Source organism: Litoreibacter ascidiaceicola (genome assembly GCF_900129235.1).
Classification (GTDB): domain Bacteria; phylum Pseudomonadota; class Alphaproteobacteria; order Rhodobacterales; family Rhodobacteraceae; genus Litoreibacter; species Litoreibacter ascidiaceicola.
In genome coordinates this window covers 455,335-566,372 of record NZ_FQUV01000001.1, presented here as the reverse complement: position 1 = coordinate 566,372, position 111,038 = coordinate 455,335, and the positions used below count along the sequence as shown (strand labels likewise).

General features: G+C 59.8%; 117 protein-coding genes (1 of these 117 running past the window's edge). 78 read left to right on the top strand and 39 right to left on the bottom strand.

Features of this window, described 5'->3' with window-relative positions; genetic code table 11:
• Positions 1-42: the 5' end (the start) of an SCP2 sterol-binding domain-containing protein gene (locus BUB72_RS02685; RefSeq protein ID WP_073140137.1), read on the bottom strand. It extends 246 nt beyond the left edge of the window; only the first 42 of its 288 coding nucleotides appear in the window; the start codon lies at positions 40-42; its stop codon lies beyond the left edge, outside the window.
• A gap of 82 nt (positions 43-124) precedes the next feature.
• Between BUB72_RS02685 and BUB72_RS02680 the strand changes: the two genes are divergently transcribed.
• The 5 genes from BUB72_RS02680 (at position 125) to BUB72_RS02660 (ending at position 5,069) form a co-directional block, all read left to right on the top strand.
• Positions 125-685 (top strand): tetratricopeptide repeat protein, encoded by a 561-nt coding sequence (locus tag BUB72_RS02680; protein WP_083588530.1) that lies wholly within the window; start codon positions 125-127, stop codon positions 683-685.
• Positions 686-734: 49 nt separating this feature from the next.
• A complete protein-coding gene (locus BUB72_RS02675; RefSeq protein ID WP_073140134.1) occupies positions 735-3,539 on the top strand; it encodes a helicase-related protein in 2,805 nt (934 codons plus the stop codon).
• The gene (locus BUB72_RS02670) at positions 3,536-3,913 is read left to right on the top strand and encodes an RNA-binding S4 domain-containing protein (RefSeq protein ID WP_073140131.1); all 378 of its coding nucleotides are present in this window, start codon (positions 3,536-3,538) and stop codon (positions 3,911-3,913) included. Before BUB72_RS02675 ends, BUB72_RS02670 begins: the two co-directional genes overlap by 4 nt.
• Before the next feature lie 51 nt (positions 3,914-3,964).
• The gene (gene fdxA, locus BUB72_RS02665; RefSeq protein WP_073140128.1) at positions 3,965-4,303 is read left to right on the top strand and encodes a ferredoxin FdxA; all 339 of its coding nucleotides are present in this window, start codon (positions 3,965-3,967) and stop codon (positions 4,301-4,303) included.
• Positions 4,304-4,559: 256 nt separating this feature from the next.
• Positions 4,560-5,069, top strand: coding sequence for a CarD family transcriptional regulator (locus BUB72_RS02660; RefSeq protein ID WP_073140125.1), 510 nt, complete (start codon positions 4,560-4,562; stop codon positions 5,067-5,069).
• A gap of 139 nt (positions 5,070-5,208) precedes the next feature.
• Here BUB72_RS02660 and cobS read toward each other — a convergent pair whose 3' ends face one another.
• Positions 5,209-5,979: an adenosylcobinamide-GDP ribazoletransferase gene (gene cobS, locus BUB72_RS02655; RefSeq protein WP_073140122.1), complete on the bottom strand. Its 771-nt coding sequence runs from the start codon at positions 5,977-5,979 to the stop codon at positions 5,209-5,211.
• Between the two features lie 80 nt (positions 5,980-6,059).
• Between cobS and cobT the strand changes: the two genes are divergently transcribed.
• On the top strand, positions 6,060-7,067 hold the full coding sequence (gene cobT / locus BUB72_RS02650; RefSeq protein ID WP_073140118.1) for a nicotinate-nucleotide--dimethylbenzimidazole phosphoribosyltransferase: 1,008 nt from the start codon (positions 6,060-6,062) through the stop codon (positions 7,065-7,067).
• A 9-nt stretch (positions 7,068-7,076) separates the two neighbouring features.
• Here the strand turns inward: cobT and BUB72_RS02645 are convergent, their stop codons facing one another.
• Complete coding sequence (locus tag BUB72_RS02645; RefSeq protein ID WP_073140114.1) at positions 7,077-8,957, bottom strand: cation:proton antiporter domain-containing protein; 1,881 nt, start codon at positions 8,955-8,957, stop codon at positions 7,077-7,079.
• Between the two features lie 125 nt (positions 8,958-9,082).
• On the opposite strand from BUB72_RS02645, the gene BUB72_RS02640 reads away from it, so the two are divergent.
• A complete protein-coding gene (locus BUB72_RS02640) occupies positions 9,083-9,481 on the top strand; it encodes a hypothetical protein (RefSeq protein ID WP_073140110.1) in 399 nt (132 codons plus the stop codon).
• A gap of 7 nt (positions 9,482-9,488) precedes the next feature.
• On the opposite strand, the gene BUB72_RS02635 is transcribed toward BUB72_RS02640, so the two are convergent.
• Genes BUB72_RS02635 through BUB72_RS02620 form a run of 4 tightly spaced genes read right to left on the bottom strand, consistent with a single transcriptional unit; the run spans position 9,489 to position 12,763 of the window.
• On the bottom strand, positions 9,489-10,310 hold the full coding sequence (locus tag BUB72_RS02635; RefSeq protein ID WP_073140107.1) for a formate/nitrite transporter family protein: 822 nt from the start codon (positions 10,308-10,310) through the stop codon (positions 9,489-9,491).
• A gap of 29 nt (positions 10,311-10,339) precedes the next feature.
• Entirely contained in the window at positions 10,340-10,762 is a 423-nt protein-coding gene (locus BUB72_RS02630) for a GNAT family N-acetyltransferase (protein ID WP_083588528.1), read from the bottom strand.
• Positions 10,763-10,806: 44 nt separating this feature from the next.
• A complete protein-coding gene (gene kynU, locus BUB72_RS02625) occupies positions 10,807-12,000 on the bottom strand; it encodes a kynureninase (protein WP_073140104.1) in 1,194 nt (397 codons plus the stop codon).
• Positions 12,001-12,010: 10 nt separating this feature from the next.
• The gene (locus BUB72_RS02620; RefSeq protein ID WP_073140100.1) at positions 12,011-12,763 is read right to left on the bottom strand and encodes an SDR family NAD(P)-dependent oxidoreductase; all 753 of its coding nucleotides are present in this window, start codon (positions 12,761-12,763) and stop codon (positions 12,011-12,013) included.
• A 193-nt stretch (positions 12,764-12,956) separates the two neighbouring features.
• Between BUB72_RS02620 and BUB72_RS02615 the strand changes: the two genes are divergently transcribed.
• Positions 12,957-14,531 carry a Re/Si-specific NAD(P)(+) transhydrogenase subunit alpha gene (locus BUB72_RS02615; protein ID WP_073140096.1) on the top strand — a complete coding sequence of 525 codons (1,575 nt, stop codon included), beginning with the start codon at positions 12,957-12,959 and terminating at the stop codon, positions 14,529-14,531.
• 15 nt (positions 14,532-14,546) lie between these two features.
• Positions 14,547-15,971, top strand: coding sequence for an NAD(P)(+) transhydrogenase (Re/Si-specific) subunit beta (locus BUB72_RS02610; protein WP_073140093.1), 1,425 nt, complete (start codon positions 14,547-14,549; stop codon positions 15,969-15,971).
• A gap of 103 nt (positions 15,972-16,074) precedes the next feature.
• On the opposite strand, the gene BUB72_RS02605 is transcribed toward BUB72_RS02610, so the two are convergent.
• Positions 16,075-16,374 carry a hypothetical protein gene (locus BUB72_RS02605; protein WP_073140090.1) on the bottom strand — a complete coding sequence of 100 codons (300 nt, stop codon included), beginning with the start codon at positions 16,372-16,374 and terminating at the stop codon, positions 16,075-16,077.
• Positions 16,375-16,697: 323 nt separating this feature from the next.
• Between BUB72_RS02605 and yghU the strand changes: the two genes are divergently transcribed.
• Entirely contained in the window at positions 16,698-17,555 is an 858-nt protein-coding gene (gene yghU, locus BUB72_RS02600; RefSeq protein WP_073140087.1) for a glutathione-dependent disulfide-bond oxidoreductase, read from the top strand.
• Here the strand turns inward: yghU and BUB72_RS02595 are convergent.
• Positions 17,552-18,937 (bottom strand): MATE family efflux transporter, encoded by a 1,386-nt coding sequence (locus BUB72_RS02595; protein ID WP_073140083.1) that lies wholly within the window; start codon positions 18,935-18,937, stop codon positions 17,552-17,554. The two genes, yghU and BUB72_RS02595, sit on opposite strands and share 4 nt — an antisense overlap.
• Before the next feature lie 263 nt (positions 18,938-19,200).
• Here BUB72_RS02595 and BUB72_RS02590 point away from each other — a divergent pair, with 263 nt between their 5' ends.
• Together BUB72_RS02590 and BUB72_RS02585 are read left to right on the top strand one after the other, a co-directional pair.
• On the top strand, positions 19,201-20,379 hold the full coding sequence (locus BUB72_RS02590) for a type III PLP-dependent enzyme (RefSeq protein ID WP_425435143.1): 1,179 nt from the start codon (positions 19,201-19,203) through the stop codon (positions 20,377-20,379).
• Positions 20,380-20,545: 166 nt separating this feature from the next.
• Complete coding sequence (locus tag BUB72_RS02585) at positions 20,546-21,826, top strand: DUF3422 family protein (RefSeq protein WP_073140077.1); 1,281 nt, start codon at positions 20,546-20,548, stop codon at positions 21,824-21,826.
• A gap of 2 nt (positions 21,827-21,828) precedes the next feature.
• Here BUB72_RS02585 and BUB72_RS02580 read toward each other — a convergent pair whose 3' ends face one another.
• From BUB72_RS02580 to BUB72_RS02560, 5 genes are all read right to left on the bottom strand, one after another.
• Positions 21,829-22,734, bottom strand: coding sequence for an ABC transporter permease (locus BUB72_RS02580; RefSeq protein ID WP_073140073.1), 906 nt, complete (start codon positions 22,732-22,734; stop codon positions 21,829-21,831).
• Positions 22,727-23,752 (bottom strand): ABC transporter permease, encoded by a 1,026-nt coding sequence (locus tag BUB72_RS02575; protein WP_073140070.1) that lies wholly within the window; start codon positions 23,750-23,752, stop codon positions 22,727-22,729. The genes BUB72_RS02580 and BUB72_RS02575 overlap by 8 nt, the downstream gene beginning before the upstream one ends.
• Before the next feature lie 100 nt (positions 23,753-23,852).
• Complete coding sequence (locus tag BUB72_RS02570) at positions 23,853-25,568, bottom strand: peptide ABC transporter substrate-binding protein (protein ID WP_073140067.1); 1,716 nt, start codon at positions 25,566-25,568, stop codon at positions 23,853-23,855.
• A gap of 55 nt (positions 25,569-25,623) precedes the next feature.
• Entirely contained in the window at positions 25,624-26,664 is a 1,041-nt protein-coding gene (locus BUB72_RS02565) for an ABC transporter ATP-binding protein (RefSeq protein ID WP_139250593.1), read from the bottom strand.
• Positions 26,612-27,628 carry an ABC transporter ATP-binding protein gene (locus BUB72_RS02560; protein WP_073140061.1) on the bottom strand — a complete coding sequence of 339 codons (1,017 nt, stop codon included), beginning with the start codon at positions 27,626-27,628 and terminating at the stop codon, positions 26,612-26,614. The genes BUB72_RS02565 and BUB72_RS02560 overlap by 53 nt, the downstream gene beginning before the upstream one ends.
• A 209-nt stretch (positions 27,629-27,837) precedes the next feature.
• Here BUB72_RS02560 and argE point away from each other — a divergent pair, with 209 nt between their 5' ends.
• From argE to BUB72_RS02540, 4 genes are all read left to right on the top strand, one after another.
• Positions 27,838-28,989 (top strand): acetylornithine deacetylase, encoded by a 1,152-nt coding sequence (gene argE, locus BUB72_RS02555; protein WP_073140058.1) that lies wholly within the window; start codon positions 27,838-27,840, stop codon positions 28,987-28,989.
• A 67-nt stretch (positions 28,990-29,056) separates the two neighbouring features.
• Positions 29,057-29,695 (top strand): DUF998 domain-containing protein, encoded by a 639-nt coding sequence (locus BUB72_RS02550; protein WP_073140055.1) that lies wholly within the window; start codon positions 29,057-29,059, stop codon positions 29,693-29,695.
• The gene (locus BUB72_RS02545; protein ID WP_073140051.1) at positions 29,692-30,198 is read left to right on the top strand and encodes a DUF421 domain-containing protein; all 507 of its coding nucleotides are present in this window, start codon (positions 29,692-29,694) and stop codon (positions 30,196-30,198) included. Before BUB72_RS02550 ends, BUB72_RS02545 begins: the two co-directional genes overlap by 4 nt.
• A 70-nt stretch (positions 30,199-30,268) precedes the next feature.
• Entirely contained in the window at positions 30,269-31,429 is a 1,161-nt protein-coding gene (locus tag BUB72_RS02540) for a M20 aminoacylase family protein (RefSeq protein WP_073140048.1), read from the top strand.
• A 30-nt stretch (positions 31,430-31,459) separates the two neighbouring features.
• Here BUB72_RS02540 and BUB72_RS02535 read toward each other — a convergent pair whose 3' ends face one another.
• From BUB72_RS02535 to moaA, 4 genes are all read right to left on the bottom strand, one after another.
• Positions 31,460-31,690 carry a hypothetical protein gene (locus tag BUB72_RS02535; protein WP_073140045.1) on the bottom strand — a complete coding sequence of 77 codons (231 nt, stop codon included), beginning with the start codon at positions 31,688-31,690 and terminating at the stop codon, positions 31,460-31,462.
• A gap of 149 nt (positions 31,691-31,839) precedes the next feature.
• Entirely contained in the window at positions 31,840-32,601 is a 762-nt protein-coding gene (locus BUB72_RS02530) for a sulfite exporter TauE/SafE family protein (protein ID WP_073140043.1), read from the bottom strand.
• Between the two features lie 68 nt (positions 32,602-32,669).
• The gene (locus BUB72_RS02525) at positions 32,670-33,098 is read right to left on the bottom strand and encodes a hypothetical protein (protein ID WP_073140039.1); all 429 of its coding nucleotides are present in this window, start codon (positions 33,096-33,098) and stop codon (positions 32,670-32,672) included.
• Positions 33,091-34,095, bottom strand: a complete 1,005-nt coding sequence (gene moaA / locus BUB72_RS02520; RefSeq protein ID WP_073140036.1) for a GTP 3',8-cyclase MoaA — start codon at positions 34,093-34,095, stop codon at positions 33,091-33,093. Before moaA ends, BUB72_RS02525 begins: the two co-directional genes overlap by 8 nt.
• Before the next feature lie 85 nt (positions 34,096-34,180).
• Between moaA and BUB72_RS02515 the strand changes: the two genes are divergently transcribed.
• Entirely contained in the window at positions 34,181-34,687 is a 507-nt protein-coding gene (locus BUB72_RS02515) for a hypothetical protein (protein ID WP_073140500.1), read from the top strand.
• Here BUB72_RS02515 and BUB72_RS02510 read toward each other — a convergent pair.
• Genes BUB72_RS02510 through glmU form a run of 3 tightly spaced genes read right to left on the bottom strand, consistent with a single transcriptional unit; the run spans position 34,684 to position 38,546 of the window.
• Positions 34,684-35,370 carry a DNA alkylation repair protein gene (locus tag BUB72_RS02510; protein ID WP_073140033.1) on the bottom strand — a complete coding sequence of 229 codons (687 nt, stop codon included), beginning with the start codon at positions 35,368-35,370 and terminating at the stop codon, positions 34,684-34,686. The two genes, BUB72_RS02515 and BUB72_RS02510, sit on opposite strands and share 4 nt — an antisense overlap.
• Entirely contained in the window at positions 35,367-37,190 is a 1,824-nt protein-coding gene (gene glmS, locus BUB72_RS02505) for a glutamine--fructose-6-phosphate transaminase (isomerizing) (protein WP_073140030.1), read from the bottom strand. The genes BUB72_RS02510 and glmS overlap by 4 nt, the downstream gene beginning before the upstream one ends.
• Entirely contained in the window at positions 37,191-38,546 is a 1,356-nt protein-coding gene (gene glmU, locus BUB72_RS02500) for a bifunctional UDP-N-acetylglucosamine diphosphorylase/glucosamine-1-phosphate N-acetyltransferase GlmU (RefSeq protein ID WP_281250173.1), read from the bottom strand.
• A gap of 123 nt (positions 38,547-38,669) precedes the next feature.
• Between glmU and BUB72_RS02495 the strand changes: the two genes are divergently transcribed.
• From BUB72_RS02495 to BUB72_RS02290, 42 genes are all read left to right on the top strand, one after another.
• The gene (locus tag BUB72_RS02495) at positions 38,670-39,335 is read left to right on the top strand and encodes an HAD-IA family hydrolase (protein ID WP_073140024.1); all 666 of its coding nucleotides are present in this window, start codon (positions 38,670-38,672) and stop codon (positions 39,333-39,335) included.
• A gap of 55 nt (positions 39,336-39,390) precedes the next feature.
• On the top strand, positions 39,391-40,602 hold the full coding sequence (locus BUB72_RS02490) for a DegT/DnrJ/EryC1/StrS family aminotransferase (protein WP_073140496.1): 1,212 nt from the start codon (positions 39,391-39,393) through the stop codon (positions 40,600-40,602).
• Positions 40,603-41,459: 857 nt separating this feature from the next.
• Positions 41,460-42,623 (top strand): acyl-CoA dehydrogenase family protein, encoded by a 1,164-nt coding sequence (locus tag BUB72_RS02485; RefSeq protein WP_073140021.1) that lies wholly within the window; start codon positions 41,460-41,462, stop codon positions 42,621-42,623.
• Complete coding sequence (locus BUB72_RS02480; RefSeq protein WP_073140018.1) at positions 42,620-43,147, top strand: hypothetical protein; 528 nt, start codon at positions 42,620-42,622, stop codon at positions 43,145-43,147. Before BUB72_RS02485 ends, BUB72_RS02480 begins: the two co-directional genes overlap by 4 nt.
• Positions 43,144-43,494, top strand: a complete 351-nt coding sequence (locus tag BUB72_RS02475; RefSeq protein ID WP_073140014.1) for a hypothetical protein — start codon at positions 43,144-43,146, stop codon at positions 43,492-43,494. Before BUB72_RS02480 ends, BUB72_RS02475 begins: the two co-directional genes overlap by 4 nt.
• A gap of 10 nt (positions 43,495-43,504) precedes the next feature.
• Complete coding sequence (locus tag BUB72_RS02470) at positions 43,505-43,981, top strand: hypothetical protein (RefSeq protein ID WP_073140011.1); 477 nt, start codon at positions 43,505-43,507, stop codon at positions 43,979-43,981.
• On the top strand, positions 43,978-44,448 hold the full coding sequence (locus tag BUB72_RS02465; protein ID WP_073140008.1) for a lysozyme inhibitor LprI family protein: 471 nt from the start codon (positions 43,978-43,980) through the stop codon (positions 44,446-44,448). Before BUB72_RS02470 ends, BUB72_RS02465 begins: the two co-directional genes overlap by 4 nt.
• Positions 44,449-44,454: 6 nt before the next feature.
• The gene (locus tag BUB72_RS02460; protein ID WP_073140005.1) at positions 44,455-46,050 is read left to right on the top strand and encodes a carboxyl transferase domain-containing protein; all 1,596 of its coding nucleotides are present in this window, start codon (positions 44,455-44,457) and stop codon (positions 46,048-46,050) included.
• Between the two features lie 141 nt (positions 46,051-46,191).
• A complete protein-coding gene (locus tag BUB72_RS02455; protein WP_073140002.1) occupies positions 46,192-48,123 on the top strand; it encodes an ATP-binding protein in 1,932 nt (643 codons plus the stop codon).
• On the top strand, positions 48,116-48,772 hold the full coding sequence (locus BUB72_RS02450; RefSeq protein ID WP_073139999.1) for a glutathione S-transferase family protein: 657 nt from the start codon (positions 48,116-48,118) through the stop codon (positions 48,770-48,772). Before BUB72_RS02455 ends, BUB72_RS02450 begins: the two co-directional genes overlap by 8 nt.
• Positions 48,769-49,608, top strand: coding sequence for a hydroxymethylglutaryl-CoA lyase (locus tag BUB72_RS02445; RefSeq protein ID WP_073139996.1), 840 nt, complete (start codon positions 48,769-48,771; stop codon positions 49,606-49,608). The genes BUB72_RS02450 and BUB72_RS02445 overlap by 4 nt, the downstream gene beginning before the upstream one ends.
• A 12-nt stretch (positions 49,609-49,620) precedes the next feature.
• The gene (locus BUB72_RS02440) at positions 49,621-50,397 is read left to right on the top strand and encodes a crotonase/enoyl-CoA hydratase family protein (protein WP_073139993.1); all 777 of its coding nucleotides are present in this window, start codon (positions 49,621-49,623) and stop codon (positions 50,395-50,397) included.
• A 71-nt stretch (positions 50,398-50,468) separates the two neighbouring features.
• Positions 50,469-51,581, top strand: a complete 1,113-nt coding sequence (locus BUB72_RS02435) for a lytic murein transglycosylase (protein ID WP_073139991.1) — start codon at positions 50,469-50,471, stop codon at positions 51,579-51,581.
• 216 nt (positions 51,582-51,797) lie between these two features.
• Entirely contained in the window at positions 51,798-52,163 is a 366-nt protein-coding gene (locus BUB72_RS02430) for an NADH-quinone oxidoreductase subunit A (protein ID WP_073139988.1), read from the top strand.
• Positions 52,154-52,687 (top strand): NuoB/complex I 20 kDa subunit family protein, encoded by a 534-nt coding sequence (locus BUB72_RS02425; RefSeq protein WP_073139985.1) that lies wholly within the window; start codon positions 52,154-52,156, stop codon positions 52,685-52,687. The genes BUB72_RS02430 and BUB72_RS02425 overlap by 10 nt, the downstream gene beginning before the upstream one ends.
• Positions 52,684-53,295, top strand: coding sequence for an NADH-quinone oxidoreductase subunit C (locus tag BUB72_RS02420; RefSeq protein WP_073139982.1), 612 nt, complete (start codon positions 52,684-52,686; stop codon positions 53,293-53,295). The genes BUB72_RS02425 and BUB72_RS02420 overlap by 4 nt, the downstream gene beginning before the upstream one ends.
• Positions 53,292-53,492 carry a hypothetical protein gene (locus BUB72_RS02415; protein ID WP_139250592.1) on the top strand — a complete coding sequence of 67 codons (201 nt, stop codon included), beginning with the start codon at positions 53,292-53,294 and terminating at the stop codon, positions 53,490-53,492. Before BUB72_RS02420 ends, BUB72_RS02415 begins: the two co-directional genes overlap by 4 nt.
• Positions 53,492-54,709: an NADH-quinone oxidoreductase subunit D gene (locus BUB72_RS02410; protein ID WP_073140492.1), complete on the top strand. Its 1,218-nt coding sequence runs from the start codon at positions 53,492-53,494 to the stop codon at positions 54,707-54,709. Before BUB72_RS02415 ends, BUB72_RS02410 begins: the two co-directional genes overlap by 1 nt.
• The gene (locus BUB72_RS02405) at positions 54,706-54,990 is read left to right on the top strand and encodes a hypothetical protein (protein WP_073139975.1); all 285 of its coding nucleotides are present in this window, start codon (positions 54,706-54,708) and stop codon (positions 54,988-54,990) included. Before BUB72_RS02410 ends, BUB72_RS02405 begins: the two co-directional genes overlap by 4 nt.
• A gap of 39 nt (positions 54,991-55,029) precedes the next feature.
• Positions 55,030-56,244, top strand: coding sequence for an NADH-quinone oxidoreductase subunit E (locus BUB72_RS02400; protein WP_073139972.1), 1,215 nt, complete (start codon positions 55,030-55,032; stop codon positions 56,242-56,244).
• A 26-nt stretch (positions 56,245-56,270) separates the two neighbouring features.
• Positions 56,271-57,233: an NADH-quinone oxidoreductase subunit E gene (locus BUB72_RS18750; protein ID WP_073139969.1), complete on the top strand. Its 963-nt coding sequence runs from the start codon at positions 56,271-56,273 to the stop codon at positions 57,231-57,233.
• Positions 57,234-57,252: 19 nt separating this feature from the next.
• Positions 57,253-57,471, top strand: coding sequence for a DUF5337 domain-containing protein (locus tag BUB72_RS02390; protein ID WP_073139965.1), 219 nt, complete (start codon positions 57,253-57,255; stop codon positions 57,469-57,471).
• A gap of 44 nt (positions 57,472-57,515) precedes the next feature.
• Positions 57,516-58,814, top strand: coding sequence for an NADH-quinone oxidoreductase subunit NuoF (gene nuoF, locus BUB72_RS02385; protein WP_073139962.1), 1,299 nt, complete (start codon positions 57,516-57,518; stop codon positions 58,812-58,814).
• Positions 58,811-59,155 carry a hypothetical protein gene (locus tag BUB72_RS02380; RefSeq protein WP_073139959.1) on the top strand — a complete coding sequence of 115 codons (345 nt, stop codon included), beginning with the start codon at positions 58,811-58,813 and terminating at the stop codon, positions 59,153-59,155. Before nuoF ends, BUB72_RS02380 begins: the two co-directional genes overlap by 4 nt.
• Complete coding sequence (locus BUB72_RS02375; protein WP_073139956.1) at positions 59,152-59,493, top strand: hypothetical protein; 342 nt, start codon at positions 59,152-59,154, stop codon at positions 59,491-59,493. The genes BUB72_RS02380 and BUB72_RS02375 overlap by 4 nt, the downstream gene beginning before the upstream one ends.
• 12 nt (positions 59,494-59,505) lie before the next feature.
• Positions 59,506-59,913 (top strand): DUF5333 family protein, encoded by a 408-nt coding sequence (locus BUB72_RS02370; protein WP_073139950.1) that lies wholly within the window; start codon positions 59,506-59,508, stop codon positions 59,911-59,913.
• Positions 59,910-60,395 (top strand): DUF3291 domain-containing protein, encoded by a 486-nt coding sequence (locus BUB72_RS02365; RefSeq protein WP_073139947.1) that lies wholly within the window; start codon positions 59,910-59,912, stop codon positions 60,393-60,395. Before BUB72_RS02370 ends, BUB72_RS02365 begins: the two co-directional genes overlap by 4 nt.
• 3 nt (positions 60,396-60,398) lie before the next feature.
• On the top strand, positions 60,399-62,408 hold the full coding sequence (nuoG, locus tag BUB72_RS02360; protein ID WP_073139944.1) for an NADH-quinone oxidoreductase subunit NuoG: 2,010 nt from the start codon (positions 60,399-60,401) through the stop codon (positions 62,406-62,408).
• Between the two features lie 6 nt (positions 62,409-62,414).
• Positions 62,415-62,804: a hypothetical protein gene (locus tag BUB72_RS02355; protein ID WP_139250591.1), complete on the top strand. Its 390-nt coding sequence runs from the start codon at positions 62,415-62,417 to the stop codon at positions 62,802-62,804.
• Between the two features lie 6 nt (positions 62,805-62,810).
• Positions 62,811-63,848: an NADH-quinone oxidoreductase subunit NuoH gene (gene nuoH, locus BUB72_RS02350; RefSeq protein ID WP_073139941.1), complete on the top strand. Its 1,038-nt coding sequence runs from the start codon at positions 62,811-62,813 to the stop codon at positions 63,846-63,848.
• A gap of 4 nt (positions 63,849-63,852) precedes the next feature.
• The gene (gene nuoI, locus BUB72_RS02345; protein WP_073139937.1) at positions 63,853-64,344 is read left to right on the top strand and encodes an NADH-quinone oxidoreductase subunit NuoI; all 492 of its coding nucleotides are present in this window, start codon (positions 63,853-63,855) and stop codon (positions 64,342-64,344) included.
• Positions 64,341-64,871: a hypothetical protein gene (locus BUB72_RS02340; protein ID WP_073139934.1), complete on the top strand. Its 531-nt coding sequence runs from the start codon at positions 64,341-64,343 to the stop codon at positions 64,869-64,871. Before nuoI ends, BUB72_RS02340 begins: the two co-directional genes overlap by 4 nt.
• Positions 64,864-65,265 carry a carboxymuconolactone decarboxylase family protein gene (locus BUB72_RS02335; protein WP_073139931.1) on the top strand — a complete coding sequence of 134 codons (402 nt, stop codon included), beginning with the start codon at positions 64,864-64,866 and terminating at the stop codon, positions 65,263-65,265. The genes BUB72_RS02340 and BUB72_RS02335 overlap by 8 nt, the downstream gene beginning before the upstream one ends.
• Positions 65,265-65,879 carry an NADH-quinone oxidoreductase subunit J gene (locus BUB72_RS02330; RefSeq protein WP_073139927.1) on the top strand — a complete coding sequence of 205 codons (615 nt, stop codon included), beginning with the start codon at positions 65,265-65,267 and terminating at the stop codon, positions 65,877-65,879. Before BUB72_RS02335 ends, BUB72_RS02330 begins: the two co-directional genes overlap by 1 nt.
• A 29-nt stretch (positions 65,880-65,908) precedes the next feature.
• The gene (locus BUB72_RS02325) at positions 65,909-66,364 is read left to right on the top strand and encodes a hypothetical protein (RefSeq protein WP_175549108.1); all 456 of its coding nucleotides are present in this window, start codon (positions 65,909-65,911) and stop codon (positions 66,362-66,364) included.
• A complete protein-coding gene (nuoK, locus tag BUB72_RS02320; RefSeq protein WP_073139920.1) occupies positions 66,361-66,666 on the top strand; it encodes an NADH-quinone oxidoreductase subunit NuoK in 306 nt (101 codons plus the stop codon). Before BUB72_RS02325 ends, nuoK begins: the two co-directional genes overlap by 4 nt.
• A 6-nt stretch (positions 66,667-66,672) precedes the next feature.
• Complete coding sequence (nuoL, locus tag BUB72_RS02315; protein WP_073139917.1) at positions 66,673-68,781, top strand: NADH-quinone oxidoreductase subunit L; 2,109 nt, start codon at positions 66,673-66,675, stop codon at positions 68,779-68,781.
• Positions 68,781-70,322 (top strand): NADH-quinone oxidoreductase subunit M, encoded by a 1,542-nt coding sequence (locus BUB72_RS02310; RefSeq protein WP_073139914.1) that lies wholly within the window; start codon positions 68,781-68,783, stop codon positions 70,320-70,322. The genes nuoL and BUB72_RS02310 overlap by 1 nt, the downstream gene beginning before the upstream one ends.
• A gap of 11 nt (positions 70,323-70,333) precedes the next feature.
• Positions 70,334-71,773, top strand: a complete 1,440-nt coding sequence (gene nuoN / locus BUB72_RS02305; protein WP_073139911.1) for an NADH-quinone oxidoreductase subunit NuoN — start codon at positions 70,334-70,336, stop codon at positions 71,771-71,773.
• Positions 71,763-72,509 (top strand): biotin--[acetyl-CoA-carboxylase] ligase, encoded by a 747-nt coding sequence (locus tag BUB72_RS02300; protein WP_073140484.1) that lies wholly within the window; start codon positions 71,763-71,765, stop codon positions 72,507-72,509. Before nuoN ends, BUB72_RS02300 begins: the two co-directional genes overlap by 11 nt.
• A gap of 289 nt (positions 72,510-72,798) precedes the next feature.
• A complete protein-coding gene (locus BUB72_RS02295) occupies positions 72,799-73,572 on the top strand; it encodes a type III pantothenate kinase (RefSeq protein WP_073139908.1) in 774 nt (257 codons plus the stop codon).
• Position 73,573: 1 nt separating this feature from the next.
• Entirely contained in the window at positions 73,574-75,238 is a 1,665-nt protein-coding gene (locus tag BUB72_RS02290; RefSeq protein WP_073139905.1) for a ribonuclease J, read from the top strand.
• A gap of 80 nt (positions 75,239-75,318) precedes the next feature.
• Here BUB72_RS02290 and BUB72_RS02285 read toward each other — a convergent pair whose 3' ends face one another.
• Entirely contained in the window at positions 75,319-76,869 is a 1,551-nt protein-coding gene (locus BUB72_RS02285) for a DEAD/DEAH box helicase (protein WP_073139901.1), read from the bottom strand.
• A 223-nt stretch (positions 76,870-77,092) separates the two neighbouring features.
• On the bottom strand, positions 77,093-78,427 hold the full coding sequence (locus BUB72_RS02280) for an acyltransferase family protein (RefSeq protein ID WP_139250590.1): 1,335 nt from the start codon (positions 78,425-78,427) through the stop codon (positions 77,093-77,095).
• Positions 78,428-78,593: 166 nt separating this feature from the next.
• On the opposite strand from BUB72_RS02280, the gene BUB72_RS02275 reads away from it, so the two are divergent.
• The gene (locus BUB72_RS02275) at positions 78,594-79,022 is read left to right on the top strand and encodes an OsmC family protein (RefSeq protein ID WP_073139895.1); all 429 of its coding nucleotides are present in this window, start codon (positions 78,594-78,596) and stop codon (positions 79,020-79,022) included.
• Positions 79,023-79,052: 30 nt separating this feature from the next.
• Here BUB72_RS02275 and BUB72_RS02270 read toward each other — a convergent pair whose 3' ends face one another.
• Positions 79,053-80,660 carry a peptide chain release factor 3 gene (locus tag BUB72_RS02270; RefSeq protein ID WP_073139892.1) on the bottom strand — a complete coding sequence of 536 codons (1,608 nt, stop codon included), beginning with the start codon at positions 80,658-80,660 and terminating at the stop codon, positions 79,053-79,055.
• A 118-nt stretch (positions 80,661-80,778) separates the two neighbouring features.
• Here BUB72_RS02270 and BUB72_RS02265 point away from each other — a divergent pair, with 118 nt between their 5' ends.
• Positions 80,779-81,147, top strand: coding sequence for a nuclear transport factor 2 family protein (locus tag BUB72_RS02265; RefSeq protein WP_073139889.1), 369 nt, complete (start codon positions 80,779-80,781; stop codon positions 81,145-81,147).
• Position 81,148: 1 nt separating this feature from the next.
• On the opposite strand, the gene BUB72_RS02260 is transcribed toward BUB72_RS02265, so the two are convergent.
• Positions 81,149-82,165 carry a Hint domain-containing protein gene (locus BUB72_RS02260; protein ID WP_073139886.1) on the bottom strand — a complete coding sequence of 339 codons (1,017 nt, stop codon included), beginning with the start codon at positions 82,163-82,165 and terminating at the stop codon, positions 81,149-81,151.
• Between the two features lie 359 nt (positions 82,166-82,524).
• Between BUB72_RS02260 and BUB72_RS02255 the strand changes: the two genes are divergently transcribed.
• From BUB72_RS02255 to BUB72_RS02245, 3 genes are all read left to right on the top strand, one after another.
• A complete protein-coding gene (locus tag BUB72_RS02255) occupies positions 82,525-83,304 on the top strand; it encodes an SDR family oxidoreductase (protein ID WP_073139882.1) in 780 nt (259 codons plus the stop codon).
• Positions 83,305-83,403: 99 nt separating this feature from the next.
• Positions 83,404-84,774, top strand: a complete 1,371-nt coding sequence (locus BUB72_RS02250; protein WP_073139879.1) for an SLC5/6 family protein — start codon at positions 83,404-83,406, stop codon at positions 84,772-84,774.
• Positions 84,775-84,842: 68 nt separating this feature from the next.
• The gene (locus BUB72_RS02245) at positions 84,843-85,913 is read left to right on the top strand and encodes an ABC transporter ATP-binding protein (RefSeq protein ID WP_073139876.1); all 1,071 of its coding nucleotides are present in this window, start codon (positions 84,843-84,845) and stop codon (positions 85,911-85,913) included.
• Positions 85,914-85,966: 53 nt separating this feature from the next.
• Here the strand turns inward: BUB72_RS02245 and BUB72_RS02240 are convergent, their stop codons facing one another.
• The 7 genes from BUB72_RS02240 to rimK form a co-directional block, all read right to left on the bottom strand.
• Positions 85,967-87,127 (bottom strand): cytochrome P450, encoded by a 1,161-nt coding sequence (locus BUB72_RS02240; protein ID WP_073139874.1) that lies wholly within the window; start codon positions 87,125-87,127, stop codon positions 85,967-85,969.
• Positions 87,128-87,880 carry a triose-phosphate isomerase gene (tpiA, locus tag BUB72_RS02235; RefSeq protein ID WP_073139871.1) on the bottom strand — a complete coding sequence of 251 codons (753 nt, stop codon included), beginning with the start codon at positions 87,878-87,880 and terminating at the stop codon, positions 87,128-87,130.
• Positions 87,881-87,892: 12 nt separating this feature from the next.
• On the bottom strand, positions 87,893-88,216 hold the full coding sequence (locus BUB72_RS02230) for a TfoX/Sxy family protein (protein ID WP_073139869.1): 324 nt from the start codon (positions 88,214-88,216) through the stop codon (positions 87,893-87,895).
• The gene (locus BUB72_RS02225; RefSeq protein ID WP_073139867.1) at positions 88,213-88,578 is read right to left on the bottom strand and encodes a HesB/IscA family protein; all 366 of its coding nucleotides are present in this window, start codon (positions 88,576-88,578) and stop codon (positions 88,213-88,215) included. The genes BUB72_RS02230 and BUB72_RS02225 overlap by 4 nt, the downstream gene beginning before the upstream one ends.
• Complete coding sequence (locus tag BUB72_RS02220) at positions 88,578-88,940, bottom strand: SUF system Fe-S cluster assembly protein (RefSeq protein WP_073139864.1); 363 nt, start codon at positions 88,938-88,940, stop codon at positions 88,578-88,580. Before BUB72_RS02220 ends, BUB72_RS02225 begins: the two co-directional genes overlap by 1 nt.
• Positions 88,941-89,065: 125 nt before the next feature.
• A complete protein-coding gene (locus BUB72_RS02215; RefSeq protein WP_073139861.1) occupies positions 89,066-89,761 on the bottom strand; it encodes a lysozyme family protein in 696 nt (231 codons plus the stop codon).
• Complete coding sequence (rimK, locus tag BUB72_RS02210; RefSeq protein ID WP_073139856.1) at positions 89,758-91,158, bottom strand: 30S ribosomal protein S6--L-glutamate ligase; 1,401 nt, start codon at positions 91,156-91,158, stop codon at positions 89,758-89,760. The genes BUB72_RS02215 and rimK overlap by 4 nt, the downstream gene beginning before the upstream one ends.
• A gap of 52 nt (positions 91,159-91,210) precedes the next feature.
• Between rimK and tgt the strand changes: the two genes are divergently transcribed.
• A complete protein-coding gene (gene tgt / locus BUB72_RS02205; protein ID WP_073139853.1) occupies positions 91,211-92,341 on the top strand; it encodes a tRNA guanosine(34) transglycosylase Tgt in 1,131 nt (376 codons plus the stop codon).
• Positions 92,342-92,344: 3 nt separating this feature from the next.
• On the opposite strand, the gene BUB72_RS02200 is transcribed toward tgt, so the two are convergent.
• Entirely contained in the window at positions 92,345-92,842 is a 498-nt protein-coding gene (locus BUB72_RS02200) for a YcxB family protein (protein ID WP_073139849.1), read from the bottom strand.
• 55 nt (positions 92,843-92,897) lie between these two features.
• Positions 92,898-93,761 carry a hypothetical protein gene (locus BUB72_RS02195; protein WP_073139846.1) on the bottom strand — a complete coding sequence of 288 codons (864 nt, stop codon included), beginning with the start codon at positions 93,759-93,761 and terminating at the stop codon, positions 92,898-92,900.
• A gap of 292 nt (positions 93,762-94,053) precedes the next feature.
• Here BUB72_RS02195 and lon point away from each other — a divergent pair, with 292 nt between their 5' ends.
• Complete coding sequence (gene lon, locus BUB72_RS02190) at positions 94,054-96,462, top strand: endopeptidase La (protein ID WP_073139843.1); 2,409 nt, start codon at positions 94,054-94,056, stop codon at positions 96,460-96,462.
• A gap of 189 nt (positions 96,463-96,651) precedes the next feature.
• Here lon and BUB72_RS02185 read toward each other — a convergent pair whose 3' ends face one another.
• From BUB72_RS02185 to purB, 3 genes are all read right to left on the bottom strand, one after another.
• The gene (locus tag BUB72_RS02185) at positions 96,652-97,749 is read right to left on the bottom strand and encodes a FliG C-terminal domain-containing protein (RefSeq protein WP_073139840.1); all 1,098 of its coding nucleotides are present in this window, start codon (positions 97,747-97,749) and stop codon (positions 96,652-96,654) included.
• A 155-nt stretch (positions 97,750-97,904) separates the two neighbouring features.
• On the bottom strand, positions 97,905-98,066 hold the full coding sequence (locus BUB72_RS18745) for a hypothetical protein (protein ID WP_162848056.1): 162 nt from the start codon (positions 98,064-98,066) through the stop codon (positions 97,905-97,907).
• A 111-nt stretch (positions 98,067-98,177) separates the two neighbouring features.
• The gene (purB, locus tag BUB72_RS02180) at positions 98,178-99,479 is read right to left on the bottom strand and encodes an adenylosuccinate lyase (protein WP_073139837.1); all 1,302 of its coding nucleotides are present in this window, start codon (positions 99,477-99,479) and stop codon (positions 98,178-98,180) included.
• Between the two features lie 81 nt (positions 99,480-99,560).
• Between purB and BUB72_RS18950 the strand changes: the two genes are divergently transcribed.
• Together BUB72_RS18950 and BUB72_RS02170 are read left to right on the top strand one after the other, a co-directional pair.
• A complete protein-coding gene (locus BUB72_RS18950; protein ID WP_073139834.1) occupies positions 99,561-99,857 on the top strand; it encodes a hypothetical protein in 297 nt (98 codons plus the stop codon).
• A 59-nt stretch (positions 99,858-99,916) separates the two neighbouring features.
• Positions 99,917-100,348, top strand: coding sequence for a DUF6314 family protein (locus BUB72_RS02170; RefSeq protein WP_073139831.1), 432 nt, complete (start codon positions 99,917-99,919; stop codon positions 100,346-100,348).
• Here the strand turns inward: BUB72_RS02170 and BUB72_RS02165 are convergent.
• On the bottom strand, positions 100,345-101,028 hold the full coding sequence (locus BUB72_RS02165) for a helix-turn-helix transcriptional regulator (RefSeq protein ID WP_073139828.1): 684 nt from the start codon (positions 101,026-101,028) through the stop codon (positions 100,345-100,347). The two genes, BUB72_RS02170 and BUB72_RS02165, sit on opposite strands and share 4 nt — an antisense overlap.
• 252 nt (positions 101,029-101,280) lie before the next feature.
• Here BUB72_RS02165 and BUB72_RS02160 point away from each other — a divergent pair, with 252 nt between their 5' ends.
• Genes BUB72_RS02160 through BUB72_RS02145 form a run of 4 tightly spaced genes read left to right on the top strand, consistent with a single transcriptional unit; the run spans position 101,281 to position 103,854 of the window.
• Positions 101,281-101,493 carry a twin-arginine translocase TatA/TatE family subunit gene (locus BUB72_RS02160; RefSeq protein WP_073139825.1) on the top strand — a complete coding sequence of 71 codons (213 nt, stop codon included), beginning with the start codon at positions 101,281-101,283 and terminating at the stop codon, positions 101,491-101,493.
• A gap of 42 nt (positions 101,494-101,535) precedes the next feature.
• Positions 101,536-102,084, top strand: coding sequence for a Sec-independent protein translocase protein TatB (gene tatB / locus BUB72_RS02155; RefSeq protein WP_073139821.1), 549 nt, complete (start codon positions 101,536-101,538; stop codon positions 102,082-102,084).
• Positions 102,081-103,004, top strand: coding sequence for a twin-arginine translocase subunit TatC (gene tatC / locus BUB72_RS02150; RefSeq protein ID WP_073139818.1), 924 nt, complete (start codon positions 102,081-102,083; stop codon positions 103,002-103,004). Before tatB ends, tatC begins: the two co-directional genes overlap by 4 nt.
• Positions 103,005-103,014: 10 nt before the next feature.
• Positions 103,015-103,854, top strand: coding sequence for an ATP-binding protein (locus BUB72_RS02145; protein WP_073140481.1), 840 nt, complete (start codon positions 103,015-103,017; stop codon positions 103,852-103,854).
• Between the two features lie 73 nt (positions 103,855-103,927).
• Here BUB72_RS02145 and BUB72_RS02140 read toward each other — a convergent pair whose 3' ends face one another.
• The gene (locus BUB72_RS02140) at positions 103,928-104,851 is read right to left on the bottom strand and encodes a LysR family transcriptional regulator (RefSeq protein ID WP_073139815.1); all 924 of its coding nucleotides are present in this window, start codon (positions 104,849-104,851) and stop codon (positions 103,928-103,930) included.
• Between the two features lie 125 nt (positions 104,852-104,976).
• Here BUB72_RS02140 and BUB72_RS02135 point away from each other — a divergent pair, with 125 nt between their 5' ends.
• The 6 genes from BUB72_RS02135 (at position 104,977) to BUB72_RS02110 (ending at position 110,563) form a co-directional block, all read left to right on the top strand.
• The gene (locus tag BUB72_RS02135; protein WP_073139812.1) at positions 104,977-105,945 is read left to right on the top strand and encodes an LLM class oxidoreductase; all 969 of its coding nucleotides are present in this window, start codon (positions 104,977-104,979) and stop codon (positions 105,943-105,945) included.
• Entirely contained in the window at positions 105,938-106,732 is a 795-nt protein-coding gene (locus BUB72_RS02130; protein ID WP_073139809.1) for an SDR family NAD(P)-dependent oxidoreductase, read from the top strand. Before BUB72_RS02135 ends, BUB72_RS02130 begins: the two co-directional genes overlap by 8 nt.
• A gap of 23 nt (positions 106,733-106,755) precedes the next feature.
• Positions 106,756-107,769, top strand: a complete 1,014-nt coding sequence (locus BUB72_RS02125; RefSeq protein ID WP_073139806.1) for a zinc-binding alcohol dehydrogenase family protein — start codon at positions 106,756-106,758, stop codon at positions 107,767-107,769.
• 347 nt (positions 107,770-108,116) lie between these two features.
• Positions 108,117-109,136, top strand: a complete 1,020-nt coding sequence (locus BUB72_RS02120; RefSeq protein ID WP_175549107.1) for a DUF4123 domain-containing protein — start codon at positions 108,117-108,119, stop codon at positions 109,134-109,136.
• Positions 109,129-110,010 (top strand): hypothetical protein, encoded by an 882-nt coding sequence (locus tag BUB72_RS02115; protein ID WP_073139798.1) that lies wholly within the window; start codon positions 109,129-109,131, stop codon positions 110,008-110,010. The genes BUB72_RS02120 and BUB72_RS02115 overlap by 8 nt, the downstream gene beginning before the upstream one ends.
• Before the next feature lie 10 nt (positions 110,011-110,020).
• Positions 110,021-110,563 (top strand): hypothetical protein, encoded by a 543-nt coding sequence (locus BUB72_RS02110; RefSeq protein WP_073139795.1) that lies wholly within the window; start codon positions 110,021-110,023, stop codon positions 110,561-110,563.
• Positions 110,564-111,038: the final 475 nt, after the last annotated feature.

The following is a 111,038-nucleotide window of genomic DNA, read 5'->3' as shown; positions in this document are numbered from 1 at the left end:
GCCTGCAAGGGCTGTTACGGCTTGATTAATTACGTCGCTCATGAAGAGGTCTCCTGAAAAAGTGATGTGGTGGATGACTGCGCCTTTTGATTTTTGCAGATCACCCGCTAGAGTTAAAGGCGTTATGAAAGTTTCAAGCACGCTCCTCAATATTTTCGTTACGGCATTTCTGTCGGTTTCGTGTTTTGCCCTGCCAAGTGTGGCAGAAGAGACGAAGCTGGACGGCCTGTACGCTGAACTTGCTCAACCCGATTTGGAGGATTGGGAAAAGGTCGAGCGGCAGATCTGGCGGGAATGGTCGCGCTCCGGCTCTGCGTCGATGGATTTACTTCTACGCCGTGGCCGCAACGCCATGGAGAAGGGCGATTTCGCCAAGGCGATTGAGCATCTCACGGCCCTGACCGATCATGCGCCGGATTTCGCCGAAGGATGGAATGCCCGCGCCACCGCGTTTTTCAACGCCGAGGAGTTCGGCCTGTCCATTGCCGACATCCAGCGCACGCTGGCACTGAACCCGCGCCATTTTGCGGCGTTGCAAGGGCTTGGCCGCATTCTTGAGGAGCTTGAGCGGGAAGAGGATGCGCTTGCCGCCTACAAGGCCGCCGCCGCTATACATCCCCATCGCGAGGGCTTAAAGGAAGCCATCGAGCGGTTGGAGAAAACGGTTTCCGGCCAAGACGTCTGAAAATACGGCTGGCCGGCGCGTTCCGACCCCCGAACACTAAGGGCCAGATATGAGCCAACAGGCACGCATCACGGCGGTTCTTGGCCCGACCAACACCGGCAAAACCCACTACGCGATCGAACGGATGCTGGCGCACCGCACCGGCATTATCGGCCTGCCTCTGCGCCTTTTGGCGCGCGAGGTCTACGACAAGATCGTCGCGCTGCGTGGCCCGTCCGTGGTGGCGTTGATCACCGGTGAGGAACGGATTGTCCCAGAACGTGCGGCCTATTGGGTTTGCACCGTCGAGGCCATGCCCGAAGGCATGGGTGCGGATTTTCTGGCGGTCGACGAAATCCAGCTCTGTGCTGACCCGGAGCGGGGCCATGTCTTTACGGACCGGCTTTTGCGGTCGCGCGGGCTTCACGAGACGCTGTTTATGGGCTCCGACACGATGAAAAGTGCCATCGCCGCGCTGGAGCCGAAGGCGCAATTCATGCGGCGGGAGCGATTTAGCGAATTAAGCTATACAGGTTCGAAAAAGATAAGCAGATTGAAGCCCCGCAGCGCAATTGTCGGGTTTTCTGTTGAAAATGTGTATGCGATTGCAGAACTGATCCGCCGCCAGAAGGGCGGTTGTGCTGTGGTGATGGGCGCGCTTTCCCCGCGCACACGCAACGCGCAGGTGGAAATGTACCAAAACGGGGATGTGGACTACCTTGTTGCCACCGACGCCATCGGCATGGGGCTTAATCTGGACGTGAGCCACGTGGCGTTCTCGGCCTTGTCAAAATTCGACGGACGGCGGATGCGGCGCTTGCAGCCCAACGAGTTGGCCCAGATCGCGGGTCGTGCGGGGCGCTATATGCAGCCCGGCACCTTTGGGGTAACGGGCGAGGCACCGGATCTGGAGGCCGAGGTGGTGGATGCCATAACCTCGGCTCGCTTCACCCCGATCAAGAAGCTGCAATGGCGCAATGACCGCCTTGAATTCGGCTCCATCGGTCGCTTGTTGCAAAGCCTTGAGATGCGCACGGATGACGACTGGTTGAGCCGTGCGCGCGATGCCGACGATGTCGTTGCACTGAAATCCCTGCGCGAGGTGACCGAGGTCGATGCGCGCGTATCGACACCCCATGACGTCAAATTACTCTGGGACGTCTGCCGCATTCCCGATTTCCGCGGGATCAGCCAAGGGGAACATGCCGCGCTTCTTGAGGTGATCTTTGGCTACCTGCACGACAAGGGGCAGGTCCCGCGCGACTACATGGAGCGCCAGATTGCCCGCATCGACCGCACCGATGGGGACATTGATACACTGTCCAAACGCTTGGCCTATATCCGCACTTGGACCTATGTGGCGCAGCGCAAAGGCTGGGTGCAGGACGAAACCGATTGGCGCGGGGAAACCCGTGCTGTAGAAGACCGCCTGTCGGATGCCCTTCACGGGGCGCTGACGCAAAGATTTGTCGACCGGCGCACATCTGTGTTGTTGCGGCGGTTGAAGCAGAAGGAGAGCCTCGTGGCTGACGTGAACGACAAGGGTGAAGTGACGGTTGAGGGCGAAATGATCGGCCGTCTTGACGGGTTCCGGTTTCGGCAGGATCAAACCTCCAGCCCGGACGAGGCAAAAATGCTGCGTCAAGCAGCCCTTGCGGCGCTGACACCGCATTTCAACCTGCGCGCGGACAAGTTCTACAACGCGCCCGACACTGAAATGGATTTCACCGAGCAAGGTGGCCTGATGTGGGGCGAGATGGCCGTTGGCAAATTGGTTAAAGGTGCTAGCGCCTTGAAGCCGGAAGTCGAAGCCTTCGTGGATGAGGAAGCTGGTGCGGATGTGGCCGAGAAGGTCAAACGCCGCCTGCAACACTTCATCGACCGCAAGATTTCTGCCGCGTTCGAGCCGATGATGGCCTTGTCGAATGACGAGACGTTGACTGGCCTTGCAAAGGGCTTTGCGTTCCAGATGACAGAAGCCTTGGGTGTGTTGACCCGCGAAGCCGTCGCCAATGACGTGAAAGCGCTGGACCAAGACGCACGCGGCGCGTTGCGCAAGCATGGCATCCGGTTTGGTCAGTTTACCATCTTCATGCCTTTGCTGCTGAAACCCGCGCCGACACGCTTGCGTCTGGTTCTCTGGTCGCTGCAAAAAGATCTGTCGGAGTTCCCTGAATCGCCGCCTCCTGGTCTGGTCACCGTACCTGCCGTCAAAGACGCGCCTGACGGATATTACACCCAAGCGGGCTACCGCCTTGCTGGCGATCGTGCGATCCGGATTGATATGCTGGAACGCCTTGCGGACCAGCTACGCGCCGAGAACAGCCGTGGCGGGTTCGAGGCCAAGGCCGATATGCTGTCGATCACAGGCATGACGCTGGAGCAGTTCGCAAATCTGATGGGTGGTCTTGGCTACAAGGCCGAGAAGGGCGAGCGCGCGAAAGTGAAGGCGTCAGCGACCCCTGAGGAGACACCGGCAACGCCGCCACAGGAAACCCCTGTGCAGCAACCCGACGAGACCCCGTCCGAGCCACCTGTCGAGGCACCGGATACCACGCCACCGGAAATGCCTCCGGCAGAGGCACCGGTTGAAGTGCCGGAAGCTGCGGCTCCATCCACCGAAGCACCAGAGATGGAGGTTTTCTACACCTTTACATGGGGTGGCTTCGGGGCCCGCAAACCGCGTGAAGGCGGTGGTCGTCCGCAAGGTGACGCACGTGGGAAGCCCAAGGCTGGTGGCAAGCCCAAAGGAAAAGGCGGTCCACGTCGTGACAACAAGGCGCAAACCTATCAGGCCCGCCCGCCTAAAAAGGAAAAAGCCATTGATCCTGATAACCCGTTTGCTGCAGCCCTTATGGGGCTGAAAAAAGACTGACCGAGGTCAGCGCAAAAATCCGCCTCGACAAGTGGCTTTGGCATGCGCGTTTTTTCAAGACGCGCACGCTGGCGGCCAAGCAGGTGAGCGGCGGGCATGTGCGGGTTAACGCGAACAAGGTTGATAAAGCGGCTACGAAAGTCGGGGCAGGGGATACGTTAACCTTTCCGCAAGGCAGCCAGATCAGAGTTGTCGAAATCCTCCAGTGTGGCGTGCGACGTGGACCCGCGCCGGAAGCACAGGCGCTTTATCTAGACAAAACTCCGGACCAAGAGAAAAAGCCCAAAGGGCCGGGCGCGGACCGTGTCGGAGGGCGCCCGACTAAGAAAGATCGCCGCAGTCTGGACCTTTCACGGGATCGTGGTCTTGAATGATCGCTCAGTCAGGACTAGGACAAACGCGATAAGAAAAATCGGACACCGCCCATGACCTATATCGTCAACGACGCCTGCATCGCCTGCAAATACACCGATTGTGTAGAAGTTTGCCCCGTGGATTGTTTCTATGAGGGTGAGAACATGTTGGTGATCCATCCTGACGAATGCATCGACTGCGGTGTGTGCGAACCTGAATGTCCAGCGGATGCCATCCGTCCGGATACCGAGCCGGATATGGAAAAATGGGTCGAGTTTAATCGCAAGTATTCGGAGCTTTGGCCGGTTATCATCACCAAGAAAGAGCAACTTCCCGAAGCAGAAGAGCGCGACGGTGAAGAAGGTAAGCTGGAGAAATACTTCTCCGAAAAGCCCGGCGAGGGCGGCTGAGGTCGATTCGACCCGTTGTGCTGCGAAGAGCACGGCGCAATTGCTCTGTAAACAAAGGCTTGGCGCGGCACTTTCGCGGCAAGGCTTTAGAATGTTCCATTTTTGTGATATGATTCCCCTTAAGGAAGATTGACGTGGTGGCCGGAAACATACCCACGTCGCAAACCAGACATGACATTGGATTGACCTGAGATACTTCTCAGGCCCGTCTTTTTCGCGGTGTAAGAAAGGGGTTCCCCGCGGGGAACCGATATATATGAGCAAGAAAAAACAAGACTTTAGCCCTAACGAATTTGTCGTTTACCCGGCACATGGGGTCGGCAAAATCGTCAATGTCGAGACGCAGGAAGTGGCCGGAATCGAGCTGGAACTGTTTGTTGTGGCCTTCGAGAAGGACAAGATGACCCTGCGTGTTCCGACACATAAAGCAGTGGAAGTCGGCATGCGTCCTTTGTCCTCGCCTGATTTGGTTGGGCAGGCGTTCAAGACGCTGAAGGGCAAAGCTCGAGTGAAACGCGCCATGTGGTCGCGTCGTGCGCAGGAATATGAACAGAAGATCAATTCCGGTGACCTGATCGCGATTGCCGAAGTGGTGCGCGACCTGCACCGCCATGGCGACCAGCGCGAGCAGAGCTATTCCGAGCGTCAGCTGTATGAAGCCGCTTTGGAGCGTCTGACCCGCGAGATTGCAGTTGTGCAGGGCAATGACGAGCCGTCGGCGATGAAAGAGATCGACGACGTTCTGGTGAGCCGCACCGCCGCTTAAGGCCTTCCGGATGTGAATTTGAAAGCCGTGCGCCATTTATTTGGTGTGCGGCTTTTTTTTATTTCGCCACGTGGGTCACGTGGCGACTGGCTGGGGGCTTTGCCCCCAGACCCCCAGAGTACTTTTCACCAAATGGAAATTACAAAAGCAGCACACAAATCGTGCCGAGGACCGTGATTTCTGTGGCTTGTTGCGTGGCACCGAGGATGTCTCCGGTTTGGCCGCCGATTTTGTATCGTGCGAGCGTGGCGCAGAGGAACAGGGTCAAAGTGGCAACTACCAGCAACCATAGGCCGGAGAAACCGAAACCAAGCAAGACTGCCACCGCTGTGATGCCGGCGGCTATACGCGTTGCGGGTTTGCCGGGGCGTCCGGTCAGGCTGGAGAGGCCCGAGTTGCGCGCGTTGGGAAGGGCATCCATCACATAGGCCATCGCGGCGCGCGAGGTGATTGCGGCCACCAAGACAGGCGTCCACAGCCATCCGGCGGATAGGAGCGCTGTGAGCGCGCTCCAGCGCAAGGCGAAGCCGGTGATCAATGCGATGACCCCGTATGCGCCGATATGGCTGTCCTTCATGATGTGTAAGCGGCGCTCGGGGGTGTTGCCGCCCCAAAGCCCGTCGGCGGCGTCGGCCAGCCCGTCTTCATGCATCGCACCGGTGAGAAGCGAGAGCGCCAGCAAAATGGCGGCGGCGGTCATACCGGCGGGCAGGCCGAAGCGGGTCAGAACGGCCCCAAAGGTGCATGCCAGCAGGCCGACAACCAGACCCGCCACGGGATAGGCCCACGCAGCTTTGGCCGCACCGCGTGTTCCGTCCCAGTTCCGTTGTGGCAGGGGCAGGCGGGTGAGCAGGCCAAGGGCCACCCAGATATCTTCGGCTTTTGCGGGGGCCGTGTCGGATTTGTCCATAAGGTGACGTCGCCATCTACTTGTGTCTGTGCCTGTCAGGGGTAAACAGAAGCAACATGTATTACAATTGCGAGCAGTCGATGGCCCAGTTTTCCACCCTATCAGAGTTCGAGGCCATTCTGGCACAAGCACCAGAGACAGATGCCAAAGCGCGTCAGGGTGCCGAGGCGCGAAACGGGCAGTTGACCAAGCCACCCGGGGCGTTGGGGCGGCTTGAGGATCTGGCAATCTGGTATGCCGGCTGGCGCGGCACGGACCGCCCGGTGCTGGAGGCGCCGCAGATCGTTGTTTTTGCAGGCAACCACGGGGTTTGCGCGCAAGGGGTCTCGGCGTTTCCGCCCGAAGTAACCGTTCAGATGGTGGCGAATTTCGAGCATGGAGGCGCGGCGATCAATCAGTTGGCCAAAGCGTTCGGGGCAAAGATGGATGTGCATGCGCTGGAGTTGGACCGCCCAACTGCGGATTTCACCAAAGAGGCTGCGATGAGCGAAGCGGACTGCGTTGCGGCTTTGCAAACGGGGTGGGACGCGGTGGACTCGTCGGCTGACCTGTTGGTGACGGGCGAGATGGGCATCGGCAACACCACCGCAGGCGCAGCCTTGGGGGCTGCGTTATTTGGTGGCGCAGGGGCGGATTGGGTCGGACGAGGCACAGGCGTTGATGATGCAGGTCTCGCCAACAAGGCACGGGTTGTGGACGAGGGGCTGGCCTTGCATGCCGCGCGCGCACCGTTGGAGGTGCTGCGCTGTTTGGGCGGGCGCGAGCTGGCGGCGATGGCGGGTGCGATTGCGGCAGCGCGGGCGTATCGCATTCCGGTAATTCTGGATGGCTTTATCTGCACCGCGGCTGCGTCTGTGTTGGAGAAGTCACGCGCAGGTGCGCTGGATCACTGCGTTGCAGGGCATTTGTCGGCTGAGGGCGCGCATGGCAAAATGCTCGACGCGCTTGGGAAAGAGCCGTTGCTGTCTCTGGGGTTGCGCCTTGGCGAAGGCTCCGGCGGGGCGGCGGCGATCGGAGTGCTGAAGGCGGCAGTGGCTTGCCATTCCGGCATGGCCACCTTTGCCGAGGCGGGTGTCAGCGACGGCTGATTATTTTGCTTACTCTGCGGCGTCGACCGCTTGCGGCTTGGTTAGTTTCGCGAGCAGCTCGACCTCCAGATCGCGGTTCAACGCTTTGGCGCGTTCCAGATAGGCTTCGTTTTCGCTGACGGGGATATTCGGGTCCCACAGATCGGCGAGGTCCGACATGGCGTGACGGTCCATGCGGAAGAAGGCGACCTCCTGCTCGTGGGCGTCATGCTCGGTCAGGCCCATGCCTTCCAGCACGTAGCGACCGGCACGAAGCGAGCTGTCGAACATCTCGCGCACGATCTTGTCCGCGCCGGCTTTATACAGCTCGAACACGTGTACGCGGTCACGGGCGCGGGCGATGATGATCAGATCGGGGCGCTCCTTGCGGGCAAAGGCCACGATTTTGACGGCGGCTTTCGGGTCGTCCAATGCCACCACCAAGACCTTGGCTTCGGCCAGTCCGGCAGCGTGCAGCATTTCAGGGCGTGTCGGGTCGCCGAAGTAGCCTTTGAAGCCAAACCGCCGCATCAACTGTATCAGCGGCAGGTCGTGGTCCAGAACCGTGGTTTGAAAGCCGGAGCTTTGCAGCAACCGGTTCACCACCTGCCCGAAGCGGCCAATCCCGGCGATGATAATCGGCTGTTGGTCGTCGATATCGTCATGGGGCACGGACTCGCTTTGCTCCAGAAAGCGGTGCTGTAGCTTGTCATAGGCGATGAACAGCAACGGCGTCAGCAGCATTGACAGGGCAATGACCAAAAGCAGGGTTTCCGACATTTCTGTTGGAAGCACGTTTTGCTGCACGGTGAAGCTGGTCAGCACGAAGCCGAATTCACCCGCCTGCGCCAGCCCAAGGGTGAACAGCATCCGGTCGCGGCCTTTGATCTTGAACAGGATGGCCAGCACAAACAGGACGCTTGCCTTGATCGCCATCATGCCAAGGGTCAGCCCAAGGATTACAAAAGGCGCGCTCAGGAGTGTTTCGAAATTGATCCCTGCGCCAACGGTGATGAAGAACAAGCCCAGCAGCAGGCCCTTGAACGGCTCGATATCCGCGGCCAGCTCGTGGCGGAATTCGCTGTTGGCCAGCACCACCCCGGCAAGAAAAGCCCCAAGGGCGGGCGAAAGACCCACCAGAACCATCAAGGCGGCCACCCCGACAACGAAGAGCAGGGAAACGGCGGTATACATCTCGCGCAGCCTTGCGCGGTGGATGTAGCGGAATATCGGCCTTGTCATGTAGTGACCGCCGACAATGATCAGGACAATTGCGGCCAAGGTGATCAGGGTGACGCCCCAGCCGGGCAAGCCTTCCAGCATATGCATCACATCACTGGCGGCCCCGTGATCGGTGTCCTGATGGGCGTCGGTTGCGGCCGCGCGATTGCTCAGCCCCGGCCAGACCAGCAATGGGACCAGCGCCAGCATCGGGATGACGGCGATATCCTGCGTGAGCAGGACCGAGAAGGCGGACCGCCCGCCATTCGTTCCCATCAACGACTTTTCATTGAGTGTTTGCAGCACGATAGCGGTCGAAGATAACGCAAAAATCAGGCCGATTGCGGTGGCTCCGTGCCACGGGACACCCAATGCCATTGCGGCGGCAAGGATCAGCCCCGTAGTCAAGCTAACCTGTAAGCCGCCCAGCCCGATCAGTCTGTGGCGCATGTCCCAAAGGGCGCGTGGCTCCAGCTCCAGCCCGATAATAAACAGCATCATGACCACGCCGAACTCGGCAAAGTGCTGGAGGTTTTGTGTCTCCGACCCGACCAACCCTTCCAGCGGGGCGATCATGATGCCCGCTGTCAGATAGCCCAACACCGACCCCAAACCCAGACGCACGGCCAAGGGTACCGCTACGCAAGCGGCGAGCAGATAGAGTGTCGATGCAAAGAGGAAGGAGTCCATATATTTACCTTATGTCGCGCAGCATCCAGCAAACGCTATTTATCGGGGAGGGTCCACGCGGATTATAGCAAGATTTGTAACACGGGTATGGGCTAGTATCACCTCCATACAAGCTGGAGGCACAGATGAGTGCAAAAGATGATACCCCTATCGAGATTGTGACAGCTTTTGGTGCGTTACCGTCGGATATTGCAGCGATTTTGCGATCTGCCCGCCAGCGCATTTTTGAGGCAGCGGCGGGTTTGGCGGATGTCGGGCCGCTCACCGAAACCCTGAAATGGGGGGAACCTGCCTATCTGACCGAACGCCCCAAGACCGGAACCACGATACGATTGGGCCAGATCGGCGGTCGAGCGGCGGTGATGGTGCCGTGTAGCACGACGATCATCGAGGACGCCCGCGCGATCTTTGGTGACGTGCCGGAACTGTCAGGCAAGCGCGGTTTGATCCTTGGCGGGGATACGCAGATGCTTGACCACATCATCCACGCGGCCCTCACCTATCACAGCCGCAAACGGCGGTAGAATCGCTTCAGTGCTTAAGCTCGTGGCGGACCTGGCCATAGGTGATCAGCGCGAAGATGACGGTGCCACCGACGACATTGCCCGCCAGCACAGGGATGAAGAACCCCGATAGCGCAGGCCAAAGCGCAAGCTGGCCTGTCACCATGAGCAGCGCCATTTCGACCGATCCGGCGACCACATGGGTGAAATCTCCGGCAGCGATGAGCCATGTGAATGTTAAAATCACCCAAAAGCCGAACCCTTCGGAATTGGGCAGCATCCAGACAATCGCGGCGACGATCACACCAGCCGGAATGGCTCGGAAGAAGCTTTGGCCGGCGGGCATGCCTGTTGCGTGATGGGACAGCTCCATCATGGCGGGCATCAGCTCCGATGGCAGGGCGGGCGTATGCGCATATAGAATGGCGATGGCAAAGGCCCCGGCGACATTGGCGATCAGAACAACTGTCCACAGACGCGCAACGCGGCCAAGCATCCGCAGCCCGGGCCGCGACATCAGCGGCAGCACCGTGGTGATCGTGTTCTCGGTAAAAAGCTGCATTCCGCCAAGGATCACCACCAGAAAACCAAGCGAGTAGCCAAGGTTTTCAAGTAAGGGACGCCAAGGCGTGTCTGGAAGGTAGGTGCGGAAAATCGCTTCGCCCAGCACGGACAGGCTGATCATGATGCCCGCCGCAACGCCGGACCAGATGAGCGAACGGATCGGCCGTTCCAGCTCTTCGTCACCCTCGCGCCGTATAACCTCGAAGATCAGCTTCGCGCCTAGGCTCTTGGCACTCTCGATCGAGCGGTCTTCCTTGTCTCGTTCTTTTCTCGACTTCGGGGTCATCAGAATACGCCTTTACTGTTCACCACTCTTTACGAGGAGCCGAGATGCTTTTCCATGCGGAAGTTCTCAAGAGTTTGCCCGCGTTTCTGAACAGTTTGAGCGGCCAAAAGGTTCCATCCGCGGCGCAAGAAAAACGGTCGGGCCAGATGGCTTGCCTGTGTGCTGAGGCGTGTCATACCCGACGCGTGCGCAGCCGCTTCTATTTTCTCGTAAAGCTGCACCGCAATTCCGGTGCCCATCGCGCTAGGACGGACAAAGGCCATATCGATCACCCCTTCCGCTGTCAGGGTCATGAAGCCTTCCAGTTGCCGCTCGCTTTCCGCAACAAATGCCGTGGTCGCGAGGTGCCGGTCTTCCCACGTTGCAGGCATAATATCGACAGGGGCCCAAGCGGCCCGTTGCTCTGCCGTGTAATGCTCTTTGGTTCCGTTACGCACGGCGTCGATAAACACGTCGAAGCTGGCCGCCCCGTCGCCTTTTGCGAACGGGCGCAGAATCAGGTCACACGGGAGCGAATTCTGTAAGCGTCGCGGTCCCAAAGTTGTCCCTCCATGATCTCTTGCAGGGTGGTCGCGGCGCGCAGGATATCGTCCTCGCCCACGTACAGCGGGGTGATGCCAAACCGCAAAATATCCGGCGCGCGGAAGTCTCCGATAACTCCGTGGGCGATCAGCGCCTGCATGATCGCGTAGCCCTCTTCATGTGCGAAGGATACCTGACTACCACGCTGCGCGGCGTCGCGTGGGGAGGCGAGCGTCAGCTCGGGGCAGCGGGTCTCGACCTCGTTGATGAACAGTTCCGACAGCTCGACAGCGCGGGCGCGTACGTCTGCCATGTCGACCATCTCCCAGATGTCGAGGGCGGCTTCCAACGCGGCGATCTGGATCACGGGTGGGGTGCCGACGCGCATCCGCTCGATCCCCGCACCCGGCTTGTAGTTCAAGTCAAACGCGAAGGGGGATGCGTGGCCTAGCCAGCCGGACAGGGCGGGGTTCACGACCTCTGCATGGCGCGGGGCCACGTAGATGAAGGCGGGGCCGCCGGGGCCGGAGTTGAGGTATTTGTAAGTGCATCCAACCGCAAAATCGACGTTCGCCGCCGCAAGGTCCACCGGGACAGCACCTGCCGAATGCGCCAAATCCCAAACGGCAATCGCCCCAGCCTTATGGGCCAATTCGGTGAGGCGGTTCATATCGTGCATCCGGCCAGAGCGGTAATCGACCTGCGTGAGCATCATCACCGCGATGTCGTCGCCGAGAGATGCCTCAACGTCTTCCGGTGCGACGACCCGCAACTCCAAGCCACGGTCCAGCATCCGGATCAGCCCTTCGGCCATATACAAATCCGACGGGAAATTGCCGCTATCAGACAGGATCACCTTGCGGTCGGGTTTCAGCTCCAGCGCGGAAGCCAGCGCTTGGTAGACCTTGATCGACAAGGTGTCGCCCAGCACCACATGGCCCGTTTCCGCGCCGATCAACTTGCCCAAACGGTCGCCCACGCGCGACGGTTGTTCCATCCAGCCCGCCTTGTTCCAGCCGGTGATCAGCATCTCGCCCCATTGGTCGCGCATCATAGCATCGACACGATCCTGCGCCGCGTAGGGCAGCGGGCCGAGCGAGTTGCCATCCAGATAAGTCATGCCCTCGGGCAGGTGAAACATCGCGCGTGTTTTCTTGAAGATATCCATTGTCGTGTCCTTAAACCTGTCCGCCTGCGATTTCGATTGTCTGCCCGTTGACCGAGCCTGATCCCGCGCCACAAAGCCAAAGCGCCGCAGCCCCGATCTCGTCCGCTTTGATCAGCCGCTTGTGGCGGTTGGAGCGGACCATAGTGCCAAGCGCGTCCTCTTCGCTGAGGCCCGCCCGTTTGGCAATCTCGGCGGTGTTGCGGGTGACGATTTCGGTGTCGACATATCCGGGGCACAGCGCGTTGAAGGTATAGGGGCCACCCATATAATCCTCGCTCAGGCCACGGATCAGGCCGATCAACCCGTGCTTCGATGCGGAATATGCGGGCGCGCCACGCAAACCGCGAACACCGGCAATCGACGACACTGCAATGACCCTCCCCCAATCGGTTGTAAGCATCGAAGGCAGGCAGGCCTGAATGGTCAGCATTGCGCCATCAAGGTTGGTCGCCATGGTGCGACGCCAGAAATCGAGATCCATCTTAGTAATGCTGCGCCCTTCCGCGATGCCTGCGTTGGGTACGCATATCTGGACCGGACCTCGGGCTGCCACGGCATCTTCTACGCCTGCGACCACCTGCTCCGGTTCTGTGACGTCCATCACCAGCGGGTGTAGCCCGTCAATTGCGACGTCTTGTAAAACCTCCATGCGACGGCCGGAAATTGTAACTTGCGCCCCTGCGGCTGCCAAAGCCTGTGCAATCGCCAAGCCGATTCCCGTGCCACCGCCTGTGACCAATGCGTGTTTGCCTGAAAGTTCCATGCGTTTCCCCTACCTTTGGCTGATACCCTAACGTGCCAGAGGGGCGCGTCTAGAGAGACATATTCTTGCGTTATGACGTAAGGTCGACGCAGTATACTTTCGCATACCGCGTGATCGCCTTGTGAATCACCTGAAGCGACGATATTGACGCTCATCTGTGCGTGAAATTCACTTAGACGATGGGGGACCCTCTATGAAAATCGGGGCACCGAAAGAAACTTTCGAGGGCGAGGCGCGTGTCGCCATGACGCCCGAGTCTGCGTTGCAAATCCAGAAACTTGGCCACACTTGCGTGATCGAAACTGGCGCTGGCGCAATGGCAGGCTTTTCCGACAAAGCCTACAAAGATGCGGGCGTCGAAGTCGTGAAAACCGCCGCCGCATTGTGGAAGGCCGCCGACGTCGTCGTCAAAGTGCGCCAGCCTGATGCGACCGAGAGCAAGCGGCTTCGCGAAGGGCAAACCCTGATATCGTTCTTCAACCCTGCCGCCAACGAGGCTGGCATGGAAGCCGCCAAGAAGGCTGGCGCACGGGTCATCGCCATGGAAATGGTGCCGCGTATCTCGCGCGCTCAGAAAATGGACGCATTGTCCTCCATGGCAAACATCGCCGGTTACCGCGCTGTTATCGAGGCGGGCAACAACTTTGGCCGCTTCTTTACTGGGCAGGTGACTGCTGCTGGTAAAGTGCCACCCGCCAAGGTTCTGGTTGTGGGCGCTGGTGTGGCTGGCCTTGCCGCCATCGGCACCGCAACTTCACTTGGGGCGATCACCTACGCCTTCGACGTGCGGCCGGAAGTGGCCGAGCAGGTTGAATCGATGGGCGCAGAGTTCGTGTTCCTCGACTTTGAAGAAGAGCAGGCCGATGGCTCCGCCTCCGGCGGCTACGCCTCGGTGTCCTCGCCAGAGTTCCGCGAAGCGCAGCTCGCCAAGTTCCGCGAACTGGCCCCCGAGATCGACATCGTGATCACAACCGCGCTGATCCCGAACCGCGAAGCGCCAGAGCTATGGACCGAAGATATGGTCGCGGCGATGAAGCCCGGCTCTGTCATCGTGGACCTTGCCGCTGAAAAGGGTGGTAACTGTAAGCTGACGGTCATGGACGAGAAGATTGTCACCGACAATGGTGTGACCATTATCGGCTACACTGACTTCCCGTCGCGGATGGGTGCGCAGGCATCGACGCTTTATTCCAACAATATCAGACACATGCTGTTCGATCTTACGCCGGAAAAAGACGGCGTGATCAATCACAACATGGAAGACGACGTGATCCGTGGCGCGACCGTGACCTTCGACAACGAGATCACCTTCCCGCCACCACCACCAAAGATCGCGGCGATTGCAGCAGCGCCGAAGAAGGCGAAGGTCCCTGAGCTGACGCATGAAGAAAAGGCCGCCAAAGAGGTCGCCGAGTTCAAGCAGCAAACCAAGACGCAAGTCACCTTGCTTGCGGTCGGTGCGGTGCTGTTGCTCGGGGTCGGCCTTGTCGCCCCTGCCAGCTTTATGCAGCACTTCATTGTCTTCGTGTTGGCAGTCTTCGTCGGTTTCCAAGTGATCTGGGGGGTGGCGCATTCGCTGCACACACCGCTGATGGCCGTGACCAATGCAATATCGTCGATCATCATTTTGGGCGCGCTGATGCAGATCGGATCAGGGTCGTTCCTTGTGATCCTGCTGGCCGCGCTGGCGGTCTTTATGACCGGCATCAACATATTCGGCGGCTTCCTCGTGACACGGCGCATGCTCGCCATGTTCCAGAAATCGTAAGTAGGGGTAGAGATCATGGAATTCGGATTTACCACCGCGGCTTACGTAGTTGCCGCAGTTCTTTTCATTCTGTCGCTTGGCGGCTTGTCGGGGCAGGAAAGCGCCAAGCGCGCTGTTTGGTACGGCATTGCCGGCATGGCTCTGGCCGTGGCGGCGACGATTGTCGGGCCGGGCTCTGGCTATTGGCTGTTGTCGCTGATCCTGATCGCGGGCGGCGGGGCCATCGGCTACCAGCTGGCGACCAAGGTTCAGATGACGCAGATGCCAGAGCTTGTGGCTGCGATGCACTCACTCGTTGGTCTGGCCGCTGTGTTTGTGGGCTTGATTGCGCATATCCAGATCGGGAACGTGGCGACCGCCGACCCAGAGACTTTCGGCACCTTTGCCAAGCTCATTGCCAAGAAATCCGGCGTTGAGATTTCGATCCTACGGGTCGAACTGTTCTTGGGCATCTTCATCGGTGCTGTGACCTTCACCGGCTCGGTCATTGCCTATGGCAAGCTGGCGGGCAAAGTGGACTCGGCGGCGAAAAAGCTGCCGGGTGGCCATATGCTAAACGCGGGCGCGGCGGCACTCTCGCTGATCTGTCTGGTTTGGTACTTCAACACAGGCGGCTTCTTCCCGCTGTTCTTGATGACTTTGGCGGCGCTGTTCATCGGCTACCACCTGATCATGGGCATCGGCGGCGCGGATATGCCTGTCGTCGTGTCGATGCTGAACAGCTATTCCGGCTGGGCTGCGGCGGCGATCGGCTTCTCGCTGGGCAACGATCTGCTAATCGTTGTTGGCGCGTTGGTCGGATCAAGCGGTGCGATCCTGTCCTACATCATGTGTAAGGCGATGAACCGCTCCTTCGTGTCGGTTATCTTGGGTGGCTTCGGCGGCGCGGCTGGCCCGCAGATGGCGGTTGAAGGCGAACAGGTTGCGATTGATGCGGACGGTGTTGCGACGGCTTTGAACGAAGCTGACAGCGTGATTATCATCCCGGGCTACGGCATGGCCGTGGCGCAGGCGCAGTCTTCTGTGGCTGAACTGGTCCGCAAGTTGCGTGCCAAAGGCAAGAACGTGCGCTTCGCCATTCACCCCGTTGCGGGGCGTCTGCCGGGTCACATGAACGTGCTGCTGGCGGAGGCCAAGGTGCCTTACGACATCGTCATGGAGATGGACGAGATCAATGACGACTTCCCCAACACAGACGTCGCCATCGTGATCGGCTCCAACGACATCGTGAACCCTGCAGCGCAGGACGATCCGAACTCGCCTATCGCGGGCATGCCAGTGCTTGAATGCTGGAAAGCCAAGCAGGTGTTCGTGTCCAAGCGCGGCCAAGGTACGGGGTATTCGGGTATCGAGAACCCGCTGTTCTTCAAGGACAACACGCGGATGTTCTATGGGGATGCTAAAGCATCGCTGGACAGCTTGCTGCCCAAGATTGATTGAGCGTGCGGCGGGGCGAACCCCGCCCTACGCATGAAAACGGGCGCCCCAATCGGAGCGCCCGTTTTTTGTTTCGGGGACCGGCGATGGCCGGCCCGCGTGTCACTTAGTTAGAAGCGGCTGCTTCTGCTGGGCTGTTCATTGGTGCAGTCTTACGCAGCGCGATCAATTGCGCCATGCGGGACTCTTCGTCCATTTCGAAAAACACCTGACGCTCGGCGGCGCTCATGTTGCCCAAGGCAAACTTGATCTCTGCCGCTTCGACGTCACCGGTAGAAGTTTCTTCGACCATGCGTTCAGCTGCCGAATTGTTGGACAATGCCAGATACTCTTCAACGTTGATGTCTGCAAAAGCAGGTGCAGCGAAGGTAAGGGCGATAGCCGTTGTTGTGAAAAACTTGGTCATGTGTAGTCTCCTAGTCGTTAGGTCCAGTGCGTCTGAAGTCATTCCGGACGCTGTATGAGGAGACAACTGCCGCCCGACCTAAAAGGTTCCGCAACTAATCCCGGCTTGCCGGAAAATTGGGTAACAAGGCCGTTTATCGGGTCTAGAAGCGAATTTCCGAGCCCCCCCCATTAAAAACATTAATATTCAATGTCTTATAATGTTTTTTGTGCTCCGTTATAGCCACCATTTTACTGCTCCAAATAAAATTCGGGTTTTTCGGTTTGCACCTTCCCGTGCAAGGGGCTTTGGTAGGTGTAACCGCGATAAAGAAGGAAAACCCCATGACTGAAGAGTATATCCCCCCCAAGGTTTGGACATGGGAGAACGAGTCCGGTGGCACGTTTGCATCCATCAACCGGCCTATCGCTGGCCCGACCCATGACAAGGATTTGCCCGTCGGCAAGCATCCCTTGCAGCTCTATAGCCTCGCCACGCCCAACGGGCAGAAGGTGACCATTATGCTGGAGGAGCTTTTGGAGCTGGGGCATTCCGGCGCTGAATATGACGCTTGGCTGATCAAGATTGGGGAGGGGGACCAGTTCTCCAGCGGCTTCGTGGACGTCAACCCGAACTCCAAGATCCCCGCGATGTTTGACACCACCACCCTGACACGGGTTTTTGAGAGTGGCTCGATCCTGTTCTATCTGGCCGAAAAGTTCGGGGAGTTCCTGCCCACGGAACCCGCCGCCCGCGCCGAATGCATGAACTGGCTGTTCTGGCTGCAAGGCTCTGCGCCCTATCTGGGCGGTGGCTTCGGACATTTCTATGCCTACGCACCCACCAAGCAGGAATACCCGATCAACCGTTTCGCGATGGAGGCTAAGCGGCAGCTGGATGTGCTGAACCAGCATCTGGAAGAAAACGAATATCTGGCAGGGGATACCTACACCATCGCCGATATGGTCACATGGCCTTGGTATGGCCGCATGGTAACTGGCGGGGCCTATGACGCTGGGGAGTTCCTGAGCGTGCATGAATACGATCACGTTATCCGCTGGGAAAAACAGATTGCGGCGCGTCCGGCGGTGCAAAGGGGCCAGATGGTCAACCGCACGTCCGGCCCGCTGGAAGGTCAGCTGCACGAACGCCACGACACCAGCGACTTTGACACCAAAACGCAGGACAAGCTGGAAAGCTAGGCGTCCAGCTTTCGCAATGGCGTCTTTATGCCGGGTATGTCTATGCGCACAAGATCGGTGGAGCGGGTGGCCACAAGGCCACCCCACGCGCCAAGCAAGTTGGCGATGACTGCGGCAAACAAGATGCCAGTGTAGCCCATGACCATGACGCCGAGCCACGCCAGTGGCAGGTAGATCACGAAGATACGACTTAATGACAACGACAGGGACCAAAGCGCCTTGTCGCGGGCATTCATCGCCGCGTTGGCGACCACCACGACCCCATAGCCAAACATAGACAGGCCCACGATGCGCAAATAGGACGCGGCATATCCTACATCTTCCCCACCTGAGCCGACCCAGCTTGCCAGTGTCTCTGCGAAGATGATGAGCACCACGGCAAGCAGCAGCCCGTAGACAAGGCAGAAGGCGAAGGCTTGCTGGGTGGCAGTCTGCGCGCGATCACGTTTCTCCGCACCCCAGTTCTGGCCGACCACTGGTCCGATGCCGGACGAAAGGGCCATCAGCGGCACGAGCGCGAAGGACTGGATGCGCGATGCCGCGCCGAAACCTGCCACTGTAGTTTCGCCAACCGTGGCCACGGCAGCCGTGACCAAAGCCATGCCTGCAGGATTGATGGCGTTGGAAAACGCGGCGGGTATGCCGACATTTAGCACCTGTCTGACCGACGCCACCAAACCGTCCAGCACTTTGCCGCACACGCCCAGCATGCCGCGCCGCCACGCAATCCAAAGGGCAGCGGCCATCGCGATGACGCGGCCGATGAGTGTGGAGAGCGCCGCGCCCAAAGTTCCCAACTCTGGCAGGGGCCCCCAGCCGAAAATAAGGACGGGGTTAAGGGCGATCCCGAAGAAGGCCGCTAGCACCATGATTGCCGCCGAGGTTGCACCATCCCCATGGGCGCGAAACACGGCGTTGGTGATCATCATAACGACAAGGAAGGGAAAGGAGAGCGCCCATATCGGAATGTATTGAGCGATCTCGCCCAAAACCTCGTCGCTCGCGCCCATGGCGCTAAACAGAATGGGATAGCTGGGCCACAATAGCAGGGCCATGATCGCGGATAACGCCATGCCCAAGCCGATGGCATGAAGCCCCAGCCTGCGCACGTCGTCCTCCGTTTCTTCGCGACCGACGGCCTGCGACAGGGTCGCGTTCGCGCCAGCGCTCAGCCCGATCGAAAGGGAGGTGATGGCGGTAATCACCGGATAAATAAACCCGACCGCCGCGAGGGCGTTGGCGCTGACCTTCCCGAGGAAGTAGGCGTCGGCCAGTCCCACCGCGATCACCGCGAATATCCCGAAGGACATGGGGGCCGACATGGCTGTCAGGGCGACCCACACCGGGCCTTGGGTCAGGTCGCGTTTTTTGGTGTTGGGCAAGAAGCACTCTCCGGTTAAGTGTCTCAACGCGTGAGCATAGTCTGCGGTTCCGCTGCATCAATTTGATGAAATTCGACGCTGGCAAAAAAAACGCTTGCGCCGACTCGCGTTTGGCCCGATACGGCGGAAATAGACGCCAACGCACGCGCCTCTGGCCTGTAGCAGTCAACGCAACACGTGTTTACGTAGCGACGGTAACGTCTCCCCTTGGAAGTGAGCGGTCTCGCACGGGTAATCCCCGTTATGGCCGGGTCTAACTGGAGATGACCATGACTGTACAATTCTCGGACGCTCAGGCGTCGGCTCAACCTATTGTCCGTAACCGTCTGGATGCCTTTGTTGCATCGCGCGAATTTGACCGCCCGACACTGGTCGTCGATACCGCTCTAGTTGCACAGCAATACCGCGCACTGAAGGCTGGCCTTGGCCGCGCCGACATTCATTATGCCGTCAAAGCAAACCCAGAGCGCAAGGTCATTGAAACCCTCGTGAACCTCGGGTCCCACTTTGATGCAGCATCGCGCGGCGAAGTTGAACTGTGCTTGAGCCTTGGCGCTGACCCGGCAGACATTTCGTTTGGCAACACCGTCAAACGCGCCTCCGACATCGCCTTCGCGCATGCCGCTGGTATCACGCTGTTTGCTGCGGACGCCGAAGAAGAGCTGGAAAAAATCGCAGAGCACGCTCCCGGCGCGCAGGTCTACATTCGCCTGATCGTAGAAGTCAGCCAAGCCGACTGGCCGCTGTCGCGCAAATTCGGCTGCGACCGCGACACAGCCCTGCGCCTTCTGGACTACGCCAAAGAGCTGGGCTTGAACCCTGTTGGCTTCTCGTTCCACGTAGGCTCTCAAACCCGCAAGGCGGAAATGTGGGGCCCGACTTTGGACGCGCTTGCGCTGATCTGGCACGACGCCCGCGACGCTGGCCACGACCTGAGCCTGCTGAACATCGGCGGCGGTTTCCCTGCCTTCTATGGTGAGGCTATCGAGGCCCCGACCGCATACGCAGCTGCCGTAATGGCGCAAGTGACCTCTCGTTTCGGCAATGTCGCCCGCATCATGGCAGAGCCGGGTCGCGGTATGGTGGCCGAGGCTGGCGTCATCGTGGCGGAAGTCATGCTGGTTTCGCGCAAGTCGGACCGTGACATGCACCGCTGGGTTTACCTCGACATTGGCCGTTTTTCCGGTCTGGCCGAAACTGAAGGCGAAGCAATCCGCTACCAGTTCGAGACCGCCCGTGACGGCGAAGAGTGTGGCCCTTGCGTCATGGCAGGCCCAAGCTGCGACAGCGCGGATGTGCTTTATGAAAAGCGTCCGATGCAGTTGCCGCTGACTTTGAAGGCAGGTGACCGCGTGCTGATCCGCAACACAGGCGCGTATACTTCCGCCTATTCGTCTATTGGTTTCAATGGGTTCCCGCCCCTCGCGGTCGTAACCATTTAGGCCAATTCCGCGCTCCGGAGTGGGGAGGCTCCGGGGCGCGACAATTTCCTATATGTGGAACTGTATGCCGTTGCACACATCTAAACCTATGATTTTGATGAAAAATTTGTTTTCTTAAGGGCCGTGTGGCTCTATGCCTAGGTGAAATTCACTTACGGTTGACTGCATGACCCCGATAGAAGACCACCCGCTGCGCTACACTTTGGCCAACGAGCTGCACGCGCGTCCTTTCCCGTCGCTGGAAGCGCCTTGCGGGGCGATCTACCTTGCCATCAAGCGCCCCGAGGACGCCGCCGAGCGCGACCGCGACGTGGACCGCGCGCACCTGACCCAATTGCTCGACCGCTATGGCGCACCACATCCGCAACCCGGTGCGACCCATTGGTTCGGGGAGGTGGGCAAATTCAAGCTCAAGTGGGAACAGCATACCGAGTTCGTCACCTACACCATGTTTATGCCCACGCTGGAGGACCGCCCGTTTGATCCAAAAGCCTTCGAGACCTTTCCCGCCGACTGGCTGGCAAGCGCACCGGGGGTGCGCATCACGTCGGCCTTGATCCGTGTTGAGGCCGATCCCGGTGCCGACGAAATCGTCACGCGGGTCGAAGATTGGTTCGTGCCTGAAAGCCTTGCGGTCAGCACCGTTCTGGATGGGGCCGCAACCGTCGCAGGCGATTTCCGCATTGATGCTGCGGGTCATATGCGGCTGGCTGTTTTCGTGGCCGACGTCACCGGCGAGCGCCGCATTGGCCGCATTGTCCAGCGGCTCTGCGAGATCGAAACCTACAAAAGCATGTCGATGCTGGGCCTTGCCCGCGTGCGGGAGATGGGGCCGCGCTTGGGGGAGTTGGACGCGATTTTGTCCGGCCTGATGAGCGCTATGACGAAGGGCGATACCGGGGCCGAGGACACGTTGAGCGAGCTTCTCGCGACCTCCGCCGAGCTGGAAAGCCTGCTGGCGCAATCGTCCTTCCGGTTTGGCGCGACAGGAGCGTATGAGGCAATCGTGAACCAACGCATCGAGGTGCTGCGCGAGGAACGCTTCAACGGCCGCCAGACATTCGCGGAATTCATGATGCGCCGGTTTGATCCGGCGATGCGCACTGTGAAAGCCTCGGAGCGCCGTTTGCAGAACATGGCCGAGCGCGCCACGCGGGCAGGGGACTTGCTGCGCACACGGGTGGATGTGGAACGCTCGTCGCAAAACCAGAAATTGCTCGAAAGCATGGACAAGCGCGCCGACTTGCAATTGCGGCTGCAAAAGACCGTCGAGGGGCTGTCCGTGGTGGCGATCAGCTACTACGCGGTCAATCTGGTGCTCTATATGGCGCAGCCTGCGGCTTACGCTGTGGGCCTATCCAAACTGGTCCTTGCCGCTGTCACGACACCCTTGGTCGTGCTCGCCGTGTGGTGGATGGTCCACCGCATCCGCGAAAAGATGGAATAGCGTTACCGCCCGCGAATTTTCGGGTCCAGCGCGTCGCGCAGCCCGTCGCCCATGTAGTTCACTGACAGCACCGTCAGCGAGATCGCGAGGCCGGGCCACATCACCCGTTCAGGGTATTGTTGCAGGTAGTCGACGCTGTCGAACAACAGGCGGCCCCATGTCGGGAAGTCCGGCGGGAAACCAAGCCCCAGGAAGCTGAGCGCGCTTTCGGTGATAATCGCATTGGCGATACCCAAGGTGGCTGACACCATGATCGGCGACAGCACATTGGGCAGGATATGCCGCGTGATCATCCTGCGGTTGGGTGTCCCGATGGAGCGGGCGGCAAGCACGAACTCGCGTTCCTTGATCGCCAACACGTCGCCGCGCACGATCCGTGCGGTTTGCATCCATGAGGTCGCGCCGATGGCCGACACCATCAGGATGAAGATGCCGCCCTCCGGCCCGAAGGCCGCGTTCAGCTTGTCGCGAAACAGCATGATGATCACGAGGAGCAGTGGAAGCAAAGGCAGGGCAAGAAAAAGGTCGGTGGTGCGCATCAGCAGCCCGTCGAGCCGCTTGAAATAGCCCGCAATCACGCCAATCAAAGTGCCCAGACCAATGGCCAAAGCCATCGCGGTCAGGCCCACGGCCAATGATACACGCCCGCCAGCCATCATCCGCGCAAAGCTGTCACGGCCAAGCTGGTCGGTGCCCATCGGATGCGCAAAGCTCGGGCCTTGGTTGCGTGACCGGATGTCGATGAACGTGGCGTCGATGCCCCAAAGCCAGGGCCCGAAGATGACGCCCAGCAGAATGACCACGAAGAATATCGCACCGATCAAAGCGCCCTTGTGGGTCTTGAACTGGTCCCAGACATCCCACCACTGGTTGCGGGGCTGCGCGGCGATTTGTGGAATATCAGTCATAGCGGATCCTCGGGTCCAGAATGCCGTAAAGGACGTCGGCAATCAGGTTAAACAACACGATCAGGATCGCGAAGATGAAGGTCAGCGTTTGCACCGTCGGCACATCGCCGCCTTGGATCGCGATGATCAGCAACTGGCCCAGACCGTTCACCTTGAACACCTGTTCGGTGATGATGGCGCCGCCGAAGATCGACGGAATGCCAAGGGCGATCACCGTGACCACGGGGATCATCGAGTTGCGCAAAACGTGGACCAGAACGACCGTCTTCTCTTTCAGGCCTTTGGCACGGGCGGTGCGGACGTAATCCTGATTGAGGTTGTCGAGCATCGAGGCCCGCGTGAACCGCGAGATTTGGGCGGTGATCTGCAAAGCCAGCACCATGACCGGCATGATCATCTGTCGGAACTGGTATTTGAAGCTGGCCCAGTCGGTGACCTCATGGGTGGTATCATAGATCGAGGGCAGCCAGAAATAACTGTCGCTCGGGATCATTACCGAGAAGATGACGATCACCAGAACGCCGGAGAAGAACGGCGGGACAGAAAACCCGATCATCGACACCAGCGTGCCAAGCTGGTCAAAGACGGAATACTGCTTGTAAGCCGAGATTATCCCGATCGGCAGCGCGATGAGCGTGCCGACCAGATAGGCGACCCCGACGACCCAAAGAGTTTGCGGCAGGCGCTGCACGATCAGGTCCATGACGGGGGAGCGGGTCTGGTAGGAAATTAACCGCGTCTCGTCTGCGGTGCCGAGATTCCAGCCGAACGAATGCTCAAGAAATATGCGCGGCTCCAGCCAGAAAAACTGCTTTAGCCACAACAAATACTGGATCAGCAACGGCTTGTTGACGCCCAGAGACTCGCGGATTTTTTCGCGCACTTCCGGCGGGATGGTCAGGGGGAGGTTGCCTGTCGGATCGGAAGGCGAGAGTTTGACGATCGTGAACAGCACGAGAGAAATGAACAGAAGCGTCGGGATAGTCAGTATCAACCGGCGGATCGTGAAGGTGAACATATCGGAATGCCTCGGTTCAGGTCTCTAGCGGGGGCGCAAGACGCGCCATGTGGCGCATCTTGCAGTTTTGCATGGGGCGGACTATGTGCCCGCCCGCAGATCAGTTTCCGGTGCGATACCAGTCGGCGATGTTCCACATCTCCGAATCCCAGTCGGTGATTTTGACACCGGCCAATGTATTGGCATGCGCCGATACGCCGCCGCGGTGAACGAGTGGAATGATCGAGTAGCTTTGCATCAGCATATCGTTCAGCTGTTTTACAATTGCCGCACGGGCATCAATTCCGGCAGTCGTCGCCAGCTTGTCCACAAGGGCGTCATACTCTTCGCTACAGAAGCGCTGCATGTTGGCACCCTGCCACTGGGTCTCGGGCGAGGGGATTTCGGAACAGCGCCAGTTGGCCATGTAGGCCTCGGGGTCCACGCCTGCGAAGTTGTTCGTGTACATCTCGACATCCGCGAAGAACTTCTGGAACGTGTCAGGCGAGGATGGGTCGCCACCAAAAAACACCGACCCGTCGATGTTGCGCAACTCGACCTCGACGCCCAGCTCGTTCCACCACTGCTTGATCAGCGCCTGCGCATCCTGACGCACAGCGTTGGTAGAGGTCTGGTAGAGGATGCTCAGTCGGTTACCATCTTTCGTCAGAATGCCGTCACCGCCAGCGGTCCAGCCTGCATCGGCCAGCACTTTTTTCGCGCCTTCCATGTCCTGCGTCTTGCAGGCATCGTTGGCGGTGGAGGCGTAAACCTCTGGTGCGGGGAGCACGTTGCAGGTCACCTGACCGCCTGCGCCATAGCCGACTTCGACCAGCAATTCGCGGTCAATCGCCATCGACAAAGCCTTACCGATTGCCGGATCGGTCAGGAACGGGTGCGGATGCGCAACCGTCCCGCGTTCGTCACCAAGCGCCGGATCGGGGTTGGTCTGGTTCACGTGGATACGCTCGACCGAGGTGCCGAAGGCGGTGACCACGGTGCCCTTGCCCTGCGATTCCATGTTAGCCAGCAGGTTCGGGTCGATTTGCAGGTTCCAGGCATAGTCGAACTCGCCGGTTTCCAGCACGGAGCGGGCCGCCGCCGCCGCGTCGCCGCCGCCTTTAAACAGTACAGTCGCAAAGGCAGGTTTGCCGGCTTCGCGGTAGTTCTCATTGGCCGAGAACTGGATTACGTCGTTCGGCTTGAATTCGTCCACCTTGAACGGTCCGGTGCCGATAGGGCCGAAATTGGCATCCGTGCATTCCGGCGCACGTGCGCCAAGGCATTCGGCGAATTGCGCGGCTTGAATGACCGGACTTTCAGCGCCGACCAGCGCGGTATAAGGGAATGGTTTGGGGGCGTTGAAGGTGATCTTCACCGTTTGCGCGTCCACCGCTTCCATGTTTTCCACGCCGTCGAAATAACTGGCTTGGGCGCAGCCGGAATTCTCGTCGGTGCAGTATTTCCACGAGAAGATCGCGTCTTCCGAGGTGACCGGAGTTCCATCGGACCACATCACACCATCTTTCAGCTTCCATGTGATCGTCTTCAGATCTTCGGAAATGCCGCCATTCTCGATGGTCGGGATGCTTTCCGCCAGCGACGGGATCAGTGCGCCGGTGTTGTCGAAGCGGGCGAGGCTTTCGAGGACGAGCGAGGCACTCTCCACCTCTTTCGTGCCGCCCGACAGATACGGGTTCAACGTGGAGGGGGCTTGCCAATAGATGATGTTGAGCTGGCCGTCGCGGCCGCGCTCTCCTTCGTGGCCGTCTGCCATCGCCATCGGCACAACGGCCAGCGATGCTGCGGCGCCCATCAGGGCTGTCTTGAGTTTCATGTCGTTTCTCCTTGTTGGGTGCTCATGGAGCCTCTTTCGGCGTTTTTACAACGCTCTATATGATGTCGTTAAAGTGGTGACAGGCGACGAAACGGCCCGGTTGAACCTCTCGAAACTCCGGCTCGTCGCGTTTGCAAATATCCATGACCGCAGGGCAGCGGGTACAAAAGTTGCAGCCTTGCGGCGGGTTCGACGGCGACGGGACATCGCCTGTCAGAATGATCCGTTCAACCTTCTCCTCAATCGCAGGGTCTGGCTCTGGCACCGCACTGAGCAGGGCCTTGGTATACGGGTGCAGCGGGTCGTCATACAGCGCGTCGCGCGGGGCCAGCTCGACGATGCGGCCCAGATACATGACCGCCACGCGGTCGGCGATGTGGCGTACCATCGACAGATCGTGGGAGATGAACAGATAGGTCAGCCCCAGCTCGTTTTGCAACTCTTCCAGCAGGTTGACCACCTGCGCTTGAATGGACACGTCCAATGCGGCAATCGGCTCGTCGCACACGATGAATTTCGGGTTCAGAGCAAGCGCGCGGGCGATACCGATCCGCTGGCGCTGGCCGCCGGAAAACTCGTGTGGATAGCGGTTGGCAAAGTCGCGGTTCAAGCCCACCTGATCCATCAGCTCCAACACCCGTTGGCGGCGCTCGGTGGCGGTGCCTGCGTGATGCTCGCGCAGCGGCTCCGCGATAATCTCGGACACCTTCATGCGCGGGTTCAACGACGCCTGCGGGTCTTGGAAGATCATCTGCATCTGGGTGCGCATCTGGCGCAGCTCTTCAGGTGGGGCATGGGCAATGTCACGCCCGTCGATGGTCACCGAGCCGTCGGTGACCTCGTAGAGCCGTAGCACCGAGCGGCCTACCGTGGATTTCCCGCAACCGGATTCGCCAACCAATCCGAGGGTTTCCCCCTCGAAGATGTCGAAGGAGATGCCGTCGACAGCTTTCACTTCACCAGTCCGTCTGCGCAGCAACCCGCCGAAGATCGGGAAATGCATCTTCAAATTGTCGACACGGACAAGGGGTTGCTTCGGCTCGTCAAGCACCGCGCGGTCCTCCCGTGTTGAAATCGTAGAAGCACGCGGCGTCATGGCCGGGGCCTGCGGGGATGCGCACGGGATTTTCGCGGTCGCAGCGGTCAAATCGGAACGCGCAACGATCGCGGAAGGGGCAGGCGCTCGGGGCCGCACCCAGAATGGGCGGCTGGCCTTGGATCACGTTCAGTTTCTCGGGGCGCGCGCCGCGCACAGTCGGGATCGTTTCCAGAAGCGCACGGGTATAGGGGTGTTGCGGGTTGCCAAACAGCTCCCGCGTCGGGGCCTGTTCGACCACTTGGCCCGCATACATCACCATGACACGGTCGGCGATGCCTGCGATGACGCCAAGGTCGTGGGTGATCCAGATGATCGCCATTCCCAGTTTTTCGCGCAGGTCTTTGACCAGCTCGATGATCTGCGCCTGAATGGTCACGTCCAGCGCGGTCGTCGGCTCGTCCGCGATCAGAACTTTCGGATCGCACGCCAGTGCAATCGCGATCATCACCCGCTGGCGCATCCCGCCGGAAAACTGGTGCGGGTAGTCTTTCAGGCGGCGCGACGCATCCGGAATGCCGACGAGTTCCAACAATTCGCAGGCCCGAAGGCGCGCCTGCGCTTTCGTCATGCCCATATGTCTGCGCAGAGGCTCCATGATCTGGAAGCCGACATTGAACACCGGGTTGAGCGAGGTCATCGGGTCCTGAAACACGAAGCCGATTCGTCCGCCGCGCACCTTGCGCAGGGTCTCGGCATCGGTGGCGAGAAGGTCGTTGCCGTCAAACAGAACCTGACCGCCGCGAATGTCTGCCGGGGGCGAGGGCAGCAGCCCGATCAGCGACATCATCGTCACCGATTTGCCAGACCCGCTTTCGCCCACAACACCCAGCAACTCACCGGGACGCACGTCGAAGCTGACGTCGTTTACGGCGTGAACCTCACCGGAGCGGGTTTTGAAAACGGTCTTAAGGCTCCGTACATCAAGCACGGGTTCTTGGACTGGCGCGGGCCCGTCTGGCATTCAATTCCCCCTGTGAAGCGGCACCGGTAGCCTCCAATGCTCACCTTAAGGATTGAGGTTAACACTAGAATTTCGTCTGGCAACGGTTTTTCTGGGACGCGCGCGCGCCTCCGCCGTCGATGTCGAAATCTTGAGCACGGGCCTTGACGCTTTGCCACGCGAGGATCACCCTCCACTCGGTAAACCCTCGCCCAGCAAAGGACGCCCTCATGGACGCACGCGCCATTCTAGACAAACTGGTGTCATTTCAAACGGTCAGCAATGTCAGCAATCTGGATCTGATCGACTGGGTGGAGGACTACCTGAAAGGTCACGGCGTTTCCGCCACCCGCGTCTATAATGACGAGGGCAACAAGGCGTCGCTTTATGCCAATGTTGGCCCCGAAGTTGAGGGCGGCGTCGTACTGTCGGGCCATACCGATGTGGTCCCCGTCGAGGGGCAGGCATGGGACACCGATCCGTTCACCGTGGTCGAAAAAGACGGCAAGCTTTACGGGCGCGGGACCTGCGATATGAAGGGGTTTGATGCGCTGGCCTTGGCCGCCGTTCCATTGGCCCTGAAGCGTGGCGTGAAGCGGCCTTTGCAAATCGCACTTAGCTATGACGAGGAGGTGGGCTGTCTTGGCGCCCCGCCGATGATCGCGGAAATGCGCAAGCATCTGCCCGCCGCGGGTGCCGTGGTGGTGGGGGAGCCGTCGATGATGAAAGCCGTGTCCGGCCACAAGGGCGGTTATGGCTGGTGGATTCATGTGCACGGGTTTGAGGTCCATTCCTCCCTGCTGCATACGGGCGTCAACGCCATCATGTATGGCGTGAAGCTGATCGAATGGGCCAATCAGATAAACGACGCCAATATCGCGGCAACACCGTCGGCGCTTGCCGCACAGTTTGATCCGCCGTTCACCACCCTGCACACCGGTAAAATCTGGGGCGGCACCGCGCATAACATCACCGCCAAGGATTGCGAGTTTGGCATCGACTTCCGCTTGGTTCCCGGTGACGACATCAACACCTATCGCGACGCGCTGTTCGCCCGCGTGGAAGAGGTCGAAGCCTTGATGCAAGCGGTGGTTCCCGAAACCCGTATCGAGATCACCCAACGGTTTCATGTGCCGCCGCTCCAACCTGAACAGGACGGCGAGGCCGAACGTCTGGTACGCCAGCTTACAGGTGACAACGCCTCCCATGTGGTCAGCTACGGCACCGAGGCGGGTCAGTTTCAGGAAAAAGACTACTCCGCCATCATCTGCGGCCCCGGCGATATCGCCCAAGCCCACCAGCCCAACGAGTTTCTTGAAGTCTCGCAGTTTGAGGCGGGGCAGGCGTTCATGGCGAAATTGGTGGACCATCTGGCAAGCTGAACGCATCTTTGCAACCAAACTGCCCGGCTCGGCGTTGTCTTAGCAGACGAAAATGCGAGGTGGCGTGATGGACAAGCAGAAATACGGCACCGAGCGCCCCCATCTCCTCTTCTGCCTTGGCGTTCTGGGCCTGCTGGGCTGCGTCTCGCTAATCTCCGCGACCATCATGGGTCCTTATTTCGTTCCAAATCATGACTGGATTGCTGATACCATCTCCGACTTGGCGGCGGGCGAGGGCGAGATTATTATGGATGTCGGCCTGTACGGATTTGCCATTGGACTAATGGCGACGGCGCTTGCGGCGTCGCATGCCCATTTGGGTAATGTCGGCTGGTCCGTCGGCATCCTGAGCCTCGCTGCCCTTGCCGCGTTGGTCATTATCGTCGGCGCGCGCAACGAATACGGCGATGGCGACAGCGATGGCGTGGTTATCCATATCTACCTTGTTTACGGGTTGGGTATCTTCTTCCTGCTTGCCCCGCTGTGCATGGCGTCGGGGGCAGGGTGCCACGCCTCATGGGCGAAGGTTTCGTGCTTCGTTCTTGCAGGGATTTGGGCAGTGTCGGCGCCGGTGTTCTTCTTTTTGCCAACGGGAATAGACGGACTTTACGAACGCGCTTTGGGCGGTATCGCCTGCGCTTTTGTTATACTTTTGTCGGTCATATTCATTCAAAGAGCCCGACAAGCACGGGGAGAGAAGTCATGAGCACGACGCTGGAACTTTTGATGCGCGCGGCAATATCCATTGTGGTGATCGTCGCGCTGGTTCGGATCAATGGCTTGCGGTCATTCTCGAAAATGGCAGGTTTCGACTTTGCGTTGACGGTGGCGATAGGGTCGATCCTCGCCTTCATTATGACCAGCACCTCGACGCCCGTTTGGATCGGTCCAGTGGCGCTGGTGTTCCTGTTCGCGCTGCGCCACGCGCTTGCGCGCCTGCGAGAGCGCTTCGGTTGGGGCGACGCGCTCGACAACCCGCCGGTGTTCCTGATGTATGACGGGGAAATACTGGAGGCCAATCTCCAACGAACCCGTGTTACCCGCGCGGAGCTGATAGGCAAGTTGCGGGAGGCCAATGCACTGGAATTGTCAAAGGTGCGCGCGGTGATACTGGAGACCACTGGCGACGTCTCCGTTCTGCACGGTGATGCGGTTGACGATCTGCTGCTCGAAGACGTTTCTTGGGGCGATGTGCCTGCCCGCAACTGAGCGAACGTGACTTGCAGGGACGGAACAAGGCAGGCAGTCTGGCCAGTGAGTCCAATCAGGAGACACTCCCATGCCCGTCAAAAACCGCTTTGCCGAACTTTTGCCAGAAATCACCGAATGGCGTCGTGACATTCACGAGAATCCTGAAATCCTGTTTGAAACCCACCGGACCTCCGCCCTTGTGGCCGAAAAGCTCCGCGCGTTTGGCTGTGACGAGGTCGTCGAGGGCATCGGGCGCACGGGTGTCGTCGGGGTGATCAAGGGCAAGTCGAACAGCTCCGGCAAAACTATCGGTTTGCGCGCCGACATGGATGCGCTGCCGATCCTAGAAGCGACGGGTCTGGACTATGCCTCCAAAACGCCCGGCGCGATGCATGCCTGCGGGCATGATGGCCACACGGCGATGCTGCTGGGCGCTGCGAAATATCTGTCCGAGACACGCAATTTTGACGGCACGGTCGTGGTGATCTTCCAACCCGCCGAAGAAGGCGGCGGCGGCGGTCGCGAGATGTGCGAGGACGGGATGATGGACCACTGGTCCATCGACGAGGTCTACGGCATGCACAACTGGCCCGGCAAACCTGTCGGCAGCTTTGCGATCCGCCCTGGCGCTTTCTTCGCGGCGACCGACACGTTTACGCTCACCGTCAAAGGCCGTGGCGGGCATGCGGCCAAGCCGCAAGAAACGATTGATACCACCGTGATGGCGTCGCATCTGGTTCTGGCATTGCAAACCATTGCCTCGCGCAACGCCGATCCGGTGCAACAAATCGTCGTCTCCGTCACCAGCTTCGAAACCGAGAGCAAAGCGTTCAATGTGATCCCTGAGACGGTCACCCTGAAAGGCACCGTCCGCACCATGTCCACCGAAATGCGCGATCTGGCGGCCAAGCGCCTGCCGGAAATCGCACAAGGCGTGGCCACGACCTTTGGCGGCACTGTGGAGGTGAACTACATCAAAGGCTATCCCGTCATGGTGAACCATGAGGAGCAGACCGAATTCGCGGCCTCGGTCGCAACCAAAGTTTCCGGCGATTGCGCGGAAGCGCCCTTGGTCATGGGCGGCGAGGATTTCGCTTTCATGCTGGAAGAACGCCCCGGTGCCTATATCCTTGTGGGCAACGGCGACACCGCCAGCGTCCACCACCCCGAATACAACTTCAACGACGAGGCTATTCCGGCTGGATGCAGCTGGTGGGCTGAAATCGTGGAGCAACGCTTGGCAAGCTGAGCTGTCACAGGCGTGGGAGACCCCGCCTGCCTATGACGGATGCACGATCATGACGGGCCGCCGCCATGCGCGGAAGGCCTGATAGCCGTTGATGCCACCAAGCAGCAGGTTGAACAACAGGATCGGCATAAGTTCCAACGCGAACCCATAAGCGATGAATAGCAGGTTGGACCCGAACAACGCGGCGCGCAGCCAGCGGATGTCATTGGTCGATGCTGACAAAAGCACGAAGCCGTATGCAAGAAACCCAAGGCTGTCCATCAGACAGAACTCCATAAAAACAAAACCAGTGGCACGGAAATATTGATGTGCCTTAATCTTTGCATAGAGAGGGTTTTTCGTGCTGCAAATAGGCGGGAGGCGTAATTCACGCCGCCCACACGGTTTACTCACACTCGCGGAACGCTGAGCTATCCGGCGATGAAAACACGGTAGAAAAAGACCGCGCTCATCACGAATCCGACGGTCGCGACGATCGCGCGAACGACCGGCATTGGCAGCGCTTTGGAAATCGGCGCACCCGCGTAGCCCCCCGCGGTGGAGGCGACCATCATCATCAGGCCCGCTTGCCACTCGATAATCCCTGCACCCGCGAAGATTGCGACCGAGATCATGGATAGAATAAAGCTCATCGCGGTTTTCAGCCCGTTCATCTGGTGGATATTCGTCATCCCCCACAGCGAGAACAGCGCCAGCAGAATGATCCCGAGCCCGCCGTTGAAGTAGCCGCCATAGGTCGACACCGCGAACATGCCGACAAAGCCAAACGGCGTGACCGATTGCGATCGCTTGGCCGCCCATGCGCGGATGCGCGCGCCGAACAGGAAAACCAGCGTGGCCAGCAACAGCAAGAACGGCACAAGGGCCGAGAACGCGCGGTCCGACGAGATCAGCAGCAGGAATGATCCAACCGCCCCCCCGAGCAGCCCGATCCCGATCAGGCGGATCAGCTGCTTGCGGTCGAACTCCATGACCTCTTTGCGAAACCCGAGCGCTCCGCCCAGATAGCCGGGCAACACGGCGACCGTCGAGGTCGCGTTGGCCACTACCGGCGGGATGCCAACGAAAACGAGGGCGGGGAAGGTCAGGAACGTGCCGCCACCCGCAATGGTGTTCAGAACACCCGCGCCAAAGGCGGCAGAGAGGAGCAGCAGAATTTCGAAAAGGGTCATAACGGTCCGAGGTTCTTGGAATGTGTGTCACATCCAGTGCCACAAGACGACAGCGCTGACCAGCGGGCTTAGGGTTTTCGTATGAACCAGAGGAAAGGGATAAGGCCCAGCAAAGTCGCCAAAGGCGTGAGCCACGGGGACCACATCAACGCCCAAAACGGCTCGTGCCAGTACCAAGTAGCCCCGAAGTCGCCACGGTATCCAAACGCTGTTTCAAAATAGGACCACAGACACAGGGTTAGCCACGCGGCACCCAAAACTGGCCACCTCAAGCTGTTCGATCTTAGCAAAAAACTCACTATAGCGAGCAAGGCTGCGCCAACAGCGCAGATGACCAAGGCTTCGATGATGATGCCACCAAGGCTGGCGGGATAGATGCCGTAGCCCAGTTGGCGCTCGCCGGTCAGGTAGCCATGAAAAAAGCCGAAGGTGACAACTTCATGCAAAAGCCAAGCGGCAAACAGACTAAACCAACCCGCGACCCAGACCTTAGCCACCCGTATGGCTCATATGCCTCGACATCTGGCCGCCCAGTTCTTGGCGGGAATAATCGAAATCGTGGCCCTTGGGTTTCAGGCCAATCGCGGCGCGAATGGCCTCTTCCAGAGGGGCGTCGCTTTCCGAGGACCGCAAAGGTCCGCGCAGATCGGATTTCCCTTCTTGGCCCAAGCACGTGTAAATCTCACCGGTGCAGGTGATCCGCACGCGGTTGCAGCTTTCGCAGAAATTGTGGGACAGCGGCGTGATCAGGCCGATCCTCTGACCGGTCTCCTCAAGCCGCATATAACGGGCAGGGCCGCCCGTGCGATCCGACAGGTCGGTCAGGGTGAACTGTTCGGCCAAAGTCGCGCGCAGATCGTTCAGCGACCAGAATTGCCCGATGCGGTTTTCGTTGCCGATATCGCCCATGGGCATCACTTCGATAAAAGTCAGGTCCATCCCCAGATCGGCACACCACGCGGCGAGATCGAACAACTCGTCCTCGTTGAAGCCTTTCAACGCCACGGCGTTGATCTTGACCTTGAGGCCTGCTTTCAATGCAGCTTCCACGCCGCGCAGCACTTGAGGCAGGCGGCCCCAGCGGGTGATTTCGGCGAATTTTTTTTCGTCCAGCGTATCAAGCGAGATATTCACCCGACGCACACCAGCCGCATACAGGTCAGCCGCGTATTTTTCCAACTGGGAGCCATTGGTGGTCAACGTCAGCTCTTTCAGCGCGTCGCTTTCCAGATGTCGCCCCATGCCTTCGAAAAAGCCCATGATTCCGCGCCGCACCAAAGGCTCCCCGCCGGTAATGCGCAGCTTTTCAACGCCGAGACCGATAAACGCGGTGCACAGGCGGTCCAACTCTTCCAGTGTCAGCAGCTCTTTCTTGGGCAAAAACTGCATGTTCTCGGACATGCAATAGACGCAGCGAAAGTCGCAGCGGTCCGTGACGGACAGGCGCAGATAGGTGATGGCACGCTGAAACGGATCGACGAGAGGATTTTTCATGTGCTTAAGGTAGTCCCCGGCGCGCCCCGCGACAACCCAACTTAGGTCGTTGATGAACGGTTTCGGAGCGGGTAACCTTTTTGGTATGAAACACCATATCCTATCCGCCGCCCTTATCGTGACGCTTTCCGCATGCGGGGGGCAGTTTTCAAACCCGTTTGAAGGGCTGGGTGCGCAGCCCGAACCTCCGATCGACGAGTCGTTAAGCGATGTCGACGCAACTGACCCGCCAGCACCGACCGAGCCATCGGTGGTCGAAGTCGGGGCAGGTGGGCAAAGCGCCGCGTCGCTGGACAAAACCACCGAAGCCGAGAAGGAAGCCGCCACTGCGGCACCTGCGGGCGGTTCCGTGCTTGGCAAGACCGTGGCCAGCTTGGGCGATCCGACGGAGCAGGGATTCTGGCTGCGCACGCCGCTTGTCGAGACCGAAACCCAAGGCTCTGTCGAGACAGCAGGCGGCGCGGTGGTTCAAGTGAAACTGATCCCGATTGACGGCCCTGCCTCTGCGGGCAGCCGCATTTCGCTTGCAGCGATGCGGGCGCTGGATTTGGGGCTTACCGATCTGGCGACGTTGACCGTCTCTAAAAGCTAGCTCTGACGCTTGATCATCTGGGCCGCTTCGCGACGCGCGGAGCGGGTCATCCGGTCGCCATGCTCCTCCAGAAACGCCTGCACCCGAGGCACATCGAACCGCGACAGGTCCCGCAGCCACCACGCAACGGCGCGCTGGATCAGCGGGTCATGGTCTTCGGCATACAGCGCGGCCCAGCCCAGAACACGGTCGCGAACGGCCTCGTCTGCCAGTTTGGAGCGGTTCTGTTTGGTCCATGGTTGGGTGAAATCCAGCACCGCGCGGCGGGTCCAGACATGCTCGGATGCTGTCCACGCGTCCATTTGGTCCAGCCTTGAGGTATCCCAAACCACGCGTTTGGCTCCGGCATTGGCAACTTGGTCGGCAATGGCCGCACAATCCACCTCAGGCAACCAAGACACGATCAAGTCCCAAGCGGGCGCATCGTCGGGGCGCAACCTTGCCTGCGTCAGAAGCTTCGCGGCGCAGATACGCGCCTCGTGAATATTGCTGTCCCACAGGGCTGCGGCAAGGGTCAGGCGGGTGGCAAGATCATCGCCGCGCCAGTCTTTCGCCAGCGCATCCAGTGTCGGGGTCGGAATGCCTAGATAGCGACGCTCAACCCCGTGATAGGCGGCAAGCTCGTCGGCCTTGCTCGCATCCGCGAGGCTTTCGAGATGGGCGAGTGCAGTGTCCGGGTTCATTCTACAGTCACCGATTTTGCGAGGTTGCGAGGCTGGTCCACATCGGTGCCTTTGGCAACAGCGGTGTGGTAGGCCAGAAGTTGCGCCGGAACCGCATACAAGATGGGCGCGAGGAAGGGGCTGATGCTGGGCATCACCACGGTCTCCCAAACGCCGTCGCTGGCTTCTTTCGCGCCCTCGGCGTCGGTGATCAGCACGACCTTGCCGCCGCGCGCCATGACTTCTTGCATGTTGGATATGGTCTTGTCGAAAAGCTCGTCCGTCGGGGCCATCACCACGACCGGTACGTTCTTGTCGATTAGCGCAATGGGGCCGTGCTTCAATTCACCTGATGCATAACCTTCGGCGTGTATATAGCTGATCTCTTTCAGTTTTAATGCGCCTTCAAGGGCCAGCGGATACATCGGGCCACGGCCCAAAAACAGCACGTCTTGTGCCGATGCAATCTTCCGCGCCACGCGCTTGATGGATTTCTCCAGCGCAAGGGATTGGTTCAATATGCCGGGAAGCAGGTTCAGGTCCGCCATATGCGCGGCCAAGGCCGCGTCGTCCAGATGGCCGCGTTGATGGCCTGCCTTCAACGCCAGCGCCGCCAGGGCCAATAGCTGGCAGGTGAAGGCTTTGGTGGAGGCCACCCCAACCTCGACGCCTGCCATGATCGGCAAGGCCAGATCGCTTTCGCGGGCGATGGAGCTTTCGGGCACGTTCACCACCGACAGGATCATCGCGGCGCGGTCCTTGGCGTAGCGCAGGGCGGCCAAGGTATCCGCCGTCTCGCCGGACTGAGACACAAACAGCGCGTAGGACTTGTCCGAGATCACCGGCTTGCGGTAGCGGAACTCGGACGCGATATCGACGTCGACGGGCAGGCCCGCGATCTGCTCGAACCAGTATTTCGCCACCTGACAGGCAAGGTTTGCCGTGCCGCAGGCCACCATGGTGATGCGGTCGCATTTGGTGAAATCCAGCGTGCCGTTTGGCAGCTCGATGCCTTTGCCGTCCGCGGTGCTATACGCCTTCAGCGCATCCGCCAGCACGATGGGTTGCTCGGCGATTTCCTTGGCCATGAAGTGTTTGTGCCCGGCTTTCTCGATCCGCGCTTCGTCAAGCGCCAGCGTCTTCGCCGCGCGGTTCGCCAACTGGCCGTTCGCATCGTAGATTTCGAGGCTGGTTCGGGTGAGCACCGCGCGGTCGCCTTCTTCCAGATAGGTCACGCGGTTGGTCATCGGGGCCAGCGCAATGGCGTCCGACCCGACATACATCTCGCCGTCGCCATGGCCGATCGCAAGGGGGGAGCCTTTACGCGCCGCGATCATCAAATCCTCTTCGCCGTGGAACAGGAAGCACAGCGCAAACGCGCCATCCAGCATCGCGATGGTTTGCTCGGCGGCGTCGCGCGGGGCAAGACCTTGCTCCAGAAACCGGCGCGCCAGCAGTACCACTGTTTCCGTATCGGTCTCGGTCTCGCTGACGTAGCCATCTGCTGCAAGTTCGGCGCGTAACTCTTTGAAGTTCTCGATAATTCCGTTGTGGACGACTGCAACCGGACCCGATTGATGCGGGTGTGCGTTCACCACGGATGGGGCACCATGGGTAGCCCAGCGGGTGTGGCCGATGCCGGATTTCCCTGCAAGCGGGTCATGGACCAGAAGGTCCGACAGGTTCACAAGTTTGCCCACAGCGCGGCGGCGGTCCAGCTCCCCGTTATTAACGGTCGCGATCCCTGCGCTGTCATAGCCGCGATATTCGAGACGCTTCAGCGCTTCGACTATGATCGGTGCAACTTCATGAGTTCCAAGAACTCCAACGATTCCACACATTTAAGCGTCCTTCTTCATCTTCTTGGCGCGCAGCATCTGCATCAGTTTGCGGGCAAGCCCCGTCTTGTTGGTCTGCCGGACCCGTGACAGGGCAAGGTCGCCATCAGGCACATCCTCGGTCACCACTGTGCCGGAACCCGTCATGGCGTCCGCACCCACGTCGACAGGGGCGATCAGCAAGGTGTTCGAGCCGATAAAGGCCCCCGCGCCGATCGTCGTGCGGTGTTTGAACACGCCGTCATAATTGCAGGTGATCGTGCCTGCGCCGATATTCGCGCCAGCCCCGACATGGGCGTCGCCCACATAGGACAGGTGGTTGACCTTCGCACCTTCGGCCAGCGTGGCGTTCTTGATCTCGACGAAGTTGCCGACTTTGGCACCTTCCTCCAGCTCCGCACCGGGGCGCAGGCGGGCAAAGGGGCCAACGACGGCACCTTGTGATACATGGCAGCCCTCCAGATGGCAAAACGCCTTGATCTCGGCGCCGGATTCGACGGTGACGTCTGGGCCGAACACCACATTTGGGCCGATCACCGCATCGCGGCCAAGCACCGTATCATAGGCGAAATAGGTGGTTTCGGGCTGGGCAAGGGAGACGCCGTTCTCCAGTGCGTCCGCCCGCATCCGCGCCTGAAACGCGGCTTCGGCGGCGGCCAGTTCGGCGCGGGTATTGATCCCCAAGGTCTCCGCCTCGTCGCAGGTTACTGCGGCGGCGCTCATGCCGCCAGCACGGGCGAGGCCGACGATGTCGGTCAGGTAATATTCGCCACTGGCATTGTCGTTGCCAACGCGTGAAATCAAATCAAATATAGTTCGCGCGTCACACATAATGACGCCGGAATTACAAAGCGTTACAGCAAGCTCTTCAGGGCTGGCATCCTTGGCCTCAACGATCTTTTCCAGCGTGTCACCCTTGGTGATCAACCGGCCGTACCGACCTGGATCAGCGGCATCGAACCCCAGCACGACCACATCTGCGGTGGCGCGGGCCTCTGCCATCCGCTCCAGCGTATCGCCGGAGACGAAGGGCGTGTCACCATACAAGACCACCACGTCGCCTTCGAAATCGCCCAAGACGTGACGGGCTTGGTCCACTGCGTGGGCGGTGCCGTTTTGTTCGGTCTGGCGGGCGAAGGTGAGTTGGTCGTCATGCTTTGTCAGCACTTTTTCGACCTGATCCGCGCCATGGCCGGTGACGACCACGGTTTTCTCCGGCTCCAACACAGACGCCGCACGCAGGGCGTGGATCGCCAGCGGGGCCGCGCCGATCTGGTGCAGGACCTTGGGAAGGTCGGAATTCATGCGGCTGCCTTGTCCGGCAGCCAATAGGATTAGTGCGACTGGTTTACTGCTCACGCTTGAGGCCATTCCCGGTTGCCCGGCCTTTCCTTCTTGTTGCCCCCGTTCTATCCGTATCGTGCTGCGGCGCAAGGTGCGCCTGCGTCACAACAGGTTTCGCCACGTTACAAGGAAGCATCCATGCGCACGGTAATTTTCGACCTCGACGGCACCTTGGCCGATACCAGCGGCGATCTGCTTGCCGCTGCCAATGTCTGCTTTCGCGGGTTGGGCCATGGTGACGTGCTGACAACCGCAACGGATCGCGGCACCGCCGTGCGCGGTGCGCGGGCGATGCTGACCGAAGGGTTCGAGCGGTTGGGCCAACCGTTTGCCCAAAGTGACATCGACGAGCAGTTTCCGATCCTGCTGGAGGCCTATGGCAACGACATCGCCACCCACACCACGATCTATCCCGGTGCGCGGGAGGCCGTGTCGCGATTGCGGGACGCCGGTTACAAGGTCGGCATTTGCACCAACAAGCCCGAAGTTCTGGCCGAACAGCTTATGGCTGCGCTGGATTTCCGCGACGTGTTCCACAGCCTCGTTGGGGCGGACACGCTTACCGTGCGCAAGCCGGACCCGTTGCCATTTGTCGAAGCGGTCACGCGGGCAGGGGGCGATCCCGCCCGTGCCGTGTTGGTGGGCGACACCCAGACTGACCGCGACACCTCGACCAATGCCGGTGCGCCGTCGATCCTTGTGACCTTCGGGCCGGGCAATTTCGACGTGTCCTCCCTGAAGCCTGAGGCGCTGTTGGACCATTTCGACGACCTCGACGGGATCGTCGCGCGGCTCATCGCTTGACTGTCCATCTGCGCCCGACCAATGTCATGGCCGCAACATGCCGGAGGCATTGGTGATGTTCGAAGTTTTTGACGGCAGCTTTACCCAGCAAGAGCCCATCCCCGACGAAGGGATTGCCGCCGCCATGGCCGTTTTGCAGCACGGGCGGCTGCACCGCTATAACGTGACACAGGGCGAACTGGGCGAAACTGCGCTTCTGGAGCAGGAATTCGCCGCCTTTACGGGGGCGAAATATGCGCTGGCGGTGGCCTCTGGCGGCTATGCCATGGGCTGCGCCTTGCGCGCGGTGGGGGTGAAGGCTGGCGACACTGTGTTGTCCAACGGCTTCACGCTGGCCCCTGTGCCCGGTGCGATTGCGTCTGTTGGCGCGGAGCCGCTTTTTGTGGAAACCGCCGACACCCTGACCATCGACCTTGATGACTTAGAGGCGCAGATCGAGGCGTCGGCGGCCAAGGTCTTGCTGTTGTCACATATGCGCGGGCATTTGTGCGATATGGACCGGCTCATGGCGATTTGCGACGCCGCAGGGGTCGTCGTGATCGAGGATTGCGCGCACACGATGGGGGCAAGCTGGCAAGGCACGCCCTCGGGGCGGCACGGCGTTGTCGGCTGTTATTCCTGCCAGACCTATAAACATGTGAATTCGGGCGAGGGCGGGTTTCTGATCTCCGACGATCCGGAGGTCATGGCGCGGGCGATTATCCTGTCCGGCTCCTATATGCTTTATGAACGCCACGCGGCGGCCCCACCTGCCGAGGTGTTCGAACGGGTGAAATACGTCACCCCGAATATCTCGGGCCGTATGGACAATCTGCGCGCCGCGATCCTGCGCCCGCAGCTGGCAAAATTGCCAGCGCAGGTGCAGGCGTGGAACGACCGGTATGCCGCCTTGGAAAATGGCTTGCGTAATGCGCCGGGCCTTGCGGTTATCGAACGCGACCCGCGCGGGGTGTATGTCGGCTCATCCGTCCAGTTCCGGCTGCCCGAGGCTTCGGGGCCGGAAATCGAGGAGTTTACCTCCCGATGCGCCGCCCGCGGCGTGGAGCTTAAATGGTTCGGCGCGGCCGAGCCCAAAGCCTTCACCTCGCGCTACGACAGCTGGCGGTACGCGCGGCCGCAGGCCTTGGCGCGGACGGACGAAATTCTGTCCGGCCTGCTGGACATGCGCCTGCCGTTGACCTTCTCCGTCGCTGACTGCGAGGTGATTGCCCGCATCATTCAAAGCGAGGCCCGCGCCTTGCAGGGCCGAGCGGCCTTGGCGGGCTAGGGCAGACAGACCGGTCGCCGGATAGCCCGGCTCGTTTGCCGGTGCAGGCGGTGTGGCGGGCAGCGCGGTCGATACGCCTTGCGCCCCAGCCGACTGGCCGGCAGTCAGATGGGCCATGCGGTAGACGCGGTTATGCTCCTCAACGATCCGCTTCAGATCACCGGGCGAATAGGTGTGCGCCTCCGACAGCCCCAACGCCCGCGCGCAAAGCTTCGAGCAGAACCACCGGTCCTCGATATGGCGGCGCAGGTTGATGAACTGGCTCATCAGTAGCCCCCAATAGTCGTAGCCCCGCCCCAGATGCTGGGCGGCGCGCTCGAACGTGTCATGCGGCGCCCAAGGCACCTGCACAAATTCGTAGGCCCCTTCCCGAAAGTAGAGGTCGCGCACGCAGACGCCGCCGTGTTTTCCCTGCGCCGTAACGCAGCGGTGAGTCTCACCGGATTTGGGCGGGCGGTTACTGATTAATAGTTCACAATGCGAGAACTCGGAGCGGGTGACCCACTTTACGAGCGTGTCGCTTAACGGCCGACCCTCTCCCCTGTAGAAGGCTAGATAGATCATTTTTATTCTCAGTGTTTGGGCTTCGACAATGTGTCGACGGTGGGGCAGAATCATCGTTTAGCGCAAGGTAAATGCTGATTTGGCAAGGGGTTATGCCTTAAAGATGGTGTCGGAGGTAAGGGTTTCCTTACCCATTTTTGCCGTAATTGGATTCTCTACCTTGCTTTTGAGGGGCTTACTTAACTTGCTCGCGATTGACAGACGGTAAATTCTCGTCGGCGAATTGACGCTGTTGACCCGTGAGAGCGCTAGGGTTATTATTTGAACGTGCGTTCATTAATGGGAGGGCCGCAATGTTTACCGCTTCAATGAATTTCGACTTGGGTGAAGACGTAAACGCCTTGCGCGAGATGGTTCATCGCTGGGCGCAGGAACGCGTGAAGCCGCTGGCCGCCGACGTGGACGCGTCGAACGATTTTCCGGCGCATCTGTGGACCGAGATGGGCGAACTAGGCCTTTTGGGTATCACCGTCCCCGAGGAAGACGGCGGCTCCGGCATGAGCTATCTTGCCCATGTGATCGCCGTCGAAGAAATCGCCCGCGCCTCCGCATCCGTATCGCTGTCCTATGGCGCTCATTCCAACCTCTGCGTAAACCAGATCAAGCTGAACGGCACTGCCGATCAAAAGGCAAAATACCTTCCCGGCCTGATCTCCGGCGAGCATGTCGGTGCCTTGGCCATGTCCGAAGCAGGCGCAGGCTCCGACGTGGTGTCCATGTCCCTGAAGGCGGAAAAGCGCAACGATCACTACCGTCTGTCAGGCAACAAATACTGGATCACCAACGGCCCCGACGCCTCCACCTTGGTGGTCTACGCCAAGACCGATCCCGAAGCTGGCCCTAAAGGCATCACAGCCTTCATCATCGAGAAGTCGATGAAAGGCTTTTCCACCTCCCCACATTTCGACAAGCTTGGCATGCGCGGCTCCAACACCGCGGAGCTGATCTTTGACGATGTTGAAGTCCCGTTCGAGAACGTGCTGGGCGAGGAGGGGCGCGGCGTGCGCGTCCTCATGTCCGGCCTCGATTATGAACGCGTGGTTCTGGCGGGCATCGGCACCGGCATCATGGCCGCCTGTCTGGACGAGGTCATGCCCTACATGGTCGAGCGCAAACAGTTCGGCAAACCCATCGGCTCGTTCCAACTGATGCAGGGCAAGATCGCGGATATGTACACCGCCATGAACTCTGCCCGCGCCTATGTCTACGAGGCGGGCCGGGCCTGTGATCGTGGGAATATCACCCGTCAGGATGCCGCCGCCTGCTGCCTCTATTCCTCCGAGCAGGCCATGGTCCAAGCCCACCAAGCCGTGCAAGCTATGGGCGGAGCTGGATTTTTGGCTGACGCGCCCGTAGCCCGCCTGTTCCGCGACGCCAAGCTGATGGAGATCGGAGCAGGGACTTCCGAAATCCGGCGCATGCTGGTTGGGCGGGAATTGATGGGGGCGATGGGGTGAGTGAGACAAAGCAAGACAACCTAAAGAGGTATAGCCAAGCATACGATAAGGACGAAAAATTCTTCCATGGCGCTATCTCGGATACTGAGTCAAAAGCTTTTGAATACGGTGTGCTTGTTGTGCAGAAATCCATATTGGTAGCTGGTGGGGCATTGCTAGCTATACCCACGCTAATGAGCCTTTCTGCAAGTGGACAAGTAGACAAAATTGACGCTGCGATCGCTGGGGCTTCTTTTGCCGCTGCGTTATTGGTCGCAATTCTGAGCGCCTACGTAATTCACTTGAATTGGATGTTTCATAGCGAAGCTTGGAGAGCTCATTGGACGGCGCGCCAGACCTTCCTAAAGGAGGTTTATCTTGAGGGGCGTAAATGGGATGAAGCGCTTGAAGATGATAAAAAGCCCCGTTTGATAAAGCGGATCGATCTTACTTTCAGGCTGCCTCACATACTTGCAATCACATATTTGATCTTGATCACTTACGGCTTTTTTCGATTCTATCTCGCTTTCGGAGTCTTCGGGTGACCCACCTCCGCCCCCTCCACTACGCAGGCCTCGCCCTGCTTTGCCTGGTCGGCATCCTTGCCGTCGCGCAATATCAGCGCGCGACGCTCGAACTCACCGAAACCCAGATCATCGAGACCTACGCCGCCCGCTACCTCGACACGCACCAAGACGCCAAACGCACCGACTGCCGCGCGCGGCCTGCGCCGGTCAAAACCACACGCATGGTTGTCATTTGCGGCCCGGAGCCGTTTGATGCGGCACGGCACTACGAATATCACGTTGGCCCCCTTGGTGGCTTGATCACACAACACGGTCCCGCCGACTGGGCCACCAAAACCCCGCTCGCCCCGCGCGACGCGGCTTGAAGGATCGTCTATGAAGTATCTGCCCTTGATCGCCGCGCTGTTCGTGAATCCCGCCATGGCGCAAGACACCATCGCGAAGGACAAGGTCCTTGTGTTGGCGTGCCTCGAGACCATGGAGGCGGGTACCACGTGGCCCCAATGCGTGGAGTTGATGTTCCAGCCCTGCGTGCGCCACGAGGTCGGCACCGATGCCCACGCAACCTGCCTTGGCGGCGTGCGGGAGGAATGGTCGGGCACGGTGAAAACCTTGCAGGACGAGGTGATCGAGGCGGTCACGTCCGAGGGCTCGTCCGAGTTGCTGGACCTGATGGGCCAGTGGACCGGCTACGTTGTGCAAAAATGCCAAGAGGTTGCGGCCTCAAAGCCCAACGGCGCAGAGAGCGCGCGGCTAGGGTGCGAGATCAGCGAATTGGCGGGCCTGTCGGGTGAGTTTGCGGCGTGCTTGGAAGGCCGCTCTGCGGCGGGTTATTGCGAGATCAAACAATGAGGGTCGTGCTGCTATTGCTTGCGATGGCATCTCCGCTCTCTGCTGCGGACCTGACCGTCGAGCCCGCCCGTATTCACGCCTGCCACGCCGCCACGCCGGAAGGCCAGCGCAGCCCTGACTGCCTCGGGGCTGCGGCGGACCAGTGCCAGTTGCTGCCGGGCGGGACAACCTCGCAAGGTATCGCCACCTGCATCACGGCGGAAACCGCCATTTGGGACGATATCCTGAACGAAGAATACCAGACCACCCGCGCCGACCTGAAAACCCGCGACGCTGACGAAGGCACCGATCTCGCGGGCGGGTTGCAAAACGTGCAACGCGCGTGGATCGCCTTTCGCGAAGCCGAATGTGACCTGACCTATGACCAGTGGGAAGGCGGCTCCGTGCGCGGCATCGCCTACGCCAATTGCCTGCTTGTCATGACCGCCGAACGCAGCATCGCCTTGCGCGACATGAGACCGAGGTAACCACTGATGAAACTCACCTCCAACATCGCTGCAGGCTCCGAGGCGTTCCGCGCCAACGAGGCTGCAAATCTGGACGCCTTGCGCGTGGTCCGAGAGGCGGCGGAGCACGCCGCACTGGGCGGCGGCGAAGGCCCGCGCGAGCGCCACGAGAGCCGCGGCAAGATGCTGCCCCGCGACCGCGTCGCCAACCTGCTCGACCCCGGCTCGCCGTTTCTTGAGGTCGGCGCTACAGCGGCCCACGGGCTCTACGATGGCGCGGCCCCGTGTGCGGGTGTCATCGCGGGCATCGGCTTGGTGCAGGGCCGCCAAGTCATGGTGGTCTGCAACGACGCGACAGTAAAGGGCGGCACTTACTATCCGATGACGGTGAAAAAACACCTCCGCGCGCAGGAAATAGCCGAGGAAAACCACCTGCCGTGCGTCTACCTCGTGGACTCAGGCGGGGCGAACCTGCCCAATCAGGACGAGGTCTTCCCCGACCGTGATCATTTCGGGCGCATCTTCTACAATCAGGCCCGCATGTCGGCCAAAGGCATCGCGCAGATCGCCGTGGTCATGGGGTCCTGCACCGCTGGCGGCGCATACGTGCCCGCCATGTCCGACGTCACGATTATCGTGAAGGAACAGGGCACCATCTTCCTCGCAGGCCCGCCCTTGGTGAAGGCCGCGACGGGGGAGGTCGTCACGGCCGAAGACTTGGGCGGCGGTGACGTCCACACGCGCCTGTCCGGCGTGGCGGATTATCTGGCCGAGGACGACGCCCACGCTTTGGCCCTTGCACGGCAGGCGGTTGGGAACATTGGCGGCGGGGTTGGCAGCGCGACACAAGGCGAAGCACCCGCCTATGACCCGTCCGAATTGCTCGGCGTGGTGCCCGCCTCCTTGACCACCCCCTACGACATCCGAGAGGTGATCGCCCGCATCGTCGACGGCTCCCGCTTCGACGAGTTCAAGAAGCGGTTTGGCGAGACGCTGGTCACCGGTTTCGCAGACATCTGCGGCATGCAGGTCGGCATCATCGCCAACAATGGCGTGCTGTTCTCCGAGGCCGCCCAGAAGGGCGCGCATTTCGTGGAGCTCTGCTCGCAACGCCGTATCCCGCTGGTGTTCCTGCAAAACATCACCGGCTTCATGGTCGGGCGACAGTATGAAAACGAAGGCATCGCGCGGCACGGGGCCAAGCTGGTGACTGCCGTGGCCACGACTTCCGTGCCGAAAATCACCATGGTGATCGGTGGCTCCTTCGGGGCGGGGAATTACGGCATGGCGGGCCGCGCCTATCAGCCCCGCTTCATGTGGTCTTGGCCCAACTCACGTATTTCCGTCATGGGCGGCCCGCAAGCTGCGGGCGTTCTGGCAACGGTCAAGCGCGACGGGATCGAGCGCAAGGGCGGTACATGGTCCGCCGAGGAGGAGGCCGCGTTCAAGCAACCCACGATTGACATGTTCGAGGAGCAATCGCATCCGTTATACGCCTCCGCACGGCTCTGGGATGACGGTATTGTTGATCCGCGTAAAGCCCGCGAGGTGTTGGCCCTGTCGCTGCGCGCCGCGCTGAACGCGCCGATAGAGGAGACACGCTTCGGCGTGTTCCGGATGTGATGAGGTCTCGCGGAGTGGTCCCCGTAAGGCCACGCTTCTTTAAGAGAGGGGCGTCCCAAAGCGGCATCGAGCCTCTTTGTGCCGCCCAGCCCTGCGGCTTTGCCGCGTGGCCTGCCAAAATCTCAAGACAAGGCGCTAAAGATGTTCACTAAAATCCTCATTGCCAATCGCGGCGAAATCGCTTGCCGGATCATCGACACCTGCCGCCGCTTGGGCGTCGGCACTGTGGCCGTGCACTCCAACGTGGACGCAAACGCCCGCCATGTGGAAATGGCCGACGAGGCCATCTCTCTCGGCGGTGCCACCCCTGCGGAAAGCTACCTGCGCGGCGACGCGATCATCGCGGCGGCTAAAGCCACGGGCGCACAGGCGATTCATCCGGGCTATGGCTTCCTGTCGGAAAATCCCGACTTCGTGGAGGCGGTGGACGCCGCTGGCCTGACCTTCATCGGCCCCTCCGCCCACGCCATCCGCGCCATGGGTTTGAAGGACGCCGCCAAGGCGTTGATGGTCAAAGCGGGCGTTCCCGTGGTGCCGGGCTATCACGAGGCGGGCCAAGACAATCTGGCCGCCGAGGCAGACAAGATCGGCTACCCTGTACTCATCAAAGCGGTCGCGGGCGGTGGCGGCAAAGGCATGCGCCGCGTCAACGCCGCCAAGGACTTCGCGCAGGAGTTGGAAGCTGCCCAGACCGAGGCGCAGAAGGCCTTCGGCAACGCCGCCGTGCTGATCGAGAAATACGTCTCGACCCCCCGCCATATCGAGGTGCAGGTGTTTGGTGACGGCACGAAGGCGGTGCATCTGTTCGAGCGCGACTGCTCCTTGCAACGCCGCCACCAGAAGGTGATCGAGGAGGCTCCGGCCCCCGGCATGACGCCCGAGATGCGCGACGCCATGGGGCAGGCGGCCGTCCGCGCGGCGGAGGCTGTGGGCTATGCGGGTGCAGGGACGGTGGAGTTCATCGTCGACGCTTCGGAGGGGCTACAGGCGGACCGGTTCTACTTCATGGAAATGAACACGCGGCTTCAGGTCGAGCATCCCGTGACCGAAGCCATCACCGGCGTCGATCTGGTGGAATGGCAGCTGCGCGTGGCGTCGGGGCAGGGGCTTCCGGCTCAGCAGGAGGACCTCTCCATCACCGGCCATTCCTTCGAGGCCCGCATCTATGCCGAAGATGTCCCCGCAGGGTTCCTGCCCGCCATCGGCACGCTGCACCAGCTGCAGTTTGCGGACGGCGCGCGGATTGATACCGGCGTGCGGGAGGGCGACGAGATCAGCCCGCATTACGACCCGATGATCGCCAAGCTGACCGTGCACGGCCCCGACCGCGCAACGGCGCTGGCACAACTGACACGGGCGCTGAAAGCCACACGGATCGGCGGGACGGTCACCAATATCGGCTTCCTCGCAGCACTGTCGGAACACTCCGGCTTTGCCGCAGGTGACGTGGACACCGGACTGATCGAGCGCGACTTGGAGGTGTTGACCAAGTCCACCGAACCCTGCACCAAAACCCGCGCGCTGGCAGCGGTCGCAGCTCTTGGGTTGCACCGTTCGGTGCCTGCGTTCGCAGGGGTGTCGCTGTGGGGCGGGGTCGAACAGACCGCTCGCTTCGCCTTTGACGAGGATGAGACCGCAAGGGTCGAGACGCTGTCGCCCACCCAGTTCAGGGTCACTCTGCCGGACGCCACCCATGACATCAGCCACACGAACGGTGCTTGGCGCGTTGACAGCGCCAAAACCGCCGCGTCGGTCTGGTGCAACGGCACTCAGGGCGCGGTGTTCTGGGGCGAGACCTATCCGTTCACCGTAGTGGACCCGTTGGATCGCGCTGCCGTTCAGGGAGCAGGCGACGGGGTCACACGAGCGCCGATGCCGGGACTTGTTCGCGTGGTCGACGTGGCGGCAGGTGCAGAAGTGAAAGCGGGCGACCGCTTGCTGGTGTTGGAGGCCATGAAGATGGAACACGCCTTACGGGCCGAGGCCGACGGGACCGTTGCCGAGGTCATGACAAGCGCAGGTGATCAAGTCACGGCGGGGGCCGCTTTGGTGCGGATGGAGGCCGATGACTGAGATCACGCTGCATCACGCGCACCAGACCCGCTCCATGCGCAGCCTGTGGTTGCTGCACGAGCTGGGTGTGCCGTTTGATGTGGTGGTGCATCCGTTCGGCAAGAACCTGCGGTCGGAGGAATACCTGAAACTGAACCCCTCGGGCCGCGTTCCAGCTTTGGAGATCGACGGGCAAACACTGTTCGAGACAGGTGCGATCACCGAATATCTGTGCGAAAGGTTCCCCGCAGGGAACCTTGGCCGCGCTGCGGGCGACCCCGAACGGGCCGACTGGCTGGTCTGGGTACATTTCGCCGAGACCATCACCCAGCATTGCGCCGCTCTGACCCAGCAGCACATTGCCCTGTATGAAGACCACATGCGCAGTCCCATCGTGATGAAGCTGGAGGCGGCGCGGATAGGAAAATGCTACGCCGCCCTGGAGGGACGGCTGCAAAATCGCGACTATTTGCTGGAGAGCGGCTTTTCCGCAGTCGACATTTCATGCGGATATTCGGTGTATTCGGGCCGCCATTTTACACATATCGAACCTTTCCCGCGCCTTTGCGCTTGGTACGCCCGCATCACCGCCCGCGAGGGCTTTCAAAAGTCTCTGCCGCCGGACGGGGAGCGTCTTTACCCCAAAGAGTTCTATGAGGTGCCAGCATGAGTGCGGTCGAAATCTTCGAGGTCGGCCCCCGTGACGGGCTGCAAAACGAAAAGGCGCAGATCGCCACCGCCGACAAGATCGCGTTGGTGGATATGCTGTCCACGGCGGGCTTCAAGCGGATCGAGGTGGCCAGTTTCGTCTCGCCCAAATGGGTGCCTCAAATGGCCGACAGCGCGGAGGTGTTGCACGGCATTACCCGTGCGGACGGTGTGTCTTACGCCGCTCTGACCCCGAATATGCGCGGGCTGGAGGGTGCGATTGCCGCGAAGGCGGACGAGGTGGCGGTGTTCGCCAGCGCCTCGGAAGGGTTCTCCAAGGCCAATGTGAACGCGACGATTGAAGAAAGCATTGCGCGGTTCATCCCGATCATGGAGGCCGCCCCGATGCCGGTGCGCGGCTATGTGTCCTGCGTGGCCGAATGCCCCTATGACGGTCCGACCGATCCTGCCGATGTGGCCCGCGTGGTGGCGCGGTTGTTCAAGCTGGGCTGCTACGAGGTCTCGCTGGGTGACACCATTGGCCGTGCCACGCCGGAACAAATTGACGCGATGCTGACGGCGGTGACGCAAGTCTGCGCGGCTGATAAGTTGGCAGGTCACTTCCATGACACAGCGGGGCGCGCGTTGCTCAACATTGATGTGGCTCTGTCCCACGGAGTGCGGGTTTTTGATGCTGCGGTCGCGGGCTTGGGCGGGTGCCCCTATGCGCCCGGTGCGGCGGGCAATGTCGCGACGGAGGCGGTTCTGGCCCATCTGGAAAGCGCAGGCCATCCGACCGGACTTGATGCAGACATTGTGGCACGGGCGGGCCGGATGGCCCAAGCGATGCGCGGATAAGGAGACGACGTGATGTATGAGACCTTACTGACAGACACCGACACGCGCGGCGTGGCGACGGTCACCCTGAACCGCCCCGACAAGCGCAACGCCATGTCTGGCGAGATGATTGCGGAGTTAACAGATTGCGCCGCAGCGCTTGCCTCGGACGACACGGTGCGCGCGGTGGTGCTGCGCGGGGCGGGCGCGCTGTTTTGTGCGGGCGGTGATCTGAACTGGATGCGCGCGCAGATCGACGCGGATGGCGAGACCCGTGGTCGTGAAGCCGGCAAGCTGGCCGCAATGCTGGGCGCGTGGAACACGCTGCCCAAAGCCGTCATTGGCCGCATCGAAGGCGCGGCCTTTGGTGGCGGTGTTGGCTTGGCTTGCGTGTGCGACGTGGCGCTTGCGGCACCGGACACCAAGTTCGGGTTGACCGAAACCAAGCTGGGCCTGATCCCCGCCACCATCGGGCCTTACGTGGTCGCCCGCATGGGCGAAGGCAACGCGCGGCGGGTGTTCATGTCCAGCCGCGTTTTTGGCGCAGATGAGGCGCAGGCCTTGGGCATCATTGCGCGTGTATCAGACGATCTCGACGCCGCCGTCGAGGCGGAAATCACCCCCTATCTGGCCTGCGCGCCGGGTGCAGTGGCCGAGGCCAAAGCGCTGGCCTTGCATTTGGGCGGCGCGCCGGGGCAGGCGGAGGTGGAGCATTCCATTAAGGCGCTGGTGACCCGTTGGGACAGCGCCGAGAGCGCCGAGGGCATCGCCGCGTTCTTTGACAAGCGAAAGGCAGCTTGGGTGCGTTAGCGGCTGTTTCACGGCACGTGGGAATGCGCTAACGTAGCGCAAAACAAACCCATAACAGAGGGAGCAGCCCGATGATCAACCGCCGCCATTTTATTGCCCTGACAGGGGCCTCAGCCCTTCAGGCGTGCAGCACCGGCGGGGGTGTCTCCGCACCGACCGCAACCCCGACGATGCGCGCGGTGCCCAACCCTGCGTTTGACGCGTGGGTCGCAGGTTTCAAAACCCGCGCGCTGTCCAAAGGCATCACCGCCAGCACCCTGCAAACGGGGATGCGCGGCGTCGGCTTCCTGCCCGAGGTGATCGAGCGTGACCGCAACCAGACAGAATTCAAACGCAGCTTCGAGGATTATCTGGCCATCGTCGCCTCGGAGGAGAAAATCCGTGCCGGTCGTGTGGCCTTCGCCCGCGAGCGGTCCCGCCTCAATGCCATCGAGGCCAAGTATGGCGTGCCCGCCAATGTGGTCGCGGCCATCTGGGGGGTGGAGAGCAATTTCGGCACCCGTCGCGGCAATGTTCCTGTGGTCTCGGCCACGGCGACGCTGGCCTTTGAAGGGCGGCGGGGCGTATTCTTCGAGAAGCAGCTGATTGCCGCGCTGAAGATTTTGCAAAGTGGTGACACAACGCCGAACCGTTTGGTTGGCTCTTGGGCGGGGGCGATGGGACACACGCAGTTTATCCCGACCTCCTACCAGCTGTTTGCGGTAGACTTCACCGGCGACGGTCGGCGCGACATCTGGTCGGATGACCCGTCCGACGCGCTGGCCTCGACCGCCGCCTATCTGGCGCGCTCCGGCTGGCAGCGCTCGCAGCCTTGGGGGCGCGAGGTGACCTCGGGCGGGTTGCAACCCGATCCCGGTGGGCCGCGCTTCGAGGTGGGGCAGAACTTCCGCGCCATTAAGCGCTACAACAACTCCGACAATTACGCGCTGGGGGTTGGGCATCTGGCGGACCGGCTGGCGGGCGGCGGGCCACTGAAAACGCCGTTCGGGCCGGATAAATACGGGCTGAAAATAGACGATCGCAAGCGCCTGCAAACCCGCCTGACGGCGAAGGGCTTCGACACGGGCGGGGCGGACGGGGTGCTGGGGCCAAAGTCCAAAGCCGCCATCGCCGCCTATCAGCGCAGCATCGGTCTGGAGGCCACGGGCAACCCGTCACCCGCACTTTTGCAGCGGCTGGGGTAGGGGGCGACTCAGCGTGCAGGTGCAGCCGAAATCGGCCTGCTTGTTGCGCTGCGTCAAATGCCAACCAAAACAACCGTCCTAAATGCCACAAAAATTAGGACTATTCGGTGACAAGTGGGGGGGTCCATCGGTTGACCCCCTGCGCGCTCAGGCGTAAAGATCACCGCAGCAATTACTTCCTGTATGCCGCGACATGCAGGCGAGAAGGAGACTTACGTGGACGAGCTTCTACGCGAATACCTGCCCATCCTGATATTTTTGGCAATAGCCATTGGCCTTGGGTTGGTTTTGATTCTTGCAGCGGCGGTCGTCGCAGTGCGTAACCCAGACCCCGAAAAAGTGTCCGCCTATGAATGTGGCTTTAACGCTTTCGACGATGCGCGGATGAAGTTTGACGTGCGGTTTTATCTGGTGTCGATCCTGTTCATCATCTTCGACCTAGAAATCGCCTTCCTGTTCCCGTGGGCGGTTGCCTTCAAGGATGTCGGGCTACTTGGCTTCTGGTCGATGATGGTCTTCCTTGCGGTGCTGACCATCGGCTTTGCTTATGAATGGAAAAAGGGAGCACTCGAATGGGAGTAGCAACCGGTTTGAACACAGCTGGCTGGGACAAAGACGTCGCCACCGCACAGCTGAACTCCGAGCTTCAGGACAAGGGCTTCCTTGTTACCTCGACCGAGGACATCATCAACTGGGCGCGCACAGGCTCGCTGCACTGGATGACCTTCGGGCTGGCCTGCTGCGCCGTCGAGATGATGCACACCGCGATGCCACGCTACGACATGGAACGCTTCGGGACAGCGCCCCGCGCCTCCCCGCGCCAGTCAGACCTGATGATCGTGGCCGGCACCCTGACCAACAAAATGGCCCCCGCCTTGCGCAAGGTTTACGACCAGATGCCAGAGCCGCGTTATGTGGTTTCCATGGGGTCGTGTGCCAATGGCGGCGGCTACTACCACTATTCGTATAGCGTTGTGCGCGGCTGCGACCGGATCGTTCCGGTTGATCTGTATGTGCCGGGATGCCCGCCCACAGCCGAGGCATTGCTCTATGGCCTGCTCCAGCTGCAACGCAAAATCCGCCGGACAGGGAATATCATTCGATGACCGCCGCTCTTCAAGAACTCGCGGCTCACATAGAGCTGAAACGCCCTGATTGCGTGCTGTCCACCGAGATCGCATTTGACGAGCTGACCGTGCATATCGCGCCCAGCTCGCTTGTGTCGTTCTCGGAGTTTCTGAAAACCGACCGTGCCTGCCGCTTTTCCACCATGGTGGATATCACGGCGGTGGACTACCCGACCCGCGACGCGCGGTTCGACGTCGTGTATCAATACCTGTCGATGTACCAGAACCACCGCATCCGTGTGAAAATGGCGATCCGCGAAGACGAGATTGTGCCGTCGTTGCACGAAGTCTATCCGGCGGCCAACTGGTTCGAGCGTGAGATTTTCGACATGTTCGGCATCATGTTCTCCGGCCATCCGGACCTGCGCCGCATCCTCACCGATTACGGCTTCCGCGGCTATCCGCTGCGCAAGGACTTCCCGACCACGGGCTATGTCGAGGTCCGTTATGACGAAGCCGAAAAGCGCGTTGTCTACGAGCCGGTGAAGCTGGTGCAGGAATACCGTCAGTTCGATTTCATGTCCCCATGGGAGGGCGCGGAATACATCATGCCGGGTGACGAGAAAGCTGAAGAGGCGAAGAAATGATGGAGTTTGTCGCAGAAGCAATCGGACTTCTCTCAGCCGCGCTGATGGCGCTGGCCAGCCTTCAGGCATTTAAAAAAAATTCCGATCGTCAAAGCCAACTGATTTTGAATCAGTTGCCTTCGCAGCAGAATCAACGGTTTGAGTGCGTTCAATCAGTCGGACGACTCGGACAGAAAGACGGCGAGGCATTCTCATGATGGACGGTGGCAAATTCGACGACGCCCTGACGGGCGAGCAGAAGATCCGTAACTTCAACATCAACTTCGGGCCTCAGCACCCAGCGGCGCACGGCGTGTTGCGCTTGGTTCTGGAACTCGACGGCGAGATTGTGGAACGCTGCGACCCGCATATCGGCCTTTTGCACCGTGGCACGGAAAAGCTCATGGAGAGCCGGACCTACCTGCAAAACCTACCTTATTTTGACCGTCTCGACTACGTGTCACCGATGAATCAGGAACACGCTTGGTGCTTGGCCATCGAGAAGCTGACAGGCACCGAAGTGCCGCGCCGCGCGAGCCTGATCCGCGTGCTGTATTCGGAAATCGGCCGTATTCTGAACCACCTGCTGAACGTCACCACGCAGGCCTTGGACGTGGGCGCGCTGACGCCACCGCTTTGGGGCTTCGAGGAGCGTGAGAAGCTGATGGTGTTCTACGAGCGGGCTTGCGGTGCACGTCTGCACGCCGCCTATTTCCGTCCGGGCGGGGTGCATCAAGACCTGCCGGAAGACCTGCTCGACGATATCGAGGAATGGACGACCACCTTCCCGCAAGTTCTCAGCGACATTGACGGGCTGCTGTCCGACAACCGTATTTTCAAACAACGCAACGCCGATATCGGGATCGTGACCGAGGAAGATATCCTCGACTATGGCTTCACGGGCGTGATGGTGCGCGGCTCCGGTCTTGCGTGGGACCTGCGCCGCTCTCAGCCTTATGAGTGTTATAACGAGTTCGACTTCGAAATTCCGGTTGGCAAGAACGGCGACTGTTTCGACCGTTATCTGGTCCGTATGGAAGAGATGCGCCAGTCGCTGTCGATTATGCGTCAGGCAATCGAAAAGCTGCGCGCGCCGGACGGTAAGGGCGACGTGATGGCGCGGGGCAAGATGACCCCGCCGACACGTGGCGAGATGAAAACCTCCATGGAGGCGCTCATCCATCATTTCAAATTGTACACCGAAGGCTTCCACGTGCCGAAAGGTGAGGTTTACGCGGCGATCGAAGCCCCGAAGGGCGAATTCGGCGTGTATCTGGTGGCGGACGGGACCAACAAACCCTACCGCGCCAAAATCAAGGCCCCCGGGTTCCTGCATTTGCAGGCGATGGATTATATCTGCAAAGGCCACCAGCTTGCTGACGTGGCCGCTATTATTGGAACGATGGACGTAGTTTTTGGAGAGATTGACCGATGAAAAAGTTTTCTGCCTTTGCCGTTGCTGGTGCCATGACCTTGAGCGCTTGCCTTCCTGCCCCCGAGTTGAGCGTCGATGATATCGACCTCGCGCGCTATGCGTCTGCCATGGCGCAAGTGGGCTGCACCGACTTCGACGGCATCACCCATGCCGAAATCCGCAAGATCACCGGCTGGAAAGATATGAAGCTCGACAAAGTGCAAGAAGAGGCCGTGGCCCAACTTCAAGCCATCGAGCAAGCCGGCGGCGGTATCCGCTCCACCGTAGGGGCCTGCGCGTAAGCGCTGCCCCGGACGCACAGATAAAGGCCACAGACCTCCATGCTTCGTAGACTTCACGCAGACCAGCCTGACAGCTTCGCTTTCACCCCCGCAAACCTTGCGTGGGCGGATGCGCAGATTACGAAATACCCCGAGGGGCGTCAGGCCTCGGCGATTATCCCGCTGTTGTGGCGGGCTCAGGAGCAGGAGGGCTGGCTGACCCGACCCGCCATTGAATACGTGGCGGACAAGCTGGGCATGGCCTATATCCGGGCATTGGAAGTGGCGACGTTCTACTTCATGTTCCAACTGCAACCGGTTGGTTCTGTTGCGCATATTCAGGTTTGCGGGACCACCTCCTGCATGATCTGCGGCGCGGAAGACCTGATCGGGGTCTGCAAGGAAAAGATCGCCGAGAAGCCGCATCAGCTGTCCGCTGATGGCAAGTTCTCGTGGGAAGAGGTCGAGTGCCTCGGCGCCTGCGCCAACGCGCCGATGGCCCAGATCGGCAAAGATTATTACGAAGACCTGACCGCCAAAAGCATGGCGCAGATCATCGATATGCTGGCCAAGGGTGACGTGCCAACTCCCGGCTCGCAAAACGGCCGCTACGCCGCCGAGCCGCGTAAGGGACTGACTTCGCTGACAGAATTCGACAGCGGCAAGACGCAGTACAACGCCTCCGTGCAATTAGCGGCCGATATCGGCGACACGGTGAAACGCATCGACGGCACAGAAGTGCCGTTGCTGGCCCCGTGGCAACATGGCGGCAAAGCCAAGGGCGGTGCCGCGAACAAGGCGTCCGTGCCAGCCAAGTCAAAGACGGCGGCGGCGAAAAAAGACGCACGCCAAGTCGACGCGACAAAGGCCGAGGTCGATTCCAAAAAAGTGGCGCGTCCGAAGACCGGCACGGTGGCTCCGAAATCCGAGGCTCCGAAGGCCAAGGATACGGCAAAAGCCAAACCAGCGGCGAAGCCTGTTGCAGCGGACGGCAAGCCTGAAATGCTGAAAAAGGCGCGGGCCGGCGGTCCGGACGACCTCAAGATGATCAAGGGCGTTGGCCCCAAACTCGAACAGCTTTTGCACAAGCTGGGTGTCTTCCACTTCGATCAGGTGTCGTCCTGGCGCAAGAAGGAAGTCGAATGGGTGGATGAGAACCTCGAAGGCTTCAAAGGCCGCGTTTCCCGGGACGAGTGGGTGAAGCAAGCCAAGGTGCTGGCCAAAGGTGGCACTACGGAATTTTCAAGCCGCGTCAAAAAAGGCGGCATCTACTAGTCTGAAACAGACGGGGAGTACGAAGAATGGGACAGAACAACACAAACGGGGGAAGCTGCAAAACGGTTTGCTGGCTTGCTGCGTTGATCGCGGGCGTGCTGGTCGCAGCATTGCTGATGTCGATGCGGGACTTTGGATTTCTGGGGGCCGTCTTTTGGGGCCTCGTGGTATTGCTCGTCGGGGGCTTCGTGTTGAACTGGGCGTTCTGCGGCAAGGCAGAAGCGGAAGTGTCTTCGGTTCCTGCCGCACCCCGCACGGATGGGGCGACCGCCGCCGCACCGCTGGCCAGCTCCGGTGCTGTGACAACATCCTCGCCAGTCGCTGAAAATGCGGGTGCTGCCGCCGCGAGCCTGAGCCCTGCGGCTGCTAGTACTGCGCCGCAGGTGAAGCCTGCTGCCAAAAAGCCAGATGCGAAGAAGCCGGCTGCGAAGAAGGCGTCCACGACCAAAACCGCCGCGAAATCCGCAACCAAGGCTGCCGCAACAGCGAAGGCAGAGCCAAAGACCAAGGCAGAGCCAAAGGCCAAAGCAGAACCAAAGGCCAAGGCTGCCGCGAAGCCGAAGGCCGCGCCGAAAGCCAAGGCAGCGGATGCGAAACCTGCGGCCAAGGTAAAAGCCGCGCCGAAAGCCAAAGCGGCTGCCGCGAAACCGGCACCGAAGGCAAAGGCGGCAACCGCTGCCAAGGCCAAGCCAGTGGCCGCTGACGGCAAGCCGGAACTTCTGAAAAAAGCCCGTGCGGGCGGGGCCGATGATCTCAAGCAGATCAAAGGTGTCGGCCCGAAGCTTGAGGGCGAGTTGCACAAGATGGGCGTCTACCACTTCGATCAGGTCGCCAGCTGGCGCAAGAAAGAGGTGGACTGGGCCGACAACAATATCGAGGGCATCAAAGGCCGCGCGTCCCGTGACGAATGGGTGAAGCAGGCCAAGTTGCTTGCCAAGGGCGGCGAGACCGAGTTCTCGAAGAAGGTGAAAAAGGGCGGGGTCTATTGATCCTGACTGAGACGAAACGATGAGCGGGCCCTCGCAAGAGGACCCGCGCATGGTCAGACAGGCCCGACAGGCGGCGATCGTGATTTTTGCCACGATGCTGATCTGGGTCGGGGCGCAGGTGATCGGGGGGCAGCTTGGCTGGCCCGCTCGCTTTGCCTTCCTGTTCGACCTGATGGCAGGGGCCGCGTTCATCTGGGCGTTGGTCGTTTTATTCCGGGTGTGGCGCGCCAGAAGCTAGGCGTGCGTCACCGCACATGAAGAAGCAGACAGGACGCGAAAGCTATGTTGGCAGACAAGGACCGCATCTTTACCAATCTCTACGGGATGCATGACCGCTCCCTGAAGGGCGCGAAAGCCCGTGGGCATTGGGACGGCACCGCCGCGATCATCAAGCGTGGCCGCGACAAGATCATCGACGAGATGAAGGCCTCCGGCTTGCGTGGACGCGGGGGCGCTGGCTTCCCGACGGGCCTGAAATGGTCCTTCATGCCGAAAGAAAGCGACGGTCGCCCCAGCTATCTGGTGGTAAATGCCGACGAGTCCGAGCCGGGTACGTGCAAAGACCGCGAGATCATGCGTCATGACCCGCACACCTTGATCGAAGGTTGCCTGATTGCGAGCTTCGCGATGCAGGCCAACGCTTGCTACATCTATATTCGCGGCGAATATATCCGCGAGAAAGAGGCGCTGCAAAACGCCATCGACGAGTGCTACGAGGCTGGCCTTGTCGGCCCCAATGCCGCGAAATCCGGCTGGGACTTCGACATCTACCTGCATCATGGCGCGGGCGCGTATATTTGCGGTGAAGAAACCGCACTTCTGGAAAGCCTTGAGGGCAAAAAGGGCATGCCGCGGATGAAGCCGCCATTCCCTGCGGGCGCTGGTCTCTATGGCTGTCCGACCACAGTGAACAACGTCGAATCCATCGCCGTGGTGCCGACCATCCTGCGCCGTGGCGGGGAATGGTTCTCGGGCTTTGGCCGCCCGAACAACGCCGGCACCAAGCTGTTTGCGATTTCCGGCCATGTGAACAACCCGTGTGTGGTCGAAGAGGCCATGTCGATCCCGTTCAAAGAGCTGATCGACCGCCATTGTGGTGGCATCCGTGGCGGCTGGTCCAACCTGAAAGCCGTAATCCCGGGAGGATCATCCGTGCCGATGTTGCCCGCCGAGATGATGGAAAAAGAATGCATCATGGATTTCGACTGGCTGCGCGAGCAACGCTCCGGCCTTGGCACCGCTGCGGTCATTGTGATGGATCAGAACACCGACGTCATCAAAGCCATCTGGCGGCTGTCGAAGTTCTACAAGCATGAGTCTTGCGGGCAATGCACCCCATGTCGCGAAGGCACCGGCTGGATGATGCGCGTGATGGACCGCTTGATGACGGGCGAGGCCGAGGTGGAGGAAATCGACATGCTGCTGGACGTGACAAAACAGGTCGAAGGCCACACGATTTGCGCCTTGGGCGACGCGGCGGCTTGGCCGATCCAAGGCCTCGTGCGCCATTTCCGCGACGAGATCGAAGACCGCATCAAACACAAACGAACGGGCCGCGTGTCGGCGGTGGCGGCAGAATGATGCGCGCTCTGTTCCTCATCCCCGCCGTCGCTGTTCTGGCTGCCTGTGTTCCTCCCGGTCCGGTGTCCGAGAAGCCCAAAGGCCCGCCGCTCGAGATCGTCGAAGCCGCGCGTGCCGCTGACACGACCCGCGTTGTCTTGCGCTACAAGGACGGTGCTGCGATCCCGACCGCTGACGAGAACCGCGCTGTGCTGCGCGCGATGGAAATCGCCTGCCGTGAAGGCGAAAGCGCCATTCCCGACACCCGCACCCGCAAGGACGGGTTGCTGACCGTTAACATCTTCTGTGTTGGCGTGTTGCAAAGCGATCAGGTCATTGACGGATCAAGGTTGAAAACATGATCCGGCTTTTGCTCATCATATCGCTGGTGTTTGCGACAGCCTCTTGCGCGCGTCTCAGCCGTGACAAGTCGCGTAACGCCGCCAGCGAGCGGGAATTGCCGTTCAAGGCAAAGCTGTCCACGGGCGAGGACAAGCGCGACGTCACCATTTCCGTGGCGAACAAAGGGGCTGGCGTTGAAGCGGTGCGCGAGAGCGTGCGATTCGAGGCGACGAAATATTGCCTGCTGAACTATGGTGGCTCTGATGCTGACTGGCGGATGAGTCCCGTCAGCGAGGATTGGGCCTTCACCCAAGACGGTGACAAGCTGGTTTTTAACGCGCGTTGCACCGCGCGGTAGAATGGAATGAGAATGTCGAGCGCAGTGAAATTCGGGCCCCTCGCCACCGCCGCCGTTCTGGCGGCTGTGCCTGCGATGGCCGACACGCGCCCGATGCCGGACTACTTCGTCTCGGCGCTTGTGGCGACCTCTGCGGCGCAAGCCTTGGCGCTGTCCTGCGCGGAGTTGAGCGTCGATCCTGTGGCCATCGTCAAAGCGTCCGAGAAGCTGTTCACACAGCTGGAAGAAGACGGGTTCGACCCGAGTGATCCCTCCGCTGGTATGGACAATGGCGATGCCGAACTGGGCGCCGCCCAGCAGGCGTTTATGGATAAGCACCAGCTTGATGGCGCTGGAAGTGAATTGGTGTGTGCCGCTGGCCGTTCCGAGATGTCGGAAGGCACCGAGATCGGGCTTTTGCTGGTGGAGGTGCCGCAATGAAGGGTCACCATCTGGCAGAATTGAACGTCGGCAAACTGCTCGCCCCGGTGAGCGACCCCCGCGTGGCGGAGTTCATCGACAATATCGAGCGGATCAACAATCTGGGCAAACGGATGCCCGGCTTCGTGTGGATGCTGGAAGGCTCCGGCTCGCCGGGCGCGACCGAGCATGCGATAGCGGGCGATCCGCTTTATGTGCCGAACCTGACCGTGTGGGAAAGCGCCGAGGCGTTGGAGACCTTCGTCTGGGGCACGCTGCACAAGAAATTCTACGAAAAGCGCCAAGAGTGGTTCGAGGTGCTGGGCAAAATGCACTTCGTCATGTGGTGGGTGCCGGAAGGCCACCAGCCGACACTGGACGAGGCGCTGGAGAGACTTGAGATGCTGCGGGAGCAGGGCGACAGCCCCGACGCCTTCGGCTGGGACTATTTGAAAGACGCGACCATGTGGAAAACACATGGCTGCCAAGTGGCTGCGGAGTAACGCATGAGCGACCTGAAAAAAGTAATCATCGACGGCAAAGAGGTCGAGTGTGACGGGGCGATGACCCTGATCCAAGCGTGTGAGCAAGCGGGCGTCGAAGTGCCGCGTTTTTGTTATCACGAGCGCCTGACCATTGCCGGCAACTGCCGCATGTGTCTGGTCGAAGTCGTCGGCGGCCCGCCGAAGCCTGCCGCGTCCTGCGCGATGCAGGTGCGCGACCTGCGCCCCGGACCGGAAGGCCAGCCGCCTGTGGTGAAAACCAACTCGCCGATGGTCAAGAAGGCCCGCGAAGGGGTGATGGAGTTCCTGCTGATCAACCACCCGCTGGATTGCCCGATTTGCGACCAAGGCGGCGAATGCGATCTGCAAGATCAGGCGATGGCATATGGCGTGGACTTCTCCCGCTACCGCGAGCCAAAACGCGCGACGGATGATCTGGACCTTGGCCCGCTGGTCGAGACCCATATGACCCGCTGTATCTCCTGCACCCGCTGCGTGCGCTTCACGACAGAAGTCGCGGGCATCACGCAAATGGGCCAGACCGGTCGCGGCGAGGATGCGGAGATCACGTCCTATCTGGGCCAGACCCTGAACTCCAACATGCAGGGCAACATCATTGACCTGTGCCCCGTTGGGGCTTTGGTATCAAAGCCTTACGCCTTTACGGCCCGCCCGTGGGAGCTGTCCAAAACCGAGAGCATCGACGTGATGGACGCGCTTGGCTCCAGCATCCGCGTGGACACTAAAGGCCGCGAAGTCATGCGCTTTTTGCCGCGCAACCATGACGGCGTGAACGAGGAATGGATTTCCGACAAAACACGGTTCGTCTGGGACGGTTTGCGCCGCCAGCGTCTCGACACACCTTACATCCGTGAAAACGGCAAGCTGCGCAAAGCGGGCTGGGGCGAGGCTCTGGAAGCTGCTGCTGCCGCGATGAAGGGCAAGAAGCTCGCTGGTCTTGTGGGCGATCTGGCCCCTGTGGAGGCCGCGTTTGCCTTGAAACAACTGATCGAAGGCCAAGGCGGCGTTGTGGAATGCCGCACCGATGGCGCGAAACTGCCTGCCGGCAACCGCTCCGGCTATGTCGGCACCGCGCGTATCGAGGATATCGACACCGCCAAGATGATCCTGCTGATCGGCACCAATCCCGAGATCGAGGCCCCCGTGCTTCATGCGCGTATTCGCAAGGCCTATCTGGCTGGCGCGACTGTTGGCGTGATCGGGCCGAAGCTGGACTTGAGCTTTGAATACACCCATCTGGGCACCGACCGCGCCGCCTTGGCGAAAGTTGCCGAGATGGACAATGCAAGCGACGAAGCCGGTGTGACGATCATCGGCCAAGGCGCGTTGCAGGAAGCTGATGGCGAGGCCGTTCTGGGCACCGCGATGCAACTGGCCGAGGCCGGAAACTCCAAGTTCATGGTGCTGCACACCGCCGCTGGCCGCGTTGGCGCGATGGATGTGGGCTGTACGAATGACGCTGGCATGGACGGGATCAAGGACGCGGAGGTGATCTACAACCTTGGCGCCGACGAGATCGACATCGATGCGGGTCCGTTCGTGATTTACCAAGGCTCCCACGGGGATCGTGGCGCACATCGTGCCGACATCATCCTGCCGGGGGCGGCCTATACCGAAGAACAGGCGCTGTTCGTGAATACCGAAGGGCGGCCACAACTGGCGCTGCGTGCGGGCTTTGCTCCGGGCGAGGCGAAAGACAACTGGGCCATCCTGCGGGCGCTGTCCGCCGAGTTGGGCGCGACACTGCCCTATGACACGCTGGCGCAACTGCGTCAGGCGCTGGTCGCCGAGGTGCCGCATCTGGCGGGGGTCGACATCGTGCCGGAGAACGCATGGACACCGCTGCCGGCCAAGAAAATGGGCAAGGCCGACTTCCGCCACGCCCTGACCGATTTCTACCTGACCAACCCGATCGCCCGTGCATCCGAATTGATGGCAGAACTGTCGGCAAACGCCAAAGCGCGGGCCAGCGCCCCGATGGCAGCGGAGTAACGTGACATGCGCACGCGCATATCCGTTCTGGGGGCAGCCATGCTAGCGGCCTGCACCCCGACCGAGGACCCGACGCAGGAATATTTTGCGCCGGAGTATCTTGGCATCGAGACCAGACGGCTCGACGATGACCTCGTCAGTTTTCTGGTGCGGATGAGGGGCGCGCGGACCAAAGCGGATGTGGCGGATTACGGAAAATGCGCGGCGGCGCAGTATGCGTTGATCCGGGGCTTCGGATTTGCGCGACATGTGCGCACAAACGTACAGGAAGAGGGTGGCCTTTGGGCCGGAGATGCGGTTTACACAATCTCGGCTGCACTACCCGACGGATTGCAAACAATCGACGCCGAAGTGGCCGTCGCAGAATGTGCCGAGACCGGCATACCAACAGTTTGAGGGACCATGGCTGAATTTCTTTCATCTGGACTGGGGATCACCCTGATCATCGTCGCCCAATGCCTGGCAATGATCGCCTTCGTGATGATCTCGCTGCTGTTTTTGGTTTATGGCGACCGGAAAATATGGGCCGCCGTGCAAATGCGGCGTGGCCCGAACGTGGTCGGGGTCTTCGGGTTGCTGCAATCGGTGGCCGACGCGCTGAAATATGTGGTCAAAGAGATCGTTATTCCCGCAGGGGCCGACAAGTTCGTGTTCATGCTGGCCCCGATGCTGGCCTTCGTGCTGGCGATCATCTCGTGGGCGGTGATCCCGTTCAACGACACATGGGTTCTGGCCGACCTGAACGTTGCGATCCTGTATATCTTCGCCATTGGCTCGCTAGAGGTTTACGGCGTGATCATGGGGGGCTGGGCGTCCAACTCCAAATACCCGTTCCTTGGGTGCTTGCGCTCCGCCGCGCAGATGATTTCCTATGAGGTCTCCATCGGCCTGATCATTATCGGCGTGGTGCTGTCCACCGGCTCGTTGAATTTCGGTGACATCGTGCGTGCGCAAGACGGTGATTTCGGCTTCTTCAGCTGGTACTGGTTGCCGCATTTTCCGATGGTATTTTTGTTCTTTATCAGCGCCTTGGCCGAAACCAACCGCCCACCATTCGACCTTCCAGAAGCGGAATCGGAACTGGTTGCGGGCTATCAGGTCGAATACTCCTCGACCCCGTTCCTGCTGTTCATGGCCGGCGAATACATTGCCATCTTCCTGATGTGCGCGCTGATCTCGCTGCTGTTCTTCGGCGGCTGGCTGTCCCCGATCCCGTTCCTGCCGGATGGCCCGTTGTGGATGGTCGGCAAAATGGCGTTCTTCTTCTTCATGTTCGCTATGGTGAAGGCCATCGTGCCGCGCTACCGCTACGACCAGTTGATGCGCATCGGCTGGAAAGTGTTTCTTCCGCTGTCGCTTGGCTGGGTCGTTCTGGTGGCATTTTTCGCGCAATACGGTGCTTTCGGCGGGGCCTATGCCCGCTGGGCAGTAGGAGGTTAACTCAATGGCAACTTCATTCGCTCGCAAGGCCAAATACTTCCTGCTGATGGACATGTTCAAAGGCATGCAGCTGGGGCTGAAGTATTTCTTCGCGCCCAAGGCGACATTGAACTACCCGCATGAGAAGGGGCCATTGTCTCCGCGCTTTCGGGGTGAACATGCCTTGCGCCGCTATCCCAATGGGGAAGAACGCTGCATCGCCTGCAAGCTGTGCGAGGCTGTTTGCCCTGCCCAAGCCATCACCATCGACGCGGAGCCGCGCGACGACGGCTCGCGCCGCACCACTCGCTACGACATCGACATGACGAAATGCATCTATTGCGGCTTCTGTCAGGAAGCCTGTCCGGTGGATGCCATTGTTGAAGGCCCGAATTTCGAGTTTGCCACCGAGACCCGTGAAGAGCTGTTCTACGACAAGGAAAAACTGCTGGAGAACGGTGACCGTTGGGAATCCGCAATTGCCCACAATCTGGAAATGGATGCCCCTTACAGATGAGCACCCACGCCACATATCCCTTTGACCCCAGCATTCTGGATGACTTGGTCGACATGATCGAAGACATGGGCGCCGAGTTTGCCATCGGCACGCTTGATGCTGTCCTGTCGGAGAGCAACGGCGTGATCGTCTCGGAAGGTGTCACACGGGACATGTATGAAGGACAGGTGATCACGGCTGTTGTCGCAGCGGATGCGGTCGCCGTCAGCCATGGCGAGATGCCGTCTGTTCTTGACGAAAAGCTGATGCGCGCCGTCACGCCGCTTGCCGAAGAGTTGCGCGATACCGATGGCGTGGTTGATCTGGCGGCGAAAGCGCTCGCCGTGATCACGGACGATTCCAGCCCGTTTTATGGCACCATGACAGGCGAGCTTGCGACGCGCTCCGAGTTTCTGGAGATCACGTCCAAGGTTCAAAGCTCGGTCGCAGCTGCCAAGGATCGCAATCCCGGCGAATGGATCGAAATAACCGGTGATGGCACGTTCGAAATCACCATGTACCCCGAAGATGGAGAAGCTAATGTCTGACCCCAATAACCCCTTCGAGGCCATGATGAAAATGGGCCAGGATATGGCGAAGACCATGAACCCTGCGCTGGAAGCGTTCACGCCGAAAGGCTTCGAGAACATGATGCCCACCATGTCTGCCGAGATGATGGAGCAGTTCATGGGCAAAGGGGTGAGCCCCGAGGGGCTCGACGCCAAGACGCGCCTGTTGCTGACCTTGTCCGGCCTGACCATTCAGGGCGCACAGGCCGAAAGCCAGATCAGGATCACCGTGCGCCACCTTGTCGAGGCGGGTGCCACGAAACAAGAGATTGCCGAAACCATCGCCCAAGCCGCGATGTTCGGCGGTGTTCCGGCCATGTCGAAAGCGATGGAGCTGGCGACAGAAGTGCTGGACGGAGAAGGAAAAGACTGATGGGTTTCGCTGATTTCGCATTCTACCTGTTTGCCATAACGGTCGTGACCGCCGGCCTGTTCGTCGTGGTGTCGCGCAACCCCGTGCACTCGGTGTTGTGGCTGATCCTCGCGTTCCTGTCCTCGGCCGGCTTGTTCGTTTTGCTGGGCGCGGAATTCGTCGCCATGCTGATGATCATCGTCTATGTGGGCGCGGTCGCGGTGTTGTTCCTGTTCGTGGTGATGATGCTGGACGTGAACTTCGCGGAGCTACGCGGGGAGTTGGCCAAATTCGTGCCGCTCGCAGGGCTGATCGGCATTGTTTTATTGATGGAACTGGCGCTGGTCTTCGGCACGTGGACAGGCGCGGAAAACGCGACTGCGTTGCGTGACGCGGTGGCCCCCGCACTGGAAGAGACCCACAATACGGCGGCCTTGGGCCAGCTGATCTACACCAAATACATCTACCTGTTCCAAGCGGCGGGCCTGATCCTGCTGGTCGCCATGATCGGCGCCATCGTGCTGACCTTGCGCCACCGCCCGGACATCAAACGCCAGAACGTGTTGAGCCAAATCTACCGCGACCCTGCGGAGCAGATGGAGCTGAAAGACGTGAAACCGGGGCAGGGGTTGTAAGTCGAATGCACGCGTCGCGTCATATCACTTTGTCCAGCGCCCTTGTCGCGCTGTGTGCGGGGGAGGCCTTTGGCCTGACACCCCTACCGCCGCCTTGCGCGTATAGCGGGGACAAGGTTGAAGGGCGCGAGATCACCAGTGCCTCGAAATGGGACAATGGTGTCGTGACCTACACCACCTATGACCAAGCCGAACGCGAATATCTGTATCTGGAGCACTGCCCCAGCGGCAAAATCCTGCGCAGCAAGTCGCAGCCCTATTCGCTGACTTCCAAGGGGCCACGCGACGCTGGCGAGATTTCGGCCACAGTTTACGACGCCTTGAATTCCGGCACATCCTACACCATTGGCGATGTTCAGATGCTGTTGCGCAACCAAGGCGTGCGCACCAAGCGCTTTACCTCGAAAGCCGAGAGCTGCGTGTGCCAAACCCATTACCCCGTCTTGCGCGGGTCCAAGACACCCTACAAGAAAGATGCAAAATGATCGGACTTGAACACTATCTAACGGTCGCGGCGGCTCTGTTCGTCATCGGCATTTTCGGCATCTTCGTGAACCGCAAGAACGTCATCATCATTCTGATGTCGATCGAGCTGATGTTGCTCGCGGTGAATATCAACTTCGTGGCCTTCTCCAGCTATCTCGGCGACCTCGCAGGGCAGGTGTTTACCCTGTTCGTGCTGACGGTCGCGGCGGCTGAGGCGGCAATCGGGCTGGCCATTCTGGTCTGCTTCTTCCGAACCCGCGGCTCCATCGCCGTGGAAGACGTCAACGTGATGAAGGGCTAAGTCACTATGGAAACCATCATCCTCTTTGGTCCCCTGATCGGTGCCTTGATCTGCGGCTTCGGCTGGAAGTTCATCGGAGAGCAAGCGGGCTGTATCATTGCAACGGGGCTTTTGTTCCTGTCGGCTTTGCTGAGCTGGATCGTCTTCCTGACCTTTGACGGGACAACGGAAACCATTGAAATCATGCGCTGGATCCAGTCCGGCACGTTGGACACGTCTTGGGCCATCCGCATGGACCGGTTGACGACGATCATGCTGATCGTGGTGACCACGGTATCGAGCCTCGTGCATCTCTATTCCTTCGGCTACATGGCCCATGACGAGAATTTCGGCGAAGGCGTCAGCTACAAGCCGCGCTTCTTTGCCTACCTGTCGTTCTTTACGTTTACGATGCTGATGCTGGTGACCTCGGACAACTTGGTCCAGATGTTCTTTGGCTGGGAAGGCGTGGGCGTCGCGTCGTATCTGTTGATCGGCTTCTACTACAAAAAGCCGTCGGCCAATGCCGCCGCGATCAAGGCGTTTGTGGTCAACCGCGTGGGTGACTTCGGCTTCGCGCTTGGTATCTTCGGGCTGTTTTTCCTGACCGACAGCATCAACCTGTCCGACATTTTCGAGGCCGCCCCGACGCTGGCCGAAACACAATTGCACTTCCTGTGGGCCGACTGGAACGCCGCCAACCTGCTGGCCTTCCTGTTGTTCATCGGTGCCATGGGTAAATCGGCACAATTGTTCCTGCACACGTGGTTGCCGGACGCGATGGAAGGCCCGACCCCTGTGTCGGCCCTGATCCACGCCGCGACCATGGTGACGGCGGGTGTGTTCCTTGTCTGCCGCATGTCGCCGCTGATCGAGTTCGCACCAGAGGCCAAAACCTTCATCGTGATCATCGGCGCGTCGACCGCGTTCTTTGCAGCGACCGTTGGTCTTGTGCAAAATGACATCAAACGCGTGATCGCGTATTCGACCTGCTCGCAGCTGGGCTACATGTTCGTGGCCGCTGGCGTCGGCGTTTACTCGGTCGCCATGTTCCACCTGCTGACCCACGCCTTCTTCAAGGCGATGTTGTTCCTTGGCGCGGGCTCGGTCATCCACGCGATGCACCACGAGCAGGACATGCGCAACTATGGCAACCTGCGTAAGAAGATCCCCTATACCTTTGCGGCAATGATGATCGGCACGCTGGCCATCACCGGCGTCGGCATTCCGTTGACGCATATTGGTTTCGCGGGCTTCCTGTCCAAGGATGCGATCATCGAGAGCGCGTGGGGCGGTGGATCGGGCTACGCGTTCTGGCTGCTGGTCATCGCGGCTGTGTTCACCTCGTTCTATTCGTGGCGTCTGATGTTCATGACATTCTACGGCACCGAGCGCGGCGACAAGCATACGCATGAGCACGCTCATGAAAGCCCGAAAACCATGCTGATCCCGCTGGGTGTTCTGGCTATCGGCGCGATCTTCTCGGGGATGGTTTTCTTCAAGCCGTTCTTCGGCGACCACCATGATGTCGAGAAGTTCTTTGGCATCACCCAAGGCGAGCAACATGCGCTGGTGGACCCGAACACAATGAGCATGGCGGCGGTTGCGGCTGGCACTGAAGAGGGTCACGGCGACGCGGTTGAAGGCGGCGAAGGCGAGGCCGCGCTGCCGGGGCAGGGTGCCATTTACATGGCCCCAGACAACCACACGATGGACAACGCCCACCATGCGCCTGCATGGGTCAAGGTCTCGCCCTTCATCGCGATGCTGATCGGCTTCTTCACGTCCTGGCTGTTCTACATAAAGAGCCCGAGCCTGCCGGGTCGTCTGGCGGCAAACCAGCCGCATCTTTACCAGTTCCTGCTGAACAAGTGGTATTTCGACGAACTCTATGACGTGATCTTCATCCGTCCAGCCAAGTGGTTTGGCAACTTCTTGTGGACGCGCGGCGATGGCAAGGTCATTGACGGCTCGATCAACGGGGTCGCCATGGGCGCGGTGCCGTTCCTGACCCGCCTTGCAGGCCGTGCGCAATCGGGCTTCATGTTCCACTACGCCTTCGCCATGGTCATCGGCGTGGTTCTGATTATCACATGGTTCGCCATCGGCGGCCCGAGCATCGGGGGGGCCGAATAATGGACAACCTGCTTTCCGTTATCACCTTCATGCCGCTTGTTGCGGCGCTGATCCTCGCGCTTTTCCTGCGTGGCGACGATGAAGCGTCTCAGCGCAACGCCAAATGGCTGGCCTTGATCGCCACCAGCGTGACGTTCCTGCTGTCGATCTTCGTTTATACGGGGTTCGATCCTGCCAATACCGGCTTCCAGTTCGTGGAAGAGCGCGACTGGCTGATGGGCCTGCAATACAAGATGGGCGTCGACGGCATCTCGGTCACCTTCGTACTGCTGACCACCTTCCTGATGCCGATTGTGATCGCTAGCTGCTGGGACGTGAAAACGCGGGTGAAGGACTACATGATCGCCTTCCTGCTGCTCGAGACGCTGATGCTTGGCGTGTTCTGTGCGCTGGACCTGATCCTGTTCTACCTGTTCTTCGAGGCGGGCCTGATCCCGATGTTCCTGATTATCGGCATCTGGGGCGGGGTGAACCGCATCTATGCGTCGTTCAAGTTCTTCCTTTACACGCTGCTCGGCTCGGTGCTGATGCTGGTCGCCATGATCGCCATGTATATGGACGCAGGCACCACCGACATTCCGACGCTACTGACGCATACCTTCGCGTCCGAGACGTTCAGCGTTGCGGGGGTCACCGTTGTGGGTGGCTTGCAGACATTGATGTTCCTTGCCTTCTTCGCCAGCTTCGCGGTGAAGATGCCGATGTGGCCAGTCCATACTTGGTTGCCTGACGCGCACGTTCAGGCACCGACTGCGGGTTCCGTGGTGCTGGCGGCGATCCTGTTGAAGATGGGCGGCTACGGCTTCTTGCGGTTCTCGCTGCCGATGTTCCCTGTCGGGGCGGAGGTGCTGGGCATCTATGTGCTGTGGCTGTCGGCGATTGCGATTATCTACACCTCGCTGGTGGCGCTGGCGCAGTCCGACATGAAAAAGCTGATCGCCTATTCTTCGGTCGCCCACATGGGCTATGTGACCATGGGTATCTTTGCGGCCAACCAGCAAGGTGTGGACGGGGCGATCTTCCAGATGATTTCGCACGGGTTTATCTCGGGCGCGTTGTTCCTGTGTGTGGGCGTGATCTACGACCGCATGCACACCCGCGAGATCGACGCCTATGGCGGGCTTGTGAACCGCATGCCGGCTTATGCGCTGATCTTCATGTTCTTCACCATGGCCAATGTCGGCTTGCCGGGCACGTCCGGCTTTGTCGGGGAATTCCTGACGCTGATGGGCGTGTTCCAAGTGAACACATGGGTTGCCATGTTCGCGACCACGGGTGTGATCTTGTCGGCGGCTTACGGCTTGTGGCTTTACCGCCGCGTGGTCATGGGCGACCTGATCAAGGAAAGCCTGAAGTCGATCACCGACATGACCACCCGAGAGCGTGCGATCTTTGCGCCATTGGTCTTTATGACCATCCTGCTGGGCGTCTACCCCGCGCTGGTGCTGGACCTGATCGGGCCAAGCGTGGAAGCGCTGGTCTCCAATTATGATACCGCGTTGCTTGATAGCGGCGTGACCACGGCTGTGGCCGGACACTAAGGACGGATAAGATGATCCAAGCTGACCTGAATATCGTTCTGCCCGAAGTTCTACTGGCGGTTTTCGCCATGCTGGCGCTGATGGGCGGGGTCTACACGACCAAGGACAAAGCCGCACCGGTGATCCTGTGGGCCACCAGCCTTGTGTTTGTGCTGCTTGCCGCATGGATCGGGGTCAACGGAGAGGGCACGAACGCGGCCTTCGGCGGGGCCTTCGTCGATGACGGGTTCTCGCGCTTTGCCAAGGTGACGATCCTGCTATCCGCCGCCGCCATTCTGGTGCTAAGCCAAGACTTCATGACCCGTCAGGGCCTGCTGCGGTTCGAGTATCCGATCCTTGTGGCCTTGTCGGTTGTCGGCATGATGATGATGGTCTCGGCAGGCGACTTGATGGCGCTGTATATGGGGCTGGAGCTGCAATCGCTGGCTTTGTACGTCGTGGCCTCCCTGCGCCGCGACTCGGTGAAATCCACCGAAGCTGGCCTGAAATACTTTGTGCTGGGGGCCTTGTCGTCAGGCATGCTGCTTTACGGCTCCTCGCTGGTTTATGGCTATGCGGGTACCACCTTGTTCACCGGCATTTTCTCGACCGTGAATGCGGGCGACATCTCACTTGGTTTGCTGTTTGGTCTGGTCTTCGTTGTGTCGGGTCTGGCCTTCAAGGTCTCCGCAGCACCGTTCCACATGTGGACGCCCGACGTCTACGAAGGCTCCCCCACGCCGATCACCGCGTTCTTTGCGACCGCGCCGAAAGTGGCGGCGATGGGCCTGTTTGCCCGCGTCGTGCATGATGCGTTTGGCGGGGCCGTGGCGGACTGGAGCCAGATCGTGGCGTTCCTGTCTGTGGTCTCCATGTTCCTTGGCGCAATCGCAGCGATTGGCCAGCGCGACATCAAACGCCTGATGGCCTATTCCTCGATCGCCCATATGGGCTTCGCGCTGATGGGCTTGGCTGCTGGCACCGCCGAGGGCGTGCAGGCGATGCTGATCTATATGGCGATCTATGTGACGATGAATATCGGGACCTTCGCCTTCATCCTGTCGATGGAGAAGGACGGTCAGCCGGTGACGGATATCGACGCGTTGCAGAACTACTCCAAGAAAGAGCCGACACGCGCGCTGGCGATGCTGGTGTTGATGTTCTCGCTGGCAGGCATCCCGCCGCTGGTGGGCTTCTTCGGAAAGTTCTATGTGCTGAAAGCGGCTGTCGATGCCAATATGGCGTGGCTGGCTGTGGCCGGTGTGATCGCGTCGGTGATCGGCGCGTTCTACTATCTGCGCGTTATCTACTACATGTATTTTGGCGAAGAGCGCGACGCGCTGAACGGCTCCATGCCGATGGTCAACTGGCTGCTGCTGGTCGGCTCGGCGGCTGTGATGGTGCTGGGTGTGATCAACCTGTTCGGCATCGAAGGGCTGGCATTGGCCGCCGCAGGTGCGCTTGTCAACTGATCTGTGGCCCGAAGGCGTCGACCGCATCATCCTTGATGAGGTCGGCAGCACCATGGTTGAAGCGGCGCGCCTTGCGCCGGAGCTGAAACGCCCGACATGGATTATGGCCCGTCGCCAGACCGCCGCCCGCGGGCGGCAGGGGCGGGCTTGGCAGAATCCCGAAGGCAATCTGGCCGCTACATTGCTGATGCGCCCGTTAGGCGGTCCGGCGGATGCGGCTTTGCGCTCGTTCATGGCGGCGAATGCGTTGTTCGAGACGCTGGCGCTGCATGTGGATCGCACCAAGCTGGCGGTGAAATGGCCCAATGACGTGCTGCTGTCTGGTGGCAAGGTTGCGGGCATTCTTTTGGAAAGCATGGGCACGGCGCAAGGGCTGGACTGGCTGGCGATTGGCGTCGGCGTCAATCTGGCGGTGGTGCCGGACGGGGTGCAGGACGCGGCCTTCCCACCGACGGCACTGTCAGAGCATGGCGACGCGGTCAGCCCCGAAGCGTTCTTGGAGGAACTGGCGGCGAACTATGCCACCGAAGAAGCGATTTTTGCGGAACTGGGCTTTGCCAGAATTCGTGAGGACTGGCTAAAACGCGCCGCGCGGCTGGGCGAGGTGATCACCGCACGCACGTCGCGCGAGGAGATCACAGGCACGTTCGAGAGCATCGACGAAGCAGGAAACCTGATCCTGCGCACGCCGAAAGGCGCGCAGGTGATTGCTGCGGCGGATGTCTATTTCTCGTGAGGATGGTGGGTTGAAAACCCACCTTGCGGGGAAAGGGAAAGGCGGCGCCGCCCGAGCTTATATCGGACGCTGCACATGGGTCAGCCTTGTCTCACCGGTGATTGCGGGTTGCGTGCAATCTGGTCCTTTGGGTGGCCACGTCGGGTTAAACCTCCGTCGGCGGCCAGTGCTAGCAGTGCAGGGTATAGCGCGGAACAGGTTAACGGCGCGCAAAGGCAGCGTGCGGTGCGCTTTGACCCTGACGGTCGCGCACTGTAGAGACGGGGCAAGAGGCGAAAGGGCTTGAGAAATGCTACTGGCGATTGACTGCGGCAACACCAACACCGTGTTTTCCATCTGGGACGGGGAGCGGTTTATCGCGACGTGGCGGACCTCGACCGAGTGGCAGCGCACTGCGGACCAATACTATGTCTGGCTGTCGACCCTGATGCATTTCCAGAAGATCGAGGTGGACATCACCGAAGTGATCGTGTCCTCCACCGTGCCGCGCGTGGTGTTCAACCTGCGGGTCTTCGCGGACCGCTATTTCAACACCCGCCCCATCGTGGTCGGCAAGGATGGCTGCGTGCTGCCGGTGGATGTCCGCGTGGACGCAGGCACCGCCGTGGGACCAGACCGCCTTGTAAACACCGTCGCGGGCTACAATCTGTATGGGGGCGACCTGATCGTTGTCGACTTCGGCACCGCGACCACCTTTGATGTGGTGGACAGTGACGGGGCCTATATCGGGGGTGTTATCGCGCCCGGTGTGAACCTGTCGCTTGAGGCGCTGCACCAAGCGGCGGCGGCGTTGCCGCATGTCGACATCACCAAACCGCAGAACGTCATTGGCACGAATACGGTTGCGTGTATGCAGTCGGGTGTGTTCTGGGGCTATATCGGGCTGATCAAGGAGATCTGTGCCCGCATCAAGGCCGAGCACGGCCGCGAGATGAAAGTAATTTCTACCGGGGGGCTGGCGCCGTTGTTCCAACAGGCCGAGGCCCTATTTGACGAATTTAACGATGACCTGACCATGCACGGCTTGGTGGTCATCAACGAGCATAACAGAAAGAATATCTAAAATGGCAGGCGAACGATTGGTCTACCTTCCCCTAGGCGGGGCGGGCGAAGTCGGCATGAACATGTATCTCTACGGCTACGGGAAACCGGGCAAAGAGCGGTTCATACTGGTCGACGCGGGGGTAACCTTCCCCGACATGGACGGCACTCCGGGTGTCGACCTGATTTTTCCGGACATCGAGTGGATTGCGGACCGCGCAAAGCAGCTGGATGCGATCTTTATCACCCACGCGCATGAAGACCATGTCGGTGCCATCGGGCATCTGTATAGTCGCCTGAAAGCGCCGATCTATGCGCGCAAGTTCACCGCCCATATCGCGGCGTTGAAAATGGCGGAGCATGGGTATGACGGCTCCGAGATTACCGTGGTCGGCAAAATGCCGGAACAGGTGCAGGTGGGTCAGTTCAAGGTCGGCTTTATGCCGATTTCGCACTCGATCCCCGAAAGCTCCGGCCTTGTGATCGACACGCCGGACGGGCGTGTGGTGCATTCCGGCGACTTCAAAATTGACGTGACCCCCGGTGTGGGCGAGCCGTTTGACCATGACGCATGGGCCGCGTTGGCACCGGTTAAGGCGCTGATCTGCGACTCGACCAACGTTTTCTCTCGCCATGAGGGCCGCTCCGAGGCGACCGTTGGCCCGAACATCGTGCCGATCGTGCGCGAGGCGACGGGTATGGTTGTGGCGACCACGTTTGCGTCGAACATCGCACGGGTGAAAACCTTGGCGGAGGCTGGCCGCGAAGCGGGACGGTCTGTCGTGCTGATGGGCCGCTCCATGCAGCGCATGGTGAAGGCGGGCGTGGAGACTGGCGTGGTCAAAAACTTCCCGCCCTACATTCTGCCCGAAGAGGCCCGCGATGTGCCGCGCGAAAACCTGATGATCCTTGCGACCGGATCGCAGGGCGAGCGGCGCGCGGCGACGGCGCAACTGTCACGGGGCAAGTTCCTTGGCATATCCTTGCGCGAAGGGGACACTGTGCTGTTCTCATCCAAGACCATTCCGGGTAACGAGACTTCTGTTGGCCAGATCGTCAACAATTTCAGCGAGTTGGGCGTCGATGTGATCGACGACAAGATGGCGGATATTCACGTCTCCGGCCACGCGAACCGTCCTGATCTGGAAGAAATGCACCGGCTGCTGAAGCCGCAAATCCTGATCCCGAACCATGGCGAGCACCGCATGTTGCGCGAGCACGCGAAGGTGGGTGAGGCCAATGGCATTGCGTCCGTTGTCGCCCCGAACGGCACGATGGTGTCGCTGTCGGGCAACCGGCCCGAGGTGGTCGAGTTTGTCGAGACGGGTCGTCTCTATCTGGATGGCTCTGTGCAAATCGGCGCGCTGGACGGGGTCGTGCGCGACCGTATCCGTATGGCGCTGAACGGGCAGGCGGTGATTGGTATTCTGATCGACGAAGATGACGAGCCGCTGACGGATGCGTGGTGCGAACTGCGCGGGTTGCCGGAAACGGGTCGCTCCAACGCGCCTTTGCAGGACGTTTTGGAAGAAGAGGTGGGGCAATTCCTTGGCCGCGCCGATGCCAAGACGGTTGCCAATGACGACAAGCTGGAAGAGCAGATCAAACGGATCGTGCGTCAGGCGTCGCAAAAGGAAATCGGCAAGAAGCCCGAAGTGGTGGTGCTGATTTCGCGGCTGACTGCGTAACCGCTTAGTCCATTGAGACAAAAAAAGCCCCCGAAGCAGTGCGTGCTTCGGGGGCTTTTTCTTTTGATATTCGCGCGCGCCTAGTCGGTGCGGCGGTCGGCGAAGCTTTTCTCGATGAAGGTCGGCAGGTGATCGCCAAGACCAACCACTTTCGGGCCACGATCCTCGTTCCGGCCACGCCCTTTGCCACCGCGAGAGCGGGGCTGGGTGTCGCGGGACTGGTCATGTGATGCGGCTTCAGAGGCTTTCGGCTCCGGTTTCGCGCGTGGTTCCGGTTTTGCCTTGGGTTCGGACTTCGCTTTTGGCTCTGGCTTCGCTTTTGCCTCCGGCTTGGTCTCGGTAACCGTCTCCGGCGCGTCAGCCTTCACCTCGTCTTTGGGTTTCGAGCTGCTGCGAGAGCGGGACCGTGAGCGCGATTTCGGACGCTCGTCCTTGCTGTCGGCGGCAACGTCCGCTTCTGACGCTTTGGACACAGGCGCTTGCTGCTCGCCCACATCACCACGCGGGATCGTGGTTTCGATCAGGTTTTCGATCGCGGCCAGAAGCTTGTCGTCCTTGGGGGTCGAGATCATCATCGCCGTGCCCGAACGGCCCGCGCGACCGGTGCGGCCAATGCGGTGCACATAATCCTCGGCATGGCCGGGAACGTCGAAGTTGAACACGTGGCTTACATTCGGGATGTCCAGACCGCGCGCGGCCACGTCGGAGGCCACGAGGAAGCGGATTTTGCCGTCACGGAAGCCTTCCAGCGTCCGCGTGCGGTGCGACTGATCCAGATCACCGTGGATCGGTTCGGCGTCATGACCGTATTTTTTCAACGACTTAGCAACAATATCGACATCAACCTTGCGGTTGCAGAAGATAATGCCGTTGGTGACTTTCTCACCCTCTTGGTCGATCAGCTTGCGCAGGAAATCGCGCTTTTGCTTGGCTTGAGCGTCGCGGCGGGTGCCGGGAAGTTCGAACAATAGCTGGGTGATCGTGGCCGAGGCCGAGGACTGGCGCGCCACTTCGATCCGCTCGGGATTCGACAGGAACGTGTTGGTGATCCGCTCGATTTCCGGCGCCATGGTGGCCGAGAAGAACAGCGTCTGGCGAGTGAAAGGCGTCATCTGGAAGATGCGCTCGATATCGGGAATGAAGCCCATGTCGAGCATCCGGTCGGCTTCATCGACAACCATGACTTTCACGTCCGACAAGATCAGCTTGCCGCGTTCGAAATGGTCCAGAAGGCGGCCGGGGGTGGCGATCAGAACGTCAACGCCACGGTCGATCTTGGCGTCTTGTTCCTTGAACGACACGCCGCCGATCAGCAGGGCTTTGGTTAGCTTGGTGTGCTTGGCGTAGAGGTCGAAGTTTTCGGCAACTTGCGCTGCCAATTCACGGGTCGGAGCCAGAACCAAGGAGCGGGGCATGCGCGCCCGCGCGCGCCCACGGTTCAGCAACGTGATCATCGGCATGGTGAAGGCGGCGGTTTTGCCGGTGCCGGTCTGGGCGATGCCAAGAACGTCGCGACCTTCAAGGGCAGGGGGGATAGCCCCCGCCTGAATGGGGGTAGGCTCTGTATAGCCGACTTCTTCGATGGCTTTGAGTACTTTAGCGTGGAGCTTCAGGTCTGAGAATTTTATCATGTATATCCAAATTGCGCGGGCCCTTAATGGGCAAGATGCGGCAGAAATTGGGGACGCAGGTTTCAACGCGTCCCTGCGTCGACCTGCGGACGTTTTCCACAGGTAGGGAGCGTTTATCCTGACCGGATCGTAAGGTCAACAAATACAGGGAGTTCAGCCATTTACTGCGTCAAATGGCCGTCGATCATGGGTATCGGCGGCCATTGGTCCGGCATCCGGTCGCTTAACTACGAGAGAATCGGCGGGTTGCGACGAACACGCCCAGCACGACAAGGCCGACCGCGAGCCAGTTCACGCCGATGGCGTTCTCCTTGCCCAGCCCGACCATCGCCATGACGACCAACCCCGAGCAGGTCATGACCGCGCCCAGCATCGCCTGCCATGGGCCGGGACGCATGTCGGCGGTGGTTTTGCTGCCCGCCTCGAAGCGCACGAAGACCAGCACAAACGGGATCAGGACAAGGGTGAACAGCACGACCCAGATCGGGCGGACCGCCCACCAAAGGCCGGTTCCAGGAGGCTCGTGCAATCCGGCCCCGCCAAACACATAGGCGGCGATGCCGACGACGATGAGCAGGGCCGTCATGTGCCACAGATAGATCGACATGATCATCTGGTTGAACACGATCACCCAAGCCCAGACCCGCACGTTCCGCAGCCATGCCTGCGCCAGATCGGTGAGCAATAGAATGACACCGATTTGCACGGCACCTACGGCCAGCATTGCGGTCGTTGGCGGGCGGGTGTTCGACATTTCGGCGCCCGGAACGCTGACCATGGCCACGGGGAAGCCGAACTGGACGATCAGGACATAAAGCCACGCGACACCCAGTGCGATGAAGCCCAGCGCCCATGACTTTGGCCGCTCGGCGCTGCCCCACCAGTAGCCAAGCTGGTGCACGGCGAGCCAGACGAAGGCGTAGTTTGACCAGCGCAACCAGCCCTGATCTGCGCCGAATGCGATGACGTCCACGGCGATTGCAGCAAGGGCCAGCAGGCCAACGGATGCGACCCCGAGCCTGTCCCACATCGCGACTGTTACCGGCACGGCCATGGTCATGATGATGTAGACGGCAAGGAACCAAACCGGCACGAGGGCGGCTTGCGAGGCGCTTGAAATCAGGTCTACCGACACGCCCATGGCATGGGCCACGGCCCCCGCGATGGCCCAGACCAGCACGACTGGAACGGTCGGCTTCAGCAGGCGTGACAGGCGGGAGGCGGCCCAAGCGCTCTTTTTCACCGGGTCTTTGCGAGCCGACGTCCAAGACAACCCGTTGGAGAACCCGCCGACAAAGAAGAAAACCGGCATGACTTGGAACAACCAAGTGGCGTAGTGGGTCCAGCGCTGTTCAGCGAGCAGTATGACGAAGTTCAATTCGCCGTCACGGATGACGCCCGCGACCAACAACCAATGGCCCAAGATCACGAACATGATCGCAATGGCGCGGTAAAGGTCCACCGCGCGGTTGCGGCTGTCAGGGGTACGCTCCGCCGCCCAAGTGGCTGCGGCCAAGAGGCCCTTGGGCATCTTCTCTTTTGCTGGGGATGTGCTCACTGTCGCTGCTCTATCTATTTGTTGTTATTGTTTTTTGACCGTTTTCCGGCCTTGATACAGCAAACATAGCAGATGTGCTTGCGCAAATCGACACTGATGCGCGGCGGAACCCTGAAGCTTTGGCAGACGTTGGCTTATGAACCTCACCCAAGTTAAGGAGAACACCATGTCTGTTAATACAGGATCGGCCAAATGGTCCGGCACCCTCAAAGAGGGCAAAGGCCACGTGTCCACGAAAAGCGGCGCGCTGAACGATCAGCCCTACGGCTTCAACACTCGCTTCGAGGACGCGCCCGGAACCAACCCCGAAGAGCTGATTGGTGCGGCACACGCGTCGTGCTTCTCCATGGCGCTGTCGATGGTGCTGGGCGAGCACGACCTGACCGCAGACAGTATCGAAACTTCTGCCGATATCACACTGGAGCAGCAGGCAGGCGGGTTTGCCGTCACCAAATCGCATCTGACAGTGAAGGCCAGGATCCCTGACGCTTCGGAAGAAACATTCATGGAAGCGGCCAAAGGCGCAAAGGAAAACTGCCCGATTTCTAAGCTGCTGGATTGCGACATCACCATGGACGCCGAACTGGTCAGCTGACCGGCTGGCTCGACTTAGCGCGCCAAGGGGCTAGACCATCATCTCCTTGGTCGCGCTGAGCGTCACATCGGGATAGTCCCGCGCCACGCGGTCGATGTCCCATTGCAGGCGGGTCAGAAAGACCACGTCGCCGTCATTGTCGTGGCTGATATGCTGCTTGTTGGCTTCGATGAACTTGTCCACGGCGGCCTTATCACCGGTGACCCACCGCGCGGAGGTGAATTGCGATGCCTCGAAACGCACGGGCAGGCCGTATTCCAGCTCAATCCGTGAGGCGAGAACCTCGAATTGCAGCGCGCCCACGACGCCGACGATAAAGCCGGAGCCGAAGGCGGGTTTGAACACCTTGGCCGCGCCTTCTTCGGCGAATTGCATCAGGGCCTTTTCAAGATGCTTGGCCTTCATCGGGTCACCCGCACGGCAAGTTTGCAGAAGTTCTGGCGCAAAAGAGGGGATGCCGGTGGCGCGGATCATCTCGCCCTCGGTCAGCGTGTCGCCGATGCGCAGTTGGCCGTGGTTGGGGATGCCCATGATGTCACCGGCCCAAGCCTCTTCGGCCAACTCGCGGTCGGAGGCGAGGAACAGCACGGGGTTGGTGATCGCCATCTGCTTTTTGGAGCGCACATGGGTCAGCTTCATGCCCCGCAAGAAGTGCCCCGACGCAAGGCGCACGAAGGCCACGCGGTCGCGGTGCTTGGGGTCCATATTGGCCTGTACCTTGAAGACAAAGCCGCAAACCTTTGGCTCTTCTGGGGAAATCGCACGCGGGCTGGCCTTTTGCGGCTGCGGCTGTGGGCCGTAATCCGCGATGCCTTGCATCAGTTCCTGCACCCCGAACGAGTTAATCGCGGAGCCGAACCAGATCGGCGTCAAGGTGCCATCAAGGAAGTCTTGGTGATTGAACTCGGGCATCAATTCTTTTGCCATTTCAATCTCTTCAAGGAACTGGCTCAACTGCGCGGCGGGCACATGTTCGGCCAGTTTCGGATCGTCCAGACCGTTGATCTCGATACTCTCGGCGACCTTGTTACGGTCGGCGCGGTCCATTAATTCAAGGCGATCATTGATCAGATCATAGCAGCCCATGAAGTCACGACCGACGCCAATGGGCCATGAAGCCGGTGTGACGTCAATCGCCAGATTTTCTTGGATTTCGTCAATAATCTCGAAGGTATCGCGGCTTTCGCGGTCCATTTTGTTGCAAAAAGTCAAGATAGGAAGGTCGCGTAAGCGGCAGACTTCAAACAGTTTTTGCGTTTGGCTCTCGACACCCTTGGCCCCGTCGATGACCATTACGGCAGCATCCACTGCCGTGAGCGTGCGGTAAGTGTCTTCCGAGAAATCGGAGTGACCGGGGGTGTCGACGAGGTTGAACCGGTGCCCGTCAAAGTCGAACGACATGGCGGAGGCGGACACGGAAATCCCGCGGTCCTTTTCCATCTGCATGAAGTCGGAACGTGTGCGGCGCGCCTCGCCCTTGGCGCGCACTTGGCCAGCCATCTGGATCGCGCCCCCATAGAGAAGGAACTTCTCGGTCAGCGTCGTCTTGCCCGCATCGGGGTGCGAGATGATGGCGAAAGTCCGGCGCCGGGCAATCTCGGGCGGAAGTTCTGGCTGGTTATGTGCGCGGTCTAACATGGGACGGGATATAGAGGCGTCGGCGGGGTTCCGCAATCGGTCACAACGCCTGTCTTGATCGGGACGAGGGACTCGGCCATAGTGAGAACATAGATAGAACATATGTGGGAGAATGAATATGAAATTGATGGATGTTGCCAACGAGTTGGTTGCCGGATGCCGTGAAAACCGCGAACTGGCCAATCTGGACAAGCTTTACGCCAAGGACGTCGTGTCGGTGGAAGCCATGGACATGGGCAACGGGCGCGAAATTACCGGTGTTGAAGGCATTAAGGGCAAACATGCGTGGTTCGACAGCATGTATGAAATCTTGAGTGGCGAAATTTCGGACCCGTTCCCGCATGGGGATGACCGGTTTGCGGTGATCTTCGAGATGAACGCCAAGAGCAAGGAAACCGGCAAGGTGGAGGTGATGAAAGAGGTCGCTATCTATCACGTCGCGGACGGAAAGATCGTGCGCGAAGAGTTCTTCTACGCAGGCGAATAGGTTAGAGCCGCCCCGTTTGCCTTAGCAGGTTTGCCGCGTCTTTGCTTTCCAGCGGGACGCGGCTAAACTTCGGCTCGGACGAGGGCAGGTCCGGAAAGAGTTGCAGCACTTCGGTTGCAATGTCGTCGGGCAGACCTTTGAGGATCTGGCGTGACATGTGCAGGCTTTCGGTCGGCACGCCCTCGGCGTAGAGAATCTGGTGTTGGTCGAAGACCAGCTGCGTGTATTCGACGAAACCGCCTTTGCGGATGAAGATCGTGTCGTCGTTGACCAGATCAATCGCGGATATCAGCACATCGCGGGAGCCGACCATAACCTCGGCCCGCCAGTCGGAAACCAGCATGCGGTGTTGCTGGCTAACTGTGATGTCCTCGGCATTGCCCATTGCGCCATGCGAGATCACGACAGGGGCAAACTCGCCCGCACCTTGTACCGTGCGAGAGCCGACCCAGCGGACTTCCTGCATGCCATTGTCGCGGGTCAGAACGCGATCACCGGCTTTGAGTTGCTCGACAGGGCGTTGGGAGCCGTCAGACATGGTGATGCGGGTGCCGCGACCAAAGCTCATGCCAGTCAGATCGGCGAGCGGGATTTCGCGTGGCGCGTCCTCGACGGCGATCAGGGTGTATTCGACCCCGGGCTCGATCGGACCAAGCGGATAGAAGTAGTTGCGGGCCAGAGGCGCGTCGCAAGAGATGACCAAGGCGTCCACGGAGGCCCCGATCTGAGTCATGAAGGTCAGGCGGGCTGCGATGCGGGTCCGCGTGCCGGGGACCTCGATCTGGCTGCCGTCGGAAACAGAAAATACAGGGCGCAGGCCGGTGCCGGCGCATTCTGAAAGGTCCATCGAATAAATCTGTGCGCTGCGCTTCAGACAGTACCCGTCACCAAGGCAAATGTCGCTGATACCAGCAACCGGATCACCATGGTTCACGCCGTTGGTCACACGGAATTCCGCGGCTGGATAAACCAGAAACGCATGATTGGCGACGAAATCGGTCGGCAGATGGTGTTGCATGTGGCAGCTCACTCATAAACATACAGTGGTGAACAGCTTTGTCAGATCACGATACCAAGCGCCCCCACGCCGACATCCACTGACGAACCCCACCGCCATAGTGAATTCAGGCTTAAAGTATGCGCGGGAAATTGCAACGATTGCAGGGGAATTTGGTTAAATGTGTCGCAAAACTGAATGATCAGCGAAACAATCCCCGCAGAATGGGCGCTTTGATCACCTCGCACTTTAGGGATGACTGCGCCCCCGATGCCACGCTGCGAATCGATAAGTTAGGGCCGGGCCTCTTCTCCCCGCGGCGGATAGTTGCTACGCCTTGGCCAGAGCGAAGATTTTACAATGAATTAAACGGGGTTGAGATGGATCTAGGTATCAAAGGGAAACGCGCCTTGGTGTGCGCGTCAAGCAAGGGGTTGGGCCTTGGCTGCGCCGAGGCGTTGGCGGAAGCAGGTGTTGATCTGGTGATGAACGCGCGCACCGACGGGCCGCTGCGAGAGGCCGCACAAACCATACGCGACCGGTTTGGCGTCGATGTTGTGGCCGTGGCCGCTGACATCACCACAGAAGAGGGCCGCGCCAAGGTTTTGAAGGCTGCGGGGCAGGTGGACATCTTGGTGAACAACGCAGGTGGACCGCCTCCGGGCATGTGGACCGACTGGGAGCGTGATGATTTCATCGCCGCGCTGGATGCCAATATGCTGACGCCGATTGCACTGATAAAAGCGCTGGTGCCGACGATGATGGAGCGTGGCTGGGGCCGCGTGGTCAACATCACCTCACAATCCGTGAAAGCACCGATTGCGGTGCTGGGACTGTCGAATTCAGCGCGCGCAGGGCTGACGGGCTATGTTGCTGGAACCTCGCGGCAGGTGGCCCCTTCGGGCGTGACCATGAACAATCTGTTGCCGGGGATTCACGCAACGGACCGTGCCGTTTCGTTGGATACTGGCGTTAGCAAGCAGCAAGGGATCACCATAGACGACGCGCGCGCAGCGCGTGAGGCTACGATACCCGCCCGCCGCTATGGCACCCGCGAGGAGTTCGGCGCGACTTGTGCGTTCCTGTGCTCCAAACATGCCGGATTTATCGTTGGGCAGAACATCCTGCTGGATGGGGGCGGGGTAAACTCAACCCTCTGATCCATCACGTTTTTGTTGGAACGGCTCTAAAGCCTCGCCCGTCGGGCGGGGCTTTGTTATGCGCGCTTAACTGCAAGATTGCCTACACGGGACCGTTTCATGCTCAGCCTTTATGTCATTGCCGCATTCGGGGCGGTTATTGTGGTCTCGTTCCTGATGGCCCCGCGCCGCGCCACGGTCGAAGGGTTCTTTGCGGGGCAGGTTGCGGGACGTGCGCCGGGGCTTTGGACGCTGGTGCTGAGCCAAGTCACCACATGGATTTTCGCCCGCTCGCTGATGAATTCGGCGATCCTCGGTTACTACTACGGTGCGGCGGGGACGCTGGCTTACGCCGCCTACTACCTGTCCTTCCTGACGGGGGGCTACATCATTGGCCAGTTACGCACCCGCGATGCGACCTCGGTGCAGGACTGGCTTGGGGCACTGTTCGGGGGTGTCGGCACGGGCACCTACAACGCCGTCATCGCGTTGCGGCTGCTGTCTGAGGTGTTCGCGAACCTGTTGGTGGTTGGCTTGATATTCGACGCGGTTCTGCCGGAAGCCGCGCAGGCGGGGACCTATGCCATCGTGGTGGTCGCTTTGCTGGGTTTGGCCTATTCCGCATGGGGCGGGCTTAGCGCTGCTTTGCGCACCGATGTGGTGCAGATGGTGCTGTTTCTGGCGGTGTTCGGCGTGGCGTTCGTGTATCTGATCGCGTCGCCGGAGTTCTCAATGGCCGCGATTGTCACCTCGGAGGGTGCATCCGGTGCGCGCCAAGGCTGGGTGCTGTTGATCGTGGCGCTGTTGCAGGTGTTTTCGTATCCTGCGCATGACCCTGTGATGATGGATCGCGGCTTCATCGCGGACCGCAAGACCACGCGCAATTCCTTCCTGCACGCGTTCTGGCTGTCGGCGCTGTGCATCTTAGCATTTGGCATGTTCGGCATTCATGCGGCCATTCTGGGCGCGGCTTATGAGGGGCAATTGCTGGCCACTTGGGCGGGCATGTTCCCGTCTTGGGTGTTCGTGGCGCTTCTGGTGTCCTTGCTGGTGTCGGCCTTGTCGACACTGGATTCCGCGCTGTCCTCTGCCGCGCGGTTGTGCGTGGAGGAGCTGCGCCTCGCGCCGCGCTCGTTGGCTGGCGGGCGGGCCGTTATGGTGGTGTTCATGATCTTGGGCGGCGCGCTGACCCTGTGGGGCAACGCCACGCTGTTTGACGCGGTGGCGGTGTCTGGCACCGCGTCGATGTTCCTGACACCGGTTTTGGTCGCGGTCTTCGTGTTCGGCTGGTCGGTGCCGTTATGGTCCTACCTTGTGTCCTTTACCGCAGCCATTGCTGGTGCGGCGGCCTATTTCCTGCGCGGGGCAGAGTTCATGGCGATGATCCTGCCGGACGCGCCCAAATACGAGCAGTTGTTGGCGATTTGCGTTGTCGTGCTGGTGGTCGGCTTTGCCGCAGTGCTGATCGGCGCGCGCAGGGTTGCCGACTAGGGGCGGGGCTGTTACCAAATCCCCCGAGTTTTCCGATTGTTTTGATCGGGTAAGAGGCGGCAAGTGACGTGACCCCAAGGCTTGAGTTGAAAAATATCTGCAAGGAATTTGCAGGCAAGCGGGTCGTGTCCGACCTGTCACTAAGTGTGGCACCGGGGCAGGTGACCTGCCTTTTGGGGCCATCGGGCTGCGGCAAATCCACGACCTTGCGGATCATCGCAGGGGTCGAGCGCCAGACCAGCGGCGAGTTGTGGGTCGACGGAAAACTGATCTGCGGCGACGGGATTCGTGTGCCGCCGGAGGGTCGCTCCATCGGGTTGATGTTTCAGGATTTCGCGCTGTTTCCGCATCTGAGCGTCGCGCAAAACGTGGCCTTTGGGCTGACGGGCAGCAAATCCGAGGCGCATACCCGCGTGATGGAGCTGCTAAACCGCGTTGGGTTGGACGGTTTCGAGGCGAAATACCCGCATGAATTATCCGGCGGTGAGCAGCAGCGCGTGGCCTTGGCGCGGGCACTGGCTCCACGGCCGAAAATCATGCTGATGGACGAGCCGTTCTCGGGCCTTGATGATCGCTTGCGTGACGGTATTCGTGACCAAACCTTGTCGGTGCTGAAGGAAGAAGGCACCGCCGTTTTGCTGGTCACCCACGAGCCGCATGAGGCGATGCGCATGGCCGACGAAATCGCGCTGATGCGAGGCGGGCGGATCGTGCAACAAGGCAATCCATACAACATCTACAACGCACCAGTGGACAAGGAAGCCGCAGCGTTCTTTAGCGATATCAATGTGATACGTAGTCAGTCCAATGGCGCGCTGACGGATACGCCGTTCGGGCAATTCCTGACTCCGGGGCATCCGGATGGCGGAGCGGTTGAAATCGTGATCCGTCCGCAGCATCTGAAAATCGACTTTGACCGGCACGGGCAGGGACCTAACCCGACACCGGAGGACGGCACCCCCGCGCGCGCCATCGTGGAACGCGCACGTTTCATGGGCCGCGAGAGCTTGGTGGAGTTTCGGATGGATTCGGACGGATCGCATCTGAAGGCCACGGTGCCTGCGGTGTTCTTGCCGAAAGAGGGCACGACCTTGTGGCTTACCATGCGCCGAGAGCGCTGCTTTGTTTTTCCGGCCTGACCGAAATGAGCCGCTGCGCGGCGCGACATTTTGATTGGCGCTTTTAGGAGCGTTTAGCGCGTGACCATCAGGCGGGTCAGCCCGTGGAAATGGTAGCTCGTGGCGTATTCAGGCTCTTCCGCCAGTGCCAGATCGGGGCAGCGGTCAAACAGAGTTTTGAGCGCGATTGACAACTCCAGCCGTGCCAGTGGGGCACCGACACAGAAATGCAAGCCAGAGCCGAAGCTGGAATGCGGCACCAGTGCGCGGGCGGGATCGAAGCGGTTCGGGTCCGCGTAAACTTCAGGATCGCGATTGGCAGCCCCCAGCAATAGCCCGACTTGTTCGCCCTTTTTGAAGTGGTGACCGAAGGCGTCCATGTCATCCGTCGCGTATCTGGTGAACATGTGCAGCGGCGGATCAAAACGTAGGACTTCTTCGGCGAACAGGTCGGGATCGTCGGGGCGCAGGCCTGTTTGCAGCGCGGTTTTGACGCCGTTGCCAAGGGTGTGGACCGTCGCCTCGTGACCCGCGTTGAGCAGTAGGATGCAGGTTGTGATCAACTCGTCGGTTGTCAGACGCTCGCCGTCCTCTTCCGCGGCGATCAGCTGGGTGATCAGGTCATCGGCAGGGGCTGCGCGGCGGGCTTTGACATATTCCGCAAGATAGGCCGAAAAATCCTGCGCGGCTTTCGCGGCGGCCTCTTCGTCGGCGCGGGTACGGGCGGCCATATACATGCGCACCATCGCGTTGGACCAGCGCAGCAGATCGGGGGCTTTGTCTTCGGGGACGCCGAGCAGGCGGGCGATGATGATCACCGGAAGTTGTTGGGCAAATCCGGTCAGCAGGTCGAAGGGCCCATCGGGGAACGCGTCGATCAGCTGGTGGCTGAGGGTCTCGATTTCAGGGGCAAGTTCCTTGATCCGCCGCGAGGTGAACGCCCGCAAGACCAAGCCGCGCAGACGGGTGTGGCGGGGCGGCTCCAGCTCCAGCATGGAATGCGCCTCGATCGCGTAGAACGGTTTCTGGTGGTCGGGAACGACCGGAGGCGTCGGGTTTTCCCGCCCGAAGCGGCGGTCGCGCAACAGCGCCGAAACCGCGGGCTGTGACGCGGCGACGGGCATGTTGTAATCTTCCCACCAGACAAGCAATCCGAGCGGGCGGATACGGTCATAGAACGGGTAGGGGTTCTGGTTCAGCGCCGGATCGGTGGGCGACTGCGTCACGCGATCCATTTAGATGGCGTCTTCCAAGGCTTTGATAATGCCGGAAAAGTCGCTAGCCTTCAGGGAAGCCCCGCCGACCAATGCGCCGTCCACATTGGACACCGCAAAGATATCGGAGGCATTGCTTGGCTTGACCGAACCGCCGTAAAGCAGCCGGATGGACCGGCCCACGCCCTCGCCAAAGCGGCCTTCGAGCTTGGTGCGGATAAAGTCATGCACGTCGCCAATCTGGCCCAGTGTCGGAACTTTGCCGGTGCCAATCGCCCAGATCGGCTCATAGGCAATGACCGTGTTTTCGCCGGTGAGCACGTCGGGCAGCGAGCCCGCCAGCTGGCCCGCGATGATGTCGAGCGTGTTCGCGGCTTCGCGTTCTTCCAAGCTTTCGCCGATGCAAATCACGACCTTCAGCCCGGCGGCCAGTGCGGCGCGGGCCTTGCCGCGCACATCATCGTCGCTTTCATCGTGGTCTTCGCGGCGTTCGGAATGGCCAAGGATCACGTGGGATGCGCCCGCGTCTTTCAGCATCGCGGCGGAAATGTCTCCAGTATGCGCGCCGCTTTCTTGCGCGTGGCAGTCTTGACCCGCCACAGCAAGAGGGTGATCCGAAGCGGTGACGACCATGGACGAGATCAACGTCGCTGGTGGGGCAATCAACAGATCAACCTTTGGATCAGGGTGGGCTGCGCACAGCGCTTCGACCTCGGCCAATTGGGCCGACAGCCCGTTCATTTTCCAGTTTCCGGCAGCGAGTTTGCGGCGCATGAGCGGTGTCCTTCAGAGATGTTCCAAAGCGCGGGCAGCAAGGGCGCTGGCCTCGGACGGGTCGTCGAGAAACTGGTCGGGAAGCGACCAGTAGGGCATGCCCGTCACTTTGCCGTCCTTGCGCGTATAGGTCCAGCGTGTTCCGCCAAGCGCCTCAATTTCGGGAATAAAGTCGCCCTGTGCCTTGAGGAAAATCTGACCGTCGGAATGTAGAAGGGCAAAAATTTGCCCGTCAGAATAGAGGCAAAGCCCACCCATCATTTTGCGGGTCGATATGGCGGGGATGGCGGCGAAAAGCTCTCGGGCGAAGGCGATATCTGCTTCGCCGACGCTCATTCCTTGGCGAAGAGGCTTTCGTCGAACTTAATCGACTCGCCGCATCCGCATGCTTCGGAAACATTGGGGTTGATGAACTTGAACCCGCTTTCCAACAAGCTGGTTTCATAGTCGATCTGGGTGCCGAACAGGAACATCTGTGCCATCGGCGCGATGATCACGCGAGCACCCTTTTGCTCGACCACCTCGTCGTTGGGCGCGACTTCATCCACGTAGTCCATGGTATATTCCATGCCTGCGCAGCCACCCTTTTTAACGCCTATTTTCAACGCCTTATGCCCGTCGCGCGCCATCAGTTTGGCGATCTGGGCAGCGGCCCGATCGGTGATGGAGACCGCTTGTTTGCCGGGAATGGAAAACATCACATAAACCCCAGTTCCAGACGCGCCTCGTCGGACATCATTTCCATGCCCCAAGGCGGATCCCACGTGATGTCCACATCGACCTGTTTCACGCCCGCAAGAGGCTCCACCGCTTCGGCGAGCCAGCCGGGCATTTCGCCTGCGACGGGACAGCCGGGGGCGGTCAGGGTCATGATGATCGACACTTCGTTCTCGGCGCTGATCTCGATGGTGTAGACCAATCCGAGATCGTAGATATTGACTGGAATTTCAGGGTCATAGACCGAGCGACATGCCTCCACGACATTGTCGTAAAGCGGATGATCGGTGGAGGACGGCTTGATCAGCGGCGCGCCTTCAAGTTGTTCTGTTGGCTGGTTCATTTCTTACATCCATCAGGGATAGTTGAGTAAAGATATAAGGATTAGCTGGGGCATCGTCCAGTGCTGCACCAGCACCAATTTGTCACGCCCCCGTGTGTGAGCCCGTGCGATAGGTCGCAGTCGCGTTAAGCTTTTGGAAAGAACTCACGCATTCTCGCGTCGAAATAGGCGCGGGTCAGGGTGGCGCGGTTGCCTGCGTAGCCGTCATAGTAGCTTTTGCCCGACGAGGTCGGCAGTCCTGCCCATATCCGCGCCAGATTGTTCATAAAGCGTTTGCGCGACATGCGGCCAGCTTGAAACTTGGCAAGCCCCGCATCGGCCAGCAATAAATCCGCCAGCTGATCCTGAACTTCAGGCGAAAAACGCGCCTTGGTGGACAGTCCCGCACGCGCGATCAGGACCCGCAAGGTGGATGGAATGAACTGATAGCGCCCGATGGCGTGGGGTTGGCCGGGGGTGCGTTTGATCCACGCAAGAATTTGGCCAAGGCTCATCTGTGTAGGCCGCTTTGGCGGTTTGACGGATGCACCAACATGCACGGCGTCGTAGCCTTTCGGGCCAGCCTCGGCCAAGGCAATCAGCGATTTCAGACGCGCCACGGGGGAGTTGCCGCCCACATGCGTCAACTCGTAGGTCGTGATGCGGGCGCGGCCTGATCGGGCGCGCTCGATCGGGTCACCGGTGATCCAGTCCTTGTTGCCGAAGCTGCGCCATTTGGCGCGCTCGGTCAGCGAATTTTCCAACTCGTAGCGCGCGGATTGTCCGAACGCAGGGCGCGCCGTGGAGGCCAGCAGGCCGAGGAGGAGCGCGCGCCGGTTCATGATGTTTTCTTGGGTGCTTTCTTCAAGGGAGCGGGGCGCACGCGCATTTCGATCTGGTCCATCAGCAACCCCGCGATGTTCTTGCCGGTGGCCTTCTCGATGCCTTCCAGCCCGGGGGAAGAATTGACCTCCAGAATTTTCGGACCTTCAGAGGAGCGCAGCAAATCAACGCCTGCCACGCCAAGCTTGAACGCTTTGGCGGCGCGGGTTGCCATGTCGCGTTCGGCTTTGGAGATGCGGGTGATCTCGGCAGTGCCACCGCGATGCAGGTTGGAGCGGAAGTCATCGCCTCCGGAGGTACGCTTCATGGACGCGACAACCTTGCCGCCGATCACCAGACAGCGGATGTCCTCGCCCGCTGATTCTTTCACGAAATCCTGCACGAGAAAGCTGGCCTTGAGGCCACGGAACGCGTCGATGACGGATTCGGCGGCCTTCTTGGTTTCCGCCAGCACCACACCCTTGCCTTGCGTGGATTCCAGTAGTTTCACGATCATCGGGGCCGTGCCGACCAGATCCATCAGGTTCTTGGTGTCTTTGGGGGATGCCGCGAAGGCGGTCATCGGCATGCCGATGCGGTGGCGGGCCAGCACCTGATGCGCGTGCAGTTTGTCGCGCGATGCGGCGATACCGGCCGAGCCATTGACGCAATAGGTGCCGAGGGTCTCGAACTGGCGTAGCACAGAGCAGCCGTAGGTGGTGATTGACGCACCGATCCGCGGGATCACCGCGTCGAAACGGGGTAGGCGCTTGCCGTCATAATAGACCTCAGGGGCTTTGGCGTTGATCGCCATATAGCAGCGGGTGGTGTCGATGACCTCGACCACATGGCCGCGCGCCTCGCCTTCGCTGACCAGCTTGGCCGTGGAATAGCTGCCCGCCTCACGTGACAGAACCGCGATCCGCAGCGCGCGCGCTTTGGTGGCGGTGCGCAGCTTGGAGGCGGTATAGACATCATAGCTGAGGTCCGGCTGGCAGAACCGCTCGGACGGGGCAACAACGGTGTTTTCGCGCAAGGCCTGACGGCCCAGCAACATGCGATAAGCCATGGAACCGCGATTGGTCAGCGTCACCTCGATCGGCCAGCTTTGGCCGCCGACCGACAGCATGGTTTCGATCACGTAACGCATTTCCGATTCGCCATTTGACGAGATGACGTCGCGGCGGTCGATGATCGGAGCAGAGCAGGGAATCGTCAGCGTCTCGTTGCCGGGAATAGGATGAATGGCAAAGCGCACTTTGGGACGCGAGGCAGAGCCGAAAGGTTCGATATCGAACGCATGCAGCGCCGAGGTTTTGGCGCCGGTGTCGATCTTTGCCTTGATGGTCGGCAAGGACAGGTCCGGCAGGCTCAGCCATTCTTCCCAGCCGAGTTTTAGAATTGAATCGTCGTTCATATTGGGGCCACTCCCTTGCGCAGAGTTCAGTTTTAGCCCTAAAGCGACAGCCATGACACAGAGATTTCAGTTTGACATTCACGCCACTGACGGCAAGGCCCGCACGGGCATCATTTCCACCCCGCGTGGCGACATCCGCACGCCGGCCTTCATGCCGGTGGGGACTGCCGCCACGGTAAAGGCGATGATGCCCGAAAGTGTGCGGGCCACGGGTGCGGATATCCTGTTGGGCAACACCTATCATTTGATGCTGCGCCCGACGGCGGAGCGGATTGCCAAGCTTGGCGGATTGCACAAATTCATGAACTGGGACCGCCCGATCCTGACCGATAGTGGCGGTTTTCAGGTGATGAGCCTTGCGGAGTTGCGCAAGCTGACCGAGGAAGGCGTGACCTTCAAATCGCATATCGACGGCTCCAAGCATATGCTGTCGCCCGAACGGTCGATGGAAATCCAGAAGCTGCTCGGCTCTGATATTGTGATGTGCTTTGACGAGTGCCCCGCGTTGCCTGCAGATCGGGCGCGGATTAACGAGAGCATGCAATTGTCGATGCGTTGGGCCGCACGCTCGCGAGAGGCATTTGGAGACCGCCCCGGCCACGCGTTGTTCGGCATCCAGCAAGGCGGGTTGGAGCAGGACATGCGCGCGGAAAGTGCAGCGGCGCTGACCAAGATCGGGTTTGACGGCTACGCTGTTGGAGGCCTTGCCGTGGGCGAGGGACAAGAGGCGATGTTCGGCTGTCTCGACTACGCGCCGGAACAGTTACCGCAAGACAAGCCGCGCTACCTGATGGGCGTGGGCAAGCCCGACGACATCGTGGGCGCAGTGGAGCGGGGCATCGACATGTTTGACTGCGTCCTGCCGTCGAGATCGGGGCGCACGGGGCAGGCCTTTACGCGACGCGGCGTGGTCAACGTCAAGAATGCGCGTCACATGGACGACCCGAGACCGCTGGACGAAGATTGCACCTGCCCGTGCTGTTCGCAGTATTCGCGGGCTTATCTGAGCCATGTGTTCCGTGCGCAGGAGATGATCTCGTCAATGCTCGTGACGTGGCACAACCTGCACTACTATCAGGAGTTGATGGCGGGGCTGCGCGCTGCGATTGCTGCGGGTGATTTGGCCGGCTTCGTGAAGACCTTCCACGAGGCCCGCGCGCTGGGGGATATCGAGCCGCTATAGGATTTACGTCCAGCGCATTTTGGCGCGGGGCAGGTTGCCTGTGATCATGTCGCGCAGGGTTTCAAGCTCCCAATCGTCCTTGGCCGCGCGCTTGGGGATGATCGACAGCCCGCGTGGTGGCATGAGCAGGAAAAAGTAGTCCGGTGTTTCGGCGTATTTCTTGAATGCCGTCCAAGGCAGCTTGGACTGGCCTTCGGCGGAACTGGTCTGAACCTCTTCACGGGTAAAGCTGGCGGTAATCGGTGCGGTGTATTTCGTCATCCGCCGGTAGGCGCGTCGCCACAGAAAATTCCGTAGCAGCGTGATGGCGACGAACAGGGCGGCGGCGCCGACCCAAATCCAGCCAACATCAAGACCCCAGTAAATCAGGCTGAGGCCTGAAAACAGGGAGATCGCCGCCAGTATCCAATTGCCCACGTCACCGATACCCCGATACGACCACAGCGCGCGGGCGGCGTCCATGAATTCGGCTTCCTCGATGTCGTAAGTCAGGGTGATCATAGGCGCAGGCTAGACCAGTTAAGTCCGCTTGCGCCAGATGTGTTTGATCGGTGGCTTATTCAGTCGCCAACATGCTTGATTTTCGGATCCCGTAGGTTTCACCATACCGCGCGTCGAGCATCTCCAGAAGCTTGTCGTGCTGGTAGCCAAGGGAGTCGTCGAACCAACGCTCCACCAAGCTGCCGATACTTAGACCCGACCGTTCTTCCACACAGGACAAGAAGCAGGTGTTGCGCTCCAAAACGGTTGTCCGCAGCGAGAAGATGCCGTCGACAACAGTTCCGTCAGCCTCGGTTCCTTGAAAGAAGAAACGGCAGGCTGATGGCTGGTCGCGCTCCAGAAATGTCAGCGTGTATTTTGCAGCGCGGTCCTTGCGGCCTTTGAAGGTCACGTGAACGGTGTCGGGGTCCTCTTCGTCTTCGTCATAGCGGGCCATCATGCCCGTGCAATGGTCGGACGGCTCCGCGGCGCCGGGAATGACATGACGCCAGATCAGTCGTGCCGGGTAGGGCACATGACCGGAATAGCGATCACGCCACGTCGTCTCGGCCCCGATTTTGCGCGATAATTTGCTGTGAAGTCCGGCCCAGACAAGTCCGGTGAGCAAAAGCAGAATGACACCTCCGCCGATGCCATGCAAAAGGCTGTCGAAGCCGTATTTCGAAGCGTAAAACAATAATGCCGATGTCGCGAAGGCGGCAAATCCGGTGATTTCCAGCAGACCGCGATAGCGCGGAATGACGGCGTAAACGCCGACAGCCACCATCGAGAAAACTATGAACGACACAAAGAAGATGCCGACATAGCCGAGCAGGGAAAGGTCCAGCCCTGATCCTGCCAGCTCTGCCGCGCAGAACAATGCCAGCCCGCCCGAAAACACGGCGAAGCGGCGATAATGACGTAGGAGAAGCGTGAGCATTCAGATGTGCCTGTAGTTTGTTTCACTTGTTATACCTCTAGCTAGCCACGCAATTGGGCATGAGTGAGGCTGGAATTGGCGTTTCCAATGTCTCATCTAGGGTGAATTTGGACGAAATTTACCCTGTGATCTGCTTGTATCCGGCGCTTTGCGCGGTCACACTGGCGTCAACCAAATCGGTGGATGGTTGAAAGAGGTGCGGGTGGTCCCCACCTTTGAATCCGATACCGGAGATTGCCCAATGGTTGCTGCCTCAGCGGGACCTTGGCGATTATGCCAAAAAGGAAAAAAGATGACCGAGCAAACAACCTTGTCCTACCCCGTCCTGCCGCTGCGCGATATCGTGGTGTTCCCGCATATGATCGTGCCGCTGTTCGTGGGTCGCGATAAGTCCGTGCGCGCCTTGGAAGAGGTGATGAAGGACGACAAGCAAATCTTGCTGTCGAGCCAGATGGATCCTGCCGAGGATGATCCGTCCTCTGACGGAATCTATGAAGTTGGCGTGTTGGCAAATGTGCTGCAACTGCTGAAGCTGCCCGACGGTACCGTAAAGGTGCTGGTCGAAGGTCGCTCGCGCGTGCAGATTATAGAATACGTTGAAAACGATAGCTTTTTCGAAGCAAAAGCGGTGGAGTTGGAAGAGACTCTGGGCGATGAGACAACGATTCAAGCGCTGGTCAAATCGGTCGGTGAAGAGTTTGACCGCTACGCCAAAGTGAAGAAAAACATCCCCGAAGAGGCCTTGGCCTCCGTTGCGGAATCCGAAGCTCCCGAGAAGCTCGCCGACCTAGTGGGCGGGCATTTGGGCGTCGAAGTGCACCAGAAACAAGAGCTGCTGGAAACGCTCTCCGTGGCCGAGCGTCTGGAGAAGGTTTACGGGCTGATGCAGGGCGAAATGTCCGTGCTTCAGGTCGAGAAAAAGATCAAATCCCGCGTCAAGAACCAGATGGAGCGCACCCAGCGTGAATATTATCTGAACGAGCAAATGAAAGCTATTCAGAAGGAGTTGGGCGACGGCGAAGAAGGCCAGAACGAAGTGGCCGAGCTGGAAGCGAAGATCGCCAAGACCAAGCTGTCCAAAGAGGCCAAGGAAAAGGTCGATGCAGAGCTGAAAAAGCTCAAGAACATGAGCCCGATGTCGGCCGAAGCCACGGTCGTGCGCAACTATCTGGACTGGATTCTGGCGATTCCGTGGGGCGTGAATTCTCGCACCAAGAAGGACTTGGTTAAAGCCCAGAAAGTGCTTGATGACGACCACTACGGCCTTGAAAAGGTTAAAGAACGCATCGTCGAATACTTGGCCGTGCAACAGCGTTCCAAGAAGCTCAAAGGCCCGATCATGTGTCTTGTGGGCCCTCCTGGTGTGGGTAAAACCTCGCTTGGGAAATCCGTGGCCAAGGCGACGGGGCGCGAGTTCATCCGCATCTCCCTTGGGGGTGTGCGCGACGAATCTGAAATTCGCGGTCACCGCCGGACTTACATCGGCTCTATGCCCGGTAAGATCATTCAGGCGCTGAAAAAGGCGAAAACGACCAACCCGCTGATCTTGCTCGATGAAATCGACAAGATGGGGCAGGACTTCCGTGGCGACCCTGCGTCGGCCATGCTTGAGGTGCTTGATCCGGAGCAAAACAGCACGTTCATCGACCACTATCTTGAGGTCGAATATGATCTCTCGAACGTGATGTTCCTGACAACGGCGAACACCTACAACATGCCGGGGCCACTTTTGGACCGCATGGAGATCATTCCGCTGTCGGGCTACACCGAGGACGAAAAGTCCGAGATTGCCAAGCAGCACCTGATCGCCAAGCAGATCAAGAATCACGGCCTGAAAAAGGGCGAGTTCGAGCTGACCGACGAGGCGCTGATGGAAATGATCCGCACCTATACCCGCGAAGCGGGCGTGCGGAATCTGGAGCGTGAAATCGGCAAACTTGCGCGGAAAGTCGTGACCCAGATCGTCCGCAAGGACGAGACGTCGATCAAGATCACGCCGGACAATTTGGACGATTATCTTGGCGTCAAGAAATACCGCTACGGATTGGCCGAACAGGACGATCAAATCGGTGTCGTGACGGGCTTGGCCTATACATCCGTCGGCGGTGAATTGCTGTCCATCGAGGCGCTTCGCCTGCCGGGCAAGGGCCGGATGAAGACCACCGGTAAGCTGGGCGACGTGATGAAGGAATCGATTGATGCGGCGTCATCTTATGTGCGCTCCATCTCGCCGAAGATTGGTGTGAAACCACCGACCTTCGACAAAATCGATATCCACGTGCACGTGCCTGACGGGGCGACCCCGAAGGATGGCCCGTCGGCCGGTTTGGCTATGGTCACGTCGATCGTATCGGTGCTGACGCAAATTCCGGTGCGCAAGGATATTGCGATGACGGGCGAGGTGTCCTTGCGCGGCAATGCGATGCCAATCGGTGGCTTGAAAGAAAAGCTGTTGGCGGCGCTGCGGGGCGGGATCAAAACCGTTCTGATCCCCGAAGAGAACGAGAAAGACCTACCGGAAATTCCGGACAATGTGAAAGCGGGTCTGGAAATCATTCCGGTCAGTCATGTCTCGGAAGTGCTGAAACTGGCGCTCGTGTCCGAGCCTGAGTCCATCGAATGGGACGAGGCTGCGGAAGAAGCGGCGGCGGCGGCACTGGCCGCCAAAGGTGGCGAAGGGTCCGGTGCGGTTACGCATTGATCCGGCGTGCCGGGTTTGAGTTTTAAGGATTAGGGCGGGCCTGAACGGGCCCGCCCTTTTTTGTGACTGTGGACTGGTGCAGGGGACGTGATGATTGAGAGACCCTTGCACCGACACGGATTTGCCGGACATCAGGCGTGTTTATGTGAATGACCCTTTCGGAAACCGGATCGAACTGCTGGAGCTCCGCTAGGCGTCTTCATCTATTGTGATCAGCGTTATGTCGCCCGACTCCTCCAGCTGACGGATCGCGGCGGTCAGCTTGCCCATCGCCGCCTCTGCGGCCTTGCCGGTCAGCGGGGATATCTCGCCCAACTCTTCGCGAATGGCGTCGGCCATGCGTTTGGACAGGTTTTCCAGAATGAAGTCGACGACGCTGGCGTGCTCCTCCGATCCGGCCTTCAAGGCTGCGTTCAACTCGTCGCCCGGCAGGACGCGGATAAGGGCTGGCACATCTGTCGGCTGCACCCGTGTCAGGATGTCGGCGAAGGTGAAGATCGCCTTGCGCACCTGTGCGGCGAACACGGCGTCGAGTGTATCCAAAGCGTCGAGTACCGCGTCGCGTTGGGTCGCGCCTGCCGCGTTGAGCAGGGAGGCCGCGCGGGCCACAGGCTTGGCTGTGAAAGCCCCGCCTTCGGCGCTGGATTCACCGCTTTCAAGGATGGTTTGCGCAACAATATCAACGGTTTCTGATTGAACCGACCCCGTTTCCGAGATTGCGAATGTCACGGCGTTTGCCGTTTCAATGTCAAGCAAATCCATCACATTGGTGGAGGCGGCAGGGGGTAATTTGGACATGATGATCGCGGCCACCCGCGGGCTTTCCGTGGCCACACGTTCGGCCAGTTCCTCGGGTGGAATCTCGGCAATCATCTCCCACGTGTTCTTGGGCAGGGTCGGGCTGTGGATCTGGCGCATCCGCGCCAACAGGCTGTCGCTGAGATTGCCTTCAAGCGCATCCAGCGCGGCAGAGGTGTCGACCGGAAAGCTGAGCCCATGCGCGTCCAGATGTTCGGCAAATTCCGCCAGCACCGAGGCCACTGTCGCCTTGTTGATCGGGCCCATGGAGGCATAGACGCGGGCCAGATGCACCTGCGTCGCCTCGGACATCACCGCGAGCGGGATTGCCCCGCCCGCATGCAGGATCATCTGCACGATCACGGCTGCTTTCTGTGCACCGCTGAGGTGCAGCGGCTTGTCCGACCCGTCAAATGCAAAAGCCGTGGTGGCCACCTTGCCGCCAATGCCAAATCCCGCGCCCGCACGCGGTTGTGCTACCAAATCCATGGCTTGTCCCGTCCCCAATTATATTCTCGCACTGCTCAGTAGACCGGGCAGGCGTTAACGGATCGTGAGGAGAGCGGGGGGAGATAGGCGGGGTTTTAGCCAAATTCAGCAAAGGCGGCGCGGGATGAGCCGCGCCGCCTTTATATTGCAGTGTTCTAGCCGGTTGGCTGGGCCACGCAGGTGCCTGTTTCAGCGTCCCAAGTGGACCCTGCTTGGCACGACGCGGCCTGCTTGTGCTGGCCAAAGGCGCACTCTGCCGAGGCGAGTGCGGGTGTCAGGGTGAGGGCCAGAGCGGCCAAGAGCGTTTTGGTCTTCATCTGAAAGTCTCTCCTGTTGGTGTGTGACAGGAAAGATAGCACGAGGTCGTGAAAAAACAAAACGCCCGCGCAGATGGCGGGCGATTTGGGCAGAGTAACGTCGTGATGGGTTTAGCCAAACACGCGCTTGAAGATCGTGTCGACATGCTTGGTGTGGTAGCCCATGTCGAACTTCTCTTCGATCTCATCGGCACCAAGGGCGGCCACAACGTTTTTGTCGGCCAGCAATTCCTCTTTGAAATCAGTGCGATGCTCCCAGACTTTCAGGGCGTTGCGTTGGACCATCGCGTAGGCGTCCTCGCGACTGACACCAGCTTGCGTAAGAGCGAGCAACACGCGTTGGGACATCACCAGACCGGGAAACTTGTTCATGTTGTCGAGCATGTTGTCGGGGAAGATCAGCATCTTGTCGATCACACCCGTCAGCCGCGAAAGGGCGAAATCCAATGTGATCGTGGTGTCGGGGCCGATCATACGTTCGACCGAGGAGTGGGAAATGTCGCGCTCATGCCAGAGCGCCACGTTTTCCATCGCGGGGACAACGGCCATGCGGATGGTGCGGGCAAGTCCTGTGAGGTTTTCGGTCAGGATCGGGTTTTTCTTATGCGGCATGGCCGAGGAGCCTTTTTGGCCCATGGAGAAGAACTCCGCGCCTTCCAGAACTTCGGTGCGCTGCATATGACGGATTTCCGTCGCGATGTTCTCGATGGAGGAGGCGACAACGCCGAGTGCCGCGAAGAAAGCCGCGTGGCGGTCGCGGGGGATGACTTGGGTGGAGATCGGCTCCGGCGTCAGACCCAGCTTTTCGCAGACATGCGCCTCAACGCGAGGGTCCACATTGGCGAAGGTGCCGATGGCACCGGAAATGGCACCGGTGGAAATTTCGTCGCGGGCGGTGCGTAGACGGGTCAGGTTGCGGTCCATCTCGGCATAGAAGCGCGCGAAGGTCAGGCCCATCGTGGTGGGCTCGGCGTGGATGCCGTGGGAACGGCCGACGCGCAGGGTGTCTTTGTGCTCTAGTGCGCGACGTTTCAGGGCCGCCAGCAGGCCTTCCACATCGGCGATCAGGATATCGGCGGCGCGCACAAGCTGGACGTTAAAGCAGGTGTCGAGCACGTCTGAGGAGGTCATGCCCTGATGCACGAAGCGGGCTTCGTCGGACCCTACATGCTCTGCCAGATGGGTCAGGAAGGCGATGACGTCATGCTTGGTGACGGCCTCGATTTCGTCGATGCGGGCCACGTCGAATTCCACATCTTTGGCTTTCCAGACCGCATCGGCGTTTTCGCGCGGGATCACGCCCAGATCGGCCATGGCGTCGCAGGCATGGGCCTCGATCTCGTACCAGATGCGGAATTTGGTCTCGGGGGACCAGATGGCAACCATCTCGGGGCGGGAATAGCGAGGGATCATATCAAGCGCTCTCATAGTTTGTGTGGCAGGTGGGGGGGTCTTAGACTGCCCCCACTTAAGGAACAACCGCAGATAGCGCCTATGAGACAGCGCGTCGCTGCCTTCGCGGCGACAATTGTGCTATGCTTGCCCTGTTGGGCCGATACGCGCTGGATCGCGATGACTGGCGCCGGGATTGAAGATGCGCTGCGGGATCGCGGCTTGATCTATGACAAAGCGAGCCAGCATTTCTACGCTTCTACTCGGACACGCTATGCAGGCGGGCGAGACAGTTGGGGGATTGGCGCGTCGAAGGTGACAATTATTGCAGCCAGTGGCCTCCTGCCGACGGGTGGGTGTGCTTTACTATGGAGCGGCGCGCGGATAACGGGGCCTTAAAGTTTGCTGGCGACAGTGGGGCAGAGACGATCGGTGTCAATGCACAGTAAGAGGACTGGATGCACATAAGCTTGGATCAATTCGAAGGTGATTGGCAGCTGGCGCGCATAATTGAAGATCGCCGCAATGACATCGAGGGCCGCTTATCCGGTACCGCGACACTCACCCGTGTGGGGCCGTTGGAGTTGCACTACGCGGAAGAGGGGGAGCTGGTCTACGGCCAGCAAGCCGCAATGCTCGCCACCCGCCGCTATATCTGGCGGGGTTTTGAAGGGGAGCACGCGGGCAAAATCGCCGTTGAATTTGAAGACGGGCGGCCCTTCCACGTGATCGAACTGGATCGCCTGATGCCGGATGATGATCACCATTGCGACCCGGATTTCTACCATGTGAGTTATGATTTCACCCGCTGGCCTCTATGGGAATCGATTTGGCGGGTTGTCGGGCCGTCCAAGGACTACCGGATGATTTCGCGCTTCGAGCGCGTCTAGCAGTTGGCTTTTTGCTGGGCCACGAAGTCGGCCAGCGACTTGCCTTGCTCCTCGACGAACAGTTCGGCCATGGGCTTCAACGCGCGGATGCGGTCGGCGCGGAACACGCGAAAATCACCGCGTAATTCGCACCATGCGGACACGGTCCAGACCCGCCCCCAATACTCCATTTGCAATGGGCGGATAACACGCTCGCTTGGGGCGCCGTCGGCGTTGGCATAAGTGATGCTCAGCTTCTGGCGCGTCCGGATAGCGGTGCGAAGCTGCGGCATGAACCGGAACCCGCTTGCGGCATCTTTGAACGGATAGACCGCGAAACCCCATCCGGTTGGCGGCGTGGTGCGGTCCTCGGGCAGAACCGCGTCGATCTTGGCAGAGAGAGACTGCGCCGCCTTTTGCAGTTCCTCATCCGCGACCTCGCCGACGATGGCCATGCCAAGATGCAGCGCCTCCAGCTCGACCAGTGTCAGGTTCAACGGGGGCAGGGTGATCGGGGCGGTCATCATGTAACCCATACCCCGCTCCCCCTCGACCGGAACGCCAGACAACTGCAAGGTTTCCATATCGCGGTAGATTGTGCGCACCGACACCTCCAGCCTGCGCGCCAAATCTTCGGCGCGGTGCAGGCGACCATCCCGAAGAAGCAGGATCAGGTCGAAAAGGCGGTCGGTGCGTCTCATCTGTGCAGTCCGTATTTCAGCCAAGGTCGGGCTGGTGAAGTGATTCTGTTTCGATATGCGCTTTGTAGCGCCCCACAACTGACATAAACCTGTCAGGAGACTTCCTGCAAGCGCTGCCACGTGACATTTCACGTGGATTTCCCCGCACCAGCGGCGTTTTGCGCCTTTTCCCCACCCCGTCGAGCCCCTAGATAGAGAGCAGACACACTCATCCGCGCCCTGCTTTCAGGCGCGACCAAGGGAGACCTAATCATGTTGAACAATATCGGACTGCCGGGCCTGCTGCTCATCGCCGTCGTCGTGCTGGTGCTTTTTGGCCGTGGCAAAATCTCGGGCCTGATGGGCGAAGTCGGCAAAGGCATCACCGCTTTCAAAAAGGGTGTCGATGACAGCACCAAAGAGCTGGACGACGCCGACGTGGCCGTCAAAGACGTCACACCTGAAGACGAAAAAGACAAAGCCTGATCTTCGTGAGCAGGTTGGGAATGCGGAGCAGGGGCACAGGCCATGTTTGACATCGGCATGACCGAGCTGTTGGTGATCGGGCTCGTGGCCTTGATCGTGGTGGGCCCCAAGGACCTGCCGGGTATGTTCCGCACGCTGGGGCAGTTCACCGCCAAGGCCAAACGCATGGCCCGCGAGTTCAGCCACGCGATGGAAGACGCCGCCGACGAGGCTGGCGTCAAGGACGTGGCGGAGACCGTGAAAGCGGCGGCGAACCCCAAGAAGATGGGGCTCGACAAGATCCGCGAAGCGACCAACTTCGACAAATTCCCTGACGGCTCCGAGACCAAGAAACTGGCCAAGGAACGTGCCGAAGCCGCCGAAAAGATCAAAGCCTCGACCGCGAAAGCCGCCGAAACGCGTTTGGCGAAAGAGGCAGCGGCGAAGGCCGAGGCGGAGAAATCCGTTAGCAAGCCGAAAACTGCGGCCAAACCCAAGGCCGCTAAGCCTGCCGTCAAACCGAAAGCGGCTGCCAAACCGAAAGCTGCCGCCAAGCCGAAGGCGAAGCCCGCAGCCAAGCCCAAGCCTAAAGCCAAGAAAGCCGACACATGAGCGCTGAGAGCGATATCGAAGACAGCTCCGCCCCGTTGATCGAGCATTTGGCCGAGTTGCGCACCCGCGTGATCCGCGCCGCGATGGCGTTCATCGTCGGCATGATCATTTGCTTTACCTTTGGCGGTGCAATTCTCGACTTCCTGCTGGTCCCGATCGAAAACACCATGCGCTCGCTCGGCAATCCCAACCCGGTGATGCAATACACAGCACCACAGGAATACTTCTTCACGCTGATCCGCATTTCCATGGTCGGCGGGTTGTTCGTGGCCTTTCCGGTCATCGGCTACCAGCTCTGGCGCTTCGTGGCACCGGGTCTCTACAAGAACGAAAAGAACGCCTTCCTGCCCTTCCTCGTCGCGTCGCCGTTGCTGTTCACGCTGGGGGCGGCTTTCGCGCATTACATCGTGGTTCCGTTGGCGATGCAGTTCTTTCTGGGCTTCGCGGACTTGCCCTCCTTCTTTGCGGCAATGGTCGCGTCGGGAGAGCTGACACAGGCCACCAGAGAGACCGGCATCGACATCGTCTTTAACGGCAAGGTCAACGAAAGCCTTGATATCACGCTGAAAATGATCGTCGCCTTCGGGTTGTGCTTCCAGCTTCCCGTGTTGCTGACGCTGATGGGCAAGGCGGGCCTCGCCACCGCTGACGGGCTGCGCAACACGCGCAAATATGCCGTTGTCGGCATTTTGGTCGTGGCCGCTTTGGTGACGCCACCCGATGTCACAACGCAACTGATCCTGTTCGTGGTGGTCTACGGCCTTTACGAAATCTCCATCTTCCTTGTCGCGCGCGTTGAGAAAGACCGCGAAATCAAGCTGCGTGAACAGGGGCTTTGGGGCGACGAAGACGATCTTGACGCCGAGCCTGATGCCGACGCTGACGATGGCGAGGGTCATCCAGAAGATCGCGGCCCGTAAGGTGCATGGCATGATCGACGACCCGATGGACCGTATTGCGCAAGCGTTGGAGCGCATGTCACCGCCGCCCGCAGATGCCCCCGACTTTGACGGCGCGTCCGCCTTTCTGTGGCATGTCGAGCCCGACCACCTTGTGCCTGTGCACAGCGTAAACGGCGTCGCCCTTGATCTGCTGATCGGGATCGAGCGCGCCCGTGACACGCTGCACGCCAACACGCTGCAATTCGCCAACGGGTTTGCCGCCAACAACGCGCTGCTCTGGGGCTCGCGCGGGATGGGGAAATCCTCGCTGGTGAAGGCGGTGCATGGCGACATCGTGGCCGCTGGCCTGCCGTTGAAACTGGTCGAGGTGCAGCGCGAAGACTTGCCCTCCATCGGGCGATTGCTGAACCTGCTGCGCACCTCTGACCACCGTTTCGTGCTTTATTGTGACGACCTGAGCTTCAGCCATGACGACCAGCATTACAAATCGCTGAAAGCGGTTCTGGACGGCGGCATTGAAGGCCGCCCCGAAAACGTGATCTTCTACGCCACTTCGAACCGCCGCCACCTGATGCCGCGCGACATGATCGAGAACGAGCGGGGCGGGGCGATCAACCCGTCCGAAGCGACCGAGGAGAAGGTCTCCCTGTCCGACCGCTTCGGGTTGTGGCTGGGCTTCCACCCTTGCACGCAAGACGAATACCTCGACATGATACGTGGCTATTGCGCGGCGCATGACGTGCAGATTGAAGATGACACCCTGCGCGCCGAAGCCATCGAGTGGCAACAAACACGCGGTGGCCGCTCTGGCCGTGTGGCGTGGCAGTTTTTTACCGATTTGGCGGGGCGTCGGGGGCTGACGGTTTAGGGCGAAGCTGTGGATGTAGGATTTGAGTCCAATTTGACCGATGCTGCATGATGCACAAATGTCCGCTTAGCATTCAATCAGGGGCGTCGGTGCGTTCGAGGTCCGACAAGACTCCGCCAATTTCATCCAATAGGAAATCGATGAACACCCGCACCTTGGCTGTCAGCACGTTCGATTTCGGATAGACGAGCCAAAGCCCCGTTTGCTGATCCAGCCTGTAGTCTGGCAAAATCCGCACCAGATTGCCGCTCGCCAGTTCGCGGTGCACGCTCCACATCGAGTTAATGGAGATGCCAGCCCCCGCCATCGTCGCGATCTTCTGGCTTTGCCCGTCATCGCACAGCAGGCGCGATGTTGCGGTCTTGGGGTCGAAGTGCGCCTTTTGTCCAGCACGATTCACCAATCCCCTTGTGGAGAAATCCTTGAACGCAATTAATCTATGTCGCGCGAGATCGGCTGGTTTTTCAAGGGGGGCGTGATCGGCCAGATACGTAGGAGATGCGCAAAGGACGCGGGTATCGTCGGCCAGCTTACGGCCCTTCAAGCTGCTATCAGACATCGCTTGATTGCGAAGTGCGAGATCGAAACTCCCCTCTATCAAGTCGAATTGCGTATCCGACAGGCGCAAATCGAGGGTAATATCGGGGTAGGTATTCAGAAACTTAGGCAAAATGGGCGCGATATAGTTTTGCGCAAAGGTGCTGGGGGCCGCAAATCGTAATGTGCCGCTCACGGTCGGCGTGACCATCCCCAGCGCCCCAAGGGCTGCATCTTCTTGGGCCAGCATTTCCTTGGCAAAAGGCAGGAAATCTGCCCCTTCCAGCGATAAAGACACCTTCCGCGTTGAACGGCGTAACAAATCTGCGCCGAGCATTTTTTCCAACTTGGCCAACCGCGCGCTTGCGACGGCGGGTGCCATGCCTAGTGCGCGACCCGCCGCGCTGATGTTCAATTTTTCAGCACAGAGCACAAATAATCTGACGCTTTCAGTATCCATGTGATTATATACCAAATCGGAATTATGAAATCCGAATTCTCCATCTTATGAATTATATCCATATAATCTAGATATCCTGGAGCGGGTCAATCCCCGAACCTGATTTCCAGAGTACCAAAATCTCAATGACTAATTTCAGCCCCATCAACACGGCTTACAACACGGTTTTCCGCCCGAAAAAGCTGAGCATTGGTTTGGTTGTGCCGCTGGAAAGCTATGCCAGTGGTTCCGTGCCAACTATGACCCGCCATCTGGAGCGAGTCCGCTTGGTAGAGGACCTCGGGTTCGCTGCTGTGTGGTTGCGCGATGTGCCATTCAACGTGCCGTCCTTTGGCGATGCGGGGCAGATGTTTGACCCATTTGTCTATCTTGGTCTGTTGGCGGGTCAAACCAGCCGCATAGCATTGGGCGTCGCCAGCGTGATCTTGCCGTTGCGCCATCCGGCGCATGTGGCCAAGTCAGCGGCTAGCGTGGATGTTTTGTCTGGCGGGCGTTTGCTGCTTGGCGTGGCATCCGGTGATCGCCCCGAAGAATATCCCGCGATGAACATGTCGTTTGAGGATCGCGGCGATCGGTTTCGCGACAGCTTTGATTATATTCGATCCATGGCGGATGATTTTCCCGACTACGAGACAGCGCAAGGCTCATCACGCGGCGCGATAGACATGTTACCAAAACCAACGGACGGAAAGCTGCCGTTGCTCGTGACGGGTGGCAGCCGTCAGCACCCTGATTGGGTCGCGCAAAACAGCGACGGCTGGATTACCTATCCACGTGATGCGGCCTCTCAAGCGCAAGCCATAGCGGAATTCCGCGCCCGCGTGACGGCCATGGGCCAGCCGGACAAGCCTGTGATGCAGTCGCTTTATGTCGATCTTCTGGACGATCCAGACGCTGTGGCGCGCCCCATTCATTTGGGGTTTCAGTCGGGTGCAGATTACCTTCGCCGCTACCTCGAGGCTTTGCAGGACGCTGGCGTCAATCACGTCGCGCTGAACCTGCGGCTTAGTTCCGGCGATACAGAAACAACGATGAAACGGCTGGCAAACGACATCCTGCCCGCATTTCCAACCGAGAGGACTTCTCATGTCTAAGACTATTCTGATCACTGGGGCCACCGATGGGATCGGCCTTGAGACAGCGAAACTGCTTGCGCAAGAGGGCCACACAATTTTGGTTCACGGGCGCAGCGCCGCCAAAATAGAGGCCGCACGCACGGCCATTGGCGGGAACACCCAAGGCTATCTGGCGGACTTGTCCCTCACCGCTGACGTCATAAGGCTGGCGAGTGAAATCACCGGCGATCACGCACGCATCGACGTGCTGATCAACAACGCTGGCGTCTTTAAAGCCTCACAAACGGTCACGGCAGATGGTTTGGATCTGCGCTTTATGGTCAATACGATTGCGCCCTATATACTGACCGAACGCCTGTTGCCCCTCATGGGCACCGACGGCCGGATCATCAATCTTTCCTCTGCGGCACAAGCCCCCGTTGATCTGGCAGCGTTCAAAGACGGCATCGCAATGGACGCCTCAAACGCCTATGCGCAAAGCAAACTGGCCATCACGATGTGGTCGCAAGACCTCGCCTCCAAACTCCCTCAAGGACCGATCGTTGTCGCCGTGAATCCCGGTTCGCTGCTTGCGAGCAATATGGTCAAAGAGGGATATGGCATCGTGGGCAATGACCTCGCGATTGGCGCGACCATCGTGTACCGCGCGGCCCTTGATGCTGATTTTGCAGATGTCTCCGGTCGTTATTATGACAACGACGCTGGCGATTTTGGGCCAACTCATCCGGACGCCCTTGATCCTACGAAGGTCAGCGCCGTGATTCAGGCCATAGAGGTCGTCTCTTCTAATCTTCTGAACACCTGAACACTCCAAAAGGAGACCAGACTATGAAAGCCGTTGGATACAAAATCGCAGGCGCGCTTGATCGCGCAGACTCCCTGATCGACATCGAGATCGACACACCCGTTGCCACAGGCCGCGACCTGCTGGTGCACGTGCAAGCCGTGTCTGTTAACCCTGTCGACGTTAAAATCCGCATGAACCGACCACCCGAAGGCGACGCCCCTGCGATCCTAGGCTGGGATGCAGTCGGTGAAGTTGTCAGCGTTGGCGAAGACGCGACCATGTTCAAAGCAGGCGATCTTGTCTGGTATGCGGGCGCGATCAATCGGTCCGGCACAAACGCCGAATACCACCTCGTGGACGAGCGTATCGTCGGCAAAGCCCCGAGGTCGATCACACCGGCGCAAGCGGCCTCCCTTCCCCTCACCGCCTTGACGGCTTACGAAATGTTGTTCGACCGTTTGCGCGTCAATGAACCCGTCCCCGGTGCGGCCAATGCGGTTGTCATTATCGGCGGATCAGGCGGCGTGGGGTCCATCGCGATCCAGCTGCTGCGCGCCATGACAGATATGACGGTCATTGCCACCGCTTCGCGTCCCGAGACTCATGACTGGGTCAAAGACCTTGGCGCACATCACGTGATTGATCACACAAAACCCCTTACACCCCAAATCGAGGCCTTGGGAGTTGGTCAGCCTGGCTATGTGTTTTCAACCACGCACACCCATCAATACATCGAACAGATCGCCGAGTTTATCGCCCCACAAGGCCGGTTCGGCCTGATCGACGACCCTGAGACGCTCAACATCATGCCGTTCAAGATCAAAGCCGTCTCGACCCATTGGGAACTGATGTTCACGCGGTCCTTATTCCAAACTGCCGATATCACCCGCCAGCATGACATCTTGAATGAAGTGGCTGATCTGCTTGACGCAGGCAAGATCCGCTCAACAGCGACCGAGACTTTGGGAAAGATCGATGCGGCCACGTTGAGACGCGCCCATGCAATTCTCGAAAGCAACAAAGCCAAGGGTAAATTGGTGCTTGAAGGCTTCTAAGGCATCGCGGGTGGCACTAAGACGTCGGTGCCATCCGCCATTTACCTTTTCTCTGAATAGTTGGTCCATGTCACAAAGCGTAAGAGCGAAACCGGACATTGGCGGACGTGCAGCAAAATGGTGCTTTTCCCGCATAGCCGACCTCTGGGTGGTCTCGGCAGGGGACTGCTATCGGCCCTGAGCTGCCGTTCACCATGACGTTTTAATGCAGCAACGCAGACCGTCGAAGGAGACATTCGCTGCATCTGCTAAATGCGGTCATCGACCAATTCATACAATTCCGAAGATTTTCTTAACTGGCTTGAAAGCCTAGAAATTATTGTAAATACTAGTGAAATATTTTTTTGGTGACTGGTTTGACTACTTTTGAATCCCCGCGTCCGCAATCAGCGCAGGACCATACTTATTTTTCCGTTTCGCAGCTTGGACCGATCGTCCCGCTCGATACACAATTTGGCTTGGCAGAAAAGGAAGATGCGCCCGAAATTTTGGCCGATTTGACCTTCCCAGCCGCCCCCGACTTATATTGCTATGCAATCCTGGATGCGGCAGTGGTGCCTTTGCTACCAGAACTTCTCGAGACATCTGGGTTACCGCATCGATGTCTCTTCACTGAGGACACATTGGACAAATACGGCCCACATGGGCCGTGGTTGGTGCAGTTGAAACCGAACACGACGTTCAGTAGAAACCTGTTCACGCAGGCCACGGGTAGTGCCACAGGTTGGCATTTATGGGGAATGAATGCTGGCATCTTCGTTCAATCCGAACAAGGGTTCGATGCCGTCTGGGGCCACTTGCGTAAGCTGGTGCGTGTGCGCGATGCGCACGACAACTGGTTCTACTTTCGCTTCTGGGAGCCTCAAATGGCGGGCGCGTTTTGGCCGCTCTTTGAAAGTGACCCAGCGGAAGCGTATCGCCGTTTTGGGGCAGGCGTACTGAGCGCCGTGTTCTGGCAGGTGGGCGACATGGTTCACTTAGTTCAGATCAACACGCCAGCCACTCGCGTCGCCTCGTCACGCGATATCGTCAGCATCTATGCGCCGTATTTCAAGCAGGCCCGTTGGGCTAGATTTTGCACGCGTGTGGCCAGCGCAATGCGCACAGAATTACCGCAAAATAATCTAGACACTGCACAGGTGGACGCATGGTGTGGCGCGGCCAAACTCGCGGGCTATCACCGCGAGAAAGCAATTTACGACTACGTGTTGGCCTGTGTGCTATTCTCACAGCGCGGCATTTCTTACGAAGCCATCCACCGCGATCATGTCCGCTCTGGAGCCTTCCCCGACGATTTAAGTGCAGCGCGAAGTTTCCTTGCTGCGGCGCGCGCGTTGCCTGACATGAATGGAGCGTTCCATGAATGACTTTTCGTCTGAAGACGATGCTGATGGCACGGCCCAACGCTGCCCTTGCGAGATGGAGAACGTTATTATCATCGGCTCCGAAATGCAGTACCGCATGTTTTGGCTCCAAAACATGTTCCTGTGTTCGGGTTTTGCGCTCGCACAAGGACGCAACCCACCTCCAGGGTATTTGCGTTCCGTAGGGCGTACGTCGGTCCTTTATGTACCTACGGGATATGTGCGAGGCGAGCTCTTGGCGCTGGATTGGCTGAGAGATAATCTAAGCATCAACATCGTACGGTGCGCTTCAAAGGCTGATGTTCTAACGCATCTAAGGACCCGTACTGTAGATGGCGTTGAATATAAGATTCGCAATTTGGTCGTGTTTTCTCATGGATTGCCCGGAAAGTTAGCCCTAAATTATAACGCAAGCCCAAGGGTCGACATCACCGGCGGCGACATAACCGGCTTACCGTCAGATATCTTTGATCCCGACGGTAAAATCTATTCTTATGCGTGCCGCACCGCGGTTGCTCCATTTGCGGGATCAAGCCTTGGGCAGGTGATGGCCAGCCATTTCAACGTAACCGTCAGGGCTTACCACCGAAAAACATTTTATGGCGATGTCGTACGCGACCGTGCCGACGAACCAACAATCAAGTCCGCCTTACGCACAGGGCGCGCAGCACATGAAGGGTCTTTGATCACGCTATCGCCTCAATACGAAGCAATCCCGCACCCCGATTTGGGCAGTGGGGTTATGGGGCTTTGGGGAGGAAGTGCCGAAGGAACGAACGACTACGCGTTATGGCCCACAGCAGGAGCTTTGGCACTACCCGTGCAACATAGCACCCCAGCAAGCGAGCCGCCCGGTTTCGCCACAATCACCCCTTAAGGAAGGCTGCATGAAACTCATTGCCCGCACAGCCATTCTCGCCGTTTCAATTGCCATTCTTTTCCTTGCCTGGAGAACAGTAATGTCCGACCCTGCCAATGTCGCCAGTTGCCGCCTTGTCAGCCTTCCTGAATACGAAGAAGCTTATTTACTCACCGACAAGACGGTCACTCCAATAGCGACAGAAGCCTCGGTGCCGCTGAGGTTTCTGATTAACTTTCCGGTCGCGATACCTGATAAAGCCCAGATGGTTTTCTCGGTCTTTAATCCGTCTGGCGGCGGAGATTTAGTGTCTTATGCAGGGCTGGCGCGCCGTAAAATGGACATCGAGATATTGTTTCCAAACCGCCCTGATAACGGCTATCCAAATGGCGGCTATCTCTCGGTTACGCTGTTCCTGCCAGAGCAACTGACCATCTGCAATTGGGGCCTGGAAGATCTGCTACGGCTCGAAAACGCCGAGCATCCGCGTGCATTTCAGCTTGATCTGCGTTCGGATGTTTATGAAGACGCCGACGGCGCTCAACGCAACATCGATGTCACCGCGCGTTAAGCGTCCATTTTCATCATACGGCATAAATCAATTTGCACTTGCAGCGAACGACGGCTTCCCGCCCTTGGTGCGTCGGGCTCCCGGCGCTGCATTTCAAAAGCGGTCATTGGCCACGCGGTCGACAAGGTCTGCTTGGTCCGCATTGTGTCAGTTTATGCATGGTACGGCGAACGGCACGAATTCCCAGACCGGCCTTTGGTGCGAAAGGCAGAGAAAGCTGGGAATAGGTCCGCAACTCGCAAATCTCATGCAGCATGGCTATGGTCCGCTTTCGAAAATCTCAGCTACTGTTGAGCAACGTCAACTAGGTGGGTCGGGGTGCCATTTGCGATTGAACAGTTAGAAAGCCCATAGATGAAACGGCGTTAGCGACAAACCTGTATTGTCGACATCCTATGTCGCGCTACGCTGAAACCTTGTTCTTCAATCATCTCAAAAATCCGGCCTTCACTCATTTGACCTTTCGAAACTCTTT

What these genes read in the sequence shown, in the direction of transcription:
- BUB72_RS02335 (WP_073139931.1), top strand. Translation starts at nt 64,864, where the DNA reads ATGTCTGACCCCAATAACCCCTTCGAGGCCATGATGAAAATGGGCCAG.
- BUB72_RS02355 (WP_139250591.1), top strand. Translation starts at nt 62,415, where the DNA reads ATGCGCACGCGCATATCCGTTCTGGGGGCAGCCATGCTAGCGGCCTGC.
- BUB72_RS02680 (WP_083588530.1), top strand. Translation starts at nt 125, where the DNA reads ATGAAAGTTTCAAGCACGCTCCTCAATATTTTCGTTACGGCATTTCTG.
- BUB72_RS02225 (WP_073139867.1), bottom strand. Translation starts at nt 88,578, where the DNA reads ATGTTTTCCATTCCCGGCAAACAAGCGGTCTCCATCACCGATCGGGCC.
- BUB72_RS02645 (WP_073140114.1), bottom strand. Translation starts at nt 8,957, where the DNA reads ATGGACTCCTTCCTCTTTGCATCGACACTCTATCTGCTCGCCGCTTGC.
- BUB72_RS02530 (WP_073140043.1), bottom strand. Translation starts at nt 32,601, where the DNA reads ATGACCCTTTTCGAAATTCTGCTGCTCCTCTCTGCCGCCTTTGGCGCG.
- BUB72_RS02130 (WP_073139809.1), top strand. Translation starts at nt 105,938, where the DNA reads ATGTCTAAGACTATTCTGATCACTGGGGCCACCGATGGGATCGGCCTT.
- BUB72_RS02170 (WP_073139831.1), top strand. Translation starts at nt 99,917, where the DNA reads ATGCACATAAGCTTGGATCAATTCGAAGGTGATTGGCAGCTGGCGCGC.
- BUB72_RS02275 (WP_073139895.1), top strand. Translation starts at nt 78,594, where the DNA reads ATGTCTGTTAATACAGGATCGGCCAAATGGTCCGGCACCCTCAAAGAG.
- BUB72_RS02410 (WP_073140492.1), top strand. Translation starts at nt 53,492, where the DNA reads ATGGACGGTGGCAAATTCGACGACGCCCTGACGGGCGAGCAGAAGATC.
- BUB72_RS02165 (WP_073139828.1), bottom strand. Translation starts at nt 101,028, where the DNA reads ATGAGACGCACCGACCGCCTTTTCGACCTGATCCTGCTTCTTCGGGAT.
- BUB72_RS02510 (WP_073140033.1), bottom strand. Translation starts at nt 35,370, where the DNA reads ATGAACCCGGACACTGCACTCGCCCATCTCGAAAGCCTCGCGGATGCG.
- BUB72_RS02465 (WP_073140008.1), top strand. Translation starts at nt 43,978, where the DNA reads ATGAGGGTCGTGCTGCTATTGCTTGCGATGGCATCTCCGCTCTCTGCT.
- BUB72_RS02450 (WP_073139999.1), top strand. Translation starts at nt 48,116, where the DNA reads ATGACTGAGATCACGCTGCATCACGCGCACCAGACCCGCTCCATGCGC.
- BUB72_RS02290 (WP_073139905.1), top strand. Translation starts at nt 73,574, where the DNA reads ATGGCAGGCGAACGATTGGTCTACCTTCCCCTAGGCGGGGCGGGCGAA.
- BUB72_RS02550 (WP_073140055.1), top strand. Translation starts at nt 29,057, where the DNA reads ATGGACAAGCAGAAATACGGCACCGAGCGCCCCCATCTCCTCTTCTGC.
- BUB72_RS02640 (WP_073140110.1), top strand. Translation starts at nt 9,083, where the DNA reads ATGAGTGCAAAAGATGATACCCCTATCGAGATTGTGACAGCTTTTGGT.
- BUB72_RS02200 (WP_073139849.1), bottom strand. Translation starts at nt 92,842, where the DNA reads ATGATCACCCTGACTTACGACATCGAGGAAGCCGAATTCATGGACGCC.
- nuoF (WP_073139962.1), top strand. Translation starts at nt 57,516, where the DNA reads ATGTTGGCAGACAAGGACCGCATCTTTACCAATCTCTACGGGATGCAT.
- BUB72_RS02575 (WP_073140070.1), bottom strand. Translation starts at nt 23,752, where the DNA reads ATGTTCACCTTCACGATCCGCCGGTTGATACTGACTATCCCGACGCTT.
- BUB72_RS02370 (WP_073139950.1), top strand. Translation starts at nt 59,506, where the DNA reads ATGTCGAGCGCAGTGAAATTCGGGCCCCTCGCCACCGCCGCCGTTCTG.
- BUB72_RS02160 (WP_073139825.1), top strand. Translation starts at nt 101,281, where the DNA reads ATGTTGAACAATATCGGACTGCCGGGCCTGCTGCTCATCGCCGTCGTC.
- BUB72_RS18950 (WP_073139834.1), top strand. Translation starts at nt 99,561, where the DNA reads ATGAGACAGCGCGTCGCTGCCTTCGCGGCGACAATTGTGCTATGCTTG.
- purB (WP_073139837.1), bottom strand. Translation starts at nt 99,479, where the DNA reads ATGATCCCTCGCTATTCCCGCCCCGAGATGGTTGCCATCTGGTCCCCC.
- BUB72_RS02215 (WP_073139861.1), bottom strand. Translation starts at nt 89,761, where the DNA reads ATGAACCGGCGCGCGCTCCTCCTCGGCCTGCTGGCCTCCACGGCGCGC.
- BUB72_RS02445 (WP_073139996.1), top strand. Translation starts at nt 48,769, where the DNA reads ATGAGTGCGGTCGAAATCTTCGAGGTCGGCCCCCGTGACGGGCTGCAA.
- BUB72_RS02415 (WP_139250592.1), top strand. Translation starts at nt 53,292, where the DNA reads ATGATGGAGTTTGTCGCAGAAGCAATCGGACTTCTCTCAGCCGCGCTG.
- BUB72_RS02470 (WP_073140011.1), top strand. Translation starts at nt 43,505, where the DNA reads ATGAAGTATCTGCCCTTGATCGCCGCGCTGTTCGTGAATCCCGCCATG.
- BUB72_RS02440 (WP_073139993.1), top strand. Translation starts at nt 49,621, where the DNA reads ATGTATGAGACCTTACTGACAGACACCGACACGCGCGGCGTGGCGACG.
- BUB72_RS18750 (WP_073139969.1), top strand. Translation starts at nt 56,271, where the DNA reads ATGGGACAGAACAACACAAACGGGGGAAGCTGCAAAACGGTTTGCTGG.
- BUB72_RS02590 (WP_425435143.1), top strand. Translation starts at nt 19,201, where the DNA reads ATGACCATGACTGTACAATTCTCGGACGCTCAGGCGTCGGCTCAACCT.
- BUB72_RS02185 (WP_073139840.1), bottom strand. Translation starts at nt 97,749, where the DNA reads ATGGATTTGGTAGCACAACCGCGTGCGGGCGCGGGATTTGGCATTGGC.
- BUB72_RS02405 (WP_073139975.1), top strand. Translation starts at nt 54,706, where the DNA reads ATGAAAAAGTTTTCTGCCTTTGCCGTTGCTGGTGCCATGACCTTGAGC.
- argE (WP_073140058.1), top strand. Translation starts at nt 27,838, where the DNA reads ATGGACGCACGCGCCATTCTAGACAAACTGGTGTCATTTCAAACGGTC.
- BUB72_RS02605 (WP_073140090.1), bottom strand. Translation starts at nt 16,374, where the DNA reads ATGACCAAGTTTTTCACAACAACGGCTATCGCCCTTACCTTCGCTGCA.
- BUB72_RS02540 (WP_073140048.1), top strand. Translation starts at nt 30,269, where the DNA reads ATGCCCGTCAAAAACCGCTTTGCCGAACTTTTGCCAGAAATCACCGAA.
- BUB72_RS02610 (WP_073140093.1), top strand. Translation starts at nt 14,547, where the DNA reads ATGGAATTCGGATTTACCACCGCGGCTTACGTAGTTGCCGCAGTTCTT.
- BUB72_RS02250 (WP_073139879.1), top strand. Translation starts at nt 83,404, where the DNA reads ATGCTCAGCCTTTATGTCATTGCCGCATTCGGGGCGGTTATTGTGGTC.
- BUB72_RS02220 (WP_073139864.1), bottom strand. Translation starts at nt 88,940, where the DNA reads ATGAACCAGCCAACAGAACAACTTGAAGGCGCGCCGCTGATCAAGCCG.
- tpiA (WP_073139871.1), bottom strand. Translation starts at nt 87,880, where the DNA reads ATGCGCCGCAAACTCGCTGCCGGAAACTGGAAAATGAACGGGCTGTCG.
- BUB72_RS02390 (WP_073139965.1), top strand. Translation starts at nt 57,253, where the DNA reads ATGAGCGGGCCCTCGCAAGAGGACCCGCGCATGGTCAGACAGGCCCGA.
- BUB72_RS02425 (WP_073139985.1), top strand. Translation starts at nt 52,154, where the DNA reads ATGGGAGTAGCAACCGGTTTGAACACAGCTGGCTGGGACAAAGACGTC.
- BUB72_RS02565 (WP_139250593.1), bottom strand. Translation starts at nt 26,664, where the DNA reads ATGACGCCGCGTGCTTCTACGATTTCAACACGGGAGGACCGCGCGGTG.
- BUB72_RS02145 (WP_073140481.1), top strand. Translation starts at nt 103,015, where the DNA reads ATGATCGACGACCCGATGGACCGTATTGCGCAAGCGTTGGAGCGCATG.
- BUB72_RS02615 (WP_073140096.1), top strand. Translation starts at nt 12,957, where the DNA reads ATGAAAATCGGGGCACCGAAAGAAACTTTCGAGGGCGAGGCGCGTGTC.
- BUB72_RS02310 (WP_073139914.1), top strand. Translation starts at nt 68,781, where the DNA reads ATGGACAACCTGCTTTCCGTTATCACCTTCATGCCGCTTGTTGCGGCG.
- BUB72_RS18745 (WP_162848056.1), bottom strand. Translation starts at nt 98,066, where the DNA reads ATGAAGACCAAAACGCTCTTGGCCGCTCTGGCCCTCACCCTGACACCC.
- BUB72_RS02635 (WP_073140107.1), bottom strand. Translation starts at nt 10,310, where the DNA reads ATGACCCCGAAGTCGAGAAAAGAACGAGACAAGGAAGACCGCTCGATC.
- BUB72_RS02375 (WP_073139956.1), top strand. Translation starts at nt 59,152, where the DNA reads ATGATCCGGCTTTTGCTCATCATATCGCTGGTGTTTGCGACAGCCTCT.
- glmS (WP_073140030.1), bottom strand. Translation starts at nt 37,190, where the DNA reads ATGTGTGGAATCGTTGGAGTTCTTGGAACTCATGAAGTTGCACCGATC.
- nuoK (WP_073139920.1), top strand. Translation starts at nt 66,361, where the DNA reads ATGATCGGACTTGAACACTATCTAACGGTCGCGGCGGCTCTGTTCGTC.
- rimK (WP_073139856.1), bottom strand. Translation starts at nt 91,158, where the DNA reads ATGAACGACGATTCAATTCTAAAACTCGGCTGGGAAGAATGGCTGAGC.
- BUB72_RS02460 (WP_073140005.1), top strand. Translation starts at nt 44,455, where the DNA reads ATGAAACTCACCTCCAACATCGCTGCAGGCTCCGAGGCGTTCCGCGCC.
- lon (WP_073139843.1), top strand. Translation starts at nt 94,054, where the DNA reads ATGACCGAGCAAACAACCTTGTCCTACCCCGTCCTGCCGCTGCGCGAT.
- BUB72_RS02115 (WP_073139798.1), top strand. Translation starts at nt 109,129, where the DNA reads ATGAATGACTTTTCGTCTGAAGACGATGCTGATGGCACGGCCCAACGC.
- BUB72_RS02580 (WP_073140073.1), bottom strand. Translation starts at nt 22,734, where the DNA reads ATGACTGATATTCCACAAATCGCCGCGCAGCCCCGCAACCAGTGGTGG.
- BUB72_RS02420 (WP_073139982.1), top strand. Translation starts at nt 52,684, where the DNA reads ATGACCGCCGCTCTTCAAGAACTCGCGGCTCACATAGAGCTGAAACGC.
- BUB72_RS02535 (WP_073140045.1), bottom strand. Translation starts at nt 31,690, where the DNA reads ATGGACAGCCTTGGGTTTCTTGCATACGGCTTCGTGCTTTTGTCAGCA.
- BUB72_RS02140 (WP_073139815.1), bottom strand. Translation starts at nt 104,851, where the DNA reads ATGGATACTGAAAGCGTCAGATTATTTGTGCTCTGTGCTGAAAAATTG.
- tatB (WP_073139821.1), top strand. Translation starts at nt 101,536, where the DNA reads ATGTTTGACATCGGCATGACCGAGCTGTTGGTGATCGGGCTCGTGGCC.
- BUB72_RS02135 (WP_073139812.1), top strand. Translation starts at nt 104,977, where the DNA reads ATGACTAATTTCAGCCCCATCAACACGGCTTACAACACGGTTTTCCGC.
- BUB72_RS02455 (WP_073140002.1), top strand. Translation starts at nt 46,192, where the DNA reads ATGTTCACTAAAATCCTCATTGCCAATCGCGGCGAAATCGCTTGCCGG.
- BUB72_RS02285 (WP_073139901.1), bottom strand. Translation starts at nt 76,869, where the DNA reads ATGATAAAATTCTCAGACCTGAAGCTCCACGCTAAAGTACTCAAAGCC.
- BUB72_RS02255 (WP_073139882.1), top strand. Translation starts at nt 82,525, where the DNA reads ATGGATCTAGGTATCAAAGGGAAACGCGCCTTGGTGTGCGCGTCAAGC.
- BUB72_RS02380 (WP_073139959.1), top strand. Translation starts at nt 58,811, where the DNA reads ATGATGCGCGCTCTGTTCCTCATCCCCGCCGTCGCTGTTCTGGCTGCC.
- tatC (WP_073139818.1), top strand. Translation starts at nt 102,081, where the DNA reads ATGAGCGCTGAGAGCGATATCGAAGACAGCTCCGCCCCGTTGATCGAG.
- BUB72_RS02560 (WP_073140061.1), bottom strand. Translation starts at nt 27,628, where the DNA reads ATGCCAGACGGGCCCGCGCCAGTCCAAGAACCCGTGCTTGATGTACGG.
- BUB72_RS02675 (WP_073140134.1), top strand. Translation starts at nt 735, where the DNA reads ATGAGCCAACAGGCACGCATCACGGCGGTTCTTGGCCCGACCAACACC.
- kynU (WP_073140104.1), bottom strand. Translation starts at nt 12,000, where the DNA reads ATGGATATCTTCAAGAAAACACGCGCGATGTTTCACCTGCCCGAGGGC.
- BUB72_RS02620 (WP_073140100.1), bottom strand. Translation starts at nt 12,763, where the DNA reads ATGGAACTTTCAGGCAAACACGCATTGGTCACAGGCGGTGGCACGGGA.
- moaA (WP_073140036.1), bottom strand. Translation starts at nt 34,095, where the DNA reads ATGAAAAATCCTCTCGTCGATCCGTTTCAGCGTGCCATCACCTATCTG.
- nuoH (WP_073139941.1), top strand. Translation starts at nt 62,811, where the DNA reads ATGGCTGAATTTCTTTCATCTGGACTGGGGATCACCCTGATCATCGTC.
- BUB72_RS02265 (WP_073139889.1), top strand. Translation starts at nt 80,779, where the DNA reads ATGAAATTGATGGATGTTGCCAACGAGTTGGTTGCCGGATGCCGTGAA.
- tgt (WP_073139853.1), top strand. Translation starts at nt 91,211, where the DNA reads ATGACACAGAGATTTCAGTTTGACATTCACGCCACTGACGGCAAGGCC.
- BUB72_RS02660 (WP_073140125.1), top strand. Translation starts at nt 4,560, where the DNA reads ATGAGCAAGAAAAAACAAGACTTTAGCCCTAACGAATTTGTCGTTTAC.
- BUB72_RS02365 (WP_073139947.1), top strand. Translation starts at nt 59,910, where the DNA reads ATGAAGGGTCACCATCTGGCAGAATTGAACGTCGGCAAACTGCTCGCC.
- BUB72_RS02490 (WP_073140496.1), top strand. Translation starts at nt 39,391, where the DNA reads ATGTTCGAAGTTTTTGACGGCAGCTTTACCCAGCAAGAGCCCATCCCC.
- BUB72_RS02340 (WP_073139934.1), top strand. Translation starts at nt 64,341, where the DNA reads ATGAGCACCCACGCCACATATCCCTTTGACCCCAGCATTCTGGATGAC.
- BUB72_RS02240 (WP_073139874.1), bottom strand. Translation starts at nt 87,127, where the DNA reads ATGGATCGCGTGACGCAGTCGCCCACCGATCCGGCGCTGAACCAGAAC.
- cobS (WP_073140122.1), bottom strand. Translation starts at nt 5,979, where the DNA reads ATGGACAAATCCGACACGGCCCCCGCAAAAGCCGAAGATATCTGGGTG.
- BUB72_RS02400 (WP_073139972.1), top strand. Translation starts at nt 55,030, where the DNA reads ATGCTTCGTAGACTTCACGCAGACCAGCCTGACAGCTTCGCTTTCACC.
- BUB72_RS02195 (WP_073139846.1), bottom strand. Translation starts at nt 93,761, where the DNA reads ATGCTCACGCTTCTCCTACGTCATTATCGCCGCTTCGCCGTGTTTTCG.
- nuoI (WP_073139937.1), top strand. Translation starts at nt 63,853, where the DNA reads ATGGCAACTTCATTCGCTCGCAAGGCCAAATACTTCCTGCTGATGGAC.
- BUB72_RS02295 (WP_073139908.1), top strand. Translation starts at nt 72,799, where the DNA reads ATGCTACTGGCGATTGACTGCGGCAACACCAACACCGTGTTTTCCATC.
- cobT (WP_073140118.1), top strand. Translation starts at nt 6,060, where the DNA reads ATGGCCCAGTTTTCCACCCTATCAGAGTTCGAGGCCATTCTGGCACAA.
- BUB72_RS02585 (WP_073140077.1), top strand. Translation starts at nt 20,546, where the DNA reads ATGACCCCGATAGAAGACCACCCGCTGCGCTACACTTTGGCCAACGAG.
- BUB72_RS02495 (WP_073140024.1), top strand. Translation starts at nt 38,670, where the DNA reads ATGCGCACGGTAATTTTCGACCTCGACGGCACCTTGGCCGATACCAGC.
- BUB72_RS02330 (WP_073139927.1), top strand. Translation starts at nt 65,265, where the DNA reads ATGGGTTTCGCTGATTTCGCATTCTACCTGTTTGCCATAACGGTCGTG.
- BUB72_RS02545 (WP_073140051.1), top strand. Translation starts at nt 29,692, where the DNA reads ATGAGCACGACGCTGGAACTTTTGATGCGCGCGGCAATATCCATTGTG.
- BUB72_RS02570 (WP_073140067.1), bottom strand. Translation starts at nt 25,568, where the DNA reads ATGAAACTCAAGACAGCCCTGATGGGCGCCGCAGCATCGCTGGCCGTT.
- BUB72_RS02270 (WP_073139892.1), bottom strand. Translation starts at nt 80,660, where the DNA reads ATGTTAGACCGCGCACATAACCAGCCAGAACTTCCGCCCGAGATTGCC.
- BUB72_RS02230 (WP_073139869.1), bottom strand. Translation starts at nt 88,216, where the DNA reads ATGAGCGTCGGCGAAGCAGATATCGCCTTCGCCCGAGAGCTTTTCGCC.
- BUB72_RS02485 (WP_073140021.1), top strand. Translation starts at nt 41,460, where the DNA reads ATGTTTACCGCTTCAATGAATTTCGACTTGGGTGAAGACGTAAACGCC.
- BUB72_RS02515 (WP_073140500.1), top strand. Translation starts at nt 34,181, where the DNA reads ATGAAACACCATATCCTATCCGCCGCCCTTATCGTGACGCTTTCCGCA.
- BUB72_RS02435 (WP_073139991.1), top strand. Translation starts at nt 50,469, where the DNA reads ATGATCAACCGCCGCCATTTTATTGCCCTGACAGGGGCCTCAGCCCTT.
- fdxA (WP_073140128.1), top strand. Translation starts at nt 3,965, where the DNA reads ATGACCTATATCGTCAACGACGCCTGCATCGCCTGCAAATACACCGAT.
- nuoL (WP_073139917.1), top strand. Translation starts at nt 66,673, where the DNA reads ATGGAAACCATCATCCTCTTTGGTCCCCTGATCGGTGCCTTGATCTGC.
- yghU (WP_073140087.1), top strand. Translation starts at nt 16,698, where the DNA reads ATGACTGAAGAGTATATCCCCCCCAAGGTTTGGACATGGGAGAACGAG.
- BUB72_RS02125 (WP_073139806.1), top strand. Translation starts at nt 106,756, where the DNA reads ATGAAAGCCGTTGGATACAAAATCGCAGGCGCGCTTGATCGCGCAGAC.
- BUB72_RS02260 (WP_073139886.1), bottom strand. Translation starts at nt 82,165, where the DNA reads ATGCAACACCATCTGCCGACCGATTTCGTCGCCAATCATGCGTTTCTG.
- BUB72_RS02110 (WP_073139795.1), top strand. Translation starts at nt 110,021, where the DNA reads ATGAAACTCATTGCCCGCACAGCCATTCTCGCCGTTTCAATTGCCATT.
- nuoG (WP_073139944.1), top strand. Translation starts at nt 60,399, where the DNA reads ATGAGCGACCTGAAAAAAGTAATCATCGACGGCAAAGAGGTCGAGTGT.
- nuoN (WP_073139911.1), top strand. Translation starts at nt 70,334, where the DNA reads ATGATCCAAGCTGACCTGAATATCGTTCTGCCCGAAGTTCTACTGGCG.